Origin of the sequence: Allobacillus saliphilus, assembly GCF_018138385.1 — a bacterium.
GTDB classification, from domain to species: Bacteria; Bacillota; Bacilli; order Bacillales; family Alkalibacillaceae; genus Allobacillus; species Allobacillus saliphilus.
In genome coordinates, this window is record NZ_JAGSIE010000003.1 from 57,672 (window position 1) to 155,186 (window position 97,515).

Below are 97,515 nucleotides of genomic sequence, written 5' to 3' on the forward strand. Positions count from 1 at the left end.
CCAGTCAAAAAGATAAACGAGAATAACGGTTAGACCGATAACACCACCTTCGGAAAGCATGTTCGGAATGATAAAGTAATTCACACTGAAAGCAAGAACAAAGGCACCGATCAATACAAAGCTTATGTCTCTTAAATGATTCCAATGGTGTTGTTGCATGTTCAGTCCTCCCTCTATGTAATACAATTTATACAAAGCGCACGTTTTTTTCATTATAGTACATTGGTAATAGAAAACAAACGGATGACCTGGTAAGAATTTCATGAAAGCAAAATAATGATGCAGTTCACGTGTGCGTTTGACACCCTCTCAAATAAACGAACCAGCTATGCGGTTTTCACTACTTTTTTGGTGATATAAGTGGTACAATTTTAGAGGAAGTGGTTTCATACATACGATTTAATGATTGGAATTTTTCATATAGAAGAGGCGATTGTTGTGAACCAGTTGTTGATTAAAGGTGGCCAAGTTGTTGGGCATGAAGAAGTGTACCAGCCAGGTTACATACTTGTGGAAGATGAGAAAATTAAACGCGTCGGTCCGATGGAAGAAGTACCGAACGATGAAAGTTTTCATATCATTGAACTGACTCCGGACCAAATGGTTTTTCCAGGATTCATAGACATTCACATCCACGGAGCGAATGGCTATGATGTGATGGACGGAACGATGGAGGCACTGGAAGAAATGACTTCAGTCTTGCCTCAAGAAGGAACGACAAGCTTTTTAGCGACAACGATTACAGAAAGTAAGGAAGCGACAGATCAAGCTCTTCAAAATGTCGCACGTTTCGTTGAGACTGATTATACAGGAGCGGAGATTCTTGGCATTCATTTGGAAGGTCCATTTATTAATGAAAAACGAGCGGGAGCGCAGCCCGTCAAACATATTTTACGACCAGATTTAGACCAGTTCGATGCGTGGCAAGAACTGTCCAATCGATTAATTAAAGTCGTCACGATGGCACCTGAAATGGAAGGTGGTCAGGAGTTCGTCAAGCATTTGAGCGACCAAGGAGTCATTGCGTCAATCGGCCATTCGGATGCTATTTATGAAGATGTAAAAAAAGCAGAACAAAATGGCTTGAAGCATGCGACTCATCTTTTCAATGGCATGCGTGGAATTCACCATCGTGAGCCAGGAGTTGCAGGATCCGTATTTTTGAGTGATCAACTTAAAGCAGAAGTTATTTTTGATGAAATTCATGTCAATCCAACGATGGTTCAATTGGCTTATCAAAATTTGGGTGCTGAACGGATGATGTTGATTACCGATTCGATGCGTGGTAAATGTTTGAGAAACGGCGTTTACGACTTAGGTGGACAGGAAGTGACACTCCAAGACGGTGAGGCACGTTTAGCGGATGGAACGCTAGCCGGAAGTGTATTGAAAATGAATGAAGCGGTGAAAAACGCTGCTCAATTAAAGCCGATGGACCTCATGAAGCTTGCACAATTGTCTTCAGGAAATGTTGCTAAATCATTAGGTGTCGATCATTATAAAGGGGCCATTCGAGAAGGGCTCGATGCCGACCTTGTCGTTTTGACAGAAGACTTCGAAGTGAAGAAAACATTTTGTAGAGGTTATTTGACCATTGATAAATAAAATAAGGGTGAGGGATGCAACATGAACGTGATTGTCGTAAAAAACTACGAAGAGGTTTGCCAAAAAGGTGTAGAATTTTTTATTGAGCAAATCCAAAAGAAAAACAACATTAATTTAGGACTTGCGACAGGCAGTACACCACTTGGGTTATATGACAAATTAATCGAATGGGCACAAGAGAAAAACGCTGATTTGTCCCATGTTACGACGTTCAATTTGGATGAATATATTGGTCTACCGAAAGACGATCCAAATAGCTATTATTACTATATGAAAGAAAAACTATTCGATCCGCTCAACTTATCTCCAGAGCAGACTTTTTTACCTGATGGTCGAGCGACGGACATTGAAAAAGAGTGTCAAGCATATGACCAACTCATCAAAGATAAAGGCGGCATTGATTTACAATTGCTAGGTGTTGGCGTTAACGGGCATATTGCCTTTAACGAGCCTGGAACGTCATTTTCATCTAATACACATGAAGTAAGATTAGCTGAATCCACACGTGAGGCAAATTCTCGCTTTTTCAGTTCGATGGATGAAGTACCAACACATGCGATTACGATGGGCACCGGTTCTATTTTGGAAGCGAAAGAAATCGTACTAATCGCCAACGGAAAAAATAAAAGTGAAGCGATCCAGCAATTAGTAGAAGGGCCACAAAGTGAAGATTGGCCAATCACTGCACTTCAATCACATGACCATGTAACAGTCATTGTAGATGAAGAAGCGGCATCATTACTTAAAAAATAACGAAAACTCCCTTTCGTAGAGTGACTTACGGAAAGGGAGTTTTTTGATGACATAAACGTAAGACTACTTTTTTCTTGATTAACTTAATAATAATTAGAATTATTTAGAAAAATATTCTAAATATAATGCTTTTTCGATTTTCATCGTCTAAAATGGCTGTAAGTAGTTTTTTAATAGGGGGGCTTCGCCAATGGAAAGACCTGATCAAGATTGGCGATTTAACATTGCGAATCGGGACGCATTGATCGGATGTGGACTGGCCGTTTTTAACTTTATTTGGTGGTATGGCTTTGCGTATGGATTGGGTTCCAAGCCACCGGAAGAATATACGTATATTTTCGGTTTTCCAGCTTGGTTTTTTTGGAGCTGCATCGTCGGTGTCTTTATAATAATCTTTTTGGTAATGATTGTAACTAAATTTTTCTTGAAGGAAGTTCCCTTCGATGAAGATGAGGAGGGGAATCCGTCATGAATTGGGCAGTTCTCGGACCGTTAGTGGGCTTATTAGTGATTATCTTTTTTATTGGCATTTGGTCGAGTCGCCGGATGAATGATTCGAGTTCATTTCTAAGCGATTATTATCTAGGGAACAGACAGCTGGGCGGCCTTGTTTTGGCGATGACGATGACGGCTACATATGGAAGTTCATCGAGTTTTCTCGGTGGCCCTGGAGCGGCGTATGATATCGGTTTAGGCTGGGTTTTATTAGCGATGACTCAAGTCGTCACCGGGTATTTTGTTTTACTCGTACTAGGGAAGAAGTTCGCAATTGTCACGCGAAAAATGAAATCAGTGACATTGATCGACTTTCTGAAAGACCGTTATCAGAGCACGACTGTCGTCTTACTATCGGCAATCAGTGTTGTTATTTTCTTGTTTTCTGCTATGGCGGCTCAATGGATCGGTGGCGCACACTTGATCGAATCGTTGACGGATTTAAGTTATACAGGGGCGTTATTCATTTTTGCCGTTGCGGTTTTGATTTATGTAGTTATTGGTGGATTCCGCGCCGTCGCAGTGACGGATGCGATGCAAGGAATCATTATGTTTGTCGGAACGCTGATTTTATTGGTTGCTGTTGTGATTGCTGGAGGAGGCGTGCAAAACATATTCAATGATTTGGTTTCAGAAAATCCGAATCTAGTAACGCCTTTCGGGAATGATGGTAATCTATCAGCGGCTTATGTATCGTCTTTCTGGATCTTAGTCGGTGTCGGTGTTATCGGGTTGCCGCAAGTTGCCGTTCGTGCGATGTCCTATAGTAATTCACGTTCGATGCACCGAGCATTAGTGATTGGAACCATTGTTGTCGGGTTAATTATGTTGAACATGCACTTAATTGGTGTGTTCGCGCGGCCTGTATTGCCGGGAATTGAAGTGGCAGACCAAGTCATTCCGTTAATTGCTTTAGAAACGTTACCACCATGGGTCGCCGGAATCGTTCTTGCAGCACCAATGGCAGCAATCATGTCGACAGTCGATTCATTACTGTTATTGGTCAGTTCAGCTGTCGTGAAAGATATTTATATTAACTATATAAAACCAGATGCAACATACAAACACGTCAAAAAGGTGAGTATCGGATTTACCGCGATCATCGGGATCATAGTGTTTGTCATGTCAGTCAATCCACCAGAGTTATTGATCTATTTAAACCTATTTGCATTCGGTGGTTTGGAAGCAGCGTTTATTTGGCCAGTTGTTTTTGGACTTTATTGGAAATATGCAAACAAACATGGAGCGATTGCGTCAATGGTTGTCGGTATTGGCTCTTATGTCGGTATACATTTTTATAACACAGCGAATGGTGCGTTATTCGGTGTTCATACGGTAACATTGCCGGTATTATTTTCACTGATTACGTTTGTCGGCGTTAGTTTATTATTTAAACGCGAACCATTTTATTTTTCGATGTATCAAGCGAAATAAAATAATTGTAAGCGACCTGGTGGGCGTAATTGTCCATCAGGTATTTTTTTAAATATAAATGGAAAGTAAGCTTTACATTTTGTGAATGATTAGTTATAGTTAAATGGAAAGTAAACTTTCCATTTGGGGATAGGTATATGAAAAACAGATTAAGTGAAATTAGAAAAATACATCGCATGAATCAACAAGACTTAGCCGACGTGCTTGAGGTGACTCGTCAAACGATTGGATCGATCGAAAATGGTAGGTATGATCCGTCGTTGCAACTCGCTTTCAAGATTGCGAGATATTTTGACATGGCCATCGAAGAAATTTTTAGTGATGAAAGAGGTGAAGGAAATGAATCTTAAACTGTTTTGGTCACTTGAAGTGATCGGGGGATTGCTGCTTGTGCTTGGCGTAGTTTTAGGAATCGTGGGTGTTGAGGAGTTAGGTGTATCCATTCCACAAATTGACTATGCTCCATTTGCCATCGTATTTATGGGCGTTTTCTTAATCATGATTGCAACAGTACCGATTTTATATGAAAAAAACAAAACGAAGCAACAACGAATTGAAGAAAAAGATGAAAGCTTGATGGCAATTTATCAGTCGGCGAAAGCGAAAACGTTTAACTTAATGGCAGTTTCAATTCCGTTTGTGTTAATAGGGTTAGCGTTATTCGGATTTATGAGTAAGGTATCTTTTTTTACATTAGGCGGATTATATTTAATTTTCGTTGAGTATTATGCTTTTCAAGTGATTAAAAATGAAGAAATGATGTAAGGGAGATGGGTGTATAATGAATCAATTAATTAAAATTGTAAGCATTGCATTGGCAGCTTTTATTGTCAGTTATTTGGTTGCAGGTGCTGTCGACCGATTCGGTTTCGACACTTCGAAGTGGTATGTCGGTGGTGTGGTTGTCTTGATTACGGTTATCCTTATTTTTGGTGTATTGAATATTACTAATAGATATGTTTTGAAAAGAGCGAAATAGTTTTACCGCAAGACAAATGTTTAGAAAACGATGAACTTGGCTATTTTTTAAAGAAAGGCCAAAGGAGATGATCGTATGCCTTGGGATAAAAATGACTATCCTAGTTCATTGAAAAACTTTGACGAAGCGACTAGAAACAAAGCGATTGAAATTGCCAATGCTATGATTGAAGAAGGCTATGATGAAAATCGTGCCATTCCAATCGCAACTGACCAAGCGAAAGAATGGGCTGATGGTGCGAGTAAAGATGAAAAGGATGAAATGAAAAACATCAGTAATTCGACGTTAAAAGATCATGAAGAAGATGAATATGATACAGACTTAGACCTTCTCGATAATGACGTGCTCGTTAAACCACATGAAGATGGTTGGGCTGCTCAAACCGTTGGTGCAGAAAGAGCTGACCAAGTGTTTGATAAAAAAGAAGATGCGATTGAGCGGGCGAAGGAGATTGCGGAGAACAAAGAATCGAAAGTCCTAGTTCAGGATAAAGATGGGAATAAACAAGATAAGATTTCATTCGAATAATAAGAATCACCTGCCGAGTAGGTAGGTGATTTTTTTGATAGAAAACTACTTTAGGCTATACGGTCTATTCGTCGATTCCTTTTTATAGTTCTAAATATTCACAGAAGTGATATAATTGAAATTGTAAACTTTAAAAGGGGGAATTTAGCAATGAAGAAAGTCTGTCAAAACTGTCAGACGGAAGTAAGTGAAGACAGTAAGTTTTGTACGTCGTGTGGCACGCAGTTGGAAAATGGTGCCGAAAGTCCGGTAGTCGCAGCTAAAGAAGAGAGTGCAGCAACTGCTGGTGGTACATCAACTAATGATTACGCAGAACAAGGAAAGGAATTGGCGAAGAACTATTGGCAGCATCTCGTCCATATCGTAAAAAGCCCAATGCGTCATGGAAAAGCAGAAGGTGAAGGCAACTTCGTCAATGGACTGATTACGCTCGTATTATTTTCCTTATTTATTCCACTGACCATTTATTTTGGGATAAGGGCAATCGCCAGTTCGACGTTCGGAATGGGATCGGCTGTTCCATTCGGAACCATGTTTTTTAAGCCATTTTTCTTTATTTTACTATTTGTAGCGGTCGCCGTAGGAATTATATTTGCAGTCGTTAAACCAAGTGTTGCAGATTTGCATATTAAATCCGTCGTCGGTCGGTTTGGTGCATTCATGGTAATCCCAACCGCGATTATGTTGTTATCATTATTAATCGTCAGCTTAAAAATGTTTTCGGTCTTTTTCTATGTCTTTTTCTTAGGTTTTATCGGTTTATTTATCGCTGCGACGTTCGCCATTTACAGCTTTGTTCATAACAAGGATAAAGGAATCGATGGTTTTTATGGTGTATTGCTCTTTTACTTCGGTTCATTTTTGTTCCTAAAGATTGTATCTGAAAATCTATTTATCAATCAATTCTTAAATGAAATGCTTTATTTCTAAGAACGGTTCTGCACACCGACAACATCCTACTACCGAAAATGGTAGTAGGATTTTTTGTGAAGAAGATGGATATGTGCCCTCTTTGCTGACATATACTCCTTTGATTGGTGGATATGTGCCTGAATTTTTCTTTTATGGTCCCAATCTAAAATTATATAAGACTTAATTGTTCAAATATGCGATCGGAATTAGAATTTATGTGCCCAAAAGGTGTTTTCTAGCACTCCAGAAAATAATTGAACAAAAACATAATTTATGCAACGGAAACTTTGCCAAAAAGAAAATAAAAGATGAAAAATAATAAAGTTATGGTATGATAGTAGTAATAATTCAAACATTTTGTAAAATACAGATTAAGGGAGAGATCGTATTGGTTCATTATGATGCGCGTTATCACCCGTATGCTTCTAAACGAAATACGGTTTATAGTCGAAATGGTATGGTGGCAACATCCCAACCGCTTGCTGCGCAGGCTGGATTGGATATGTTGAAAAAAGGTGGAAATGCGGTTGATGCAGCAATTGCGACAGCAGCAGCATTGACTGTTGTTGAGCCAACTTCAAATGGAATTGGTGGAGATGCCTTCGCGCTCGTTTGGATCAAGGATGAAATATATGGATTAAACGCAAGTGGTGGTGCTCCAGCTGCAATTTCAATCGATAAAGTGAAAGAAAAAGGTCATGAAGAGATGCCGACATTTGGAATGACTCCTGTTACGGTACCAGGTGCACCGTCAGCATGGGCGGCTTTATCCGAGCGTTTTGGAAAACTAGATTTTGCTGAACTGATGGAGCCAGCAATTCGCTATGCTACGGAAGGGTATCCGGTTACGCCAGTACTAGGCCATAATTGGGAAAAAGCAGTGAATAAATTTAAAGAAATATTTACAGAAAAGGAATTCAACCATTGGTTTGAAACATTTGCTCCAGACGGCCGTGCGCCGAAAATCGGGGAGATGTGGAAATCTGAAGGTCATGCAAAAACATTGAAAGAAATTGGGGAAACGAAAGCTGAATCATTTTACCGCGGAAATATCGCTGACCAAATCGATGCATTTTTCCAAAAGAATGGTGGGTTTTTGTCTAAAGAAGATCTTGCAGCTTATGAGCCAACATGGGTGGATCCGATAAAGGTAAATTACCGTGGTTATGACGTTTGGGAGATTCCACCAAATGGTCAAGGACTCATCGCACTTATGGCGCTTAACATGCTGAAAGGCTTTGAATTTACCGAAAAAGACTGCGTGGATACATACCACAAACAAATGGAAGCGATGAAGTTAGCTTTTACAGATGGACTGCAACATATTACGGAAGATAAAGAGATGAAAGTTCTTGTAGATGATTTGTTGTCTGAGCAATATGCGGAAGAGCGTCGTTCATTGATTGGCGAGGAAGCGATTCTGCCTGAAGCGGGCGAGCCGAAAAGCAGTGGTACCGTTTATTTATCAACTGCAGATGGAGAAGGAAATATGGTTTCCTTTATCCAAAGTAATTACATGGGCTTTGGGTCAGGGATTGTCGTACCTGGTACAGGGATTGCGATGCAAAACAGAGGACATACTTTCTCCTTAAACGAAAAGGATGTCAATGTGTTAAAGCCTGGAAAACAAACGTATCATACGATTATACCTGGCTTCCTCTCTAAAGGAGATCAACCGGTTGGTCCATTTGGTGTGATGGGTGGGTTTATGCAACCACAAGGACATGCGCAAGTGGTCATGAATATGATCGATTTCCAGTTGAACCCACAAGCAGCATTGGATGCACCGCGTTGGCAGTGGATTAAGGACAAGCAAATAAAAGTCGATCCATCGTTCCCTGAACATCTAGCACAAGCGTTGCAACGAAAAGGACATCATATTATTCGCGAAGTTGACCACGGGGATTTCGGTCGGGGACAAATTATTTGTCGCGATCCAGAAACAGGTGTATTGGCTGGCGGAACAGAAATGCGTACGGATGGTTCCATTGCAGCGTGGTAAATGGAATATGAATAAAAAATCTCCTGTCTCTTTAACATGAGACAGGAGATTATCTCTATAGCTTCAATCCGGTTCGGCTCTTGAAGCGACGAAGCAAAATATGACTTTCTACATGGCTGATTCCTTCAAGTGCATACAACTCTTCGTTGATAAATTTTTCCAAACTCGTAAAATCCTCTACGAGTACATGGGTATGTAATGTACTTGGTCCAGTCATTTGGTAACAGCTTGCGACATTCGGATTTTCTGCTAGTTTTTCAGCGACATAAACGAGTGAATTCGGTTCACAGTCAACATTGAAAAATGCAGAAACGCCTTTGCCGACTTTTTCAGAGTTGATGACAACGCTGAATTTTTCAATAATGCCGGCTTCCTGCATTTGATAGATTCGGTCTCGTACAGCGACACGTGAAAGATCCAATTCTTTTGCCAAGTCGACATATGACATGCGGCCGTTGTCACTGAGCATATTGAGAATTTTTAAATCCGTATCGGTCAGTTTCAAAATGTTCACCACGTTTCTTGTAAATTACTTCTATTATAAAGAAGATTGATTGTTCTGTCACTTTTTGTTTAATATTGAAGTGTTTTGTTATCACTTTGAACAGATGGTTGCACAGAAACGTATAAAATTGAAACAAATGACTGGCTGCACTTTTTATAGATGTCATATATAATCCAAAAGTTATGACATACGCCGCTTTCAAGACCAGTTATCGACTCTGAAATTTAAAGATATGTACCCGATTCAAAGACATATGGGCCCAGCCTAAAATTGTATGCACCAAGAAGCGAGATATATGTGCCCAATCTAAAATTATATGTACCTAAAAGTGAAATATATGCATCTAACTTGAAAATATATGAGCCTGATTGATGGCTTAAAGAAAGTGAAAGGGGGATGCCATAATGACGAAATCGAAATGGGCTGTCAATAAAGATTTATTCATTAGTTTCTTGAGAACGGGCTTATTAGGATATGGTGGGGGTCCATCTACGATCCCGTTAGTTCATAAGGAGGTTGTTCATCAGTATAAATGGATGGATGACCAGGAGTTCGGTAATGTGTTGGCGCTCGGAAATTCACTTCCAGGTCCAATTATGACAAAAATGGCCGGTTATATCGGGTACCGGATCGGTGGTTTCTCAGGGATGATCGGTGCCTTAATCGCTGCGGTGCTACCAACTGTGCTTTTGATGGTTGCGTTGATCAGCTTTTTAGTCAGTTTTCGCGACTCTTCCATTGTGCAAGGAATGACACAAGCAATCGCGCCAGTTGTCGGCGTGCTCCTTTTTATGTTGGCGTTTAATTTTTTCAGAAATTCGATTAAAGGGTTAGGATTACCGATTGCGATTAGTTTAAGTGTTGTTAGTATTATCGTTTATGTTGTGCTGAATTGGCATCCAGTTCTCTTAATTGGCGCACTGATTATTTATGCGTTGACGACAAAACCGAAGAAGAAGGAGGCGTAACGGATGCTGTTGGATTTATGGTATTTATTTCTAGCTTTTTTCATTCCAGGAATTGTTGGTTATGGTGGCGGTCCGGCAATTATTCCGTTAATCGAAATTGAAGTCGTTCAGCGGTATGAATTCATGACACGTCAAGAGTTTGGTGAAGTGTTGGCGATGGGAAATGCTCTTCCAGGCCCGATTGCTACGAAAATGGCTGGGTATATTGGATTTGAAGTAGCTGGGGTACTTGGTTCATTGGTTGCGTTAGCGGCAACGGTTATACCAACGTTAGTTGCTATGATTCTTCTTCTCAATTTATTAAATAAATTTAAAGATTCACCGAAAGTAAAAAGAATGACAGCTTTAATACGCCCGACGATTGCAGTGTTATTGGCCGTTTTAGCCTATCAGTTTTTTGAAACGTCTTATTTTGATGCAGGAATCGTTCATACAATTATCTTGGTTGTTTTAAGTTTTGTATTTTTAGAACGGTTAAATATTCACCCAGCATTGGTTATTGTTGGAGCACTGGCTTATGGCGCGATTTTCTTATCATAGAACAGGTGTGGTTCGACAAAATTATTTCCTCGGAAATAATTGTCGAGTCATGCTATCTTCTACTTCCTCTTTTGTGACAGCGACTTCGGTGAATTCATTTCGTTCATAGATTAAGCAGTTTAGTTGGTAGCCAAATGTATAACCACCATCAATACCGATTTTATTGTTATCAAAATAAACGTGGGCATGAGCCTGTAATCCTTTTGTTGGTGTATGACCGAATATGATTGTTTTGTCGGAATCGATTACGCTGTTATGAAATTCTTTCCGAATCCATAAAAAGTTTTCTTTCGAAGTGTTTTTCCAATTTGCTTGGAGTGGGTCAATGCCAGCATGAACACAGATCAACTCCTCGTGTTCATAATAAAGAGGCAATTCTTTTAAAAAATCGACGTGTGTTGGATAATTATCTCGAATATAGGAAGCCCATTCGGCTTGTGCTTCTACCGAATAATCATCACCTAATTCACCGATATACGATTGGATTGTTTCAATGCCACCATTTAATAAGAAGTTTGGCGATACTTGACTTGGGTCTTGCAGCCACTGGAGAAACCAGTCATCGTGATTTCCGCGTAAAGCGATTGTTCCATTCGCTTGTAAATCCATGACAAATTCAATTGTTTCCTTACTGGATGGACCCCGGTCAATATAGTCTCCTAGTAGGATTAGTTGATCACTTGCAGGTTGAAAATCAACTTTTTCAAGTAACTGCTCAAACGCATTTAAATGTCCATGAATATCACTGATCATAAGGTTTCTATTCATCCGCTTCCATCCTCACTTCATCCTCGTTATTGACCGTTCTGTGTTAAATAATACCAAAAATCTTTTTTGTTTTGATGCGAGTTGGTGGTTCTGCAAAGATTGTTTCATTTTCGATTAACGCTTGGGTGTTCTATAAAAAGTAATAATGCATTGGTTTACCGAAACTTTTCTCTATCTTTTTGTAAGCTTCTTTTAATTCAAATGGATACCTTCTCGTATGGTTTGCTTCAGAGGAAATGAAATGAACTAAATTTGCTTCGATCATTTCATGTGCAAATTTAGCGACCTTCTTACCGAATCTTCCAGTGACACTGCCAGCTGTCAGTTGGACGAGCATTCCCTTCTTAACCAAATTATATAAGAATTGTGGTCTTTTTAAAAACTCATTGTTTCTTTCTGGATGAGCGATGACCGGGATGTATCCTTTCATTTGTAAATCGAATAATATTTGCTCGGAAAATTTCGGAATATGGTTGGACGGAAACTCGATCAATAAATACTTGGATTGTTCATTAATCGGAAGTAATTCATTTTTCTCTAAACGCTCCAGGAGATCCCAAGATAATCGGATTTCCTGACCTGCTAATATCGTTAGCGCGATATTCGCTTGCTCCAATTCGTTTCTGAAGTGGACGATATCCTTCAGTATATCCAGTTTCGGGTTATCATTATTACCATCGAGGTGACGAGGCGTCGCAACGATGGTACGAATACCGTGTTTGGTTGCATCCTTTGCCATCTGCATACTTTCGTGGATGGACGTAGGTCCAGCACCCCTTCCCGGTAAAATATGACTATTCATTTCTATCAATATGTACCCCTCCTAGTCAAAAGTAACTAATCATTTAACAATTTTTTGTATTAATAGTCTATCATATTTCCTTAACTAGGTGAAGGAGGTTTTTTTGGATGGTTTTGTCATTAGGTGTCGGTAAATTTTTTTAAGCGCTTGTCGTTTCGCGCTATTTCGCCAAAGCTTATGATGCGTTATAGTAGTAAAAGAAGTATGTAGCTAGAGGAGATGCAGCCAGTTGTCTATTTTTATTGAAGTAATATTACCGATTGTATCTATATTCCTTATCGGATATATCTTGCAGCGTATCCGTAAGATGGACGTACGTTCTGTTTCTGCAGTAACCATTTACATATTTGTTCCGGCACTCGTTTTTGAAGCCTTCTATACGAGAGATTTATCTGGGGAATTCAGCACGATTGTTATAATGTCTTTCATTATTCTATTTGCGATGATTTTGATAAACAAAATTTTATCCATGTTATATAAATGGGAACGATCTGTTGAAAGTGGTATGATTTTATCAAATGCTTTTATGAATGCCGGGAATTACGGCTCACCCGTTATTTTGTTTGCATTCGGTGAAGAAGCTTTTGTTTATGCAATCTTATTTATGTCTATACAAACAATACAAATGAATTTTTTCGGCATATATTATGCGTCTCGCGGGGTAAGTGGTATGAGACAAGCGTTATTGACCATTTTAAAGATGCCCGCAACATACGCGATGCTATCTGCATTTTTGATGAAATGGTTAAATATTGAACTTGCGACACAGGCGATGGAAGTCGTTGATATGTTGGCTGCAGTTGCCATCCCGCTCATGATGGTCGGGCTTGGTATGCAACTCGCAAATATCGCATTCCGTGAGTTTGATGTCAGTAAAGTGGTTTTATCTTCTTCATTACGATTGATTATTTCACCACTCATTACGTGGTTGTTTGTCTTACTCATTCCGATGCCTGAATTGCTCGGGAAAGTGTTGATTGTGATTGCTGCCATGCCGACCGCTGCGACGACAACGATGTTTGCGCTTGAGTTTCGTGCACGGCCTGATTTAGTCTCAAGTATTACGTTAGTCACGACAATACTCAGTATATTTACGATATCTGGTTTGTTATGGATTTTGACATAAGGAAAAGGAGAGAGTACCTATGAAATTTATCGCTTTTGAAACCGATCATCAGCATTATTGGGGAGTTTTACAGGGGGATCGCATCGACTATTATCCAAAATTAGTCGAGTTATTTCCGACGCTTTTATCCGTCATTCAAGGATTCCAGTTCGTTGATTTTGAAAATGAAATTAAGCATTCGATTTCAATCGACGAAGTAAATGTTCGTCCCCCTTACATTCCAGAAAAAAATATTATTAGTGTCGGGAAAAACTATCGCGATCATGCCATAGAGATGGATGAAAATCGTGATGAAAAAGCCGTACCAAAAGACCCGGTCATTTTCTCCAAATCACCGACGTCCATTATTGCCAATGGGGAAACGGTTGACCCTCATGAAGCAATAACAAGCGAGTTGGATTACGAGGGAGAATTGGCCGTGATTATCGGAAAACAAGGTGTGAATTTCAGTGAGGAAGAAGCCTTGGATTACGTGTTTGGTTACACGATTTTGAACGATATTTCGGCTCGGGACTTGCAAAAGCGACATAAACAGTTTTTCCGTGCCAAGTCGTTGGATACATTCGGTCCGATGGGGCCGGTCCTTGTGACGAAAGATGAAGTGACACAACCAGATAACCTCTCCATTCGCACGTATGTAAACGGTGAAATGCGCCAAGACGGTAATACAAAGGATATGATTTTTAACGTACCTCATTTATTGTCATTATTATCAACGGGAATGACGTTATACCCAGGTGATATCGTTACTACAGGAACGCCGAGTGGTGTCGGAAAAGGGTATCAACCACCGAAGTTTTTGAAAAAAGGAGACAACGTTCGCGTAGAAATCGAGGGAATTGGAGCGCTTGAGAATCCGATTGGTGAGCAGTAGTTCAAATACGATAATACTATTTAAGAATGATCTCGACTAGATTCGGGATCATTTTTTGTGTTCAGCGAAAGAAGAGGCCATTTACTAGAGTGGAAAGTATTGGACTTTTCTCGCTAACTTATTTTAGTTTAATGGGTAAAATTGCGGGTATTTATGTTGGAAGAAGAGTTAGGAAGCAAGGAATTTAGGGGGCATCTTTTAATGAATTGGCTAAGAAAAATGGATCGTATTCAAGCGAAAGTAGAAGGCTGGATGATCAGTTATGCTTTAATCGCCATCACCCTTGTTTTGCTCGGAAATGTCATTGCGAGGAGTGTTTTTAACAATTCGTGGACATTTGCGGAGGAAGTGGGGCAGTTTCTGATCATTTTGATTACGTTTGTCGGTCTCAGTTTTTGTGCTCGCTGGGGAAGACATTTGAAAATGACAGCGATTGTTGAGTTTTTACCCTATAAAGTGAGAAAAGCACTCGTTATCTTCGTAACTATTTTTACATCCATTCTATTATTCTATTTAAGTTACTTATCTGTTCAATATGTTTTCATCTTAATGGAGACCGGAAGAACGACACCAGCCTTGCAAGTTCCCTATTACTTAGTATCCATCTTTATCCCATTAGGATTTTTTTTCGCAGGAATCCAATATGCGATGGAAGCCGTCTTAAATATCCGTAACAAGGAACTGATTGATGGGACACAGGATCCGATTTTGAAGGAAATCAGACGGAGAAGGGAACAGGGAGATGATTCGTTTGTTCATCGAAGTGAAGTGAGTGAAACAGCCCCTTCCGACGGAGACAATGAACAGCGCGAGAAGGATGTGGAGCTGCAAAAACAGAATCCAGGCTTGCATCAAGGGGGTCGTAAAAAATGATATGGATTATGTTAGGGGTTATGTTTCTATTACTGTTTTTAGGTTTTCCGATTATGATCCCATTGATCGTTGCACCATTACTTATTGCGATTATTTATTTTCCTGATTTGAATTTAATGGTGCTCATTCAGCAATTCTCTCTCGGGATTCAGACGTTTGTGTTACTCGCTGTTCCGATGTTTATATTTGCCGCTGATATTATGGCGAAAGGAAAAACGTCTAGTAGATTGCTCGATTTTGTCGGTGCATTCATCGGCCATATTCGAGGAGGATATGCAGTGACTACGGCAGCGGCTTGTACGTTGTTTGGGTCCATTTCCGGTTCGACGCAAGCGACAGTCGTTGCAGTTGGTAAGCCAACGCGTGAACGGATGCTGAAAGAAGGCTATAAAGATTCACAGGCGATCCCGTTAATTATCAATGCGAGTGACTTGGCACTGATTATTCCGCCGAGTATCGCAATGATTGTTTATGGTGTCGTCACAGGAACCTCCGTCGGTGAACTTTTTATCGCCGGCATTTTACCTGGTCTTATTATTTTCGCGATGTTCGCGTTATATAGTTTCTTATTAGCTAGTAAAAATGATATCGGACGAATTGAGAAACAAACATGGAAACAACGCTGGACAGCTTTTCGCAAGGCTTTATTGCCGCTCGGTTTTCCGATTGTTGTCGTTGGTGGTATTTATACAGGAATTTTTAGTCCGACAGAAGCGGCAGCCATTTCCGTGGCTTATGCATTTATTTTGGAAGTATTCGTATTCGGCGATGTGAAATGGAAGGATATTCCGAAAATTGCCGAATCATCTGCGGTTGTTACAGCAGCAGTCTTTATTCTTGTTGCTGCAGGAACAGCGCTTAGCTGGGTGTTAGCTTATGCGAAACTACCTGAAGTGTTGACTTCTGCTGTGCTTGGTGCTGACCCATCAGCTACGTATGTATTATTTATCGTTGCGGTATTTTTCTTTATTGGTTGTATGTTTGTCGATCCACTCGTCGTCATTATTATTATGACGCCAATATTTTATCCAGTGGCGATGGATGCAGGTGTCGATCCGATAGCTTTAGGAGTGATCGTCACGTTACAAGCTGCAATCGGCTCAGCAACACCACCGTTTGGCGTAGATATTTTTACAGCGATTGCTGTATTTGAAAAACCGTATCTAGAGGTCATTCGAGGCATATGGCCGTATATCTTAATTTTATTTGTCGCATCTGCGTTATTCATCTTATTTCCAGAAATCATTACAGCGTACCAGATGTTTTATTCCGATTAGAAAGAAGGTGAATGGGTATGAAAAAGCTAAGTCTGCTCTCGTTTTTAATGGCATTTGTTTTACTCGCCGCTTGTGGCAATCAAGGAAATACAGTGTCCGAGGCTGGAGAGAAAGGGCCTGAGCATGTAATCCGTTTTGTTCATGAGGAGCAGATCGACTCTGTGCAACAAAGTTATGTCGAAGAGTTTAAAAAAATTATTGAAGAGAAATCGAATGGTGATGTGCACGTAGAAATTTATCCAGTAGGACAGCTCGGGGATGCGACGACACAAGCTGAGCTGCTGCAGATTGGTGCTGTGGATATGGCAATCGTTTCACCGGGTAATATTGGAACGATGGTGCCCGAATCACAAGCATTGCTATTACATTTCTTGTTTTCTGATGATATGCAAATCAATAAGCAAGTTTTAAATGAAAGCGAGGCGCTCTACGGTCCGATGAATGAAGCATTTCTCGACAGACGAATCAAGGTTTTATCTTATTGGACAGAAGGCTTCAATCATTGGACAGCGAATAAAGCGTTAGAGCAACCGAGCGATTTTGAAGGGAATCGGTTCCGGACGATGCCTTCACCACTTATCGTTTCATCCTATGAAGCATATGGTGCAAATCCGACACCGATGCCCTATGAGCAGGTGTATAGTGGTCTTCAATTAAATATGATCGATGGACAGACGAATCCATTGTTTGCCATTGAGCAAATGAAATTTTATGAAGTGCAAAGCAATATGACGTTGTCTAGGCATTCATTATATGTAACGACGACAGCAATTAATCCAGATTATTACGAAGGATTACCAGAAGATGTGCAGCAAATGATTGATGAAACCGTGGAGGAAATGAAGGATAAATCATTTGAAATTCAAAACGAACAAAATAGTGAAGATCTAGAAACAATCAAACAAGAAAGTAATATTGAATTCAATGAATTGAGTGCAGAACAACGTGAAGCGTTTCGCGGAGCTAGCAAGCCAGTGCGTGAGGAATATGTTGAAATGGTCGGAAATGAACGCGCACGTGAAATTATCGATACGCTGGAAAAGGAAATACAGGAGCTGGAAGGGAATTAAATAAGGTCTTTATTTTTTGGGGCGGTTATCTGATTGATAGCCGTCCCGTATAATTTTTAACTTCTAGACGACATTTCAAAATAGGATTATCCTCTATATTAAATCTAAAATTTATCGACGGCTTCTCCCGGTTTATCGACGGCTTCTCCCGGTTTATCGGCGGCTTCGCTCGGTTTATCGGCGGCTTCGCTCGGTTTATCGACGGCTTCGCTCGGTTTTTCAGCGGCTTCGCTCGGTTTATCGGCGGCTTCGCTCAATTTTTCGATGGCTTCACATGGTTTATCGATGGAACGCTTTACCCATAAGACGTGTGCTGTTTTAGCGGAAGTTTTTTATTTATCGGCCGCTCGGTTCGCCACCAATGCAATCTGAAAATGGTGATAAGCCACTCCTTCTGGCAATCTACCACCCAAACTGGTCCAGCTGCTCATAGTAGTTCGTAATGTAGTCATAAAAGACGTGCTCTGTTGGCCCAATGCTCCGATGTCGCGGTGTAATCAATCCAACTGTTCTTAAGACATTAGGGTCGATAATTTTCAAAGCAGTTGTTTCTTTACGTAAGCGATTCGATAAAGAGATTTCCGGAAGCATGCTAATGCCAAGGCCTGCACTAACGAGTGATTGAATCATTTCGATATCATCATTTTCAAACCCGATGACAGGATTGAAGCCGACTTCCTGACAAGCACGGACGGCAATGTCACGTAGTTCATTTCCTTCAGGTAATAGAATAAAAGATTCGCTTCGTAACTGATTCAGTCGGAGATCGGCTTCATTCGCGAGTTTATGATTTTTTGGTAATAAAGCCACGACCTGCTCGGTGAAAAAAATGTTTCCGTTTAGTTGAGAATGTTCTGTTGGCACGGGTGAAATGAATGATAAATCGATTTGCCCTTCAATGACATGGCGTTCAAGTTCTTTCGTCTCTCCGGCATATAGCTGGAAACCGATATGTGGATATTCTTTTCTGAAGCCAGCAATTGCTTTTGATAGTGAACGTGCAGATAAACTGCTCGGCAACCCGACACGTATGACACCTGTCTCCGGGTTTAAGTAATCCTCTATTTCTCGCTTCCCTTTATCTAACTCCAACAAAGATTGATTCACTCGTTCTAAGAAAATCTTTCCGACAGGGGTTAGGTGAATCTTCCGCCCACTGCGAACAAAAAGTTGCACACCAAGCTCTTCTTCAAGATTGGAAATTTGTCGACTGACAGCAGATTGGGCGACATGTAATTCAACCGCCGCATCACTCATATGCTCTAATTCAGCGACTTTTTTAAAGTAATACAATTGACGTAGCTCCATTTTTTCCCTCCATCAAACGCTATCAAATCAGCATTTTCAATTCATCTATCTCGTTTTGATATGCTTTTTATCGAATATATATATTGAAAGCATAACAGAAAAAACATACGATGAAAATACCATTTTCTGAATATTGGTACGGATGAAGGAGGAGGAAAACAATGATTCAAACAGGACTTCCCAAGAAGCAAGGTTTGTACAACCCAGCCAATGAGCATGATGCGTGCGGCATCGGCTTTATCGCACAGTTGGATGGTCAATCGACACACGAAATGATTGGTGATGTGATTACCATTTTACGTCGGCTTGATCACCGTGGTGGCCGCGGTTCTGATCGCAAAACGGGTGACGGGGCGGGGTTGATGGTTGAAGTTTTCGATGAATTATTTCGAAAAGAATGGAATGCGATGCTTCCTCCGAAAAATGACTATGCGGTAGGTATGCTTTTTTTACCGAATGAGGAAAGACGAAGACAAGCGGCTATTCAACTCATTGAAGAAACATTAGATGAAGAGAACTTACCATTAATTGGTTGGCGTGAGGTTCCTGTAAATGAAACGATATTAACCGACAGCGCGAAGCAATCGATGCCGACAATCATGCAAGTATTTATTCGAAAACCAGCTCAGATTTATCAACTGAAAGCCTTCGAACAAGGGCTTTATTTGGCTCGGAGACGGATGGAACAAAAAGCTGAAGCCAATCACGAGCTAAAGGAAGGGCCTTTTTATTTTGCAAGTCTTTCGCCGAGCATCATCGTTTATAAAGGGATGCTTGCACCGGAAGAACTGGCGACTTTTTATTTGGATCTTGCTAATCCACTCGCGAAAACGAATATTGGAATGGTGCATTCGCGGTATAGCACGAATACGTTTCCGTCTTGGGAGCGGGCTCATCCGAATCGAATGGTCATGCACAATGGAGAGATCAATACAATCCAAGGAAACTTGAACTGGATGCGTGCCCGTGAAAATGCAGCCGTTTCGAGCGTTTATGAAGAGCGTCATAAGGAGCTTCTCCCTGTGATCGATGAGCATTCGAGTGATTCAGGAATGCTCGATCAAGCCTTTGAATATTTAACGATGAACGGTCGTTCGATGGCAGAGTCGGCGATGATGATGATTCCAGAAGCGTGGGATTTAAATGAAGCGATGAAAGATCCGGAACGTGCTGCGTATGAATATTTAAGTACAATCATGGAACCGTGGGATGGCCCAACGGCACTTGCGTATTCCAATGGAAGACAGATCGGGGCATCGATTGACCGAAACGGGTTGCGTCCTGCTCGTTTTTACGTCACAGATGATCGCCGGATTGTTTTTTCTTCTGAAGTCGGTGTGTTGGATATTGATTCAAATGCTATCGTGCAAAAAGGTCGGTTGGCGCCGGGTGATATGATTTTAATCGATTTAATGGAAGGGAAAATTGAATTGAATGACGAGTTAAAACGGCGACTGGCGACGAAATATCCGTACCGTGAGTGGTTGAATGACTCGTTAATTCAGTTGGAAGGATTATCTGAGGCGAAAACCGATAAAACGATTGATGATGATACCTTGCTGAAAATGCAACTCGCCAATGGCTATACGAAAGAAGAGTTGTATAAAAATATTTTGCCAATGGTGACGGAGAAAAAAGATCCGATTGGTTCCATGGGGAATGATACGCCACTTGCGGTGTTATCCGAACAGCCCCAGCTGTTGTTCAATTATTTTAAACAGTTGTTTGCCCAAGTGACGAACCCGCCAATCGATGCGATTCGTGAAAAAGGGGTGACGTCGACGACGACGTATCTTGGTCCGAAAGGCAACTTTTTAATTGATGGGAAAGAACATTGCGAGCGGATTCGTTTATATTCTCCGATTTTGAAGAAGTTTGAGTTCGATGCCGTCATTCATAATAGCCGGAGTGATTTTCGGTTTGAAAAATTTTCGCTTTGTTATTCGGTTCAGTCAGGAAATCAAGGACTGGAAACCGCCTTGAATCATCTATTTTCAGAAGTGAGTTCAGCGATTGAGCAAGGTGTCTCGATGATCGTGTTATCCGACCGTGATTTGGATGCGGATCATGTAGCGATTCCGTCACTGCTCGCGGTCGCAGGATTGCACCATCATTTAGTTCGCATTGGACTCCGGACGAAGGCTTCTATTTTGTTAGAGACTGCAGAAGCGCGAGATGTCCATCAGTTCAGTGTCCTGCTCGGTTATGGTGTAGATGTCATTTATCCGTTTCTCGCTTATCGTTCCATCGAAAATATGATAGACAGTGGACACATTAAAGAGTATTCCTATGAAAAAGCGGTCGATCGCTATGTAGCTGCAGCGACTTCCGGCATTGTGAAGGTCATGTCAAAAATGGGGATTTCATCGATTCAAAGTTACCGAGGCGCACAGATTTTTGAAGCGATTGGAATTAGCCAAGCGGTGATTGATCGATATTTTTACGGAACACAGTCGCAGCTCGGTGGAATTGATTTAACAACAATTGCCGAAGAGTCGTTTATGCGTCACCGCTTAGCTTATGAAAATGCTCAGAAATATCTACCGGCTGGCGGTGATTTGCAATGGCGCAGTGATGGTGAATATCACTCGTTTCATCCGAAAACAATTCATAAACTCCAGCATGCCGCTCGGATGAACAGTAGAACGTTGTATGATGAATTTTCCAGCTTAATGGATAATGAAAAGCCGACATATTTGCGTGATTTGATTGAGATTGATGGCGATTTGGATTACAAAATTCCGGTAGAAGAGGTAGAACCGATTGAGCAGATTTTTAAGCGGTTTAAAACAGGTGCCATGTCTTATGGTGCATTAAGCGAAGAGGCGCACGAAGTATTGGCGATTGCGATGAATCGAATCGGTGGTAAAAGCAATAGCGGTGAAGGTGGAGAAAATCCGGACCGGTTCACACGAGATAGCAACGGAGATTTTAGGCGGTCGGCTATCAAGCAAGTTGCCTCTGGTCGTTTCGGTGTGACGAGCCATTATTTGACGAACGCTAATGAAATTCAAATCAAAATGGCGCAAGGTGCGAAACCGGGTGAAGGTGGACATTTACCAGGGAAAAAGGTCCACCCGTGGATTGCGGAGGTCCGGAAATCAACTCCTGGCGTCGGCTTAATTTCACCACCCCCGCACCATGATATTTATTCAATTGAAGATCTCGCTCAATTAATTTATGACTTGAAACATGCGAATCCGAATGCACGTGTCAGTGTGAAATTAGTGGCAAAATCAGGCGTCGGCACGATTGCAGCTGGCGTTGCGAAAGGGTTAGCGGATGTTATTTTAATCAGTGGTTATGAAGGTGGAACAGGAGCCAGTGCAAAAACATCGATTCGACACGTAGGACTCCCGTGGGAGATTGGTTTGGCAGAAGCTCATCAAACCCTCGTGTTAAATGGTTTGCGCCATCAAGTTGTTTTGGAAACGGATGGAAAGCTTTCAACGGGGAAAGACGTCGTGAAAGCGGCATTGCTCGGTGCAGAGGAGTTTGGATTTTCGACAGCACCAATGGTCGTTATGGGTTGTATCCTCATGCGTGCCTGCCATTTGGATACGTGTCCGGTTGGGATTGCGACGCAAAATCCTGACTTGCGTAAACGATTTGAAGGCGAAGCGGACCATGTCGTGAATTATATGACGTTTATTGCAGAAGAAGTTCGCGAATGGATGGCACGTCTCGGTGTGCGTACGATGGATGAATTGATCGGCCGGACGGATTTATTGAAGGTATCTGATCGCAAAGAGTCGCATCCAAAGGCAATACAATTGAATTTAAGCCCATTGTTGCAACAGACCGATGAGACGTGGAAAAAGCATGATCGTGTCCTGATTAATCATTACGACGAACAACATTTGGATGTATTTGAGTTAATGCCACATACAACAAAAGCGATTGAGAAACGTGAACCTGTTGAGCTTGAACTACCGATTACGAACGAGAACCGGTCGGTCGGAACGCGCTTAGGTTATGAAGTGACTAAAAAACATGGAGAAACAGGTTTGCCGGAAGACACCATCCAATTGAATTTCCATGGATCTGCTGGCCAAAGTTTCGGCGCGTTTGTGCCACGTGGAATGACGTTAACGCTGGAAGGTGACGCGAATGATTACGTCGGAAAAGGCTTATCCGGTGGGAAACTGATCTTGAAGCCTCATCAGCCACCGACAATTCATCGAATGGGTGAAGTATTGATTGGAAACGTTGCCCTGTTCGGTGCGACTTCAGGGGAGGCGTATATTAACGGCGCGGCTGGTGAACGTTTTGCGGTTCGGAACAGCGGTGTTGAAGCGGTTGTTGAAGGTGTCGGTGACAATGGTTGTGAATATATGACAGGCGGACGGGTAGTTGTCCTAGGTGAAATCGGAAAGAATTTTGCTGCTGGAATGTCTGGAGGAATTGCTTATTTGTGGGCTCCTCAAGCCGACGAAGCGAAGAAACGCTGCAACCGTGAACTGGTTTTGTTTGAAAAATTGACGGAACAAGAAGAAATTGATGATGTTTATCATATGCTAATGAACCATGTACGTTATACAGCCAGTAAGAAAGCGAAGCAGTTATTAAATAATTGGGACGTTAGTGTTTCACAATTTTTGAAAGTCATCCCGAAAGAGTTTAAGGAAGTGCTGAAACAAGAATCGACGGATGGATCGAAGGTTGAAACGTCAGTTTAAAAGGAGGGAGACTAGATGGGCTATTTAACCGGTTTTATGGAATTTTCCAGAAAAAATCAAATGAAAAGAGACCCGATTGAACGGATAAAAGACTGGGAAGAGTATGTCGAGCGCTATGAGGAAGACGACTTGAAAAAGCAGGCTTCCCGCTGTATGGATTGCGGTACGCCGTTTTGCCATACAGGTACCGAATGGGGACGCGATATGGTCGGTTGTCCAGTCAATAATTTTATTCCAGAGTGGAATGAATTGGTTAGTAAAGGTGATTGGAAAACGGCTTTAGAGCGATTGCATGAAACGAATAATTTTCCGGAATTTACAGGACGAGTTTGTCCAGCCCCTTGTGAAGGTTCGTGTGTTCTCGGCATTAACGATCAACCGGTGACGATTAAGTCAATCGAAAACGAGATTATTGAGCGTGGATTTGATGAAGGTTGGGTAACAGCTAAGCGGCCAGCTGCTTATTCAGGCTTCAAGGTAGCTGTTGTCGGTTCAGGCCCCGCTGGATTAGCCGCGGCTGAGCAGCTGAACGAGCTCGGACATCGGGTGACGATTTATGAGCGTGACGACCGACCAGGTGGCTTGTTAATGTATGGCATTCCGAATATGAAACTCGAGAAGGAAACGATTGACCGGCGGATTTTATTAATGAAAGAAGCGGGCATCCATTTTCAATGCAATACGGAAATTGGCATCGATTTTTCCACCGACGAACTGCGAAATCAGTACGATGCGGTGATCGTTTGTACCGGTGCCCAAAATCCTCGCAATACTGAAATTGAAGGTCGGGAAGCAAAAGGCATTTATTTTGCGATGGATTATTTAACCGGTGCGACAAAAGCGCTTGAAAGCAATCCGGATCATGCTCCAATCCACGCTAAGGATAAGAATGTCGTTGTGATTGGTGGCGGTGATACCGGAGCAGACTGCGTTGCGACAGCGATTCGCCAAGGCTGTAACCGAGTCGTCCAATTCGGGAAGCACCCGGCCTTGCCAAATGACCGCACGGACAATAATCCATGGCCACTATTTCCAATGACGTTTGAACTCGAATATGGTTATAAGGAAGCAACGGAAGTCTTTCGAGAAGACCCACGGAAATATGAAGTGTTGACGCAATCCTTTGAGATGGATGATTCAGGCCATGTCACAGCTTTGCATACGTTAGACGTTGAGAAAGTGAGAGAGAACGGCAAGCTTGTTGTCAAAGAAATTCCTGGAACAGAAAAAGTATGGAAAGCGGATCTCGTTTTGATTGCCATCGGATTTACAGGACCAGAACAAGCCGTGTTGGAATCGTTCGGATTACAAACAGATGAACGTGGACGCGTCTGGACGGTCGGAAGTGATCAAGATTATCGCACGAATTTAGATGGAGTTTTCGCAGCAGGCGATGCACGTCGTGGCCAAAGCTTAGTCGTCTGGGCAATTCGTGAAGGCCGAGAAGTTGCTGAACAGTGTCATCAATTTTTGAAGTCAATTGATTTTGTGAGCTAGGAGTTTTTCCTGAATGAAAGAGTGCGACGCTCTTTTATTCGGGAATTTTTTTGATTCATTATGATATTACATACGGCTTAAAAATTAGCTATAATTAACATACATGCTACTTTGCTTTGAAATGATTGGTGGATTTTATGAAACGAATTTTACTTTATTGGATGCTCCCCCTGAGTTGGGCAGCTGTCATTTTTTATACATCATCCATGCCGTCGAGTGAACAAGATATCAAACCGGCTTTAAGTTTTTTGACAATCGCTGAGAGCTTGGAGCCAGTCTTGCGCTTGATCGAATTTCAATACTATGGAGAAATCCGAAGCGTCGAGGCGAACGGACTCTTGCCATTCACTGAATTCTTAATTCGAAAGCTCACTCACTTCGGCGTCTATTTTGTGTTGGCTATATTGATGTTTTTTGCCTTGCAAAAAACGACCTCAATGAAATTATCAATCAGCCTCGCATTTGCATGGATGCTTACCGTTCACTTTGCGATCGTTGATGAGTTGAATCAAAGCTTCACACCCGAGCGAACGCCCTATTATTTCGATGTAGCGATTGATAGCGTCGGGGCGTTGGTCGGTTTGCTGTTTTGTGGCTTGTTTGTTTGGTGGAAGAAGCGGAGGAAAGGGTAGCCGTTCGCTCGATGGGTGGTTCCAGCTGCCTGACGAAGCGCGCCAAGCCGCCCGACAAACGGTTGCAGCCACCCGACGCAGCGTTCCAGCCACCCGATTACGAGCTCCAGCCACCCGACAAACGGTTTTAGCCGCCCGATGCAGCGTTCCAGCCACCCGACAAACGACTCCACCCGCCCGATTACGAGCCCTAGCCGCCCAATGCAACGCGCCACCCGCCTGATTACAGACTAAATACCCCTTGCTTAACCGCTAGTTTTAACTATAATTTAAATTAGAATAATAAAAAGGAGAGATTACCAAATTGTCCACGAGTAAAATACCTCACAATGTTCCACCCCATGTACTTATGCTTCAAGCACTCTATCATCGAATCCCACAAAGCCATGACCAATTCGCATACATCGAGAAGAAAATGAATAATGAACTCGCCGGTTTATATGGTGAAAGTAGATTGCTATATCCGCTTAGTAAATTTCCAATCCGCAAAGTTAGCCTGCCGAACATCCGGCTCTCCATAGATTCAAATTACTTTCAAATTGATTATCTTATACTGACATCAAAATTCATGCTTATATTAGAATCAAAGTATTATAGTTCTGACCTGACTTTTGATCAATTGGCACATCAGGTCGTGCAGCGTATAGACGAAGAATATAAAGTTTATGATGATCCTGTTCTTCAAGTTGAGGAGCAAGTATATCAGCTATCTAATTGGTTTAATGCCAATGGATTTCCAGAACTTCCAATTGAATCGTTTGTCGTTATGACTAACCCACGAACAAGGCTGCGAATCGACGCTACGAATAATCACCACGCAGAAAAAGTCGTATCACTGCAACGTCTACCTTCCTTATTCCGCGAATTAGATGCTAAATACGAAAAGAATATCATCTCCCCGAGAAGTATAAATGAAATAACTCACAAACTAATCCAACAACATAAACCGTACTTGCCGAATATTTTAGAAAAGAACCGAGTATCCAAAAATGAATTGTTAAGAGGAGTCTACTGTTTACAATGTGGAAGATTAGGAATGAAAATGATGCAATATCGGTGGCGATGCCCATGTGGCTATCGAGATCGAACGGCTCATGAAAATTCTTTAAAAGATTATTTTTTGCTCATAAGCAGTGAGGTCAGTAATCGAGAGTTTCGTGAGTTTACTGGCTTAACATCTAGATATACAGCGAGAGATATTCTTAGAAGGAATTCCAGTAAATTAGTTGGGAAAACTAATGTTATTAAACATCGTTTGTCGTATGACTATCAAACTGACTTTGAATATCTAAACGTGATTACAAAATTCTTGCAAACTAGAAGAAAAAGTAGGTGAATAAAATATAACCAGGTGAGCGAGCCGCCCGACAAGCGGTTCCAGCCGCCCGACCCAGCGTTCAAGCCGCCCGACAAACGGTTCCAGCCACCCGACGCAGCGTTCGAGCCACCCGACAAACGGTTCCAGCCGCCCGACGCAGCGTTCGAGCCGCCCGACAAGCGGTTCCAGCCGCCCGACGCAGCGTTCGAGCCGCCCGACAAACGGTTCCAGCCACCCGACGCAGCGTTCGAGCCGCCCGACAAACGGCTCCAGCCACCCGACAAACGGTTCCAACCGCCCAACAAACAGGCTCTACCCGCCCGACTGAACACAAAAAAACAACCCCCGAATCAGACGGAGGTTGCTCAATTAGCGATTAGAACATTTCTTTGTTTCGTAGTTTGATAATCTGCCAAATGTGACTGACGATGACTTTACCGACAGCGTAGGCTGGTACAGCGACAATCATCGCTACGATGCCACCGATACTTCCGGCGAATAGAAGTAGGAAGATAATCGTAATTGGGTGAACATCTAATTTCTTACCCATGACTTGTGGTGAAATCAAGTTACTTTCGATCTGTTGAATAATGACAATCATGACGACGACGAGTAACGCTGTGACCGGTGATTCGAAAAAGCCGACGATGACACCGGGTGCCGTTCCGATCCACGGTCCAATGAATGGTATGAAATTCGTAAATAAGGCTATTAAACCGAGAATCAATGCGTATGGCAGACCTAATATTAAGTACCCGATATAAGCAAGAACACCGACAAAGCAAGCTACGATCACTTGTCCTTGGATGTAAGAACTTAATGCATCATCCATATTGTCGAGAATTTCTTCCGTGTCGTCACGATACTTTTTCGGCATAAATCCGATTAATCGTTTCGGTAGACGTTCGCCATCTTTTAATAGATAAAACAGAACGAAAGGTACAACAATTAAAATGATAATTGTACTTGCAATCATGCTAATATAGTCTGTAATGTGAGTTGCGACCGTTGATAAAATTTCAGTCAATCGACTTTCCAACCCTTTTAACCATTGCGTAATTGCATCTTCTTCTGGTGCAACCGTTTGAAACCAGTTACTATCTTGAATGTTCAAAAGTAATTGGTTTGCATCATCGATTAGATCTGGAACGTTATTCACAAAGTTATTGAACTGTCGTTGGATCTCCGGTGCACCAAGAACGATCAATCCGGTGATCAGTCCGATCCCAGTTAGATACATAATGACGACGGCGAGGGGTCTTGGAATTTTCTTAGAAAGGAATTCGACAATTGGCCGTGTGAGATAATACAAAATTCCCGCAATAATAATCGGGGTAAATAAAGTTCGCACTAAAACAAAGATCGGTTCAAAAACAAATTGCACTTTCTTTGCCAATAATAAAATTAATAAAACTATGATGATTCCATAGCCGATTCGGAACCACTTTCCATTTGGCACAACATCACCATCTCTCTATGACTTTTTGCTAATTTTATTGTAATACAGCTGTGAGTATCTGTCTAAATATAATAAACTAATAATGAAGAAATGAAACGTTACGTGATATAATGGGCAGCAGACAAGGAGGTTGTACGATGGAACGACGACCGAGAAAAGACTTTAGTGAATCAATAATGAAACCTCTATGGAAGGCACCGTGGTTTTGGTTAATTATCGTAGCTTTGTTTGCTTTGACCTTACCGGTTTTTGAAGAAGAAGAAAAGCAAATACCTGAGGATATTAATGATTCCTTTTATTACTCTGCTCGGGATGCCTATCATGATTTTATGGAAGGTTGGCTTGATCGCCAAGTGCCTGAACAGTCTGTCTCTGTCGAATGGACGACCTATCAGTATGAACAAATTCAATCGGGAACAGAGACGACGTCGGACCGTGAGCCACTATCTTCATCTGAAGAAAGGGTTGTTGAATTGCTCCATACGATGCTTTCAGAATTGAAGAATTACGAAGAAGCCTGGTCGAACGATCAAGCCTATGAGCGAGAGCCCTTTTTCTCTGCTGCCAGTGAAGTAGCCAATCAATTAAATATTGAGGCCGAAGATGTGAACCCAGCGGAATAATCGATGATGATTTATTCCGCTTCTCCTGCCGTGAACAATTCATTAGCTTTCTCCATAACCTGATCGACGAGTTTTTTCTTGGCTTGTTCATATTTACGTGTGTACTTTTTCTCCAAGCGATTCCACTCCTCATCACTCGTATCTTCTTTTACCTCTTCCAAAAATCCATCAAAACGAAGATCGATTTCCTCTTCGAAATCCCGTGCCTTTTTTTCATATTTTAAAAACAACATACTTTGTGAAAGAGCATTTTCTTGATTTGCCAAGTCATTTTTAAACTCATTTGCCAACTCCTTAATTTCCGTCAATGTTTGTTGATGTAGCCGTTCGAATTTTACATCGTATGGTGAAACTTCATACGGTTCGTTAATCGCGGCAACGGGTGAGTCTGTTTCATGAGAATCCTGTGTCCGTTCTTGGGCGACTTGTGGCAATGGTTCGTCAGTGATTTCCACAGAATCCAAATCGATTGACTGAAATGTTTCTACAGCATCTGGAAATTCATCCGCCCAATCAACGACAGGTGATGTCTCAATGTATGAGTAAAGCCGGAGACCATTGGAAATAACTATGTATAAAAAAGAGAGGATGAACAATAGAGATATTTTTTTGAGAAATTTCATGTAATCACCTAGCTTTCTACTCCATTATCGACTGAATAAAAGCTCCTTATACGGTGTTTAACGATAAAATTTCTTTGATATTAAGCTGTATGATACGAAAAGATATCGAATTTGCGTACGAGGAAAAAATATAATATCAATTTTTGGGCATTTCGATAGCATCCTTCTTCTAACTAACTCTCATGTCCGTTGAATAAAATCGTAAAAAATTTTAGTGATACAATACATAACGGAATATAAAAATGATATTTGGGTATAGTTATTACATTAACAAACAAGAAGGAGTCCAATGTTTTGAGTAGAAAAAAAGTAACGAAAATTGAAAAGAGAGAAACACTAGATCGTACATTAAAGCCACATTGGGTGTGGGCGATTGCACTCGGTTCCTCGATTGGTTGGGGATCATTCGTCATGCCGGCCACATGGATGGGGCAAGCAGGACCTGCTGGAGTCATTATTGGGTTGGGGATTGGTGCCTTATTAATGGCCATCATCGCCATTAGTTACGGTGTGTTAATTCGCAACTTCCCCGTTTCTGGCGGTGAATTTGCTTATGCTTTCTTAGGTTTAAACCGAACGCACGCTTTCATTAGTGGTTGGTTCTTGACTTTAGGTTATATATGCATTGTGGCATTGAATGCAACAGCGTTCGCCTTAATGTTAAAGTTCATTTTTCCTAATTTCATTCAGCAAGGGAAGCTTTATGAAGTTGCTGGTTGGGATGTTTATCTTACGGAGATTTTAATTGTCTCTACATTGATTTTCCTATTTGCAGTCATGAATATTCGCGGCTCCAGTTTATCTGGACGTATGCAGTTCATTTTCTGTTTACTGCTCATTCTTGCTGTAGTAACGGTATCTACCTTTATGGTTGGAAGCCCGGTAACGTCATTGAGTAATTTATCACCGGCCTTTTCACCAAATATTTCAACACTCGGAGCCATTTTGACGATTGTAGCAATAGCACCATTTGCTTATGTCGGTTTTGATAACGTACCGCAAGCGGCCGAGGAATTTAATTTCTCATCGAAAAAAGCATTAACACTGATTATGTTGGCAATTGTTTTCGCATGGGTCATTTACGCGTTAATGATCGTAGCAACCGCTGTCGCGACACCTTGGATTGAGACATCTGAAGCGGGCCAATTATGGGGAACAGGAACCGTTGTTCAAGAAATACTCGGAACATGGGGATTGATCATTCTCGCGATCGGGTTATCGATGGGAATATTTACTGGACTGAATGGATTCATGATCAGTTCTAGTCGAGTGCTGTTCGCGATGTCTAGAGGGAAAGTTCTTCCAAGCATCTTTTCTCGTTTGCATAATAAGCATCACACACCACATTGGGGCATTATTTTCACGGCAATTATTGTTTTAATCGCACCTTTCTTTGGACGTAACGTTCTCGGATGGGTTGTTGACATGTCTTCCGTCGGTGTTTCCATCGCTTATTTCTATACTTGTTTTACAGCCTTTAAAATTTTAAGGTGGAAAGATGACGGTGAGATTGATTCAGCACGTGAAATCGTCGCGCCAGCGAAAAAGTCCATTGCCATGCTTGGTATGATTTCATCGATTGGATTTTTATTATTGTTGTTAGTACCGGGTTCACCTGCTGTACTAGGAAAAGAATCCTTCATTGCGTTAGGTGTATGGATTGTCGTAGGCTTAATTTTTTACTTAGTAAAACGAAAAGATTTAATGAGTTACAAGCGCAAAGATTTGGCTTATTTCATCTTAGGGAAAGATCAGTTCGACTTGAAAGACTCGAAGGATGAGGAAAAACAGTTTACTGACGGAGCGGTTTGACTCGGATTATAAGGATGCGGAAGAGTTTTAATAACTCTTCCTTTTATTGTTTAAACAGTTGATGAGTATTATTCTTTTTGCAAATGGAGCGCAGAAAGCCGTGTTTCCAACACTTGTAATAGAGGGTAGAGCACCATTTTTGCTTGCTAGCGTTGAATAAAGCGCTTCTAATCGAAGGTAGGGCATCATTTTTTCCATGCTACCGTTGAATAGAGCGCCTCTAATCGAAGGTAGGGCATCATTTTTCCACACTACCGTTGAATAGAACGCCTCTAATCGAAGGTAGAGCATCATTTTTCCGCGCTACCGTTGAATAGGTCGGCTGTCAGGTTTCTTTATGCTTGAACGCTTCCTCTACTTCAACATCAAAAAAGGCACCGACCGAAGTCAGTGCCTTTTTTCTCAATAACAATCTTATCTTACTGCATCAAATGCATTTAAATGACCATTACCAAACTTTTTCTTTTCTTTACCTTTAACTTTTTCAACGCCTTTTTTGTAAAGAATATTTTTCACCTGATTCGGTTTTAATTCACCATTATGCTGATCGATAATTAAGGCTGCAACAGCAGATGCTTTTGGAGTTGCCATGGAAGTTCCGACACTGAAGTAGTAACCGGCACCTTCTGAGTCAGCACTTAACGTAAATTCATTGTAGTGCATATTGTTGGCTAAGTATTCATCAAGTCGACCTTCAGCTGCGTACTGATCGTACAAGCGTGTATCGCCACCGACTGTAGCTAGATCAACAAAGCCAGCACCGTAGTTTGAATATACAGCTAGCTGATCATTTGGGCCTGTTGCAGAAACGTTGATGATGCCAGCGTAATCAGCTGGTGCAATTTTCGCTGTTCCACGTAATTGAACATCTTCGCCAAGGCTTTCGTTAATGAATTCAACTACTTGTTTGTTGTTTCGTGCATCTAAACCGTCGTTTCCAGCTGAAGTGACAACGACTGCCCCTTTGCTTTCAACATATTGAAGCGCTCGTTTATAAGCGACCATATCAGCACTATTGTTTCCTGCATTTTCCCATTTGCCTGTCTCCGGATTTTTCTCGAAAACTTGTCCAAGCAAATCAAAGCCACCAAGGCTCATCGATAAAACATCAGAACCATCATCTGCTGCTTGTACCATCGCAGCTAAAATCCAAGGCGTTTCAGCAGAGCTTTGTCCAAATACACGATATGCGCGTAGTCCTAAGTCAGGACCGACACCTAACATGTTTCCGTTACCAGCAATATGACCGGAAACGTGACTTCCATGTCCGTGAAGATCTTGTACTTGGTTCACATCACCTGTTTCAGCAGGCTCTGTCCCGCGGAAACCACCGGCAGGAACAAAGTTTTTAGATCCTTCAACGATATTCGGAGCTAAATCAGGGTGTTGCAAGTTAATCCCTGTATCGAGTACGGCGACAACAGTGTCGTGAGAACCTGTGTGAACATCATAGCTTTTTCCGTTTTCTGTAATTCGCTGAATATCCCACTGAAGCGGCCACATAGCAGCTTGTCCAGTATCTACAGCCTCTAGTTGTGCATCAAGTTCTTGTTGAGACATCTTGATCTTTTCTGTTTTCTCTAAATCCCACTTTAATGAAGGGGAAGCAGCTGCGACATTATTCAGCTTGCTTAAGTTCGCTACTTGGCTAGGTGTGCCTTTCACTTGATAATAGCCTAATTCTGGAACTTCATACACAACTTCAGCACCAGTATCTTTTAAATCTTGCTTAAACTGGTTAACTTGCTTGCTGTTGTTCAAGACAACTGAATAATATTCTTCAGACTCTTGAGCGGATAGTGCAGAAACTGAAAAGATTAGTACAAATAAAAGAACAGATAATGAAACGAGTTTCTTCATTTAATTCCTCCTTGGAAAATTTAGTGATACTAAATAGTATAGCGAAAAAGTCACAATATTCATTGAGTATTTAGCATTAAATTTTTTAAGATAAAAAATACCTAGAATAGTTTGAATATTTACGCGACAGTTGTCGGCTAGAGTGTATATTGAACTAGGTAGTTTTTACTATAATAAGATAGGCATATCAATAAACGTGAGTAAATTAAAAATATTCCTTTTATAAATGGTAAATCGTTGATAAATAAATGTCAGTTCTTATTACCTATGTTCTATGTCCTTTTTATTGCAAAAAACCTTTTATAATTATTATTAAGAAACACTAATTCTAATAACATGAACAAAAATATAACTATCATTGTATTTTAGCAATCTTTTTTTATTTTATTTCTCAATAGAGGATGTATTGTAAAGCGTAATGACGTGTATTACAATAGAGTTAACCTCGATCATAAGGTTTTATTTAGACGCTATCTTTTTGCCACCAACATCTGTGTTGGTGGTCTTTTTTTGCATAAAAAAACCTTCCGGAACGGAAGGTTTAACAAATTTTACAGCTCTTTGTAAAATTTTTCGTATTTACTGCATTAACTACCTGATTTAATGGTATTTTTCTCGTTCGTTGAATCTGCCACTGAAGTCGGAAGGCCTAAATGCTCCCTTAAATCGTGTTGAATCGCTTCAACGCTTTCATTCTCCAGTTCGAAATAATACACACCATTTTTCATTAAGTTATTCCCACTTAATTGCATTTTGTCCATTTGAACACCATTTATGTCTGTTAAATAACTGTGCAGACTCACCATTTCATTAAACGGCATATTGGTCGTTAAATGATCGCTAATGTCGTTGATCAAATCACCGTACTTCGTCAAATTGGAAACCGACATTGTTTCTTTCAGTATCGTGTCCAACAATTCCATTTGGCGTTGGCCACGCTTTAAATCGTTATCGTATTTCCGTGTCCGAGCAACCGCAAGAGCTTCTTCACCAGTCAATTGTTGTTTACCAGGCTGCAAAACGATGGACCCTTTTTCATCCTGACTATTTGATTCTTCCATGTAATATGGAACATCGAATGGCACACCACCCAACGTATCAACCACTTTGACAAACGCTTCGAAATCCAACCGCACATAATAATCAACTGGAACATCGAGCAATTCTTCTACTGTATCAACGGTTTCGTCCAACCCTGCTTTCGCATGAACGTGGGTAATTTTGTCTTTTTTAGATTGATAAGGCACATCCACATAGGAATCTCTCGGAACACTGACTAGATTAATAGAGTTTTCTTTTTTATTGAACGTTGCTAACACAAGTGCGTCTGCTAGGCTTGAAGAGCCTTCACGTGCATCGCTATCGTCAACTCCAATAAACAAAATCGATACATTATCTTTACTTGGATCCACTTTTTCTTCACGCTTTTCCGACTTATCGCCGCGCTCCAATTCTTGTTGCGAAGCGTCCACAGCTTTTTCTGCCTCTTGATAGATTGAATGACCATAAACAAAGATACCTGCCAGGCTAGTAAACAGAACGACAAGTAATCCGATCATTATTTTTGTTCGTTTTCTCATTCGCCGAAATCCTTTCTTATTCGTTTAATGACACATCTACTTCCATATGACGTTCGTTACCGACAGAAAGTTTCACTTGAGCATTGGTAAAATCCGTCATCCACTGCTGAAATGATTCGGTATCGGCAATAGGTACGTAAACATGGAATTTCACAAGATCTGCATAATCAATCGAATCAATCAAGTGATTTTGATTGCGCAGCTCATTTTCCACTTTACCAAGTAAATGATAGTCTGCTTCAATAATGATTTCTTTCATTAAGGAACGTCTAACGACTCCAACATGCTTGATTGCTTCGGAAGTGGCGCTGGAATAAGCACGGATTAAGCCGCCTGCCCCCAACTTAATACCACCAAAATAACGCGTTACAACGACACATGTATCTTTTAAATCCATCTTTTTTAATACCTCAAGCATAGGTACACCAGCTGTTCCGCTAGGTTCACCGTCATCATTTGCTTTTTGAGTCAGGTTTTGTTCTCCAATCATGTATGCCGAGCAATTATGGGTCGCTTGATAATGCTTCTTTTTAATTTGCTGGATGAATTGCTGTGCCTCTTCTTCGGTTTCTGTACGTTTAACATATCCGATAAAACGAGACTTTTGGATGACAATCTCATGTTCACCCTCGCCCTTAATCGTTAAATAGCTTTCTAGCATTGTAAATCCTCCTAAGCTTATAGTATATAAAACTGGACAAAAAACGGCAATGTATTGGACGTGAAAAAGCAAATTAGTTAAGAAAAGAGAAAGTTACTATTAAAAAATATAAAAAATAAGGGTATAATAACAAATAGATAAATAATTTTACTAGTTTATAGGAAAAAATCATTTAATGATAAGAAAAACGTATCGAAAATGAAATAATTGTACTTCGTTAGATAGAAATATGCTCTATTGAATGATGAATATTAAAGGTATAGTAAAGGATTTGTTAGCGAACTGTAAAGGCGAATGGGTAATAACTGTGATATGATGAATTATAATTAAAGGTTGACCACATAAAGGTTAAAATTTATTTCAATAGCCCCCCAATAACTGACCTTTGCCCGACGAAAGTTATAGGTAAAATGGAGGTCGAATGAATGTCGACAGTGCAAGATTCCGAAAAAGCATTGGACCAAATTATCAATGAAATGGTTGAAGTGGTCAGCAATAGTAAAGATGAAATTTTCTCTTTAGGAGAAGAATCACGCAAACAACAACAAGCGCTAGAACGAGAATTGACGAATATTAAGCAAGAAGTAAAAAATTTAATCGATGAAAATGATCAACTCGAACGAAAATTAAAACTTTCCCGGTTGCGCTTATCAGAAGTCAGTAAAAACTTCGATCGATATAGCGAAGAAGAGGTTCACGAGGTTTACAACCACACGCATGACATACAGACACAAATTGTCTTGCAACGGCAAAAAGAAGAAGGGTTGATTAAACGCCGCGAAGAACTTGAACAGCGCATTCGGGCATTAAGTATTAGTATTGAACGTTCTGAAAATTTGATGAGTAAAACGAATGTTATTTTAAACTATTTAATGACAGATTTTAAAGAAATTAATGAAACAATCCAATCAGCGAAAGATAGCCAAGAATTTGGATTGAAAATTATCGAAGCTCAAGAAGAGGAGCGAAGAAGTCTTTCGCGAGAAATGCATGATGGACCTGCACAAATGCTTGCCAACGTCATGATTCGATCCGAAATCGTCGGAAAAACTTTCCGAGAGCGGGGCATCGAACAAGGCTTAGGAGAAGTCAAAACGATGAAAGAAATGGTACGAAAAGCCTTATATGAAGTACGGCGTATCATTTATGATCTTCGTCCAATGGCATTGGATGATCTCGGTTTGGTCCCGACTTTACGCAAATATATTGCAACAACAGAAGAGTATCACCAAGTGAGAATTGAATTTATTATGCGCGGAAGAGAGCGGCGGTTTACGCAGCAGTTTGAAACAGCTGCATTCCGTTTAATACAGGAAGCACTGCAAAATGCTCTGAAGCATGCAGAAGCTCGCATCATCCGGGTGGTTTATGAAGACACACCGGCAAAATTGAATTTGCATATTACCGATGACGGAAAAGGATTTAATCCAAATGAAAAAAATGAGGAATCGTTTGGATTAATAGGCATGCGGGAAAGGATTGATATTCTGAATGGCGAATTTTCAATCGAATCTAGTCCTGGTAGCGGTACTCGCGTAAAAATCTCCATTCCGCATCAATCGAAGTAACACAATGACACGTAGCAAAGATGGTTGTATCTATAAAAATGATCGAGAAAAAGAGACAAAACGCTACTGTCCTTTTAATTTTTTATAAAATACCGATAGTTTATATAAGAGAACTAATAAAGTGAACTTTATGGATTGCTAAACTTATTGTAGGTTGCAACAAACAAATACGAATCGAAGCTTATTCCCAGTAATAGAACTAGCACTTTTAGGAGGTAAGTTAATGACGAATATCGTCTTGATTGATGACCATAAATTATTTCGAGAAGGAATAAAGCGAATTTTAGAATTTGAAGATGACTTCCGAGTGATTGCAGAAGGTAATGATGGAACCGAGGCATTGGACCTCGTCTCGAAATATCGCCCGGACGTTGTCATCATGGACATTAATATGCCACATATAAACGGTGTTGAGGCTACCCAGCAATTAATCGACCGTTTCCCCGATGTACGAGTCATCATCCTGTCTATACATGATGATGAATCTTACGTCGTTCATGCCTTGAAAACGGGTGCACTTGGCTACATGTTAAAAGAAATGGACACGGACGAGCTTGTTAATGCCATTAAAATCGTTAGTGAAGGCGGTTCTTATGTGCATCCGAAAGTGACACATAATTTATTAAAAGACTACCACCGTCTTTCTTCACGAGAAGGCGACGGATTTACCCATGTTGAATACCGCAAGCCGCTTCACTTATTGACAAGAAGAGAATGTGAAGTATTGCAGCTAATGACCGACGGAAGAAGCAACCGGTCGATCTCAGAAGATCTTTACATTAGTGAAAAAACGGTGAAAAACCACGTCTCAAATATTTTACAAAAAATGAGTGTGAACGACAGAACCCAAGCCGTTGTCACAGCCATCAAAAATGGTTGGGTGGAAGTGAAGTAATGTGTATTTAAGAAGAAACCGCGCAGGTCGCGGTTTTTTTGGTTGTTGGGATGGAGACATTGAAAACGTTAAGTAAGCCGCCCGACAAACGCATGGAACCGCTCGACCAGCGCGCGGAACCGCCCGACCAGCGCGCGGAACCGCTCGACCAGCGCGCGGAACCGCTCGACGAACGCGTGGAACCGCTCGACGAACGCGTGGAACCGCTCGACAAACGAGTCGAACCGCTCGACCAGCGCGCGGAACCGCTCGACGAACGCGTGGAACCGCTCGACAAACGGGTGGAACCGCTCGACCAGCGCGCGGAACCGCTCGACGAACGGGCGGAACCGCTCGACGAACGGGCGGAACCGCTCGACAAGCGTGCGGAACCGCTCGACGAACGCGTGTAACCGCCCGACAACGGGGTTGTAACCACCCGACCATAAAGCTATCCGCTGCACCAATCCCCGCGTCACCACTCGCAAAGTAAGCAATCTCGAAAATACAAGTGCATTAATTAGTAGAGTATAGTAAAATATTTGCTATAAAGGAGGTTCATATTAATGAAAACAGCAGTATTAACTGACAGTACCGCATACATACCTGATCATCTAATAAAAGAAAAAAATATTTATGTTGCGCCACTTAGCGTAACATTTGGACAAGATACTTATCGTGAACTTTATGATATAACAACCGAGGAATTTTATGAAAAAGTAAAGATTGAAAAAGATTTGCCAAAAACATCCCAACCTTCCGTCAGCGAGTTTACGACGAAATACGAAGCAATTGCCCAAGAGCATGACGCGGTCATTTCCGTCCACCTTTCGAGTGGAATTAGTGGAACCTATCAAGCAGCTGTATCTGCCGGCAGCATGATTGAGGGTGTCGATGTGTACCCGTTTGACTCTGAGATTAGCGCTTTAGCACAAGGATTTTATGTGTTACGAGCAGCTGATCTAGCAGCGGAAGGAAAGACACCGCAAGAAATCATGCAAGAGCTTCAGTCAATGAAGAAAAACATGAATGCTTATTTTATGGTTGATGATCTAAGTCACTTGGCGCGCGGTGGCCGGTTGACAGGTGCGCAAGCGATGATTGGAAGCCTGCTTCAGGTGAAACCACTTCTCTATTTTGAAGACAAAAAAATCGTCCCGTTCGAAAAAATTCGTACGAGCAAAAAAGCATTTAAACGCATGGAAAATTTGTTGAAGGAAACAGCGGACAACGCAGAAGAAGTGAAGGCTGCGATAATTCATGCTCAACGAGAGGATACAGCAAAACGATGGCGAGACGAGCTATCTGAAAAGTATCCGAATGTCGAATTCGAGATCAGCTATTTCGGACCTGTAATTGGCACTCACCTCGGTGAAGGCGCCATTGGAATTGCATGGTATAAAGTGAAGTAAAAACTGATGCCCCTGCGAGATCAAGTTGAGCTCGCAGGAAATCCCTTTTAAAATCCCCTCACATTCAAGGAGGTCTCTTTATGAATGCCAACCCTTGGTCCCCGCGCTTTTCCGGAAAACGTTTACTGAAAAATGAACTCAACCTATCTGAGACTGTTTTCCAAGGCTTATTAAAAAAAGGAAATTTAATAGAAATCCCCGGTATCAAAGAAATGTTTTTTTATAATGAATGTCAACGATGTCATACCCGAAAACCTTCCCATTTTGGAAAAATCCCCACTGAAACGAATCAACCAATACCCCACAAAAAATTACGATCAACTAAATCAATTACCTATTGCCGAAACTGCATTCAAATGGGCAGAGTAAGCACATATGAACCCCTTTATGAGTGGAATGGTCCTGCTTCCAGGCCACCAAAAATGAAGCAACCTTCCGTATGGCGTGGCGAATTGACCCCACTACAAAGCAAGGCGGCCGATGCGATGGTGGAGGCCATACGAAATCAATCAACATTACTCATCCATGCGGTATGCGGTGCAGGAAAAACGGAGATGCTCTACAGAGGTTTGTGGATTGCTTTTCGAAATGGTTTTCGCGTCTGTATTGCGACTCCACGAGCAGATGTCGTAAGGGAACTTGCCCCACGATTGCGCAGAGACTTTCCATCGATTGAGGTTGCAGCTCTTTATGGTGGCACACAGGACGTCGATGTCAACGCACACTTGGTCGTCGCAACGACACACCAGCTTTTGCGTTATTCAAAGTCATTTGATGTGATGATTGTCGATGAAGTCGATGCTTTCCCTTATCACCACGACAAATCGTTACCAAAAGCTGTCGCCCGCTCTGTCAAACCTTGCCACGCACTCATTTACTTAACCGCGACCCCTCGCTTGGATTTAAAAATGGCATCCCGACTGAAACAGATTCAAACCATTTCGATTCCATTACGCTATCACGGCCACCCACTTCCACTTCCTAAGCTGTCGCAAGTTTTCAAATTACATCAACATCTCCAAAAAGGGACACTTCCGAAAAAAATAACCCATTGGATTGAACAGAGAAAAGCTGCTAAAAGACGATTTTTATTGTTCGTTCCAACGATTGAAAGCGCCCATGCCCTTTCCAAAAAACTCAACATCCCATATGTTCACTCGGAAAGCTCAAACCGTGAGGAACTCATCCATCATTTTCGAAATCAACGTTATGAAGCATTGATCACGACGACGATTCTCGAGCGTGGTGTGACGTTCCCTTCGATCGACGTAGCAGTAATCGGTGCAGACCATGACGTATTTGATGAAGCAGCCCTCATACAAATTGCCGGACGTGCAGGTAGAAGCGCCGATGATCCAGATGGTGATGTGACGTTTTTCTATAACGTCAAAACGAAAGCGATTGTAAAAGCTCGCCAATATACCGAGCTGAAAAATTTGGAAGGTAAGAAATTTAAAAAGGAGTTCGACTAATGCACTGTAAAATTTGTCTACAGTCAATCGAAAAAGACACGACTTGGTCCACGTTGTTTGATTTTCGTGAGCGAACGCTTTGTTTGTCATGTGACGAGCAGCTAGAAAAAATCCGAGAACCGACGTGCAAAAAATGCATGAAACGAACAGAAGAGAAGCTTTGTTCCGATTGCATGTTTTGGGAGCAACATTTAGGTGAGGATCCACTCGACCGAAATATTTCCATTTATACATACAACGAGTACATGAAGGAAATGATGTCACGGTTTAAATATCGAGGGGATTACGAGATTGTATACGCTTGGAAAGATTCCTTCCAGCAAGCTTTCCATGCACATTTTTCGAAAGGAATCCACCTTCTACCAATCCCGTTAGCAGAAAGCCGAATTTTTGATCGCGGCTTTAACCAAGCCGAAGCGCTCGCACGATTGTTAGACCAACCGTTATTTGCAGGTATGATTCGAACTGGACAAGAAAAACAGTCTAAAAGAACAAAGTGGGAAAGACTTTCGGCCAAAAATCCATTCGAATTAATTGAAACACCTCCAGAAAATGTCATCATAATTGATGATTTATTCACAACTGGTTCGACGGTTCGGTTTGCTGCACAGTTGCTGAAAAAGGCTGGTGCCAAGTGTGTTTCGTCGCTCACATTGGTTAGAAGCTGATCCAACAACAAAAATTCCTACCAAATCCTCTTTCAATTCAATGAAAGATACCGATATAATACGTAGTATGAATAAAAGGATGATGAAAAATGGGCGAATTGGCGAACTGTCCAATGTGTGGTGAGCTCTTTTTGAAAGGAATGTTAACGGTTTGTCGAAGCTGTTATGAAAAAGAAGAAGAACAGTTTGAAACCGTCTATAAATATATCCGGAAGAAGAAAAACCGCACCGCAACAGTCGATGAAGTAGCTGAAGCGACAGGTGTTAAAGAATCGTTAATCCGAAAATGGGTCAAGGAACGTCGCATTCACCGAGCAGATTTTCCGAATCTAACCTATTCGTGCGAGCGTTGCGATGAACAGATTCAAGAAGGAAAGCTTTGTGACTCTTGTAAAAATGAACTTTATCAAGACCTGCAAGCAAGCGAAGAACCAACGATTGCTGACAAGGTTAAAGAAGAAAAAAAGAGCGATATCTATTATAATGTAACGAAAGACCGATCGTGGCGGTCGTAATTAAAATTAAACTAATTCCGAAACATACCGATATAAAAGAGTAGAGAAACGTCGTAAATCGTGAAAGGGTGAGCCGGATGAAAATTAATCCATTGAACAATCCAAAAATCAATGCCTATAAACCACAAGTACAGCAACAGCAACAACAGATGCAGTCCAAAAACCAATCCACTGACCAAGTTCAAATTTCAGAAGAAGCAAAACAGCTTCAACAATCCAATCCGATTGTCGAAGCACGACAAGAAAAAGTCGAGAATTTGAAACAAGAAGTCCAAAAAGGAACCTATCAGCTAGATCCGAAACAAACCGCTGAAAAAATGGTTGAATTTTGGAACGGTCGTTAAACCGTCTGAAGGAGGACAATCCGTTGTCTATTGAAAATCAAGTACAATTGCTAGAAAAAACATATCAACTGCATCAGAGCTTGCTAGAGATTTCGAAGCGGAAAGAGCAGCTCATTAAAGACAATGACATCGATGGCATGCGTCAAGTGCTCATGGACGAACGGAAGCATGTCAAAGCCATCCAGCAATTGGAAGAGAAACGTGTGGTTGAGACAAGTGAATGGTTCCAAACGTATGCACCGGAAGCGGAAGAGCAAACCATTCAACAAGTGATCAATCATTTACAAAACAACGAAGAAAAAGAACAGCTTCAAGCCATCTATGAAAACTTCATCTATGTGCTTGCTGATTTAAAAAATCAAGAACAATTGAACCGGGAGCTGATGGAACAATCGCTTCAGTTCGTCGAGTTATCGCTCGATTTGTTAAAGCCAAACCATGAGAAAAATATGAATTATGATAAAAAGCAAGTACAACAAAACAAAGCGAGTCAATCGGTTTTTGATTCGAAAGCTTAACGAATGAAAGTGAGGTTCGCTCATTATGCGATCAACTTTTTTTGGACTAGAAACAGCTCGACGTGCACTTTTTACACAACAAAGTGCACTACATACAACTTCTCATAACGTCGCGAATGCGAATACGGAAGGATACTCACGGCAACGCGTCAATTTTGAGGCGGAAACCCCATGGCCTGCAGGCGGCATGAATCGTCCAGAGCTCCCTGGTCAAATGGGAACCGGTGTTAAAGCGGGTGATATTACACGAATCCGTGATAGCTTTTTAGATTTGCAATTTCGTAATGAAAATTCCAAGGCAGGTTATTGGGAATCAAAAGCTGAAGCACTACGCCGCATGGAAGACGTCATGAACGAACCGAGTGATGAAGGCTTATCGAAAGTGATGAACCAATTTTGGTCATCGTTACAAGATGTAGCGACAAACCCAGAAGATGAAGGCGCACGGAAAGTCGCGGCACAGCGAGCGGTTGCTGTTGCGGATACAATCAATTATTTACATAACACTTTAAGTGGCGTCCAAGGTGAGATTGACTATCAACTCGAAACCGAAGTCGACGAAGTGAATAGTTTGCTTCGTCAAATCAATGATTTAAACCAACAAATCGGCGAGGTCGAGCCACATGGTTATTTACCAAATGATTTGTATGATCAGCGTGATGTATTAATTGACCGCTTATCCGAAAAGCTCGATATCGAAGTCGGAACAGAGCCAAGTGGTGGTAATGCAAAAGATATTGCGATGGGGAAAACAACCATTTCGTTTACACTCGCTGATGGTACAAAGCAGACACTCATTGGTAAAGATGGTGAGTTGAACGGATTATCTGTCAATGATGGTAATTTCTCTGTCGGGACGATGGATGAGGACGGAAAAGTAGCTGCAGGAACAGCATTTGAATTAACAGCTGTCGGTTCTTTACGTGGATTGAAGGAATCAAGTGAATTTTACGGCGAACAACTGACCAATTTAGATAAAATGGCTAATGCATTTAAAGAAGCGTTTAACACGCAACACGCTCAAGGAACGGATTTGAACGGTGATGCAGGCGGTGAATTTTTCACTGGAAATGGCGCGGCTGACTTAGCTGTATCCGATGCAATTTTGAATGATGTAAATAAAATTGCGGCTTCACTTGATGGCTTTGCCGGTAATGGAGACAATGCGATTGAACTTGCAAAAGTGAAGGACCAACCGATTGCAGGTTTAGACGATCGCTCGGTTCAAGAATTTTATGAAGGAATGGTCGGTGAGCTCGGTGTTCAAGCACAAGAAGCGAACCGCTTGAAAAATAATAGTGAAGTACTGAAGAATTCAGTGAACGCAAATCGTCAATCTGTCAGTGGTGTTTCACTGGATGAAGAAATGTCGAATTTGATTCAATTCCAGCATGCATACAATGCAGCAGCAAGAAGTATGACGGTCGTCGATGAAATGCTCGACCGAATCATAAACCAAATGGGAATTGTCGGGAGGTAATGAATAATGCGGATTACACAATCTATGATCAGTCAAAACATGCTGAAAAACATTAGTAATAGCTATTCACAGATTGATAAGTATATGGATCAATTGTCGACTGGCAAAAAGATTAATCGCCCTTCCGACGATCCAGTCGTTGCGATGCGTGGAGTGAGCCATCGCGATAGCTTAGGAAAAATTGAACAATATGAACGAAATATCGCTGAAGTGAATAACTGGATGGATAATTCAGATGATGCATTGAATGAAGCGGGACAAGCCCTTCATCGTGTACGTGAATTGATCATTCAAGCGAGCAATGACACGTATGAGGAGAATCAGCGGAATAATATCAGTAAAGAAGTCGACCAGCTCAAACAGCATTTAGTCGATATCGCCAACACGAAAGTGAACAATAAATACATTTTCAATGGTACAGATACGACAAATGCTCGTTTTGACCAAGATGGACAACTGTTTAATGCGGCCGAACCAAACAACAATGATGTCGATATCGAACTGGCAGATGGCATCAAAGTGCGAGCGAACGTAAACCCAGCAAACGCATTTCCGGCTGATTTATTTGCGAAGCTGGATGATGTCGTTGCTGAATTGGAAAATCCAAATGCGAGCAACGCGACCATTGAAGGGTTCATTGAAGATATTGATGGCTTTACACAAAGCCTGACAAATGAACGCGCTGACTTAGGTGCACGCATGAACCGAGTGGAATTGATGGAGAACCGAATCGCACAGCAACGTGTCGCGACAACTGACTTAATGTCTTCGAATGAAGATGCCGATATGGAAAAAGTCATTATGAATTTGGTCCAAGCGGAAAGTGTCCACCGTGCGGCACTTGGCGCAGGTTCACGAGTGATCCAACCAACATTACTTGATTTCTTACGTTAATAGATTACTGGATAAGCTATCTGTGTTTGATGCAGATAGCTTTCTTTCACGAGAGGAGGAGAAGCGATGCAATTTCCACGATTAAGTATTCAGTCACAACCTGCACTACTCGGCATGAACGCCCAGCCTGCTTCGCAACAAATGCAGCAACCAAAAGCCGACATGCAAATCCAACAACCAAAAGCAGACCTGTCGATCACACAGCGACCAGGCAAACTATTGATCGACCAGTCACAAGCATGGGCTGACATGGGAAAATTCGGAGCTTTAGAGGCAACGAAAAAAGCAGCTAATCAAGGAAAACAGGCAGTCATGGAAGCGATTAGTCAAAAAGCGAATGAAGGCAACCAACTCATGAAAATTGAAAACGGCGGTAACATCATCGCTTCTCTTTCGAAACAACAAACGATGTCAGATGTGAAACCCGCAGCACTCGACTGGATTCCATCACATTTTTCCGTAAAAACGAGCTATACACCAGCTGAAGTGGAGATCTCAGTACAAGCAAGAGAACCAATGATCAATGCAACACCACAAAAAGTGGTTCACGAATACCAACCGGGGAACCTAGACATTTATGTTAGACAACCAGCAGACCTGCAAATCGAGTTCGAAGCATAGAAAGGATGATAGAGATGAAGATTCAAACGAATTACTTTGGCGAGATAACAATTGATGAAACGAAAGTGATCAACTTTGTAAACGGCCTACCAGGCTTTCCGGATGAAAAAGAATTTGTCATTGTCGATCTAGAAGGCAATCCCGCATTCCAAGTGTTGCAATCAATCAAAAACGAAAATCTAGCATTCGTAATTACTGACCCATTTTTAATCTATAAAAATTATCAATTCGACTTGAAAGATTCAGTCGTAGAACAACTAGAGATCGAGTCTGAAAAAGACGTGTTGATCCGCTCGACCTTAACCGTACATAAACCATTCGACCAATCGACGATTAACTTAAAAGCACCACTAATTATTAATCAAACAAAGAAACAAGCAAAGCAGATTGTATTGGACGATGATACCTACACAACAAAACACCCAATCCAAGCCGTCAAGCAAGGAGGGGAATAAGATGCTCGTACTCACACGGAAAACAGGCGAATCCATTCAAATTGGCGATGACATCACTATCAAAGTTGTAGCCGTCGAAGGTGATCAAATCAAACTCGGCATCGATGCTCCTAAAAACGTGGATATCTACCGGTCAGAAATCTATCAACAAATCATTGAAGCCAACCAGCAAGCATCCCTCAATGAGGAAACAAAAGATTTCATTAAAAATCTTAAAAAAGAGTAAACAAACTAAAAGATCCACCGATATATCTAGTAGAAGATGAAACAAACGTCGGCCGACGAACGTTTCGTTTTACTTAGCCGCCACAAGGACGTGGCGAAACACAATTCAAGGAGGAAATTATTTATGCGTATTAATCACAACATTGCTGCGTTGAACACACACAACCAGCTAACAAACAACAGCAACAACATCCAAAAATCTTTGGAAAAACTATCTTCAGGACTTCGTATCAACCGTGCAGGTGACGATGCTGCAGGTCTAGCAATCTCTGAAAAAATGCGTGGTCAGATCCGTGGTTTGGAAATGGCATCTAAAAACGCTCAGGATGGAATTTCATTGATTCAAACTGCTGAAGGTGCTTTGAATGAGTCCCACTCTATTTTACAACGTATGAGAGAATTAGCTGTTCAGTCTGCAAACGATACTAACACTAACGAAGATAGAGCTGAGCTACAAAAAGAAGTGGATCAGCTTGCAGAAGAATTGAGTAGAATTGCAAATAATACTGAATTCAACACACAAACACTGCTTAATGGAGAGCTAGATACTAGTGTAACAGGAACTATTACAAATGCAGATGAAGTTGGTTCATTAGAAGTAGTTAGCCTTGGTAACAACATTGAAGATGCAGACTCAGTATCTTTAACGCAAACTGTTAACTACGAAGCTGAAGAAAATACAGGGCAAGCAGATGGAGCTTTTAAAGATATATCTATAGAGGTTACTTCTGATGGTAATAGTCAAACTGTACAATTTTCTAAACAAGATTTAGAAGAGGGGACTTTCTCTAAAGAGGTAACAGTTGACGGAGCAACTTTCTCTGTTAATCTCGCAGATGGTGAGGCTTTAGCAGCTTCAACAGGTAATGGAACAGGTACTAAATCCAGTGCAGATTCTTTAACTGTTGATGATAATTCTGTCGCCTTTCACATTGGGGCTAATGCTGGACAAAGTATTAAATTAGCTATTGGTGACATGACTGCAAGCAACTTAGGTGTTGATACCTTAAGTATTACTACTCAGAGTGGTGCTAATACTGCTATTGATACTTTAGATAAAGCAATTGCAGACGTATCTACGGAGCGATCCGCATTGGGTGCATATCAAAACCGTCTCGAACACACAATCAACAACTTAGGTGCTTCTGCTGAAAACCTAACAGCTGCTGAATCTCGTATCCGTGACGTTGACATGGCTGCTGAGATGATGGAGTTCACAAAGAACAACATTCTTTCTCAAGCTTCTCAAGCGATGTTAGCTCAAGCGAACCAACAGCCACAAGGGGTACTTCAGTTACTTCAGTAACATCCAAAAAGTAAGTAAAGTATATAAGCCTAATCCAAATATTTTATTGGGTTAGGTTTTACTTTTGGACATTGAAATATTGACCAGACAGAAATATCTTGGGGGAGAAAGTAGAATGGGAATAGCATTATTATTTAAAAATAATTTAGCCGGACTAAGTCCCTATTATCGTGCACTAAATGACTTAGTTTCTTTTTCAGGAGAAAAACTTATTTTAAGCAGTGGATATACTAGTGTTCAAGATAATACGCTATTTAATAATATAAATAGAGGCTTTCGTAACGAGCATAACTCAGAACTGATAACAATAGCAGGAAACTTTAAGCCATATTGCAGTTGTACAAAATCAAGTAACCAGGGTTGTCATTTTGACAAATATGGAGACTTTATTTTGTCCCTTAATTTTCAATGTTTAAGCAATCAAAAGAGATTTTTGATTGATAGATATGGAAATTGGCATGCTAAAATAAGTATGAAAATACGTAACAATTTTCCAATTGCTATGGTTATTGGAAGTACTAACTTAAGTCGTACTGCTTTAGGCTTAATTCCAGGACGCGGAAGTCATGAAGCGGATGTTTTAATATGGAGAGATAGCTATTGTAGTTTTACTAATTCTTTTTCTGATTTAAAAGAGGGTGATTACTGGAGATTTTCACCTTATTACCAAGGTCAGGAAGAAGAGCTTTTAACGAATCAATATAAATATTTACAAGACTATATAAATAATAACCAAAAACACACTAACGCTTTAGAGTTATATTGATTATTAATGTCATATTGGAGATTTAATTTACAGTAGCACCCAATAGCTTATATAGCTTTTGGGTGCTCTTACACTATATTTTCATTCTTACATTCTTCATAACAACCTTGCTCTTCGGCCTACTCGGTGGATGAACCATACTATAACTTAAATCCTGAGGTGGAACTTCAAAATCAATCTTCTCCACAAAATAATGCAAGAAAATCTGCATCATTCTTATCGTAATCCATTCACCTGCACAACGGTGGCCACCGAGGTAATCTCCTCCACCTTGTGGGACAAAGTTAAACGGACTACCATCCCAATCCTTAAATCGATCAGGTGTAAACAAATCAGGATTATTCCATATTTTCAAATCGTTATTTGTTCCATGAAAGTCAAAGATTACTTGATCATTTTCTTTGAATGCATGACCTCGGTAAACAAAGTCTTCTTTCACACGAGCGACATTAAACGGAAAGAATGGATAAAAGCGGCGAACTTCTTGAATAAATCGTTTATAAGCATCTCGGTCATCATGCGCTCGTAATTTCTCGACTTCTTTTGGATGATGAATTACCGCATGAGCAGTAAACGCCACATAGATCGATATGGCAACCATCGGGCGAATGATGTTCAATAGATCATCAGTAACCGCATCTAAATCTTCCAATTTACCTTCCAAGTCTCTATGCCAAGCAATTACATGTAAAGCCGTTTTCTCAGGCGGATGAATTTCTTTTTCACGGGTTTTCATAATCAAATCTTTAGCCCAGTTTTCCAGTTGAATTCTCGAATTTCGTCCTTTGAACTGTTTCAATCCAACCGTTGCAGGCGATTCAAACAAATCAGCTGTCTTAGGTGCGAGATTTCTGATTTCATGCTGTTCAAGTGGAATTCCAGCCCAATCACAAGCAATCTGGAAAATCATCTCTACCGCTTCATCATATAATTGAATGCTTTTTTTCTTTTCCCATTTCTCAATGTATTGATCTAAGTATGTTTCAATCGTTTGGTCCAATACTTGCAGACGTTCTTCGGACATTAAGCTCATGAGCATTTCTTTTCTGTGACGATGTTGTGCTCCATCTAACCCTTGCACACCATGTTCGCCAAGCAGCGTCTTTTGAATTCTTTTCGGTGCTGCTCCCTCTCGCTTAAAATAATCCGTATTGTAAAATAGTTCCGCAGCTTCTTCGCCACTCATGAAAACCGTTTTTTCACCGAGTATTCGTGACTCAAAAAAGTCCGATTGAAAGGCTTTTTTCCTATTTGGAATATATTGATAGCCTTCTCGGAGAACATCTTTCGTATGGTCTAAACCAACTTCACGTGGAATGCTTGATCTTCTAGTCATGTTAACACCTCGTTTTTTTAATGCTTCTATTCCATTTATACCCTGAAAGCAGTAGTTCAAACGATACCTACCCTAAAAGCTAAACATTCAACGCAATAATCCGATATAATAAAAAAGAATAGTAGAGGAGCAAATAGGATGAAATTGGACACATTACTCAAAAGTTCTCCTATTTTGCGGCAACCGGCATCAACTCATGAATCGGTAAAGGTCAAGCAACCAGAACATCCGGACATGCAGCAAACAATAAAAGAAGAATCAGTTTCAAAAGAAGAAGCGGCAGAGCTTGTCAAAGGATTGAATGATTTTGTCGAACCGATGCACACATCGATTAAGTTTGAACTTCATGACAAGCTAGACCGTTATTATGTATCTGTTATTGATAAAAATACCGATGAAGTCATCAAAGAGATTCCGCCGAAAAAAATGCTTGATATGTATGCGGCGATGGCAGAATTTATGGGCTTTATCGTGGATGAGAAAGTGTAGGAAGGTGTTTATATGATTAACAATACCATGCGTGTCAGTGGGCTAGCGTCCGGAATGGATACGGATCAGATCATTGCGGATTTGATGAAAGCTGAACGTATTCCAATGACTAAGATGCAGCAGGATCAGGAATGGCTGACGTGGCAGCGTGATGCTTATCGTGAAACGAATTCTAAACTGTCTGAGTTTAAAAATATGTTCAGGGATTTAAAGTTTTCTGATGCTTACCAGTCGAAGCTAGTTACGACATCAGCAATCGGTGTAACTGCGTCAGCAACAAGTGCAGCTAAAGAAGGCACACACTCGATTTCTGTCAGTCAGTTGGCTTCGAAGGCGATGCGGGTTTCAGAGACAGGTATTTCAGGAGATGGAGAAAAAATTGATCCAAAAGAAGCTTTATCCGCACGCTTTTCAGATCTATCTGGGAAAACGTTTACCTTTCAGACATATAATGAGGACGGACCCGTCCCGCATGAGATCACGATAAATGAAGATGATTCCTTAAATGATGTCTTCAAAAAAATTAATGAAGCATCTGACGGAGCTGTACGAGCTTACTATGATGCAAACTCTGATAAAGTTTTCATGGAACGCACAGCTTCGGGTGATTTCAATCCAGATGGAGCAGAGATCACATTCGGAGATGGCGATGCGGGTTCATTTTTTACGAATACCCTAAAACTCACTGGAGAAGAATTCGGTGGAGAAGACGCTGTATTCACCTATAACAATGTTGAGTTAACGTCTAAAGAAAACTCATACACACTCGACGGAGTCACTTACCAATTTAATCAAACAGTCGACAACGCAGTCCTCAATGTACGGACAGATACACAAAAAACTTTTGACAAAATCACTGAGTTTGTCGAAAAATACAATGAATTAATTGAATTCACATCCGAAAAAACGAGCGAGAAGCGGCATCGTGATTTTCCTCCATTAACTGAAGAACAAAAGGACGATATGACTGAACGAGAAATTGAACTTTGGGAGGAAAAAGCGAAAAGTGGTTTGCTTCGAAGTGACAATATCATTCAAAGTGGCATGACGGGAATGCGTACTGCTTTCTATTCGGATGTACAGAATGAAAATGGTGCGTTTAATCGCTTAGCGGATATTGGAATCACAACGTCCACTAACTATCGGGATAACGGAAAGTTAGTGATTGACGAAGACAAACTTCGAGGAGCGATTGAAAACAATTCGGAAGACGTTAGAAGATTATTTTCAAATTCTGCAGATGATGATTCACGTGGGTTAGTCAACCGCGTCGAAGATAATCTCGACAATATGATCTCTCGAATCACGGACAAAGCCGGAAACGAAAATCGTACCGAGCAGACATACACGATGGGTCGTGAGTTGCTTGGCATTGAAGAGCGAATTACTGATTTTGAACGACGATTGGCTCAAGTCGAGAATCGTTATTACAAACAATTTACTGCGATGGAAACGGCCATCCAACGTATGAACCAGCAATCTGCCCAGTTGATGAACCAATTAAACGGTGGCCAATAATAACCAGTAGGAGTGTTATCATGAATTACCAACAACCACACCAAGCCTACCAACAAAATTCCATACAGACTGCCAGCCCAGGTGAGCTGACGATGATGCTTTATAATGGCTGCTTGAAGTTCATTCGGCTTGCCAAAAAGGGCATTGAAAACGAAAATATTGAGCAAAAAAACGTCAATATTCAAAAAGCCCAGAACATCATTAATGAATTGATGGTTACATTGAATCCTGAGGTGGAAATCTCCAATCAAATGCGTCCGTTGTATGATTATATGAACCGTCAATTGATTCAGGCGAACATTAAAAATGATGTGGAGATTTTATCAGAAGTAGAGGGCTTGGTCAGTGAGTTTCGCGATACGTGGAAAGAAGTATTGAAGCTAAATAAACAACAAAAGCAGGTTCCTGTGAATGGATAATAAACTCAGTCAGCTTAAGAGTATACTAGAGGGAACGATTGAAAAAGTTGAAAAGTTAGCAGCTGAGCATGACCACGAGGCATTTATTGAGGTGATTGAGGCGAGTGCTGATGAGCGAGAAGAGTTGTTAAACGGATTGAACCCTTCTAATGAAGAGAGGGAAGCCAATCAAGCGATGATTAGTGAAGTACTCGAGCTTGATCAACAACTCAACCGCATGGTGAATCAATACTTTGATAGCTTTAAAAGAGAAATCATTTTACTAAAGAAAAAGAAAGATACGAACATGAAATATACTAATCCATACAGTAAGATGAAGAGTCCTGATGGAGCTTTCTTGGACAAACGGAAATAATGAGACAACGACGTAGCATTCATGAGATGGATGCTACTTTTTTACTATACAAAGGGGATGAAGAAGTGAACATCGAAACAATTTTTCAGGATTTACCGACATTAGAAACCGAACGACTGATTTTACGTAAAATTACCTACCACGATGTAGAAGCAATCTTCGCATACGGCTCAAAAGAGGAAGTCTCACAAACTGTCACATGGGATGCACATCGAACCATAGAAGATTCGAAAGCATTCGTGGATTTTGTGTTGAATCAATATCGTAAGGGGCAAATTGCTCCATGGGGAATCGAACACAAAGAAAGCGGGGCATTTATTGGCACAATTGATTTTGTTTCCTGGCAACCGCAACATAGAACGGCCGAGATTGGATATGTCTTATCACCTGATTATTGGGGTAAAGGACTGGCCACAGAAGCAGCAACTAAACTCATCCGATTCGGCTTTGAACAAATGGACTTGATCCGCATCCAAGCCAAATGCTTTGCGAACAACAGGGGTTCTGAACGAGTGATGCAAAAAGTTGGAATGACTTATGAAGGAACGCTTCGGAAAAGAATGTATATTAAAGGAGCCCATCAGGATTTGAAAATGTATTCTATTTTGAAAGAAGAGTACTTCCAAGAGGCTTAGTAGTTGTATTTCTAAAGCAGGCGATTAGGCCTGCTTTAATTAAAAATGGATGCAATAATAATTTACTTATTTAATCATCCCTATATAACATCTATGCTTCAACTAATGGATATATTTTATGCAACCAATTGGGTAGTTCACTCACTTTTACTGAAGCGATTTCTTCAAATGTGTATCCTTCAACAAATAAAGCTTTCACAATCTCCCATCCAACATAATAGGCTTCTCGTTCGGTGTTTGTCGACCCCGTTCCCATAGTAAATTTATAAACCGTTTCAGACGAATCGTCATTCAAATAAGGTCGTATTCCATGGATCATTTCACTCTTTTTAACACGACAAGAGGCAAGCCAACCTTCCTCGTGCTCAATATAAACCCGATCTTCTTTTCCGGGTACCAGCTTTTTACTTACATGAGTGGCTAAACCTTCCTGAATGATTATGGAAGCAATGGTTCTCTGCCAATCAGCATTCATGTTGGCGCTCTTTATATGAACGACATGCGTAAGTTCATGGCATAGAGTTATATCAGAATTACCATTTTCAATCGGCAGGCATAAGGCTAGTCGCTCATCATCATAAGGAGCAACAAACGCATTATTTTCAAATGCGCCGACAAAGTAAATTATCACAATCTTGATTGGATCCTCACAGCCTAATAAGGATTTAATTTCGGATAAATAGTCTGCAACTTTCTGATGTTCTGGTTCCCAATTTTTTATGTAATCAAATCTTTCTTCATATTGATCCCACGCATGCTCCAGTAATTCTTTTGCAAGTGTCTGTCCGTCTGGACCAGGAGGGATTGCTGCAAAATTATAATGCTCTTTCCATAAATTCCACCGTTCCTCTTTGGTGCATTTCTGCTTAGTCGCTTTTTCATAAAAAGTTATGAATTTAGGAATAAAACTTTTTACTTCGATTTGATCCATATGAGTGTTTGCCTCCTTAATTACTAACATAATAGTTAGAATTTTTAGTATAATAAGTGTAATATCAATGGATGTAATTCGTCAATTTGATGAAAAGGAGATTAACGAATGAAACTCGGGAAAATGATTGGTGAAGGTGGTAATTCCAAAGTATTTGAGTAGGGCAAAGATCAAGTGATCAAGCTAGCTAAACCGAATACTGGGGAAGCCGAATTACAACGAGAATACAAAAATACATTAGCAGTTTGGGAACTAGGTTTGCCGGTTCCTCAGCCATTTGGTGTGCTTTATGTTGGTAAACGACCAGGACTTGTTGTTGAACGAATTCATGGTATGTCACCGAAAGAACGGTTATTCCATGAATTGCTTCAACAGGATGAAGGCCAACTCCGTTTACCGACAAATGACATCAAAGAGACGGCGCGCATGCTCAGTCAAATCCACCAACATACGCACACTGCATTACCTTCACAAAGAGACTATATAGCAAGAAATATTTTGTCTGTCGATTACCTAACAAACGAAGAAAAGCAAACGATTTTATCAATGATGGATGCCATTCCGATAAAACAACAAATTTGTCACGGTGACCCGAATCCAAATAATATTATTGTAAGCAACAGACGGCATTTTTTCATTGACTGGAACGATACGACAATCGGTAATCCTGAAGCGGATATCGCGGAATACATTGTGATGATGAGGCATGCTATTCTGCCACCTGAAACTCCTTCAAAAATCATTCACTTATTCAATCAGATGCGAGAAGGAATCATACAAGTTTTCGTAAAAGAATACATGCTTCATTCCAACATCATCTGGGACGAAATAGAACCTTGGCTAGTTATAATCGCAGCAAGAAAATTACATGCGGATGCTATCTTAGAGGAGGAGAAAAAACTTCTCGTAAAAGAAATCAGAAAGAAGTTAAAAGACCCTGAGCCTCAATAGCCCAGTATACCCTTTATTTCCCGGGAAATTTGTCGAAATCATGAATCTTAGCCATAAAGAATAAAATAAAAGTCGAGTTTATGGAGGATTATGTGCGGGTAAGGTAGAATAATATATACATACGACTAAAAGGAGGCATGCTTATGTTTAAGTATAATATCCGTGGTGAAAATATCGAGGTGACCGATGCGATTCGTGATTACGTCGAGAAGAAAATCGGAAAATTGGAACGTTATTTCGATCAGACGCCTACTTCCGAAGTACATGTCAATCTAAGTGTTCATAATGATGGTCAAAGAATTGAAGTGACGATCCCGATGACAGACTTGGTTCTCCGTGCTGAAGAGGCACATAATGATTTATACGCTGCAATTGATTTAGTCGTAGATAAATTGGAAAGACAAATTCGTAAGTACAAAACAAAAGTAAATCGTAAGTTCCGTCAAAAAGGCGCTGCGAAATACGTATTTGCTGAAATGGAAAGAGAAGCAAACGCCAATGGTGGTATACTGTTGGATGAAGAAGAATCTGAATTAGACAGTGAAGTTGATATCGTACGTGTGAAACGGTTTGATTTAAAACCGATGGATTCTGAAGAAGCGGCACTGCAAATGGATATGTTAGGACATAATTTTTACGTGTTCGAAAGTGCTGAAACCGGAGAAACGAACGTTGTTTACAAACGTAAAGATGGAAGCTATGGCTTGATTGAGCCAAATGCTTAATGGCATTACATCAAATAGCCTTGGTCTGATTGCTGGACTAAGGCTATTTTTATTTTCTCATATATTATAGTGATTGTTGATTGGCTCATATCTTTTCGAATTGGGAACATATTTTTTAACATAGGGGGCATATATCGAAAAATTGGTCACATAATTACCAATTTAGGGAGCATATCATTTCGATTTGGGCTCATATCCTTTTAATTAAGGAGCATATCTGCGAAGACAAGACTCGTTTTCCGCGGTGAATCTGCGGACATTATGCAATACATAAAAGCATAAATTATCTACTCAAAAAATATTTTTAAAAAACTTTCATTTTGTAGATAAATCATTTTTCCAATCGATTTCTGCTCACTTATCGTACAATCCAGACAAAAAGGGTCTCAAAACCCTGCCATACGTGCATTTTAGCGATTTTTCTTCCTTATAAACCTGTGATATAACTAAGACATGCAAGATCATTAAGGGGGGAATACGAGATGTGCAATATGAAACCTTGCCCCAGTTGTTCACGTCTCGAGATAGAACTTAAACAACAGAACGAGATCATTGTGCAATTAATGCGAATTGTCGCAGCGTCTAATGAAAAAATATCCGTTATCGAAGACCATCTGAGTGTTTATACCTCCACAACGAACGCTCCAGAAATCCTTCAACCGAAATCCTACTCCTTCCTCAATTCCAAATAACAACCCGCTTAATGATCTTGTAATGGTTGACTACTGCCCCAGTCAACCATTTTTTCTTAATTGAGGGGAAATTCATCTACAACATACTTGTCGATTTTTAGCCGACAATGTGGGAGAGTCACACGGATGAGGATTGTTGTCATGGTTGTTTCATTAGTGTTATCATGAATGGTGTGTAAGTGTAAATTTAATCTTGGGGTTGAGGATAAATGAAACAGTTATTGACGAAAGTATTTGGTGATGGAAATAGTCGCCAGTTGAAAAAACTAGAAAAAGTTGCGGATCAAATAGAAGAACTTGAGCCACAGATGCAGCAGCTTTCTGATTATGCATTACAAGAAAAAACAGATGAGTTTAAAAAACGTTATCAAGATGGCGAGTCATTAGATAATTTATTACCGGAAGCGTATGCGGTTGTGCGTGAAGCTTCGAAACGTGTGCTAGGCATGCGTCCGTTCTACGTCCAGTTGCTTGGTGCAATTGCCCTACATCATGGGGATATTGCGGAAATGAAAACGGGTGAAGGGAAAACATTGGCCTCAACGATGCCGGCATACTTAAATGCGATTACCGGAAAAGGCGTTCATATTATTACGGTGAACGATTATCTTGCCGATCGTGACTCAACTGAAATGGGTGAGCTCTATAATTGGCTTGGTCTAACAGTTGGTTTAAATACGAATGATTTATCGAAAGACGAAAAGCGCGAAGCTTACGCAAAAGATATTACGTATGGTACGAATAATGAATTCGGGTTTGATTACCTACGCGATAACATGGTGTTATATAAAGAAAAAATGGTTCAGCGTCCGCTTCATTTCGCGATCATTGACGAGGTAGACTCCATTTTAATTGATGAAGCACGTACACCATTAATTATTTCTGGGTCTCAAAGAAAGTCTCAGTCCAATTACTTACAAGCAGATCAGTTTGCTTCGACATTAAAAAATGAAGAAGACTATACGTATGATGAAAAAACGCGAAATGTGCAGCTGACAGAACAAGGAATCACAAAAGCTGAACAATATTTCAATATCGAAAATCTTTATAATTTAAATAATGTCGCGTTGACGCATCATATTAATCAAGCGTTAAAAGCGCATGTTGTTATGCGTAAAGATACTGATTATGTCGTTGAGGAAAACGAAGTCGTCATCGTCGATCAATTTACAGGTCGTTTGATGAAGGGCCGTCGCTATAGTGATGGACTACACCAGGCAATCGAAGCGAAAGAAGGCTTGCCGATTCAGAAGGAAAGTATGACACTTGCGACGATTACTTTCCAGAACTTTTTCCGGATGTATGAAAAGATATCGGGTATGACAGGTACAGCCAAAACGGAAGAAGAGGAATTTCGTAATATTTACAATATGCAGGTCGTTTCTATTCCAACGAATGAACCGATCCGCCGGGATGACCGCGCAGATTTGATTTATAAAACCGTTGATGGAAAATATCAAGCGCTCGTTCGGGAAGTGAAGGAGCGTCACGAAAAAGGACAACCAATTTTGATTGGTACAGTCGCTGTCGAGACGTCTGAGTTAATCTCAAATTTCTTGAAAAAAATGGGCGTTAAACATAATATTTTGAACGCGAAGAACCACTTTAAAGAAGCAGAGATTATTTTAGAAGCAGGCCAAAAAGGTGCCGTTACGATTGCGACGAACATGGCCGGCCGTGGTACAGACATTAAATTAGGCGACGGTGTAAAAGAACTAGGCGGATTAGCTGTTATCGGTACGGAGCGACACGAATCACGCCGGATTGATAACCAGCTTCGTGGACGTTCTGGTCGTCAAGGAGACCCGGGTGTCTCTCAGTTCTACCTTTCCATGGAAGATGAATTGATGCGTCGTTTCGGTTCGGACAACATGAAAGCGATGATGGACCGATTTGGCTTAGAAGAAGATCAGCCGATTGAAAGTAAAATGGTATCCCGTGCAGTGGAATCTGCTCAGAAACGTGTTGAAGGAAACAACTTTGACGCACGTAAACAGTTACTTGCGTATGATGATGTTATGCGCCAACAGCGTGATATTATTTATGAACAGCGTAAAGATGTTCTTGAATCCGACAGCTTGCGTGAAATTATCGAAGGTATGATTCGTTCAACAGTCGAACGGAATGTACTTGCATACACTCAAGATGAAGACGATGAAAACTGGGATTTAGAAGCATTGGCAGAATTTTTACAGGCGAATGTGTTGAACCAAGATGAAGTTTCCGTTGATGATTTGAAAGGGAAAGAACCGGAAGAAATCATTGAATGGGTCATTGGTAAAACACAAGAGAAATACGATGCTCGTGAAGAAGAATTGACCGAGGATCAAATGCGTGAATTTGAAAAAGTCATCCTACTGCGTACGGTTGACAGCAAATGGATGGACCATATTGACCAAATGGACCAACTGCGCCAAGGAATTCATTTGCGTGCATACGGTCAAAACGATCCATTGCAAGAGTATCAAATGGAAGGCTTCTCGATGTTTGAAGAGATGATTGCATCCATCGAACAAGAAGTCGCTAAGTACGCAATGAAGGCACAAATTCGAGAAAACTTACAGCGTCAAGCCGTCGCGACAGGTACTGAGGCGATTGCCGGCGGACGTCAACAACAGAAAAAGCGTCAGCCGATTGTGAAGAAAAAAGAAGTCGGGCGAAATGAACCATGTCCATGCGGAAGCGGAAGAAAATATAAGCATTGTCATGGCAAATAATAAAATGTTAAAAGGTCGAAAAGCTGATTTCCCAGCTTTTCAACCTTTTTTATTGGATTGGTCACTGATGTCATTAGTTAAGGATCATATTTTTTCATTTTGGTTACAAAAATCTTTGAAAAGGTCGCATATATCTGTAATTTGGTACCATAAGTCTTCCAGTTGGGCACATATCTGGATTTATTGGTCTCATATAAAACTGAATTGGGCACATACCATTTTGAATATTCAAGCCAAGGTTGATATTTTTAAAAAAGTCGCATATAAGCCAAAAACAGTTACATTTTACCGCCTAACCTGCATAAAAACTAAAAAACAGGTTGCGTATCGAACGCATTAGGTCACATGAATTCAGCGCTTGGTCGTAAAAAACTCCAGACGGGTGGCATTATTACAATAAAATTGACCGGAAAAAAATCCACTTGCAACGAATTGTTCAATTTTAGTTTTGTTTAATCGTGTTATAATACGGGTATATGGAAACAATAACTGAAGAGGTGAAGGTATGGATTTAACAGAAATCAAACAGAAAATTGACAAAATGAGTGAGACATTAGAAAACTTTAGGAGGTCACTTTGACTTACCTGAAAAGCGTAAACGAATTGATGAGCTAGAAGTTCAGATGACTGAACCGGGTTTTTGGGATGATCAAGACAATGCTCAGCAAGTAATCGATGAAATGAATGGACTCAAACAGACCGTTCAAGAAGTGGACAAGCTTTCAGAAGAACTTGAAAACCTTGACGTTTCTTATGAACTGGTCAAAGAAGAAGATGACAAAGAGCTTTTTGATGATTTACATGAAAGCATTCAACAATTATCGAAGGAACTCGACAGCTTCGAACTTGAAATTTTATTGAGTGAGCCTTACGATAAGAATAACGCGATATTGGAAATTCATTCGGGTGCTGGCGGAACTGAATCCCAAGATTGGGCGGCAATGCTCCTCCGGATGTATACGCGATATGCTGAGAAACAAGGCTTTAAAGTTGAAACAATGGATTACTTACCTGGAGATGAGGCAGGCGTTAAAAGTGTCACGATCCTCATCAAAGGTCACAATGCTTACGGTTACTTGAAAGCAGAGAAAGGCGTTCATCGACTTGTGCGAATCTCGCCATTTGACTCGTCAGGCAGACGACACACTTCATTCGCATCGTGTGAAGTCGTACCAGAATTTACAGGAGATGTTGAAGTAGAAGTGAAGTCAGAAGATTTACGTATTGATACGTACCGTTCAAGTGGTGCAGGTGGACAGCACGTCAACACATCCGATTCAGCTGTTCGCATTACGCATGAGCCGACAGGAACAGTTGTTACGTGCCAGTCGGAGCGTTCTCAAATTAAGAACCGTGAACAAGCGATGAAAATGTTGAAGTCAAAATTATATCAACTCGAAATTGAGAAAAAACAACAAGAAATGGATGAAATTCGAGGGGAACAAAAAGAAATCGGCTGGGGTAGCCAGATCCGTTCTTATGTGTTCCATCCATACAACATGGTGAAAGACCACCGTACAAACCTCGAAAACGGCAACACACAAGCCGTAATGGATGGAGAATTAGATTCATTTATCGATGCCTATTTACGTTCAAAAGTTGATTAACTTTTGGACGTTTAGGGAAACATAGAAACAAACATAATGAGGAGGTCAACAATCATGAAGAAAAAATTACTCACAGCAATCTTTGGTGGAATGCTTGTCTTAGCTGCATGTGGCGGCGGAGATGACGGCGGAAACGGCGGTGGAGAAGAGTCAGCATCTGGCGGTGGCGACACTGGCCAAGGTGAAGAGCTTTACCAGCAAAACTGTGCATCTTGCCACGGCGGTGACCTATCCGGTGGAGCAGGTCCAGCTCTTGAAGGTGTAGGTGATAGCTACGACGCAAGTGAAATCGTAGACATCATTCAAAATGGTAAAGGCTCAATGCCAGCACAGAACGTTGAAGAAGGCGACGCACAAGAAATCGCTGATTGGTTAGTACAACAGTAAATGGAATGAATGATGTATTGAACGAGCTATCTCATCTGAATGGATGAGATAGCTTTTTTTGTGAATAAACTTAGAAACGAGCAAGAAGTAAGACAACTCGAGGGATGTTCAGTGTTAATCCCACTAGCTTCCGTGTTAAATTAACCGCCTTCAGTGTTAAATCGAGAAACTTCAGTGTTAATTATGCAATCTTCAGTGTTGAACAGCTCACCTTCAGTGTTAATCCCCAAGGCTTCAGTGTTAACGAGTCATTCTTCAGTGTAAGTCAGTACCCCATCATCTCTTCTACACTTATTCTATTTAAATTATTCCATTTGTCCTATCGGAACTCTATGTTTAGGTAATATGAACGACTTAGTCAGAGGTAATCGAAGTAAAGAAACCTAGAATTCGGTCGATATACATCGAAAGGGGTTGATCGATCCGTCAAAACACGACGAAGTTCCTAGTAAACCAAGTTACACTCTAAACTTTGAAATGAAATTGTAATATAAAAATCGGTAAATTTTCTGCCGAATGATGTTATAATAGGTTTTAAATTAAATAGTTAGTTGATTGTTCACATACATATCAACCTATCAATCTACTAGATTTCCTATAAATACAGAAAAAACATATAGAATCGACAGCTAACGAAAAAACATCTTAGGGGGATCGTTTACTTATTATGATCGAGATGAAAAATGTTCATAAAGAATATAGCAACGGTGTAATCGCCGTTGATGATTTATCCGTAAATATCGATGCAGGGGAATTCGTTTATATTGTGGGTGCAAGTGGTGCAGGAAAAAGTTCATTTATTAAAATGATGTACCGCGAAGAGTTAGCCACAAAAGGCGATGTATTGATTGAAGGTAAGAACGTGACTGATATGAAACAAAAAGAAGTTCCTTTCTTACGACGAAATATCGGTGTCATTTTCCAAGACTTTAAATTACTTCCTCGTTTGACGGCGTTCGAAAACGTCGCATTTGCCTTGGAAGTTATTGAAGAAAGTCCGAAGAAAATCAACAAGCGTGTACTCGAAGTTTTGGAAATGGTTGGTTTGAAATCGAAAGCGAGATTCCTACCGAACCAGTTATCAGGTGGGGAACAACAGAGAGTTGCGATTGCACGAGCAATTGTCAATAATCCAAAGGTTGTCATCGCGGACGAGCCGACAGGAAACTTAGACCCGGAAACTTCATGGGAAATCATGCAAATCTTTGAGGAGATCAATACAAGAGGAACGACGATCGTTATGGCCACTCACAGTCAGGAAATTGTAAACAAACTTAGAAAAAGAGTCATCGCTATGGAAAACGGTCAAATAGTGAGAGACGAGCATCGAGGGGAATACGGTTATGAAGCTTAGTACGATGAGAAGACACGTGCGAGAAGGCACGAAAAATATAGTGAGAAACAGTTGGATGACGGTAGCGTCAGTTGGTGCGGTAACAACAACATTAGTGTTGGTCGGGATTTTCCTTGCATTAATGTTTAACCTTAATCAACTCGCTGAAAACATTGAAAATGAAGCTCAAATGAAAGTATATGTAGAAAGAACTGCTGAAGACCAAGACATTCAAGCGTTGGAAAAGCAGATCAATGAAATCTCAGAGATTAGTGAGATGGAATTTTCATCAAAAGAAGAAGAACTTGAAGGGCTCATTTCCGATATGGGTGAATCGGGGGATCAATGGGAGCTATTTGAACAATTTAACCCATTGAATGACGCCTTTAATATAAAAACATATGAACCAGAGCAATTGGCAGGCGTAGCCAGTCAAATTGAACAAATGGATAACGTAGAAGAAGTCAATTATATGAAAGATGTTGTTGACAGGTTGATAGCTTTCAATGACATTGCAAGATGGATCGGAATCATCTTCATCGGCGCATTATTATTGACGGCGATCTTCCTTATTTCCAATACGATTAAAATGACGATTATCGCACGTCAGACTGAAATTGGCATTATGAAACTCGTTGGAGCGAAAAACAGCTTTATCCGCTGGCCATTTTTCGTAGAAGGTGCATTGATGGGTGTACTTGGATCAATTATTCCGATTGCTGTTGTAGCTGGTGGATATTTCTATCTCTATAATCAGTTTGCGAATAAGATTCCAATTCCGTTCTTTGAATTATTACCAGCGAATCCATTTATTTGGCAAATCTCAGGAATATTACTTGGAATTGGCGTTGTAATTGGTATTTGGGGAAGCGTAATGAGCGTTCGTAAGTTTTTACGTGTATAAAGACGCAAACATCGCTAGAGAGAAACAGCAAGCAAATCTACTAATCTATTGAGGATTTGAAAGGGGAACAAAAGTTGAAGAAAAACACGGTGAAACTATTCTTAGCAGCAATTTTGTTCGTAGGAATTTTTCAGCTATCAACAGTAACAGATGTCAGTGCGAAGAGTATCAGTGATTTGCAGAAAGAAAAAAGCCAAGTGAATGAGCAACATAAAGATGTTAAAAGTGATTTGGATAAAGCAAAAGATCGCCTGAATGAAATTAAACAAAAACAAAAAAATACCCAAAACGAAATCAATAAATTAGATGAAAAAGCATCGAACACACAAAGTCAGATTGACAAGAAAATCAACGAACTGAAAGAGAAAGAAAATCAAATTAATACAAAACAGAGTGAAATTGATAAGTTAAATGGAGAAATCAATGAGCTCGAAACAAAAATTAGCGAGCTTCAAGCAGAAATTAAGCAATTAAAAGAAGAAATTGAACAACTGAAAGCAGAAATTAAAGAGCAAGAAGCGAGCATTGAAAAACGTGAAGACTTATTGAAAAACCGTCTACGAAGCATACAGAAAAACGGCGGAGACATCCAATACTTAGAAGTGATTTTAGGATCGAAGAACTTTGGTGACTTTATTAACCGAACTGTCGCTGTTAATAAAATCATGGAACAAGACAATCAGATTTTAGAAACACATATCCAAGAGAAAAAAGACTTGGAAAACAATAAAAAACAAGTCGAAAAGAATAAAACAAAAGTAGAAGAAAATAAAGTGCAAGTTGAAAAAGATAAAGAGACTGTCACAGCACAACGTGATAAAGTCGCTTCAGAAAAGAAACAGTTAGAATCTCAAAAAGCTTCTTTAGCTGCTGAGAAAACGAAGCTAGACAACTTGTTTGTTCAGTTAGAAGACCAATTAGGCATGAAAGACACACAAATGGCGAAATTGGACAAACAAGAAGAAGAAGCACATAATCACCAAATGAGTTTAGCTGAAAAAGAAGAAAATCTTCGCAGCCAAAAAGCTGCTTTTGACAAGCTGATCGCTCAACAGAAAGAAGAAGAACGAAGAAAGAAAGAGGAACAACAAAGCAACTCTAATAAACCAAATTCATCAGGATCGTCGAATAGCGGTTCTGGAAGTGGAGACACTCAGATTGAACAAACATCATCTTCCAGTGGTTTCATTCGACCATCAGCAGGTTATCTATCCTCAGGATTCGGTCACAGAAGCTGTAGTGGATGTTCGTCATTCCACCCAGGCGTTGACTTAGCACAAGGTGGCATAGTACCAATCAAGGCCGCTGCTTCAGGGATTGTAAGTCGTTCGTATTATTCCAACAGTTATGGACATGTTGTATTCATTTCTCACATCATTAACGGGCAAAAATATACAACTGTTTATGCGCATATGAGAAACAGAGCTGTGTCAACTGGGCAGACGGTAAGTCAAGGCCAATACCTAGGAAATATGGGGAACACCGGTCAATCATTCGGTCAGCATTTACACTTTGAAATTCACCGCGGTGGATGGAATGCTTCTAAGAGTAATGCAGTAAACCCAGCTAATTTCGGAATCAGATAAGTAATTTCTCATTTACGGATGAGTAGACGTATAGTACGATAAAAGCATTACACAGTTTGTGTGATGCTTTTATCTATTTTTATAGACGTTGCTATTATTGGTTTCGTCTTTGAATCATCCATCGATACAACTATCGATACATATTGAGATTGGACAAACTTTCTTGTTTTGAGGTGACCAAATGAATATTAGTAAAAAGTTTTTTATAAGCATGATCTTGATCGCTCTGCTCATCGGTGCTGTCGCAACAGGATTGACGATGCAAGCGATGGATACAACAGCTAATGACCCTACAACAGAGAAAGAGACAGATGGAAAAGAAGAGACGGATTCTAAGAATGATCAGGAAGAAGAATCTGAATCGAAAGAAACGAAAACACCAGACGAATTTCAATCACTCGACAGGGCGATCGATCTGATCCAAGCTAATTTTGTTAATGAAGTGGAACGACAAGAGCTCATTAATGGAGCGATTGAAGGTATGGTCAGTGAACTGGATGACCCATATAGTGAATACTTAAATGCAGAAATGACGAAGCAGTTTAATCAATCATTAGAATCCAGCTTCGAAGGTATTGGCGCAGAAGTAACAAAACGCGATGAGCATATAACGATCATTGCACCGTTAAAAGGCTCACCTGCTGAAGAGGCAGGGATCCGACCGAACGACCGGGTGATTGAGGTAGATGGTGAATCGGTTGAGGACTACACCGTGTATGAAGCGACATCACTTATTCGTGGTGAGAAAGGAACAGATGTCGTTCTGACGATTGACCGACCTGGTGTTGAAGAACCGATTGAAATTACAATTACAAGAGATACAATCCCGCTCACGACTGTTTATTCAGATGTGATGGAGCAGGATGGAAAAAAGGTCGGCGTTCTTGAAATCCGTTCGTTCGGTGAAGGAACTGCTAAAGAATTTAATGATCAATTATTGAAATTAGAAGATGAAGAAAATATTGAAGGGCTTGTCATCGATGTGCGTGGAAATCCTGGAGGCCTCTTCGATTCAGTCGAAAGTATTTTAGCAAACTTCCTCGGTCCGGATGATCCGTTCGTCATGACAGAAAGACGTGGCGAGAAAGGTGAGGCCTACTATACGAATGGCCAAGGCAGAAAAGATTATCCAATTGCTGTGTTAGTCAATGAAGGTAGTGCTTCTGCGTCTGAAATTTTAGCTGCAGCATTTAAAGAAGTCGTCGAATCTGAAATTATTGGCGAAACGACGTTCGGAAAAGGGACTGTACAACAAGCGATGGAGTTAGGAGATGGCATGTTGAAAGTTACGGTCATGAACTGGCTCAGTCCGCATGGGAATCAAATTAATGAAGTCGGTGTCGAACCGACAATCGAAGTGAAGCAACCGGATTATTTCTACACGACACTCATTCAGACAGATGAACCGTTGAAATACAATATGAATGGTGCTGAAGTGGAGAAAGCTCAAATTATGCTAAAAGGTTTAGGTTATGAAATGAACCGAACGGACGGGTACTTTGACAAACAAACGACAAAGGCTGTTGAAGGTTTCCAAAAGGAGCACGACTTGAATGTAACGGGAGAAATCAATGAAAAGACGGAAGAAAAACTAGAAACATTGATTTTGGAAGCTGTTGAAAATCCAGAAAACGACCGTCAATTAAAACGGGCTGTTGAAGAAATTACAGGTAGTTAAATAATAAACGAAAAAGATGGCTTTCTGGTCATCTTTTTTGTTTAGTAGATCGTTTTAGAAAACTATTTTCCAAACAGGAAAATATCCAACCTGAATAATTAAATTTCACGATAAGAGGTTCATCATCTTTGTTTTTGGGAACATATACAGTTGGGAGCTACATAACCAACGAAGCTAGAATTTTATTAACGAAATTTGCAGGATTAAGTACTAGTTTTGACGAAGTGTAAAGGTATTAACGAATTTTTCGAAGAACTGTTTAGAAGTTTCAAATATATATATTTGAATAGACGATGTTGCTTCTTAGAGAGAGTGAGGGATTGAACGTGTGGATGGATTGGCTGGTAGAGATCGGATTAGGAATTTTACGTGTGACATGGCAACCTCTTTTGTATGCAGCCATAATCTTTACGTTTTGGACAGGGTATAAACGAATTGAAAAGGAACGTAAGCAGTTTGGCCACCGGATTTTTGAAATGACCGCAGAATGGAAGGGAACTTGGTTAACAGGATTGTTATTTGGCTTACTTCTTTCTGTCGGCATTTTATTGACCGGCGGATTGATTCGTTATGAATGGATGCTGTTTGTATCCGCCATTACGCTTCTATTTCTGTTGTTTAACCAAACTCGTTTATTGTCACCGATTTATACCATCGGGATTTCTGCATTGACGATATGGCTATTGAATTTTTTTGATGTAACCATTATTAATCAAACAATTTCAGATGCGATTTACGCTGTCGATCTTGTCTTTGTTAGCTATATTATGCTCGTTTTATTTTTGGCAGAAATTATACTGGTAGCAACGACGAAACGCTCACGAACATTCCCTGGTTTAGAAAAAAGTGACCGAGGTAAGTTCGTCGGATTCCATTCTGCCAAACGATTGGTGTTTGTCCCATTTTTTGTTCCGATTCAAGGAACAGCTTTGCAACTCGAACAGTGGCTACCGTGGTGGCCGGTGTTTGAAATGGGGTCCACAACGTTTAGCTTAATGCTATTCCCCGCTATTATTGGTTTCCAACAACGATTTCATAGCACATTGAGTGACCATGGAGCCAAGCAACTAGCGAAAAAACTTACGTTATTGTTCGTCGTATTGGTGGCTTTAGCAGTTGGCTTATATATGTATCCGGAGTGGGTTTATGTATTTCTCGGAGTCGCGGTTGTTGGACGCATTGTCATTCAGTGGGCAACTTTTGTGAGCGAGTCCGGAAAACGCTCGATTTATAGTCCGCAACCAGATGGAATCAAGATTGTCGGGATCATTCCTCACTCACCTGCAGATGAAATGGGTTTAGTTGTCGGTGAAAAAATTGTTCGGGTTCATGATCAGCCGGTGAGTAATGAACATGAATTTTATGAGATTATGCGTGTCAACCAAACATATTGTAAGTTGTCAGTGAAAAATTTGGACGAAGAGATTCGATTCGTACAGCGACCGATCTATCAAAATGAACGTCATGAACTGGGCTTGGTGTTTGTTAAAGAAAAGCCAAAGTTTAGCTTGCAGCCGAGCCTGACAGAAGAAATTGATTTAGATGAAGTCGTAACAGCAACGGAGAAAAACCAACAAAAGTATCATCAGGACGGTTCACTTGAAAACTTCTCAACCAATAGCGAAGAGAAACAATTCTTAAGCGGTTGGAACGATCAGGACAAACTAGAATCATCTGACGCAGAGAAGCAACCAAAAATCGAACAGTCGAATGATTCGTCCCTATACTTTTTGGAAAGTGATTCAAGTGAACAAGACGAACTCGAATCACCAGCGCAAGTATCACAAGAAAAGCTGGACGCTCCGGATAAAAGAGCAGATCGATTAACGGGACCAAAACATACGGAACAAGAAAAAATTGAAGAACCGAAAAATCGTGAGAACAAAATTAATGAAAAAGCTCTCTATGAAGATGAACTGATGTCGTTGATTGAAGAGCTTCGTGGCAATGAAGACGACAAAAAGAATGAATAAATTGATACGGGGCTTTATTCCATTAGGGAGTAAAGCTTCGTTCTTTTTATGGAAAATTTTAGACATCACATTCTTTGCAAAAATGTACAGAAGAAAATATTCTTAAGTCATAGAAAGGCCAAGTCACTACAATAGAACTTTTGTTCGTGACATGTTAAAATAGATTATTGAAATTATTTTTGGAGATGATGTGTTTGAGTCAAAAATTTGAGTTATTTTCGGAGTTCCAGCCAGAGGGAGACCAGCCGCGAGCGATTGAACAGTTGGTCGATGGAATCGAAAAGAAACAAAAACATCAAACGTTATTAGGTGCGACAGGAACGGGGAAAACGTTTACTGTCTCGAATGTTGTGAAGGAAATCAATCGTCCAACCCTTGTCATTGCTCACAACAAGACTTTGGCTGGACAATTATATAGTGAGTTTAAAGAATTTTTTCCAAATAATGCTGTGGAGTATTTCGTGAGTTATTATGATTACTATCAACCGGAAGCATATGTTCCTAGCTCTGATACATTTATTGAAAAGGACGCGAGCATTAATGATGAAATTGATAAGCTGCGTCACTCGGCGACATCTGCGTTGTTTGAACGACAAGACGTATTGATTGTCGCGAGTGTTTCCTGTATTTACGGGTTAGGTAATCCAACAGAATACCGCGAATTAGTCTTATCACTTCGTGTCGGCATGGAAAAAGAACGTAATGAAGTCTTACGCGACCTTGTCGATATTCAATATGCAAGAAATGATATCGATTTTCAACGTGGTACATTCCGTGTACGCGGTGATTCTGTAGAGATCATTCCAGCTTCTCGTGAGGAACACTGTATTCGGATTGAATTTTTTGGTGATGAGATTGACCGGATTCGTGAAGTGGATGCATTGACTGGTGAAATCATCGGTGATCGTGATCACGTAGCGATCTTCCCAGCATCCCACTTCGTCACTAGAGATGAAAAGATGCAAATTGCGATTAAAAATATCGAGAAAGAGCTAGAAGAACAACTAGCAAAGTTTGAGGAGCAAGGAAAGCTACTGGAAGCTCAACGACTTGAGCAACGAACGAATTATGATTTAGAAATGATGCGAGAGATGGGCTTCTGTTCAGGAATCGAAAACTACTCGCGTCATTTAACGTTACGTGATGAAGGCGCAACACCATATACATTACTCGATTATTTCCCAGATGATTCATTGATGGTTATCGATGAGTCACACGTTACGTTGCCGCAAATTCGTGGAATGTATAATGGAGACCGGGCGAGAAAAATGACGTTAGTTGAGCATGGTTTCCGTCTTCCTTCAGCATTGGACAACCGTCCGCTGAAATTTGAGGAATGGGAGAAACATGTGGACCAAGCGATTTATGTTTCGGCCACTCCAGGTCCTTACGAGCTTGAGCATACACCAAAAGTGGTTGAGCAAATCATCCGTCCGACAGGTTTGTTGGACCCTGAAATTACCGTCAAACCGAGCAAAGGTCAAATTGATGATTTAATCGGTGAAATTAATAAACGAATTGAACGAAATGAGCGTGTGTTAGTCACTACGTTAACGATTAAAATGTCTGAAGATTTAACGGATTATTTGCAGGAAATGGGTATTAAAGTGGCCTATTTACACAGTGAAATTAAAACGTTGGAGCGGATTCAAATTATCCGTGATTTGCGTATCGGAAAATATGATGTTCTTGTCGGTATTAACTTGCTGCGTGAAGGACTTGATATTCCGGAAGTATCACTCGTTTCTATTTTGGATGCGGATAAAGAAGGGTTCCTTCGTTCCCAGCGGTCATTAATTCAGACGGCAGGTCGTGCTGCACGTAATGAGAATGGTCAAGTACACATGTATGCGGATAAAATGACAGACTCGATGCAAACAGCGATTGAAGAGACGAACCGACGCCGTGAGAAGCAAATGGCTTATAACGAGAAGCACGGCATTACACCGACAACGATCAAGAAGGAAATCCGCGATGTCATTCGCGCGACATATGATTCAGAAGACGATCAGCAAGCTGAATTAATCTCCGAGTATACGAACTTATCGAAAGAAGAGAAACAGAAGCTTATCGAACAAATGGAAGAAGAAATGCGACAAGCAGCAAAAGAGCTAGATTTCGAAAAAGCGATGGAACTACGCGATGCGTTGTTGGAACTGAAAGTGGAAGGATGAGCGTAAATGACAAAAGAGATTACCATCCAAGGAGCACGTGCGCATAATTTAAAAGATGTTAGTGTGAAAATCCCAAAAAATAAATTAGTCGTTATGACTGGTCTATCTGGGTCAGGAAAATCTTCTTTAGCGTTTGATACGATTTATGCAGAGGGACAGCGCCGCTATGTGGAATCCCTCTCCGCTTATGCGCGACAGTTTCTCGGTCAAATGGATAAGCCAGATGTCGATGTGATCGAAGGGCTTTCACCGGCAATTTCCATCGACCAAAAAACGACAAGTCGTAACCCGCGTTCGACAGTCGGAACCGTTACGGAAATCTATGATTATCTCCGCTTGCTGTATGCGCGAGTCGGGAAACCAATCTGTCCGCGACACGACATTGAAATTAGTGCCCAATCTGTCGAACAGATGGTCAATCAAGTGATGGAGCTAGAAGAACGGACGAAAATCCAGATTCTTGCACCAGTCATTTCTGATCGAAAAGGTGAGCATAAAAAAGTATTAGCTGATTTGAAAAAAGAAGGATATATCCGTCTACGCGTTGATGGTGAGATGCGAGAAATTTCTGAGGAAATCGAGCTAGAAAAAAATAAAAAGCACTCAATTGAAGTCGTCATCGACCGGATTGTCGTCAAAGAAGGTGTCGAAAGTCGACTTGCAGACTCGATGGAAACGGCGCTAAAGCTTGGTGAAGGTCAAGTGATCGTTGATTTAATCGACGGCGATGAAATGAAATTTAATGAAAATCTAGCATGTCCAATCTGTGGATTTACAGTTGGAAAACTAGAGCCTAGATTGTTTTCATTCAACAGTCCATTTGGTGCTTGTAAAACATGTGATGGTCTCGGTTCCAACTTAGAAGTGGATCTAGATTTAGTTGTTCCAGACTGGGATCTTTCATTACAGAAAGGTGCAATCGCAGCTTGGCAACCGGTGTCTTCACAGTATTATCCACAGCTTTTAAAAAGTGTATGTAAACATTTTGGCATTGATATGAAAAAGCCAGTCAAAGACTTACCGAAAGAGCATATGGATATTGTGTTGAATGGAAGCGGAGACGAAAAAATTAAATTCCGTTATAAAAATGAACAAGGCCAAGTGCGTGAGAATCAAATTTTCTTTGAAGGCGTACTCAACAATATTTCTCGTCGTTATCATGAATCGATTTCAAGCTTCACACGTGAATTGATGGGTAAATATATGGCAGAGCACACTTGCCCGACATGTGACGGCTATCGTTTATCTGAAGAAGTGTTATCCGTTAAAATTAATCAGAAGCATATTTCCGAAGTCACTGACTTTTCAGTTACCGATTCATTGAATTGGTTTCAACAATTATCATTATCCGATCAAGATCGCCAAATCGCTCAGATGATTTTGAAAGAAATTAATGATCGCCTGCACTTTTTACAAAACGTCGGGTTGAATTATTTAACACTTTCTCGTTCGGCGGGTACGCTATCCGGTGGTGAAGCTCAACGGATTCGTTTAGCAACACAAATCGGTTCAGCACTAACCGGTGTACTGTATGTGTTGGATGAGCCATCGATTGGATTACACCAACGAGATAATGACCGCTTAATCGAAACGCTCAAGCAAATGCGTAACTTGGATAATACACTCATCGTTGTTGAGCATGATGAAGATACGATGCTTGCAGCCGATTGGCTAGTCGACATCGGACCAGGCGCAGGAGCCCAAGGTGGCGAAATCGTTGCCAGTGGTCCACCGAAGGAAGTTATGGATATTGAAGAATCGTTAACGGGTCAATATTTGAGCGGTAAAAAGTTTATTCATCTCCCTGCAGAGCGTAGAAAAGTAAATAAAAATAAAATGGTTAGTATTAAAGGTGCCAAAGAAAATAATTTGAAAAATATTGACGTATCCATTCCGCTCAGTGTCATGAATGTTGTCACAGGTGTTTCCGGGTCGGGTAAAAGTACGTTAATCAATGGCATTTTACAAAAGGCATTAGCCCAGCAATTACAACGAGCGAAAGCAAAACCAGGTAAACATGATAAAATAACTGGGTTAAAGCAATTAGAAAAAGTCGTCGACATCGATCAGTCACCAATCGGCCGTACACCACGGTCAAACCCTGCGACCTATACAGGTGTCTTTGATCATATTCGTGATTTATTTGCAGATACGAGCGAAGCGAAAATTCGCGGCTATCAGAAAGGACGTTTCAGTTTTAACGTCAAAGGTGGACGTTGTGAAGCTTGTAAAGGTGACGGAATCATTAAAATTGAAATGCACTTCCTCCCGGATGTTTATGTTCCATGTGAAGTATGTCATGGAACGCGTTACAACCGTGAGACGTTGGAAGTGAAATACAAAGGAAAAAATATTGCAGAAGTGCTTGATCTCCGAATTGAAGAAGCACTTGAGTTTTTCGAAAATATTCCAAAAATCAAACGGAAGCTGCAAACGATTTATGATGTCGGTTTAGGTTACGTCCGATTAGGGCAGTCTGCAACAACGTTATCAGGAGGCGAAGCGCAGCGCGTCAAGCTTGCCAGTGAGTTGCATCGTCGATCAAACGGTAAAACATTTTATATTTTAGATGAGCCGACAACAGGACTTCATTCGGAAGATATCGCCAAACTGCTTAACGTATTGCAGCGATTGGTTGATAATGGAGATACCGTTTTGATTATTGAACACAACTTAGATGTCATTAAAGTCGCTGATTATTTGATCGACTTAGGACCTGAAGGCGGAGATGGTGGTGGTCAAATCGTTGCTACAGGAACACCAGAAGAAGTAGCCGAGGTCGAACAGTCACATACGGGTCAATATTTAAAGCCGATTTTGGAAAGAGACAGAATGCGTATGAAAGAGCTATTGGAACCATCGAAGTAAATTGAGAAATAGCAGTTGGAGGATTGGATATGAAATCAATTGAATTGAACAAAGTACAAGATTATCTTGATCAATGGACGAACAAACCGGTGTATGTACATGTCGAAACAACAAATGGTGCATACGCCAAGCACTTTGATGCCAACGCTTATAATGTAGGAGCCTATGTTCGAAATGCGCAAATCACTTATACACAAGGAAAAATCGTCGAGCAAGAAGGCGCTTATCGTGTCGGGCTCAAACATGAGATCGGTTGGATCTATGCAGAAGGCTTAACCGACTTTGAATTCAATGAAAACAATCAATTGCTCATGGCAGGTCATGATGCGGACGGTCGCCTCATGGTCGCCATGCAGCTAAGCGAAACGCCATTCAACTACTAAAATATAAAGAAGATGTGCAAAAAGGAGGGGTCTCATGGAAATTGATTACAGCAAGCATAAACATGTCGTCGTAATTTATCCTCATCCGGATGATGAATCATTTGGAACGGCAGGTACAGTCGTGAAATTTAGAGAAGCAGGTGTTCCAGTCACCTATCTATGTGGGACACTCGGTGAAATGGGACGGAACATGGGTAGTCCTTTTTTCGCAAACCGTGAAACACTACCTGAAATTCGTAAACAAGAACTGATTAAAGCATGTAAAGAGATTGATATGGATTTACAAATGCTCGGGTACCGAGATAAAACGATGGAATTTGAAGATGAACAAGTAGTAGCTGACGATCTTCGAAAGCGAATTGAAGAATTGGATGCCTCCTTAGTCATCACTTTTTATCCACCTTATGCTGTCCACCCTGATCACAATGCGATGGGACGCGCAGCTTTTCGTGCAATCCGAGATATGGATCCAGACAAACGTCCGGAAGTATGGGCAAACGCCATTTCAAATGATCACCAAGAAATGATCGGAAGCCCTGACATTGTTGTTGATACAAAAGATGTCTTCCAAAAGAAGCTGAATGCATTGAAAGCTCACAAAAGCCAAATTGACGGCATGCTCCAGAAGGTGCGTCAAGGAAATGAAGAACTCAGTGAATTTGATCTCGCTTTGCGTTATTTCCGGTATGAAACGTATCATACGGTTACCTTTGATTAGTTTGTTAACGATAAGAAGTCGCTGAAATTTCAGCGGCTTCTTTTTAATTTGAGAAGTTATTTGTAGTTTATCGACAGTTAGGACGCGCTTATCGACAGTCAGCAAGCATTTATCGACAGTTAAGACGCCTCTATCAACAGTTAGCAAGCGCTTATCGACAGTCAGCACGCCTTTATCAACAGTCAGCGGGCATTTATCGACAGGTAGGAAGCTTCTATCAACAGTCAGCAAGCATTTATCGACAGTTACGACGCATCTATCAACAGTTAGCAAGCGCTTATCGACAGTCAGCAAGCATTTATCGACAGTTAAGACGCGTCTATCAACAGTTAGCGAGCGCTTATCGACAGTCAGAACGCCTTTATCAACAGTCAGCGGGCATTTATCGACAGTTAGGAAGCTTCTATCAACAGTTAGCAAGCGTTTATCGACAGTCAGGACGCATCTATCAACAGTTAGCAAGCGTTTATCAACAGTCAGCCCAACCTGGTCAACAGTCAACACACCCTCATCACAAGCTAAGTCTAGAGGATGAGTTTTTTAATTGAATTTTCAGTCTGTTGCTTGATTCCTTTTCATGTCTAAATCCATTACAATATACATAAGATGGAGATGATTTAATAATGGAGGAAATGTCATGAGTGAAAAAAGAAAACGAATATTAAGGCTTTTGGAAGAAGGGCAAATTACGAGCGATGAAGCGGATCGTTTGTTAGCCGACTCGGAAGAAGAGGAAGCAGAAAAAAAGCGTCAGAACAATACTGGAGAAGGCTATACGCAGGAGCGATTCAAGCAAGATGTTCGTAGTTTTACTGAAGGTGTGAAAAACTTTTTGGATGATACGTTTCAACGGATTAAGGACGGACCGTTTGAGTTTAACTTTCAGCAAATGGATATCCATCGCAAATACACCTTTCCAGTGAGCGAAGTGAATCATCTAGATTTCGATTTATTCAACACGACGCTGGAATTCTTGCCGATTGGATCGAGTGAGATCGTCATTGATTGTAAAGCGAAAGTATATAAAGAAAATGATCAACAAAAAGCGGAAGAATATTTTGATCGCCATGCAAATATCGGACTTGTAGAGGATACATTACGTTTCGAAACGAATAATAAAAATATCCAAACGAAATTAGTCATTTATTTACCAAAGAAAAAATATGATAAAGTTTCGTTTAAGGCAATGAATGGTTCGATGAAGTTTCTATCAACTCATTTTGAGCAAGCGAGCATTTCGACAATCAATGGTAGTATTACGATGGATCAATATACAGGTAATACATTGTACGTAGAAACGAAGAACGGTTCGATTAAGCTTGATGATACTGAGTTCACGAAAGCTAAATTAGCTGCAACGACAGGTTCCGTTTATGTCGATGGTTCAATGGAAGATCTTGATATTTATGTCGTAACGGGAAGTGTTCGAAGTTATATTCGAAATAAACAAGCCAAGTCCTTGGCAGTTGAAACGATGACTGGTTCGATTCAAGTGTATATGCCAGGAGATATTCCGATGATCGGCTCAGCGAATACGTCGATTGGAAATGTAGATATACAATTGAAAGATGTCATGAAAACAAATATGGATGAACATCTGATGAAAAAACAAGTCCAATTCCATAATACGGATGGCGAAGGTGAATATTTCGATATTGACCTATCAACGAAAACAGGTAGTATAAAAGTAAATCCAATTATCGACAAAAAAGAAAACGATTAAAGTAAGGAGTTTTTTGATGCTACGAAAATGGATTCTATCGATTATCCTTAATGCCGTTGCGATTATTGCTGTTGCAGAGCTTTTTGATGCAGTTGAAATTGAGCATTTCGGCTATGCATTAATAGCGGCATTCATTTTATCAATTTTAAATGTTGTCGTAAAACCGATTATCCTAATTTTTACGTTACCAATTACAATCTTCACCTTAGGCTTGTTTTTGTTCGTCGTCAATGCCATTACATTAATGCTTGCTCAGTGGATGATGGGAGACACATTCATCATTGACGGATTTGGCTGGGCAATTCTTGCGGCTCTAATCATTTCCTTGTTAAATATGTTATTGGAAAGATTAGTGAAAGATATCGTGAATTAATTCTTGTTCATGAATAAACGCTCGTACAGTTTAATAGCTGTGCGAGCGTTTTAATTATCAAACAAGATTACTCTTTTGACTCTTTCGACTGTTCTTCTTCATTGTCCTCACGGTCATCTGGATCTAATGAAAGTGATTGTTCGTCTTCATTGCTACTGTCATCATCGTCACTAGCATCGTGATGGAAAAAGCCTCGATCGGAACCAGTATCATCTTCGTCAGATTCTTGATCATTCTGTTCTTGTCCCTCTTTAGGATCGGGTGTTCTGTCAGATGTCGCTTCTTGTTCCTCCCTACCTTTTTCATCTTCGTCAATATGAATCTGTCCCTCTGAATGACTAGATTCTTGTGTTGAAGGCTCACTCGTCTCTATATATTCTTCAGAGCTAGATAGCTCGTTTTTAGGGTCAGGTTTTATATTTCCACCAATCGTGTGGCTTTCAAAGTGAGCGCCTTTACGTACAACTTGCATACCACCGTCGTCTTTAAGCTCGCCACGATCGAGAAAAGCTTGTTGCACATCTTCTGAAAACTCACCATTCACGTGTATTGCCTGTTCTTTCACACGATTGTACTCCTCAGTAGTGGCGTATGTTTGTCGATAATCTGCCTTTTCTTGCTCATTTTGTTTTTTCTCATTGTACACCCAAGTACGACGAATAATTTTTAAAATCGGTCGGACAGTCAAGGAAAGACTCCCGATTAAATAAGCGCTATTACTAATGACGGAAGGTCCGCCGAATATATTGATTAAACTTCCGAACACAAAGAAAAAACCGACGGCAATATCGCCGAGTAACTGTATGGAGGCGTATTTTTCAGTAAAATATATTTTAAAATGCCCATTTTTGATTTCTAAATCATATTGATTTCGCTGTTGGTCTTCTTTCGTCTTGATTTCGGGAATGAACTTTTGCATCGTATAGCCCCCTTTGAAAATCGTTATCTCATTATAGATATTAATTACCCGTAATTTATAGGTTTACACACTTTTCGAATAGTTGTTTTCCGAAAATCATAAAAAAATCATCATGAATTATGCGATTATTCCTAAGAAATGGTATGATGATGAGGGATGAATGTTTGGAGGAATCATAGATGATCAAGGTGCAAACGCGTGATTTATTAGAACAATTTAACTTAGAGCTTGTCGGCGGTAAAGATGGTTTACATAGAGAAATTGTAACGAGTGATATCTCTCGACCAGGCATGGAGATGGCGGGATATTTTAAGTATTATCCGAAAGAACGTCTTCAGTTAATGGGCCGTACCGAGTTGTCGTTTTTAATTGATCTTCCGAATAATGAGATGCGTCAATTGATGGATAATCTTTGTACAGATGTGACACCAGGGATTGTCATTACTCGAGGGCAAGATGTTCCTCAAGGGTTGATCGATGTTGCTGATGAAGCAGGTGTGCCATTAATGCGATCGCTTCATAAAACGACCCGGGTCATCAGTCGTTTGACAAACTACTTGGAATCAAGATTTGCACCGACGACGGCTGTTCATGGTGTATTAGTCGATGTGTATGGTGTTGGTGTCTTGATTACTGGGAAGAGTGGAATCGGTAAAAGTGAGACCGCGTTGGAGCTTGTTAAAAGAGGGCACCGATTAGTAGCTGATGATAATGTGGAGATTCGACAGGAAGACTATGATACACTCATCGGGAATCCACCGAATTTAATTGAATATCTATTGGAAATCCGCGGATTAGGGATTATTAACGTGATGACGTTATTCGGAGCGGGTGCTGTCCGTAATTACAAACGAATTTCACTTGTCGTTCATTTGGAAACATGGGAAGAAAATAAGCAGTATGACCGACTTGGACTTGACGAAGATCGAATGAAAATCATGGATGTAGATTTACCGAAAGCGATTATTCCAGTTCGTCCAGGAAGAAACTTATCGGTCATTATTGAAGTGGCTGCGATGAATTTCCGTCTAAAACGAATGGGTGTTAACACTGCAGAGGAATTTTCTGACCGTTTAAACTCCGTTTTTAATGATGTAGATAGTACCGAAGTTGAGTAAGCGCAATTCGTCTAGTTAAGAAAGACAGGAGAGATTTGATGTATTGTACACAAGAGCCATATGATCGAGTGTTTATCGAAATCGGCTCGTTACCGATTTATTGGTACGGTTTTTTGATTATGATGGGGGCATTAATCGCATTAGTTGTCGCCACTCAAGAAGGTAAGCGACTCGGTCTACATAAAGACTTTTTCGTGGATCTATTAATTTTTGCCGTCCCTGCAGCAATCGTTGGTGCACGACTTTATTATGTTGCGTTTGAGTGGGACCGTTACAATTCACTGATGGATATTATCGATATTCGTGAGGGTGGACTCGCGATACACGGGGCATTATTATTTTCCGTATTAACCGCTTATTTTTATGCAAAAGTAAAAGAAGTATCTTTTTGGAAAATTGCAGATATTGCGGCACCAAGCTTATTGATTGGTCAAATTCTTGGGCGTTGGGGAAATTTCATGAACCAAGAAGCATATGGTGGACCAATTTCAGAACAGGCTTATCAAAATTTTCATCAATATTTACCGAATTGGATTATGAACCAAATGTGTGTCGATGGAACTTACATGCATCCGACGTTTTTATATGAATCGATGTGGAATGTGCTCGTTTTAGTATTGTTATTGATTCTACGATATAAAGTAAACCCAAGACGTGGCGTCATTTTCTTAAACTATTTAATTTGGTATTCTGTCGGCCGTTTCTTTATCGAAGCGATGCGTACGGATAGTTTATATATCGACTTATTCGTTGTTGAACTGCGCACAGCTCAATTGGTATCCATTTTATTGATTGCCGGATCGCTCATTGTTATGTTCTATCGTAAGCAACAAGGTCTCGCGAATGAGTTATATGATGGAACCCCTATTGGTGGATACAAGAAAGGCAGTCCGTCGAAAAACAAAAAAGCGAACCAAAACAAAAAAGTGAAAAAGAATAATCAAAAAGGTAAGAAGAAATAACAACTTCACCTCATATGAAAAAGGAGTATGTCAATTGAATGGAACGTTGAAAAGGGGCTTGTTTAGCGGGTTAAATCTAACATGGACATTAGGTAAGGTAATTTTTCCGATTACATTGATCGTGACGATTTTACAGTTCACCCCGGTAATGCCGATGGTTATTGGTTGGCTTGAGCCTTTCATGAAATTCATTGGCTTATCCGGCGAAGCTGCCGTTCCATTGGTGTTAGGAAATTTCTTAAACCTTTATGCAGGAATTGCAGCCATTGTTAGTTTTGATTTTACGGTAAAAGAAGTTTTCATTATGGCGATTATGCTTTCGTTTAGCCATAACTTATTTATAGAGTCAGCAGTCGCTTCAAAAGTCGGCATTAAATTTTGGATCATCTTACTCGTGCGTGTCGGCTTGGCATTGATTGCCGCTTTTCTCGTTAATCTTCTCTGGAATGGCGGAAGTGAAGCGGCTCAATATGGGATGATCAGTTCTCAAGCGGAACCAGAGGGTTGGTCGGCGATTGTTTTGAATGCTGTACACACAGCTACTTTGGCCATATTGCAATTGGCATTGATCGTTATTCCGCTCATGATGGTTATGCAATGGTTACGTGACAATCATTGGATGGATTGGATGTCTCAAAAACTTGCTCCATTTACAAAGGTGATTGGCGTTGAACGAAACGCTTCAATGACGTTGGTGGCAGGACTCACAATTGGGTTAGCTTACGGTGCAGGTGTCATGATCCAAGCGGTGAAAGAAGATCAAGTTTCAAAAAAGGATATGTATCTCGTGATGATTTTCCTCGTTACGTGTCACGCAGTCGTTGAGGATACATTGATCTTTATTCCATTAGGCATCCCGGTATGGCCATTGTTACTCATCCGATTAGTGACGGCACTGATTTTGACGATTACGGTGGCGTTCATTTGGAATCGAGTTGAAAGAGATAAAAAACTACGTAGAAAGGAACCGATTCAAACATGAAAATAGAAACGATTTTATTTGATTTAGATGGTACGTTAATTGATACGAACGATTTAATTGTGGGGTCTTTTCAGCATACGATTAAGCAATATGCTGACCGTGAATATACTGAAGATGAAATTCAAGCGTTCATTGGACCGCCTCTTCGTGATTCATTAATGAAGATACGTCCAGACCAAGTGGATGAGATGATGGACACGTACCGAGCACACAACCTTGAAAACCATGATCGTTTAGTTCAAGCGTTTGATGGTGTTTTTGAGACGATTAAAAACCTTCACGAGAAAGGCATCAAGATGGCGATCGTTACGAGTAAGCTCCGCGATACAGCCATTAAAGGATTGGTTTTGACAAAGATTGATCAATTTTTCGACGTCATTATCGGCTTGGATGATGTTGACAATGCAAAACCTCACCCGGAAGCATTAGTCGAAGCGATGGATCAATTGAAAGCTAATCCGATGACGACATTGATGGTCGGTGACAACTCACACGATGTTGAAGCGGCTCACAATGCAGGGGTGTTGGCTGCAGGTGTAGCATGGTCAGCAAAAGGCAAGGAATTTTTGCAATCATTCGACCCACATTATATGCTTGAGCATATTTCTGATTTAGAAAAACTCATAGAAGAAAAATAAACAAATTGAAATAGAGAGGTGGGTAGGTAGCTATGCGGAAAACGACAAGATATCCTGTAAAGGGCGCAAACTCTTTATGGCATATTTATCAAACGGTATCGTTCTTTAAAGTCGCGAAAAATTTTATTTTTATCCAAATAGGTCGCTATACCCCTTCTCTTCGCTTGAAGCGTTGGTTGTACCGAACTTTTCTAGGAATGACCATCGACCGTCAAACATCACTTGCTTTGATGGTTATGCCTGATTTAATGTTTCCTGAGAAAATAACGATCGGTAGAAATTCAATCATTGGCTATAATACAACGATTTTGGCCCATGAATATTTAATTGATGAGTACCGATTAGGAGATGTCATTATCGGAGATGAAGTGATGATTGGAGCAAACTGCACAATCTTACCCGGTGTAACGATTGGCGATGGAGCAATCGTTTCAGCGGCTACCCTTGTGCATGAAGATGTGCCCGCTGGTGCATTTGTCGGAGGCAATCCGATGAAATTGATTTACACGAGGGAAGAAATGGAAAATAGAAAATGATGGTAAGAAGTCCTCTGGGTTTAAGTAGGGGACTTTTTTTGATAGTGATCAACCCATGTTGTTTTTATCCAGAGTGAAAGATGTCTATACGCCCGAACGGCTAAAAATAATAGTTGAAAGGTCTAATAGGAATGCTCTATACGCCCGAATGCCAGAAAAACACAGCTGAAAGGTCTAATAGGAATGCTCTATACGCCCGAATGCTCGAAAAAAACGACTGAAAGGTCTAATAGAGCGGCTCTATACCCCGAAGCGGTCGAAAAAAATCGCTAAAAGGTCGAATAGGGTGCGTCTATACGCCCGAATGCTCGAAAAACACAGCTGAAAGGTCTAATAGAGGGACCTATACCCCCAAAGCGGTCGAAAAAAACGGCTGAAAGGTCTAATAGAGGGGCTCTATACCCCCGAACGATCGAAAATATTCCCAAATAGTCTTATAAAAAAATTCTACTCCACCTTACTAATCAGCCAAAAAAGAATTGTTCACTACACCTGTTTGCTGTTCTTTTGTGAACAATTTTTGGTAAGATAAATTTATAGACATTCTTTTGACGTAAGCTGAGGGAGTGAATAATGATGGAAAAGTTCATGATGGCATTGGATCAGGGAACGACGAGCTCACGGGCGATTTTGTTTAACCATCAAGGTGAGATTGTAGAGACAGCGCATGAAGAATTTAAACAATATTTTCCACAGCCAGGCTGGGTAGAGCATGATGCGAATGAAATATGGACATCTGTACAGTCATGCATTACAAACGTTTTGCGAAAGGCAGACTTGCACCCGAACCAAGTGGCTGGAATTGGAATAACGAATCAACGAGAGACGACTATTGTTTGGGAGCGAAAAACGGGCAGGCCGATTCATAAAGCAATTGTTTGGCAGTCACGTCAAACCGAAGATATTTGTCAGGAGTTAAAAGATCAAGGATATGAAGAATTGTTTCGAGAAAAGACCGGGTTATTGATTGATCCTTATTTTTCCGGAACGAAAGTGAAGTTTATTTTGGATAATGTTGAAGGAGCGAGGGAACAAGCTGAGGCGGGTGAGCTCATGTTTGGAACAATTGACACATGGCTCATCTACCAATTGACCGGTCACCAAGTTCATGTCACGGACTATTCGAATGCATCGCGTACATTGATGTATAACATTCATGAATTGTCCTGGGATGAAGAATTGCTCGACATTCTCGGTGTGCCGAAGTCTATGTTGCCTGAAGTGCGGCCTTCCTCAGAAATATACGGTGAAACGATCAGTTATCACTTTCTCGGTGAAAATATTCCGATTGCTGGAGCGTGCGGTGACCAACAAGCTGCATTATTCGGTCAAGCTTGTTTTGAAAAAGGAATGGCCAAAAACACTTACGGCACGGGATGTTTTATGTTAATGAATACGGGAAAAGAGGCAGTATCATCTAAAAACGGCTTATTGACAACACTTGCCTGGGGACTTGATGGGGAAGTGAATTATGCGTTGGAAGGTAGTATTTTCGTTGCTGGTTCTGCTATCCAGTGGCTTCGTGATGGGCTGCGGATGTTCCAGCGATCACCTGAAAGCGAACGTTATGCGGAGCGTGTTCAATCAGCGGAAGGCGTATATGTAGTTCCTGCTTTCGTTGGCCTCGGTACCCCTTATTGGGATAGTAAAGCCCGAGGTGCTGTATTTGGTTTAACCCGCGGAACAGACAAAGAGCATTTCATCCGTGCCACCTTGGAATCGATTGCATATCAAACGAAGGACGTTGTGAATGCGATGATGGAGGATTCATCGATTGAATTGAAAAAACTACGTGTCGATGGTGGTGCAGTAAAAAATGAATTTTTAATGCAATTTCAAAGTGATATGTTGAATGTCCCTGTGGAACGCTCTGTTGTGAATGAAACAACGGCACTTGGAGCAGCGTATTTGGCAGGTCTTGCCGTCGGTTTTTGGTCGAATAAAGAAGAGATTGAAAAACAATGGGCTGAGGACCGTTTATTTGAGCCAGTTATGGAGGACAATATTCGCAACGAGCTTTATCAAGGATGGAAACGTGCAGTTAAAGCGACACAAGCGTTTACGGAATAAATAAATCTTTTTCTTAAGGAGGTGCTTCTATTGACCAATACATTTTCCAATAAACATAGACAAGAAGCCAAACAGCAATTAAATAAGCAGTTTGACCTCATTATTGTCGGTGGCGGGATTACCGGAGCCGGCATTGCTTTGGATGCAGTGACAAGAGGCTTGAATGTAGCTTTATTCGAAATGCAAGATTTTGCAGCTGGAACCTCGAGTCGCTCCACCAAGCTCGTACATGGTGGATTGCGTTATTTGAAAAACTTTGAAATAAAAATGGTAGCTGAAGTCGGGAAAGAACGGGAAATCGTTTATGAAAACGGACCACATATTACAACCCCAGAGTGGATGTTGTTGCCTTTTTATGATGAAGGAACATTCGGTCCATTTACGACAAATATCGGCCTGAAATTGTACGATTTTTTGGCAGGCGTGAAAAAGAAAGAACGACGACAAATGCTCAATAAAGAAGAAACGTTGAACAATGAGCCATTGTTACGCCGGGAAGGCTTGGCAGGAAGCGGCTATTATGTCGAATATAAAACCGACGACGCCCGATTGACAATGGAAATATTGAAAAAGGCTGTTGAGAACGGCGCTGTCGCTTTTAACTATATGAAAGTCGATCAATTTTTATATCGCGACGGAAAAGTTGTCGGTGTGGATGCGGTTGATCAATTGAATGATGAATCTGTTTCCGTATATGCAGATAAAGTCGTCAATGCAGCAGGTCCATGGGTTGATGAGCTTCGTGCGAAAGACAATCCATCGCTGAAAAAGCCGCTCTTCCATACAAAAGGCGTACATCTTGTGTTTGATAGTATTGTTTTTCCACTGACACAAGCGATTTATTTTGATTCTCCTGATGGGCGGATGATTTTTGCAATTCCAAGAGACGGTAAAACATATGTTGGGACGACGGATACAGCCTATACAGGTGATTTTGAAAATCCAACAGCTTCTTTACAAGACCGAGCGTACTTGATGCGGGCCATCCATGAAATGTTCCCGACTGTTAACGTGAATGAGCAAGACATCGAATCTTCTTGGTCTGGGATTCGCCCACTGATCCAGCAAGAAGGAAAGGATCCATCAGAGATTTCTCGGAAAGATGAAATTTTTATATCCGATTCTCAGCTGATTTCTATCGCAGGCGGGAAACTAACAGGCTATCGTAAAATGGCTCAAAGCATTGTCGATCTCGTCGCTTCCCAATGGAAATCGGAAAACGGCCGGAAGCTTCCTGAATCGAAAACGAAAAAAATGCCATTAGCAGGTGGTGAAGTCGGCGGATCGAAAGGCTTCAAACAATTTAAGAAGAATATGCTCGAATCTGGCTACCCAGAAGAAATGCTCGAAAAATGGGTGAACCGTTACGGTGCGAATACTGAAAAATTGATTGAGTTTTACGAGACAGCAATACATGAACATGTATTTTTGGAAGCTGATATTTGGGCGGAGTTAATGTACACGCTCGAATATGAAGCTGTCTATAAGCCGGTTGACTTTTTCGTTCGACGGACAGGAGCGCTTTTCTTTGATATAGAGTTTGTGAAAAAATACAAAAAGCCGGTCATTCAGGAAATGAAAGACTACTTCCAATGGGATGAACAAGAGATGAAACAACATGCGGAAGAACTGGAAAAGTCGATTTATGAAGCGCAAAATCCTGTGAAAGAAGAAATGAAGTAGAGAGGGAAGGATTAGAGCGAGAGACCACGCTCTAATCCTTTTTACTTTGTTGATCGTGTTTTTTCGAATACATGCACTTTTTGAACGGTTAGCGAAGCGTTTTGAACGGTCAACGCAGAGTTTTGAACGGTAAGCGCGTCCCTTTGAACGGTCAACGCAGATCATTGAACGGTCAACGCGTCCCTTTGAACGGTCAATGGAAATCATTGAACGGTAAGCGCGTCCCTTTGAACGGTCAATGGAAATCATTGAACGTTTAGAGCGTCCCTTTGAACGGTCAACGCAAATCATTGAACGGTAAGCGCATCCCTTTGAACGATGAACGCGAATCTTTGAACAATTGGCGTACACCTTTGACCAATCAGCAAACATCTTTGAACAGTCAACCGCCTTCATTAGATTGTTATGTTCATTTTTCGCGAAAGTCCGACCGAATGTTCTCCTTCCTAAATATACCTACTGTGAATATTTGGTATATGTTATACTATAAAGAAGAATTATGATGAGTCTTGTAGGAGGCCCTTATGCAAACATCACGTATGAAACAGAAAAACAATTTAGATGGAAACGTGGTCCCGTTTCGTGCGGATAGCCAGTTCTATTTTTCCCATGGTGTGAAGGCTTTTCAACGAAAGCAATTTTCACGTGCGGAAAAATGGATCAAGAAGGCCATTGAGTGTTCGCCGGATAATCCGCTTTTTCTTAGCCAGTTGTCGGTGTTATATACAGAGTTGCACCAATATCATCGGGCAAATGAACTGTTGCAGCGCGTAGTCGAATTGGATGAAGATTATGTCGATGGGTATTATCTTTTGGCGAATAACTATGCGCATTTAGGTCTCTTTCAGGAAGCGAAACGGTATGCGACAGAATATCTATCTGAAGCGCCTGAGGGTGAATTTTCGGAGGATGTTCAGGAATTAATTTCTTTGATCAATCAAGTAATGCTTGAAGATCTCGAAGATGAGTTAGAAATGGATGAAGAAGATGAATTCTTTATTTGCCAAGAATCTTCCTATTATTATTTAGAACATCAAGAATGGGATAAAGCGATTGAAATATTGGAAGAAATGATGGTTCAGTTTCCAGAATATATTCCAGCGCGACATGATTACGCATATGCATTGTTTCGACTAGGAAAAGAAGATGTTGCGATTACACTAGAGGAGTCTTGGTTCGAACAAGATTCTAGTTCCATTCATAGTCGACTCAATTTAATTTATTTTTATTATCACTCCAATCAAAAAAAGATGGCTGATGAGCTGATTGAATCATTGAAGAACGTATATCCGACGTATGATTCACAAAAGCTAAAGATAGCTGTAATCCTTTCTCAAGTGAATGCGTGTGAAGAAGCAGTCCAACGATTTAGTAAAATCCCTGTTGGCAGTGTTTCTGGCTTTTTGAATTACTATCTTTGGTACGGCTATGCATTAAAACAAGTCGGCCAAGTGAAAAAAGCTGAGCAAGTTTGGGAACAAGGACGCAAAAAACATCCGGACTTAGCGGATTTCATCGACCAAATTTAAGGGCTCCAAGCATCCTCGGTAACGTTTGAGCTAAACGTTTGTCGAACGTAAAATAATAGAATATGATGAAGTAGGATGTTTGATAAAAGGAGTGAGGATTTATGACTGATGAACGTATGTATGATGTAATTATTGCAGGAGCAGGACCTGCTGGAATGACGGCAGCTGTTTATACTTCTCGCGCCAACCTGGACACATTAATGCTTGAAAGAGGAATGCCTGGTGGCCAAGTGGCAAACACACAAGATGTCGAAAACTACCCAGGTTTCGATCATATATTAGGACCGGATTTATCGACTAAAATGTTTGAACACGCACAGAAGTTTGGTGCTGAGTATGCATATGGCGATATTCAATCGGTTGAAGATTTTGGTGATTATAAAGTCGTTAGAGCAGGGGACCAAGAGTTCCACACACGCTCAATCATTATTTCTACCGGTGCAGAATACAAGAAGCTAGGAATTCCTGGTGAAGAGGAGTTTGCTGGACGCGGTGTTTCTTATTGTGCCGTTTGTGACGGAGCTTTCTTTAAAGAAAGAAGACTTTTCGTTGTTGGTGGAGGAGACTCTGCTGTTGAGGAAGGTATTTATCTAACTCGTTTTGCTGATAAAGTCACGATTATTCACCGACGTGATGAGCTTCGTGCCCAAAAAATCCTTCAAGATCGTGCCTTTGAAAATGAAAAAATTGATTTTTATTGGAACACTGAAATGAAGGAAATTAAAGGGGACGGCCAAGTAAAAACAGCGGTTCTTGTTAATAACCAAACAGGTGAAGAACGCGAGGAAGAGATCGACGGTGTATTTATTTACATCGGATTGCTTCCATTAAGTGACCCGTTTAAAGGTCTCGGAATCTTAAATGATGAAAACCAAGTTGTAACGAATGAAAATATGGAGACAAACATTCCAGGAATTTTTGCAGCGGGTGATGTTCGTGAAAAAGAACTACGCCAAATCGTTACGGCAACCGGTGACGGAAGTATCGCGGGCCAACGCGCTCAATCGTATATTGAAGATTTAATGGAAAAACTCAGTACAACAAAGAAATAAAAAAGTAAAAGGGTTTTAACGCTGTTGTAACACGGTTGCAACAATTATCGGGTACAATGTAAGTAAATATTGACCCCCTTTATTCAATATATTGTTTCACGCACAGGTAGTTTCGAAAACTGCCTGTGTTTTTTTGATGGCAATTGAATGAATAATTTAAGACAATGTTTGATTTTCTTTGGTGGTTCAATCAATCCATTGTATAATGAGTGATAAGGAATCATGAATTTAACACGATCAACTCTTTCATAAGCCGTAAGATTAAAATCGCGTAAACATACCGAACCAAATATACAAATATATATATAGAAAACCATCGTCTAAATAAAATAGGAAGAAAAGGTGATCGCATGAAAGACAAGTCGAAATCAAAAGTAGAATTAGTTATCATTACAGGAATGTCAGGTGCCGGAAAGACTGTAGCCATACATAGCTTCGAAGATCTCGGATATTTTTGTGTTGATAATTTGCCACCAACCTTGCTCCCTAAATTTTTAGAGTTGATGAAAGATAATCAGGAAGAAAATAAGAAACTCGCTGTTGTCATGGATTTACGTGGCAGAGAGTTTTTTGATACATTATACGAAACGCTTGATCAACTCGCTGAGGACGATTGGATTGCTGAACAAGTTTTATTTTTAGATGCCGAGGACCAAACGCTTGTCACGCGTTATAAAGAAACGAGACGTTCCCATCCACTGGCGCCGGAAGGGTTACCGTTGGAAGGAATTAAGCAAGAGCGTCAAATATTAGATGAATTAAAGGGACGCGCTCAAATTATTCTACATACGGATAATTTACCTGCTAAAGATCTACGTCAGAAAATTACCGAGCATTTCAAGGAGAAAAAACAACAAGTTTTCTCCGTTCAAGTTGTTTCATTCGGATTCAAACATGGGGTACCCATCGATGCGGATTTGATGTTCGATGTGCGTTTCTTGCCGAACCCTCATTATGTCGACTCCATGAGAGACTTAACAGGTAAAAATCATGAAGTTTCATCGTATGTGTTCAAGTGGAAAGAGACACGGACATTTATGAGGAAGTTACAGGATTTATTAGAGTACATGCTTCCGCATTATGTGCGAGAAGGAAAGAGTCAATTGGTCATTGGAATTGGTTGTACGGGTGGACAGCATCGCTCGGTTGCTTTGTCAGAGAAGTTAGGTGACATTTTAAGCAAAAGTTATACAACGCATGTGTATCATAGGGATATCGATAAAAAAAGGGGAAGAATTAAAAAATGACAGATATAAATGGCCCAAAAGTCGTGGTCATCGGGGGAGGAACCGGGATGCCGGTTTTACTGCGTGGTTTGAGAAAGTATCCGGTGAATTTGTCTGCTATCGTTACTGTAGCTGACGATGGAGGAAGCACAGGCAGATTGAGGGAGGACCTTGCCATACCTGCGCCTGGTGATATTCGCAAAGTAATTGCTTCGATGTCTGCGGTTGAGCCAACATTATTAAAGCTCTTTCAATATCGATTCGAAAATGGAAATGGTCTATCCGGTCATGCGCTTGGAAATTTAATTTTGGCTGGTATGACATCAATTTCGGGTGATTTTTATAAAGGCATAAAGGAAATTTCACGTGTGTTTAATGTGAAAGGTCGCATTTATCCAATTTCCAACTCAAATATGTATTTAAAAGCTGAATTTGAAGACGGGTCCGTTGTTCGTGGTGAGTCGCAAATTCCTAAAGTAGGAAAGCGAATCAAGCGTGTCTTTTATGATACGGATAATGTTGAACCTTTACCAGAAGCGATTCGGGCAATTGAGCAAGCTGAATTAATTGTCATTGCACCTGGTAGCTTATACACAAGTATTATGCCGAATTTAATTGCACCAAAAATCCAGGAAGCATTACGTAAAACGAAGGCAACTTCTGTTTATGTGTGCAATATTATGACACAGCACGGTGAAACGAGTCATTATAAAGCATCAGACCATATTAAAGCGATTCATAAACATGCCAACCAATCTTTTTTGGATCGGATTATTGTTCATAATGAAGAAATTTCGCACGGAATCATTGCAGAATATGAAAAAGAAAAAGCGGAACCGGTCTTAAGTGATGATGAAGTTATCCAACAATTGGGTGTTGAAGTCGTTCGGGGGAATATTGCAAACTTACATGAAGATGGGACATTGAAACATAATGAGCATGAAATCGCCAAGATCCTGAATAAATTGGTACAATAGTTGATGAGGATAATATAGAGGAGAATGCGCGATGTCTTTTGCATCGGAAACGAAAAAAGAACTAACAACGATTGAATCAGATGAGTGCTGTCAAAAGGCTGAGCTCTCTGCCTTGATTCGGATGAATGGAACGCTTTCATTTTCTAATCGAAAATATACGTTGGATATCCAAACGGAAAATGCAGCGATCGCTCGCCGAATCTATACATTAATTAAAAACTTATACGGTCTTCCGGTTGAATTGCTCGTTCGGAAAAAAATGCGTTTGCGTAAAAACAATGTCTACATCGTTCGAATGTCCGAAGGGGCTAAGCATCTATTGACCGATATGAATATTTTGCAAGAACCGTTGACTTTCGTTCGACATATTTCCCAGGAAATTATGGAGAAAGATTGCTGCAAACGAGCCTATCTCCGTGGAGCATTCATGGCAGGTGGCTCTGTGAACAACCCGGAAACATCATCCTATCATATGGAAATCTTTTCATTTTACGAAGACCATAATGATGCCCTTTGTGAATTGATGAATCAATTTGATTTATCTGCTAAAACACATGAACGAAAAAACGGTTATATTACGTATTTAAAAGAAGCGGAGAAAATTACAGACTTTTTGATCATTATCGGAGCGAATCGAGCTTTATTGAAGTTTGAAGATGTTCGAATCATGCGTGATATGCGTAACTCCGTCAATCGACTGGTCAATTGTGATACAGCGAATTTAAATAAAACAATCGGCGCAGCTTTTCGTCAAGTTGAAAACATTAAATACATTGATGATACGGTCGGCTTAGAATCTTTGCCTGACAAGCTTCAAGAGGTCGCTAGGTTGAGATTGGAACATCAAGACGTTTCCTTGAAGGAGCTTGGCGAATTATCGACAACCGGAAAGATCAGCAAGTCCGGTATCAACCATCGACTGAAACGAATTGATGAATTTGCAGAGAAGCTTCGAAAAGGCGAACTGTTACAAAATTGATAAATAAATTGTATTGTTCTTTTTAAATAAGTGATAGAACATGCTATAATATTGAATTAATAAGCTGATTTTTGAAGAGGGGAGTAATGAAAGTGGTTGAAAGAGAACTTACCGTAAAAATCGATCCAGGACTACAAGCGAGACCTGCAGCGAAATTCGTTCAAGAAGCCAACCGTTTTTCGTCGGAAATATTTTTGGAGAAAGGCGGAAAGCAGGTCAACGCTAAAAGCATAATGGGTGTAATGAGCTTGGCCATTGGTATGAATGAAGTTGTAGGTATCCAAGCAGACGGACCAGATGAAGATGAAGCAATCGAAAAGCTGAGTCAATTCATTACCGCTGAATCATAGACCCTCTTTTTATCAATAACTGTTCATGGGAGAAATCCTGATGAGCAGTTTTTTTGTTTTTCAGTTAAATAGTTCATATCTTGCGGCAGCCGTCGAATAATCGCAGCAAGCCGTCGAATTACATGTTTAAGCCGCTGAAAAACTACGTGCAGCCGTCGAATTCTTCTCTATAGCCATCGAATTCTTCTCTATAGCCATCGAATACTCGCAGTAACCCATTGAATCGACCCCAGTAACTCTCTAGATCTCGCTATTACATACGCAATTTATCCTGTTAATTTAGAACCCGTTTATCACTCGACAACAAACGACAAATTATCTAAAAATTAATTTTATTTTAAGTATTGAAATAAAAATCGGTCTTTTATATAATGAGTGGTAAAGTCATCTGATGAAACATCATTTCATTTAATGAAATAGATAGAAGGGAGTGGAACATGATTGGAGTATACTTCGGAACGTGTCAACACATTGCCTCCGTATGTATTCTCTGAGTTTCAACGCAAAAAAAGAAACCTCGAAGCTCAAGGAGTAGATGTCATTGATTTAGGGATCGGTGCACCTGATTTGCCAGCGCCGGGCTTCGTCATTGACCGGTTAGTAGAGGAAGTAAGAAAACCTGAAAATCATCGGTATTCTAACTACTTTGGAATTCCGGAATACAGAGAAGCCGTAGCTTACTTTTACAAAAAACAATATAATGTCGACCTCGATCCGGAAACAGAAATCCTTGCGTTAATCGGTTCAAAGGAAGGCATTGCTAATTTGATCACAGCTGTTGTAAATCCTGATGAAAGAGTACTTGTACCAAACCCAGGATATCCAGTTTATCAGGCAGCGATCCATTTAGCTGGTGCAAAAGCACATCACTATCAGCTAAATGCAGAAGATGGATTTCGTCCAGACTTTTCACAAATAACTAGCGAGGAATGGGACGCAGCAAAATTAATGTTGCTGAATTACCCGAGTAATCCAACGGCAGGGACGGTTACGATTGATACATTTTTGGAAGCGGTTACAAAAGCGAAGCAACATCAAACAATGCTGGCACAAGATGCAGCCTATAGCCTCGTGACTTTTGGAGATTACAAAGCGCCGAGCTTAATGCAAGTTACCGGGGCAAAAGAAGTAGGCGTTGAATTCGGTTCGCTTTCAAAAAGCTTTAACATGACAGGCTGGCGAATTGGTTATGTCGTTGGAAATCCGGAAATGATTCGAGCGTTGTCTACGGTAAAAAACAATACAGACACGTCACAATTCATACCGATTCAAAAAGCAGGAACCGCGGCTTTACTTAGCGATTTGCAGTCGGTAAACGCAAATAACGAAATTTATGAAAAACGAATGGACGACATGCTGGAAGGACTGCAAGCGCTCGGTATTCAGGTCGATCGGCCGAAAGCAACGTTCTTCATTTGGGCACCTGTGCCAGATGGTTATACATCAGCCGAATTTGCGGATGAGTTACTCATGAAAGCGGGGGTGATTGTTACTCCAGGTTCAGCTTTCGGATCGGGAGGAGAAGGTTATTTTCGCGTATCGTTATCGGTTCCAACTGGTCGATTACAGGAAGCGGTCAATCGCATGAAGCAGTTTAGCGAGGAAGGGGCTAAAGAATGATGAGTTCAGTACAATCCTTGAAAAAACAATCACAAATGAATGGAGCGCAAGGAATTGTTTCTGTGATGGAGCATGAAGCTGTCGAAAAAGTATTTTGCGTTCCTGGTGAGAGCTATTTACCAGTTATGGATGCCATTTATGATTCTTCAACGATTGAGCTTGTGTCCAACCGACATGAAGGTGGAGCCGCATTTATGGCAGAAGGATACGCAAAGGCGAGTGGAAAAGTTGGTATTGTCATGGCAACCCGGGGTGTCGGTGGTGCCAATTTGACAATCGGTGTCCATACAGCCTATCAAGATTCTACACCAATGATCGTACTGCTTGGTCAGGTTCATAGTAAATTCCGTGGGCGCGAAGGCTTTCAAGAAGTTGATTTGGATCAATTTTTTAAACCGATCTCCAAATGGACATATGAATTACAAGACGGCGACCGAGCTATTGAGATTATGCAGCGGGCATTTCGCGTCGCACAATCGGGACGTCCTGGTCCAGTCGTCATTTCGTTACCGGAAGATGTGTTGAAGGAAGTTTGTGATGTAGAACCTGGTCCACAATTCGTGAAACCGCGACCGACAACATCGCAATCTGAAGTGAACCAGCTAGAAAATCTCTTAGCTGAAAGCAAACAACCAGTTGTCATTGCAGGCGGTGGCGTAAAAAGTTCGCAAGCTGAGGAAGCACTCGTCGCCTTCGCAGAAAAATTTCACTTGCCGGTCATAACTGCTTTTAGAAGACATGATGTTTTCCCGCATAATCATCCGTTATTTTGCGGTCATTTAGGATTAGGAACAAATCCGAACATCGTAGATACCGTAAAAAATGCTGACACCGTTCTAGCTGTTGGTACACGCTTATCTGAAGTGACAACACAAGATTACTCGATTCTTTCTTCGAGTCATAAATTAGTTCATATCGACATATCAGATGAAGTGTTGGGTAAAGTGTATGCACCACAGTTAGGGATTCAAGCAGATGCGAAGGAAGCACTGGAAGCATGTTATCAGCTAACCATTCAACCGGCATGGAAACAGTGGGCGAGTGAACGACGTGAAGCGTATGAAAAAGCATCCATACTTCAATTGGATGAACATTCGCCGATCAACAGTTTCGTTATCGATCAATTGGCGAAACAATTGCCGAGCGACACGATTTACACGAATGATGCAGGAAACTTTGCGGGTTGGCTCCATACGTACTTTCCGTTTAATGAGCGTAATACTTATGTCGGACCAACTTCTGGAGCGATGGGCTATGGTGTTCCAGCAGCAATCGGCGCGAAGTTTGCGCATCCGGAGCGACATGTCATTTCTTTGTCAGGTGATGGTGGATTCATGATGACGTTGCAGGAAATTGAAACAGCGGCCAGAAATAACTTAGCGACAATTCACCTTGTATTCAACAATCACATGTACGGTACAATCCGCATGCATCAAGAAATGCACTATCCAGAAAAAGTGATTGGTACAGATTTAGGAAGCGTCAATTTCGTTCAAATTGCAGAAGGACTCGGTGCGAAAGGTATTTTAGTTGAACGAGCAGAAGAATTTCAGAATGCTTTGTCGGAAGCGATGAATGCGGCGACACCAACGGTCATCGAAATTCTGACTGATCCTGAACAAATTTCAATCAAGAAAACGATTAATGATTTGCGTAATCAATCATAAATTTTATTGGAGGGGATAAGTATGACAAGCAAAGTAGATCAAAAAAGTGATATCGGAGAAAAGTCGGTTGGCAAAGTAGATGTTAGCCAACTGAAAAATTTCATCGGAGGCGAATGGGTTGAGCCAAAGTCGGATCAGTATACCGATGTTGTCAATCCAGCTAACGGTAAAAAGTTAGTCGACGTTCCACTATCCGGTACCGACGATGTGAACGAAGCTGTGGCAGCAGCGAAAAAAGCACAAAAAGAATGGTCACTAGAACCAGCGCCGATGCGTGCAGAAATTTTATACGATATCGGTCAAATAATGAAAGAACGTAAAGAACATCTTTCACAAATTTTGACACAAGAAAACGGAAAGGTGTTAGAAGAAGCACGTGGAGAGGTTCAAGAAGGAATCGACATGGCCTTCTATATGGCTGGTGAAGGGCGCCGTCTATTCGGTCACACGGTTCCAGCGGAGTTGAAAAATAAATTCGCAATGAGTGTTCGTGCACCGGTAGGCGTTGTTGGAATTATTACGCCTTGGAACTTCCCAATTGCCATTGCAACATGGAAATCGTTCCCAGCAATCGTTTCAGGAAATACAGTCGTCTGGAAACCAGCAACAGAGACGCCATTAATGGCATATGAAATGGCGAAAATTTTTGAAGAAGCTGGATTGCCAAAAGGCGTCGTCAATGTTGTTTTCGGTTCAGGAGGCAAAGTGGGCGATGCGATGGTCCATCACGATGATCTACGGGTCATTTCATTTACGGGGTCCAATGAAGTCGGACGAAATATCGCTTCAGAATGTGGCCGTCAGTTGAAAAAAGTATCGCTTGAAATGGGCGGTAAAAACGCAGTCATCGTCATGGATGATGCGGACTTAGAATTAGCAGCACAAGGAATCGTATGGGGGGCATTTGGCACGAGTGGTCAACGTTGTACCGCCACAAGCCGAGTCATCGTCCATGAAAAGGTAAAAGAAGAACTCGAAGAACGTGTATTAGAAGAGATGAAAAACTTGAAAATCGGTGATGGTTTGAATGATGGCATTAAAGTTGGACCGATTATCAATCAAGGCGGCATCGACAAAATCAAAAAGTATATTGAAATCGGAAAAGAAGAAGGCAAGCTACTTACTGGCGGAAGTGAATTGACGGAAGGGAAATATGAATCCGGTTATTACTTTGAGCCGACATTATTTACGGACGTAAAACCGAATGCTCGCATTGCCCAAGAAGAAATTTTTGGACCTGTATTGTCAATCATCCCAGTGAAAAGTTATGAAGAAGCCGTTGAAGTGAACAACAGTGTGGAGTTCGGACTGTCCAGCTCTATTTTCACACAGGATGCGAATCAAGTGTTTAAAGCTCAACGCGATTTGGATACAGGAATAGTTTACGTAAACGCAGGTACGACTGGCGCTGAAATTCACTTACCGTTCGGTGGAACGAAAGGCACAGGAAATGGCCACCGTGATTCCGGTCAAGCAGCGTTGGATGTGTTTACGGAGTGGAAAGCGGTTTATGTCGATTACAGTGGAAAGCTACAACGTGCACAAATTGATAACTAAAAATTGATAACGAATTGCATCGTATTTAAACAATCGGCAAGTTGATTGGGTGGATCAGCTTGCCGGTTGAATCTGTTTACACGGGGAGGACACGGTATGAAAATAGGAGTGTTAGGATCTGGATTAATGGGGAAAGAAGCGGCGAGAGATTTAGTGAATAGTGATCAAGTGACAGAGGTCGGTTTGGCGGATTTAGCATTTGAACAAGCGAAGCATGTTTGTGAACAATTAAATTCACCAAAATTGACAGCCTACCAAGTCGATGCTTCAAATGATGTGGAGCTTGCAGACTTCATGCGAAATTTTGATGTTATTATTAATGCACTTTTTTATTCCTTTAATGAAAAAGTTGCTAAAACAGCGATTAAAGTCGGCGTATCTTCTGTCGATCTCGGTGGTCGCCGTATCATTAAAAAAGATAAAGTGTTAGCTATGAAAGAGGAAGCGCAAAAAGCGGGTGTGACAATCATTCCAGATTTGGGTGTTGCGCCAGG

At 40.8% G+C, this 97,515-nt stretch carries 91 protein-coding genes (1 of these 91 cut by a window edge); 76 read left to right on the forward strand and 15 right to left on the reverse strand.

Annotated elements, in window-relative coordinates; all coding sequences use genetic code 11:
• Positions 1 to 159, reverse strand: partial view of a YitT family protein gene (locus KC820_RS00590; protein ID WP_144089715.1) — the 5' end (the start) only. Its footprint begins 693 nt before the window's first position; only the first 159 of its 852 coding nucleotides appear in the window; the start codon lies at positions 157 to 159; the stop codon falls past the left edge of the window.
• A 243-nt stretch (positions 160 to 402) separates the two neighbouring features.
• Between KC820_RS00590 and nagA the strand changes: the two genes are divergently transcribed.
• The 10 genes from nagA (at position 403) to KC820_RS00640 (ending at position 8,708) form a co-directional block, all read left to right on the forward strand.
• A complete protein-coding gene (gene nagA, locus KC820_RS00595) occupies positions 403 to 1,605 on the forward strand; it encodes an N-acetylglucosamine-6-phosphate deacetylase (RefSeq protein ID WP_212367157.1) in 1,203 nt (400 codons plus the stop codon).
• Between the two features lie 21 nt (positions 1,606 to 1,626).
• Positions 1,627 to 2,358, forward strand: a complete 732-nt coding sequence (gene nagB, locus KC820_RS00600; protein WP_212367158.1) for a glucosamine-6-phosphate deaminase — start codon at positions 1,627 to 1,629, stop codon at positions 2,356 to 2,358.
• Between the two features lie 190 nt (positions 2,359 to 2,548).
• The gene (locus KC820_RS00605; protein WP_212367160.1) at positions 2,549 to 2,830 is read left to right on the forward strand and encodes a YhdT family protein; all 282 of its coding nucleotides are present in this window, start codon (positions 2,549 to 2,551) and stop codon (positions 2,828 to 2,830) included.
• Positions 2,827 to 4,287, forward strand: a complete 1,461-nt coding sequence (gene panF / locus KC820_RS00610; protein ID WP_212367162.1) for a sodium/pantothenate symporter — start codon at positions 2,827 to 2,829, stop codon at positions 4,285 to 4,287. The genes KC820_RS00605 and panF overlap by 4 nt, the downstream gene beginning before the upstream one ends.
• A 137-nt stretch (positions 4,288 to 4,424) precedes the next feature.
• Complete coding sequence (locus tag KC820_RS00615) at positions 4,425 to 4,637, forward strand: helix-turn-helix transcriptional regulator (protein ID WP_212367165.1); 213 nt, start codon at positions 4,425 to 4,427, stop codon at positions 4,635 to 4,637.
• Positions 4,627 to 5,052, forward strand: coding sequence for a hypothetical protein (locus tag KC820_RS00620; protein ID WP_212367167.1), 426 nt, complete (start codon positions 4,627 to 4,629; stop codon positions 5,050 to 5,052). The genes KC820_RS00615 and KC820_RS00620 overlap by 11 nt, the downstream gene beginning before the upstream one ends.
• Positions 5,053 to 5,068: 16 nt before the next feature.
• Positions 5,069 to 5,266: a hypothetical protein gene (locus KC820_RS00625; protein WP_212367169.1), complete on the forward strand. Its 198-nt coding sequence runs from the start codon at positions 5,069 to 5,071 to the stop codon at positions 5,264 to 5,266.
• Positions 5,267 to 5,341: 75 nt separating this feature from the next.
• On the forward strand, positions 5,342 to 5,794 hold the full coding sequence (locus KC820_RS00630) for a DUF2188 domain-containing protein (protein ID WP_212367172.1): 453 nt from the start codon (positions 5,342 to 5,344) through the stop codon (positions 5,792 to 5,794).
• Positions 5,795 to 5,944: 150 nt separating this feature from the next.
• The gene (locus KC820_RS00635) at positions 5,945 to 6,724 is read left to right on the forward strand and encodes a zinc ribbon domain-containing protein (RefSeq protein ID WP_212367174.1); all 780 of its coding nucleotides are present in this window, start codon (positions 5,945 to 5,947) and stop codon (positions 6,722 to 6,724) included.
• A 370-nt stretch (positions 6,725 to 7,094) separates the two neighbouring features.
• On the forward strand, positions 7,095 to 8,708 hold the full coding sequence (locus KC820_RS00640; RefSeq protein ID WP_212367175.1) for a gamma-glutamyltransferase family protein: 1,614 nt from the start codon (positions 7,095 to 7,097) through the stop codon (positions 8,706 to 8,708).
• A 55-nt stretch (positions 8,709 to 8,763) separates the two neighbouring features.
• Here KC820_RS00640 and KC820_RS00645 read toward each other — a convergent pair whose 3' ends face one another.
• Positions 8,764 to 9,213, reverse strand: coding sequence for an Lrp/AsnC family transcriptional regulator (locus KC820_RS00645; RefSeq protein ID WP_212367297.1), 450 nt, complete (start codon positions 9,211 to 9,213; stop codon positions 8,764 to 8,766).
• Between the two features lie 404 nt (positions 9,214 to 9,617).
• Between KC820_RS00645 and KC820_RS00650 the strand changes: the two genes are divergently transcribed.
• A complete protein-coding gene (locus KC820_RS00650) occupies positions 9,618 to 10,181 on the forward strand; it encodes a chromate transporter (protein ID WP_212367176.1) in 564 nt (187 codons plus the stop codon).
• 3 nt (positions 10,182 to 10,184) lie between these two features.
• The gene (locus KC820_RS00655) at positions 10,185 to 10,721 is read left to right on the forward strand and encodes a chromate transporter (protein ID WP_377862749.1); all 537 of its coding nucleotides are present in this window, start codon (positions 10,185 to 10,187) and stop codon (positions 10,719 to 10,721) included.
• Between the two features lie 21 nt (positions 10,722 to 10,742).
• Here KC820_RS00655 and KC820_RS00660 read toward each other — a convergent pair whose 3' ends face one another.
• Positions 10,743 to 11,489 (reverse strand): metallophosphoesterase family protein, encoded by a 747-nt coding sequence (locus KC820_RS00660; RefSeq protein WP_212367177.1) that lies wholly within the window; start codon positions 11,487 to 11,489, stop codon positions 10,743 to 10,745.
• A 130-nt stretch (positions 11,490 to 11,619) separates the two neighbouring features.
• Positions 11,620 to 12,291, reverse strand: a complete 672-nt coding sequence (locus KC820_RS00665) for a tyrosine-protein phosphatase (protein ID WP_236782455.1) — start codon at positions 12,289 to 12,291, stop codon at positions 11,620 to 11,622.
• 229 nt (positions 12,292 to 12,520) lie between these two features.
• Here KC820_RS00665 and KC820_RS00670 point away from each other — a divergent pair, with 229 nt between their 5' ends.
• The 5 genes from KC820_RS00670 to KC820_RS00690 all read left to right on the forward strand — a co-directional run bounded on the left by KC820_RS00670 (position 12,521) and on the right by KC820_RS00690 (position 17,511).
• The gene (locus tag KC820_RS00670; RefSeq protein ID WP_212367179.1) at positions 12,521 to 13,417 is read left to right on the forward strand and encodes an AEC family transporter; all 897 of its coding nucleotides are present in this window, start codon (positions 12,521 to 12,523) and stop codon (positions 13,415 to 13,417) included.
• A gap of 19 nt (positions 13,418 to 13,436) precedes the next feature.
• A complete protein-coding gene (locus KC820_RS00675) occupies positions 13,437 to 14,291 on the forward strand; it encodes a fumarylacetoacetate hydrolase family protein (protein WP_212367180.1) in 855 nt (284 codons plus the stop codon).
• Positions 14,292 to 14,492: 201 nt separating this feature from the next.
• Positions 14,493 to 15,164, forward strand: coding sequence for a TRAP transporter small permease (locus KC820_RS00680; RefSeq protein WP_212367181.1), 672 nt, complete (start codon positions 14,493 to 14,495; stop codon positions 15,162 to 15,164).
• Positions 15,161 to 16,441: a TRAP transporter large permease gene (locus KC820_RS00685; protein ID WP_212367183.1), complete on the forward strand. Its 1,281-nt coding sequence runs from the start codon at positions 15,161 to 15,163 to the stop codon at positions 16,439 to 16,441. The genes KC820_RS00680 and KC820_RS00685 overlap by 4 nt, the downstream gene beginning before the upstream one ends.
• A gap of 17 nt (positions 16,442 to 16,458) precedes the next feature.
• Positions 16,459 to 17,511, forward strand: coding sequence for a DctP family TRAP transporter solute-binding subunit (locus tag KC820_RS00690; protein ID WP_212367185.1), 1,053 nt, complete (start codon positions 16,459 to 16,461; stop codon positions 17,509 to 17,511).
• A 104-nt stretch (positions 17,512 to 17,615) separates the two neighbouring features.
• Here KC820_RS00690 and KC820_RS00695 read toward each other — a convergent pair whose 3' ends face one another.
• Together KC820_RS00695 and KC820_RS00700 are read right to left on the reverse strand one after the other, a co-directional pair.
• Positions 17,616 to 17,768, reverse strand: a complete 153-nt coding sequence (locus KC820_RS00695; RefSeq protein ID WP_212367187.1) for a hypothetical protein — start codon at positions 17,766 to 17,768, stop codon at positions 17,616 to 17,618.
• Positions 17,769 to 17,913: 145 nt separating this feature from the next.
• The gene (locus tag KC820_RS00700) at positions 17,914 to 18,819 is read right to left on the reverse strand and encodes a glutamate biosynthesis transcriptional regulator GltC (protein ID WP_212367189.1); all 906 of its coding nucleotides are present in this window, start codon (positions 18,817 to 18,819) and stop codon (positions 17,914 to 17,916) included.
• Positions 18,820 to 18,980: 161 nt separating this feature from the next.
• Between KC820_RS00700 and gltB the strand changes: the two genes are divergently transcribed.
• The 4 genes from gltB to KC820_RS00720 all read left to right on the forward strand — a co-directional run bounded on the left by gltB (position 18,981) and on the right by KC820_RS00720 (position 26,963).
• The gene (gene gltB / locus KC820_RS00705; protein WP_212367191.1) at positions 18,981 to 23,498 is read left to right on the forward strand and encodes a glutamate synthase large subunit; all 4,518 of its coding nucleotides are present in this window, start codon (positions 18,981 to 18,983) and stop codon (positions 23,496 to 23,498) included.
• Positions 23,499 to 23,513: 15 nt separating this feature from the next.
• Positions 23,514 to 24,995 carry a glutamate synthase subunit beta gene (locus KC820_RS00710; protein WP_212367192.1) on the forward strand — a complete coding sequence of 494 codons (1,482 nt, stop codon included), beginning with the start codon at positions 23,514 to 23,516 and terminating at the stop codon, positions 24,993 to 24,995.
• A 137-nt stretch (positions 24,996 to 25,132) separates the two neighbouring features.
• Entirely contained in the window at positions 25,133 to 25,627 is a 495-nt protein-coding gene (locus tag KC820_RS00715; RefSeq protein WP_144087983.1) for a VanZ family protein, read from the forward strand.
• A 304-nt stretch (positions 25,628 to 25,931) separates the two neighbouring features.
• The gene (locus KC820_RS00720; RefSeq protein WP_212367194.1) at positions 25,932 to 26,963 is read left to right on the forward strand and encodes a nuclease-related domain-containing protein; all 1,032 of its coding nucleotides are present in this window, start codon (positions 25,932 to 25,934) and stop codon (positions 26,961 to 26,963) included.
• 358 nt (positions 26,964 to 27,321) lie between these two features.
• On the opposite strand, the gene KC820_RS00725 is transcribed toward KC820_RS00720, so the two are convergent.
• The gene (locus tag KC820_RS00725; RefSeq protein ID WP_212367196.1) at positions 27,322 to 28,404 is read right to left on the reverse strand and encodes an AI-2E family transporter; all 1,083 of its coding nucleotides are present in this window, start codon (positions 28,402 to 28,404) and stop codon (positions 27,322 to 27,324) included.
• Positions 28,405 to 28,541: 137 nt separating this feature from the next.
• On the opposite strand from KC820_RS00725, the gene KC820_RS00730 reads away from it, so the two are divergent.
• A complete protein-coding gene (locus KC820_RS00730; protein ID WP_212367198.1) occupies positions 28,542 to 29,027 on the forward strand; it encodes a hypothetical protein in 486 nt (161 codons plus the stop codon).
• A gap of 11 nt (positions 29,028 to 29,038) precedes the next feature.
• On the opposite strand, the gene KC820_RS00735 is transcribed toward KC820_RS00730, so the two are convergent.
• On the reverse strand, positions 29,039 to 29,650 hold the full coding sequence (locus tag KC820_RS00735) for a hypothetical protein (RefSeq protein WP_212367199.1): 612 nt from the start codon (positions 29,648 to 29,650) through the stop codon (positions 29,039 to 29,041).
• Positions 29,651 to 29,968: 318 nt separating this feature from the next.
• On the opposite strand from KC820_RS00735, the gene KC820_RS00740 reads away from it, so the two are divergent.
• The gene (locus KC820_RS00740) at positions 29,969 to 31,462 is read left to right on the forward strand and encodes an APC family permease (RefSeq protein WP_212367299.1); all 1,494 of its coding nucleotides are present in this window, start codon (positions 29,969 to 29,971) and stop codon (positions 31,460 to 31,462) included.
• Between the two features lie 414 nt (positions 31,463 to 31,876).
• On the opposite strand, the gene KC820_RS00745 is transcribed toward KC820_RS00740, so the two are convergent.
• From KC820_RS00745 to KC820_RS00755, 3 genes are all read right to left on the reverse strand, one after another.
• Entirely contained in the window at positions 31,877 to 33,322 is a 1,446-nt protein-coding gene (locus tag KC820_RS00745) for a S8 family peptidase (protein ID WP_212367200.1), read from the reverse strand.
• A 587-nt stretch (positions 33,323 to 33,909) separates the two neighbouring features.
• A complete protein-coding gene (locus KC820_RS00750) occupies positions 33,910 to 34,902 on the reverse strand; it encodes an LCP family protein (RefSeq protein ID WP_212367201.1) in 993 nt (330 codons plus the stop codon).
• 16 nt (positions 34,903 to 34,918) lie between these two features.
• A complete protein-coding gene (locus KC820_RS00755; RefSeq protein ID WP_212367202.1) occupies positions 34,919 to 35,563 on the reverse strand; it encodes a YigZ family protein in 645 nt (214 codons plus the stop codon).
• A 425-nt stretch (positions 35,564 to 35,988) separates the two neighbouring features.
• Here KC820_RS00755 and KC820_RS00760 point away from each other — a divergent pair, with 425 nt between their 5' ends.
• The gene (locus tag KC820_RS00760) at positions 35,989 to 37,131 is read left to right on the forward strand and encodes a sensor histidine kinase (protein WP_212367203.1); all 1,143 of its coding nucleotides are present in this window, start codon (positions 35,989 to 35,991) and stop codon (positions 37,129 to 37,131) included.
• Between the two features lie 223 nt (positions 37,132 to 37,354).
• Positions 37,355 to 38,026 carry a response regulator gene (locus KC820_RS00765; RefSeq protein ID WP_212367204.1) on the forward strand — a complete coding sequence of 224 codons (672 nt, stop codon included), beginning with the start codon at positions 37,355 to 37,357 and terminating at the stop codon, positions 38,024 to 38,026.
• A gap of 68 nt (positions 38,027 to 38,094) precedes the next feature.
• Here KC820_RS00765 and KC820_RS00770 read toward each other — a convergent pair whose 3' ends face one another.
• On the reverse strand, positions 38,095 to 38,472 hold the full coding sequence (locus KC820_RS00770) for a hypothetical protein (RefSeq protein ID WP_212367206.1): 378 nt from the start codon (positions 38,470 to 38,472) through the stop codon (positions 38,095 to 38,097).
• A gap of 99 nt (positions 38,473 to 38,571) precedes the next feature.
• Here KC820_RS00770 and KC820_RS00775 point away from each other — a divergent pair, with 99 nt between their 5' ends.
• The 13 genes from KC820_RS00775 to KC820_RS00835 all read left to right on the forward strand — a co-directional run bounded on the left by KC820_RS00775 (position 38,572) and on the right by KC820_RS00835 (position 48,681).
• A complete protein-coding gene (locus KC820_RS00775) occupies positions 38,572 to 39,417 on the forward strand; it encodes a DegV family protein (protein ID WP_212367208.1) in 846 nt (281 codons plus the stop codon).
• Between the two features lie 356 nt (positions 39,418 to 39,773).
• Positions 39,774 to 40,889, forward strand: a complete 1,116-nt coding sequence (locus KC820_RS00780; protein ID WP_236782450.1) for an ATP-dependent helicase ComFA — start codon at positions 39,774 to 39,776, stop codon at positions 40,887 to 40,889.
• Positions 40,889 to 41,557 (forward strand): ComF family protein, encoded by a 669-nt coding sequence (locus KC820_RS00785; RefSeq protein ID WP_212367211.1) that lies wholly within the window; start codon positions 40,889 to 40,891, stop codon positions 41,555 to 41,557. The genes KC820_RS00780 and KC820_RS00785 overlap by 1 nt, the downstream gene beginning before the upstream one ends.
• An 89-nt stretch (positions 41,558 to 41,646) precedes the next feature.
• Positions 41,647 to 42,072 (forward strand): TIGR03826 family flagellar region protein, encoded by a 426-nt coding sequence (locus tag KC820_RS00790; RefSeq protein WP_212367213.1) that lies wholly within the window; start codon positions 41,647 to 41,649, stop codon positions 42,070 to 42,072.
• Positions 42,073 to 42,149: 77 nt separating this feature from the next.
• Positions 42,150 to 42,416: a flagellar biosynthesis anti-sigma factor FlgM gene (flgM, locus tag KC820_RS00795; protein ID WP_212367217.1), complete on the forward strand. Its 267-nt coding sequence runs from the start codon at positions 42,150 to 42,152 to the stop codon at positions 42,414 to 42,416.
• A gap of 23 nt (positions 42,417 to 42,439) precedes the next feature.
• The gene (locus KC820_RS00800) at positions 42,440 to 42,934 is read left to right on the forward strand and encodes a flagellar protein FlgN (RefSeq protein ID WP_212367224.1); all 495 of its coding nucleotides are present in this window, start codon (positions 42,440 to 42,442) and stop codon (positions 42,932 to 42,934) included.
• 25 nt (positions 42,935 to 42,959) lie between these two features.
• Complete coding sequence (gene flgK, locus KC820_RS00805) at positions 42,960 to 44,414, forward strand: flagellar hook-associated protein FlgK (protein ID WP_212367225.1); 1,455 nt, start codon at positions 42,960 to 42,962, stop codon at positions 44,412 to 44,414.
• A gap of 6 nt (positions 44,415 to 44,420) precedes the next feature.
• Positions 44,421 to 45,308, forward strand: a complete 888-nt coding sequence (flgL, locus tag KC820_RS00810) for a flagellar hook-associated protein FlgL (protein ID WP_212367226.1) — start codon at positions 44,421 to 44,423, stop codon at positions 45,306 to 45,308.
• Positions 45,309 to 45,374: 66 nt separating this feature from the next.
• A complete protein-coding gene (locus tag KC820_RS00815) occupies positions 45,375 to 45,929 on the forward strand; it encodes a DUF6470 family protein (protein ID WP_212367228.1) in 555 nt (184 codons plus the stop codon).
• Positions 45,930 to 45,943: 14 nt separating this feature from the next.
• Positions 45,944 to 46,384: a flagellar assembly protein FliW gene (gene fliW, locus KC820_RS00820; RefSeq protein WP_212367230.1), complete on the forward strand. Its 441-nt coding sequence runs from the start codon at positions 45,944 to 45,946 to the stop codon at positions 46,382 to 46,384.
• A gap of 1 nt (position 46,385) precedes the next feature.
• Positions 46,386 to 46,610 carry a carbon storage regulator CsrA gene (csrA, locus tag KC820_RS00825; RefSeq protein WP_212367232.1) on the forward strand — a complete coding sequence of 75 codons (225 nt, stop codon included), beginning with the start codon at positions 46,386 to 46,388 and terminating at the stop codon, positions 46,608 to 46,610.
• Between the two features lie 123 nt (positions 46,611 to 46,733).
• Complete coding sequence (locus tag KC820_RS00830) at positions 46,734 to 47,915, forward strand: flagellin N-terminal helical domain-containing protein (RefSeq protein WP_212367234.1); 1,182 nt, start codon at positions 46,734 to 46,736, stop codon at positions 47,913 to 47,915.
• Between the two features lie 115 nt (positions 47,916 to 48,030).
• Positions 48,031 to 48,681 (forward strand): phospholipase D-like domain-containing protein, encoded by a 651-nt coding sequence (locus KC820_RS00835; RefSeq protein ID WP_212367236.1) that lies wholly within the window; start codon positions 48,031 to 48,033, stop codon positions 48,679 to 48,681.
• Between the two features lie 73 nt (positions 48,682 to 48,754).
• Here KC820_RS00835 and KC820_RS00840 read toward each other — a convergent pair whose 3' ends face one another.
• Complete coding sequence (locus tag KC820_RS00840) at positions 48,755 to 50,017, reverse strand: cytochrome P450 (protein ID WP_212367238.1); 1,263 nt, start codon at positions 50,015 to 50,017, stop codon at positions 48,755 to 48,757.
• A 138-nt stretch (positions 50,018 to 50,155) separates the two neighbouring features.
• Between KC820_RS00840 and flaG the strand changes: the two genes are divergently transcribed.
• From flaG to KC820_RS00865, 5 genes are all read left to right on the forward strand, one after another.
• Positions 50,156 to 50,506, forward strand: coding sequence for a flagellar protein FlaG (flaG, locus tag KC820_RS00845; protein ID WP_212367239.1), 351 nt, complete (start codon positions 50,156 to 50,158; stop codon positions 50,504 to 50,506).
• Between the two features lie 12 nt (positions 50,507 to 50,518).
• Positions 50,519 to 52,024 carry a flagellar hook-associated protein 2 gene (locus KC820_RS00850; protein ID WP_212367241.1) on the forward strand — a complete coding sequence of 502 codons (1,506 nt, stop codon included), beginning with the start codon at positions 50,519 to 50,521 and terminating at the stop codon, positions 52,022 to 52,024.
• A 20-nt stretch (positions 52,025 to 52,044) separates the two neighbouring features.
• Positions 52,045 to 52,443 (forward strand): flagellar export chaperone FliS, encoded by a 399-nt coding sequence (gene fliS, locus KC820_RS00855; protein ID WP_212367243.1) that lies wholly within the window; start codon positions 52,045 to 52,047, stop codon positions 52,441 to 52,443.
• Positions 52,436 to 52,798 (forward strand): flagellar protein FliT, encoded by a 363-nt coding sequence (gene fliT, locus KC820_RS00860; protein WP_212367245.1) that lies wholly within the window; start codon positions 52,436 to 52,438, stop codon positions 52,796 to 52,798. The genes fliS and fliT overlap by 8 nt, the downstream gene beginning before the upstream one ends.
• Positions 52,799 to 52,863: 65 nt before the next feature.
• Entirely contained in the window at positions 52,864 to 53,433 is a 570-nt protein-coding gene (locus tag KC820_RS00865; protein WP_212367301.1) for a GNAT family N-acetyltransferase, read from the forward strand.
• Between the two features lie 91 nt (positions 53,434 to 53,524).
• Here KC820_RS00865 and KC820_RS00870 read toward each other — a convergent pair whose 3' ends face one another.
• Positions 53,525 to 54,364, reverse strand: coding sequence for a DUF2268 domain-containing putative Zn-dependent protease (locus KC820_RS00870; RefSeq protein ID WP_212367247.1), 840 nt, complete (start codon positions 54,362 to 54,364; stop codon positions 53,525 to 53,527).
• Positions 54,365 to 54,538: 174 nt separating this feature from the next.
• On the opposite strand from KC820_RS00870, the gene KC820_RS00875 reads away from it, so the two are divergent.
• The 16 genes from KC820_RS00875 to KC820_RS00950 all read left to right on the forward strand — a co-directional run bounded on the left by KC820_RS00875 (position 54,539) and on the right by KC820_RS00950 (position 77,156).
• The gene (locus KC820_RS00875) at positions 54,539 to 55,315 is read left to right on the forward strand and encodes a phosphotransferase (protein WP_212367249.1); all 777 of its coding nucleotides are present in this window, start codon (positions 54,539 to 54,541) and stop codon (positions 55,313 to 55,315) included.
• A gap of 143 nt (positions 55,316 to 55,458) precedes the next feature.
• The gene (gene hpf / locus KC820_RS00880; RefSeq protein WP_212367251.1) at positions 55,459 to 56,040 is read left to right on the forward strand and encodes a ribosome hibernation-promoting factor, HPF/YfiA family; all 582 of its coding nucleotides are present in this window, start codon (positions 55,459 to 55,461) and stop codon (positions 56,038 to 56,040) included.
• A 901-nt stretch (positions 56,041 to 56,941) separates the two neighbouring features.
• Positions 56,942 to 59,449: a preprotein translocase subunit SecA gene (gene secA, locus KC820_RS00885; protein ID WP_212367253.1), complete on the forward strand. Its 2,508-nt coding sequence runs from the start codon at positions 56,942 to 56,944 to the stop codon at positions 59,447 to 59,449.
• A gap of 505 nt (positions 59,450 to 59,954) precedes the next feature.
• A protein-coding gene (prfB, locus tag KC820_RS00890; RefSeq protein WP_212367255.1) for a peptide chain release factor 2 occupies positions 59,955 to 61,056 on the forward strand; the annotation gives its coding sequence in 2 pieces (ribosomal slippage) (positions 59,955 to 60,026 and positions 60,028 to 61,056; 1,101 coding nt in all).
• 54 nt (positions 61,057 to 61,110) lie between these two features.
• Positions 61,111 to 61,443, forward strand: a complete 333-nt coding sequence (gene cccB, locus KC820_RS00895; RefSeq protein WP_144087950.1) for a cytochrome c551 — start codon at positions 61,111 to 61,113, stop codon at positions 61,441 to 61,443.
• Positions 61,444 to 62,110: 667 nt separating this feature from the next.
• Positions 62,111 to 62,797: a cell division ATP-binding protein FtsE gene (gene ftsE, locus KC820_RS00900; RefSeq protein ID WP_212367258.1), complete on the forward strand. Its 687-nt coding sequence runs from the start codon at positions 62,111 to 62,113 to the stop codon at positions 62,795 to 62,797.
• Positions 62,787 to 63,680: a permease-like cell division protein FtsX gene (gene ftsX, locus KC820_RS00905; protein ID WP_212367260.1), complete on the forward strand. Its 894-nt coding sequence runs from the start codon at positions 62,787 to 62,789 to the stop codon at positions 63,678 to 63,680. Before ftsE ends, ftsX begins: the two co-directional genes overlap by 11 nt.
• Positions 63,681 to 63,754: 74 nt before the next feature.
• On the forward strand, positions 63,755 to 65,266 hold the full coding sequence (locus tag KC820_RS00910) for a murein hydrolase activator EnvC family protein (RefSeq protein ID WP_212367262.1): 1,512 nt from the start codon (positions 63,755 to 63,757) through the stop codon (positions 65,264 to 65,266).
• A gap of 181 nt (positions 65,267 to 65,447) precedes the next feature.
• Entirely contained in the window at positions 65,448 to 66,944 is a 1,497-nt protein-coding gene (locus KC820_RS00915; RefSeq protein ID WP_212367264.1) for a S41 family peptidase, read from the forward strand.
• 332 nt (positions 66,945 to 67,276) lie between these two features.
• Positions 67,277 to 68,917: a PDZ domain-containing protein gene (locus KC820_RS00920; protein ID WP_212367265.1), complete on the forward strand. Its 1,641-nt coding sequence runs from the start codon at positions 67,277 to 67,279 to the stop codon at positions 68,915 to 68,917.
• A gap of 194 nt (positions 68,918 to 69,111) precedes the next feature.
• Complete coding sequence (gene uvrB / locus KC820_RS00925) at positions 69,112 to 71,091, forward strand: excinuclease ABC subunit UvrB (protein ID WP_212367266.1); 1,980 nt, start codon at positions 69,112 to 69,114, stop codon at positions 71,089 to 71,091.
• Positions 71,092 to 71,097: 6 nt separating this feature from the next.
• Positions 71,098 to 73,959: an excinuclease ABC subunit UvrA gene (gene uvrA, locus KC820_RS00930; protein WP_212367267.1), complete on the forward strand. Its 2,862-nt coding sequence runs from the start codon at positions 71,098 to 71,100 to the stop codon at positions 73,957 to 73,959.
• A gap of 29 nt (positions 73,960 to 73,988) precedes the next feature.
• Entirely contained in the window at positions 73,989 to 74,342 is a 354-nt protein-coding gene (locus tag KC820_RS00935) for a YojF family protein (protein ID WP_144087942.1), read from the forward strand.
• Between the two features lie 34 nt (positions 74,343 to 74,376).
• Positions 74,377 to 75,060, forward strand: a complete 684-nt coding sequence (gene bshB2, locus KC820_RS00940; RefSeq protein WP_212367268.1) for a bacillithiol biosynthesis deacetylase BshB2 — start codon at positions 74,377 to 74,379, stop codon at positions 75,058 to 75,060.
• A 637-nt stretch (positions 75,061 to 75,697) separates the two neighbouring features.
• On the forward strand, positions 75,698 to 76,783 hold the full coding sequence (locus KC820_RS00945) for a DUF4097 family beta strand repeat-containing protein (RefSeq protein WP_212367269.1): 1,086 nt from the start codon (positions 75,698 to 75,700) through the stop codon (positions 76,781 to 76,783).
• A gap of 16 nt (positions 76,784 to 76,799) precedes the next feature.
• Positions 76,800 to 77,156: a phage holin family protein gene (locus tag KC820_RS00950; protein ID WP_212367270.1), complete on the forward strand. Its 357-nt coding sequence runs from the start codon at positions 76,800 to 76,802 to the stop codon at positions 77,154 to 77,156.
• 67 nt (positions 77,157 to 77,223) lie between these two features.
• On the opposite strand, the gene KC820_RS00955 is transcribed toward KC820_RS00950, so the two are convergent.
• A complete protein-coding gene (locus tag KC820_RS00955) occupies positions 77,224 to 78,075 on the reverse strand; it encodes a YrhK family protein (protein WP_212367272.1) in 852 nt (283 codons plus the stop codon).
• Positions 78,076 to 78,254: 179 nt separating this feature from the next.
• Here KC820_RS00955 and hprK point away from each other — a divergent pair, with 179 nt between their 5' ends.
• From hprK to KC820_RS01040, 17 genes are all read left to right on the forward strand, one after another.
• Entirely contained in the window at positions 78,255 to 79,193 is a 939-nt protein-coding gene (gene hprK / locus KC820_RS00960) for an HPr(Ser) kinase/phosphatase (protein WP_212367273.1), read from the forward strand.
• A gap of 38 nt (positions 79,194 to 79,231) precedes the next feature.
• A complete protein-coding gene (gene lgt / locus KC820_RS00965; RefSeq protein ID WP_212367274.1) occupies positions 79,232 to 80,155 on the forward strand; it encodes a prolipoprotein diacylglyceryl transferase in 924 nt (307 codons plus the stop codon).
• 34 nt (positions 80,156 to 80,189) lie between these two features.
• Positions 80,190 to 81,137 (forward strand): nucleoside recognition domain-containing protein, encoded by a 948-nt coding sequence (locus KC820_RS00970; RefSeq protein ID WP_212367275.1) that lies wholly within the window; start codon positions 80,190 to 80,192, stop codon positions 81,135 to 81,137.
• Positions 81,134 to 81,775 (forward strand): pyrophosphatase PpaX, encoded by a 642-nt coding sequence (ppaX, locus tag KC820_RS00975; protein ID WP_212367276.1) that lies wholly within the window; start codon positions 81,134 to 81,136, stop codon positions 81,773 to 81,775. Before KC820_RS00970 ends, ppaX begins: the two co-directional genes overlap by 4 nt.
• 32 nt (positions 81,776 to 81,807) lie before the next feature.
• Complete coding sequence (locus tag KC820_RS00980) at positions 81,808 to 82,311, forward strand: acyltransferase (RefSeq protein WP_212367277.1); 504 nt, start codon at positions 81,808 to 81,810, stop codon at positions 82,309 to 82,311.
• A gap of 576 nt (positions 82,312 to 82,887) precedes the next feature.
• Entirely contained in the window at positions 82,888 to 84,381 is a 1,494-nt protein-coding gene (glpK, locus tag KC820_RS00985; RefSeq protein WP_212367279.1) for a glycerol kinase GlpK, read from the forward strand.
• A gap of 30 nt (positions 84,382 to 84,411) precedes the next feature.
• A complete protein-coding gene (locus KC820_RS00990; protein WP_212367280.1) occupies positions 84,412 to 86,064 on the forward strand; it encodes a glycerol-3-phosphate dehydrogenase/oxidase in 1,653 nt (550 codons plus the stop codon).
• 524 nt (positions 86,065 to 86,588) lie between these two features.
• Positions 86,589 to 87,593: a tetratricopeptide repeat protein gene (locus tag KC820_RS00995; RefSeq protein WP_212367281.1), complete on the forward strand. Its 1,005-nt coding sequence runs from the start codon at positions 86,589 to 86,591 to the stop codon at positions 87,591 to 87,593.
• Positions 87,594 to 87,694: 101 nt separating this feature from the next.
• Positions 87,695 to 88,645, forward strand: coding sequence for a thioredoxin-disulfide reductase (trxB, locus tag KC820_RS01000; RefSeq protein ID WP_212367282.1), 951 nt, complete (start codon positions 87,695 to 87,697; stop codon positions 88,643 to 88,645).
• A gap of 350 nt (positions 88,646 to 88,995) precedes the next feature.
• Complete coding sequence (gene rapZ, locus KC820_RS01005; RefSeq protein ID WP_212367283.1) at positions 88,996 to 89,892, forward strand: RNase adapter RapZ; 897 nt, start codon at positions 88,996 to 88,998, stop codon at positions 89,890 to 89,892.
• Positions 89,889 to 90,848 carry a gluconeogenesis factor YvcK family protein gene (locus KC820_RS01010; protein WP_212367285.1) on the forward strand — a complete coding sequence of 320 codons (960 nt, stop codon included), beginning with the start codon at positions 89,889 to 89,891 and terminating at the stop codon, positions 90,846 to 90,848. The genes rapZ and KC820_RS01010 overlap by 4 nt, the downstream gene beginning before the upstream one ends.
• 31 nt (positions 90,849 to 90,879) lie before the next feature.
• A complete protein-coding gene (gene whiA / locus KC820_RS01015; protein ID WP_212367287.1) occupies positions 90,880 to 91,827 on the forward strand; it encodes a DNA-binding protein WhiA in 948 nt (315 codons plus the stop codon).
• A gap of 92 nt (positions 91,828 to 91,919) precedes the next feature.
• On the forward strand, positions 91,920 to 92,177 hold the full coding sequence (locus KC820_RS01020; protein ID WP_144088010.1) for an HPr family phosphocarrier protein: 258 nt from the start codon (positions 91,920 to 91,922) through the stop codon (positions 92,175 to 92,177).
• Between the two features lie 441 nt (positions 92,178 to 92,618).
• Positions 92,619 to 93,797, forward strand: coding sequence for an aminotransferase class I/II-fold pyridoxal phosphate-dependent enzyme (locus KC820_RS01025; protein ID WP_212367289.1), 1,179 nt, complete (start codon positions 92,619 to 92,621; stop codon positions 93,795 to 93,797).
• A complete protein-coding gene (locus KC820_RS01030) occupies positions 93,794 to 95,464 on the forward strand; it encodes a thiamine pyrophosphate-dependent enzyme (protein ID WP_377862768.1) in 1,671 nt (556 codons plus the stop codon). The genes KC820_RS01025 and KC820_RS01030 overlap by 4 nt, the downstream gene beginning before the upstream one ends.
• Before the next feature lie 21 nt (positions 95,465 to 95,485).
• A complete protein-coding gene (locus tag KC820_RS01035) occupies positions 95,486 to 97,021 on the forward strand; it encodes an aldehyde dehydrogenase family protein (RefSeq protein WP_212367293.1) in 1,536 nt (511 codons plus the stop codon).
• Between the two features lie 96 nt (positions 97,022 to 97,117).
• On the forward strand, positions 97,118 to 97,515 hold a 398-nt coding region (locus KC820_RS01040; RefSeq protein WP_212367294.1), incomplete at its 3' end, for a saccharopine dehydrogenase NADP-binding domain-containing protein.

Coding starts and splice junctions, on each gene's coding strand:
- nagA (WP_212367157.1), top strand. CDS start 403: ATGATTGGAATTTTTCATATAGAAGAGGCGATTGTTGTGAACCAGTTG.
- nagB (WP_212367158.1), top strand. CDS start 1,627: ATGAACGTGATTGTCGTAAAAAACTACGAAGAGGTTTGCCAAAAAGGT.
- KC820_RS00605 (WP_212367160.1), top strand. CDS start 2,549: ATGGAAAGACCTGATCAAGATTGGCGATTTAACATTGCGAATCGGGAC.
- panF (WP_212367162.1), top strand. CDS start 2,827: ATGAATTGGGCAGTTCTCGGACCGTTAGTGGGCTTATTAGTGATTATC.
- KC820_RS00615 (WP_212367165.1), top strand. CDS start 4,425: ATGAAAAACAGATTAAGTGAAATTAGAAAAATACATCGCATGAATCAA.
- KC820_RS00620 (WP_212367167.1), top strand. CDS start 4,627: ATGAATCTTAAACTGTTTTGGTCACTTGAAGTGATCGGGGGATTGCTG.
- KC820_RS00625 (WP_212367169.1), top strand. CDS start 5,069: ATGAATCAATTAATTAAAATTGTAAGCATTGCATTGGCAGCTTTTATT.
- KC820_RS00630 (WP_212367172.1), top strand. CDS start 5,342: ATGCCTTGGGATAAAAATGACTATCCTAGTTCATTGAAAAACTTTGAC.
- KC820_RS00635 (WP_212367174.1), top strand. CDS start 5,945: ATGAAGAAAGTCTGTCAAAACTGTCAGACGGAAGTAAGTGAAGACAGT.
- KC820_RS00650 (WP_212367176.1), top strand. CDS start 9,618: ATGACGAAATCGAAATGGGCTGTCAATAAAGATTTATTCATTAGTTTC.
- KC820_RS00655 (WP_377862749.1), top strand. CDS start 10,185: ATGCTGTTGGATTTATGGTATTTATTTCTAGCTTTTTTCATTCCAGGA.
- KC820_RS00660 (WP_212367177.1), bottom strand. CDS start 11,489: ATGAATAGAAACCTTATGATCAGTGATATTCATGGACATTTAAATGCG.
- KC820_RS00665 (WP_236782455.1), bottom strand. CDS start 12,291: ATGAATAGTCATATTTTACCGGGAAGGGGTGCTGGACCTACGTCCATC.
- KC820_RS00675 (WP_212367180.1), top strand. CDS start 13,437: ATGAAATTTATCGCTTTTGAAACCGATCATCAGCATTATTGGGGAGTT.
- KC820_RS00680 (WP_212367181.1), top strand. CDS start 14,493: ATGAATTGGCTAAGAAAAATGGATCGTATTCAAGCGAAAGTAGAAGGC.
- KC820_RS00685 (WP_212367183.1), top strand. CDS start 15,161: ATGATATGGATTATGTTAGGGGTTATGTTTCTATTACTGTTTTTAGGT.
- KC820_RS00690 (WP_212367185.1), top strand. CDS start 16,459: ATGAAAAAGCTAAGTCTGCTCTCGTTTTTAATGGCATTTGTTTTACTC.
- KC820_RS00700 (WP_212367189.1), bottom strand. CDS start 18,819: ATGGAGCTACGTCAATTGTATTACTTTAAAAAAGTCGCTGAATTAGAG.
- gltB (WP_212367191.1), top strand. CDS start 18,981: ATGATTCAAACAGGACTTCCCAAGAAGCAAGGTTTGTACAACCCAGCC.
- KC820_RS00710 (WP_212367192.1), top strand. CDS start 23,514: ATGGGCTATTTAACCGGTTTTATGGAATTTTCCAGAAAAAATCAAATG.
- KC820_RS00715 (WP_144087983.1), top strand. CDS start 25,133: ATGAAACGAATTTTACTTTATTGGATGCTCCCCCTGAGTTGGGCAGCT.
- KC820_RS00730 (WP_212367198.1), top strand. CDS start 28,542: ATGGAACGACGACCGAGAAAAGACTTTAGTGAATCAATAATGAAACCT.
- KC820_RS00735 (WP_212367199.1), bottom strand. CDS start 29,650: ATGAAATTTCTCAAAAAAATATCTCTATTGTTCATCCTCTCTTTTTTA.
- KC820_RS00745 (WP_212367200.1), bottom strand. CDS start 33,322: ATGAAGAAACTCGTTTCATTATCTGTTCTTTTATTTGTACTAATCTTT.
- KC820_RS00750 (WP_212367201.1), bottom strand. CDS start 34,902: ATGAGAAAACGAACAAAAATAATGATCGGATTACTTGTCGTTCTGTTT.
- KC820_RS00755 (WP_212367202.1), bottom strand. CDS start 35,563: ATGCTAGAAAGCTATTTAACGATTAAGGGCGAGGGTGAACATGAGATT.
- KC820_RS00760 (WP_212367203.1), top strand. CDS start 35,989: ATGTCGACAGTGCAAGATTCCGAAAAAGCATTGGACCAAATTATCAAT.
- KC820_RS00765 (WP_212367204.1), top strand. CDS start 37,355: ATGACGAATATCGTCTTGATTGATGACCATAAATTATTTCGAGAAGGA.
- KC820_RS00775 (WP_212367208.1), top strand. CDS start 38,572: ATGAAAACAGCAGTATTAACTGACAGTACCGCATACATACCTGATCAT.
- KC820_RS00780 (WP_236782450.1), top strand. CDS start 39,774: ATGGGCAGAGTAAGCACATATGAACCCCTTTATGAGTGGAATGGTCCT.
- KC820_RS00785 (WP_212367211.1), top strand. CDS start 40,889: ATGCACTGTAAAATTTGTCTACAGTCAATCGAAAAAGACACGACTTGG.
- KC820_RS00790 (WP_212367213.1), top strand. CDS start 41,647: ATGGGCGAATTGGCGAACTGTCCAATGTGTGGTGAGCTCTTTTTGAAA.
- flgM (WP_212367217.1), top strand. CDS start 42,150: ATGAAAATTAATCCATTGAACAATCCAAAAATCAATGCCTATAAACCA.
- flgK (WP_212367225.1), top strand. CDS start 42,960: ATGCGATCAACTTTTTTTGGACTAGAAACAGCTCGACGTGCACTTTTT.
- flgL (WP_212367226.1), top strand. CDS start 44,421: ATGCGGATTACACAATCTATGATCAGTCAAAACATGCTGAAAAACATT.
- KC820_RS00815 (WP_212367228.1), top strand. CDS start 45,375: ATGCAATTTCCACGATTAAGTATTCAGTCACAACCTGCACTACTCGGC.
- fliW (WP_212367230.1), top strand. CDS start 45,944: ATGAAGATTCAAACGAATTACTTTGGCGAGATAACAATTGATGAAACG.
- csrA (WP_212367232.1), top strand. CDS start 46,386: ATGCTCGTACTCACACGGAAAACAGGCGAATCCATTCAAATTGGCGAT.
- KC820_RS00830 (WP_212367234.1), top strand. CDS start 46,734: ATGCGTATTAATCACAACATTGCTGCGTTGAACACACACAACCAGCTA.
- KC820_RS00835 (WP_212367236.1), top strand. CDS start 48,031: ATGGGAATAGCATTATTATTTAAAAATAATTTAGCCGGACTAAGTCCC.
- KC820_RS00840 (WP_212367238.1), bottom strand. CDS start 50,017: ATGACTAGAAGATCAAGCATTCCACGTGAAGTTGGTTTAGACCATACG.
- flaG (WP_212367239.1), top strand. CDS start 50,156: ATGAAATTGGACACATTACTCAAAAGTTCTCCTATTTTGCGGCAACCG.
- KC820_RS00850 (WP_212367241.1), top strand. CDS start 50,519: ATGATTAACAATACCATGCGTGTCAGTGGGCTAGCGTCCGGAATGGAT.
- fliS (WP_212367243.1), top strand. CDS start 52,045: ATGAATTACCAACAACCACACCAAGCCTACCAACAAAATTCCATACAG.
- fliT (WP_212367245.1), top strand. CDS start 52,436: ATGGATAATAAACTCAGTCAGCTTAAGAGTATACTAGAGGGAACGATT.
- KC820_RS00870 (WP_212367247.1), bottom strand. CDS start 54,364: ATGGATCAAATCGAAGTAAAAAGTTTTATTCCTAAATTCATAACTTTT.
- hpf (WP_212367251.1), top strand. CDS start 55,459: ATGTTTAAGTATAATATCCGTGGTGAAAATATCGAGGTGACCGATGCG.
- secA (WP_212367253.1), top strand. CDS start 56,942: ATGAAACAGTTATTGACGAAAGTATTTGGTGATGGAAATAGTCGCCAG.
- cccB (WP_144087950.1), top strand. CDS start 61,111: ATGAAGAAAAAATTACTCACAGCAATCTTTGGTGGAATGCTTGTCTTA.
- ftsE (WP_212367258.1), top strand. CDS start 62,111: ATGATCGAGATGAAAAATGTTCATAAAGAATATAGCAACGGTGTAATC.
- ftsX (WP_212367260.1), top strand. CDS start 62,787: ATGAAGCTTAGTACGATGAGAAGACACGTGCGAGAAGGCACGAAAAAT.
- KC820_RS00915 (WP_212367264.1), top strand. CDS start 65,448: ATGAATATTAGTAAAAAGTTTTTTATAAGCATGATCTTGATCGCTCTG.
- KC820_RS00920 (WP_212367265.1), top strand. CDS start 67,277: ATGGATTGGCTGGTAGAGATCGGATTAGGAATTTTACGTGTGACATGG.
- uvrA (WP_212367267.1), top strand. CDS start 71,098: ATGACAAAAGAGATTACCATCCAAGGAGCACGTGCGCATAATTTAAAA.
- KC820_RS00935 (WP_144087942.1), top strand. CDS start 73,989: ATGAAATCAATTGAATTGAACAAAGTACAAGATTATCTTGATCAATGG.
- bshB2 (WP_212367268.1), top strand. CDS start 74,377: ATGGAAATTGATTACAGCAAGCATAAACATGTCGTCGTAATTTATCCT.
- KC820_RS00945 (WP_212367269.1), top strand. CDS start 75,698: ATGAGTGAAAAAAGAAAACGAATATTAAGGCTTTTGGAAGAAGGGCAA.
- KC820_RS00950 (WP_212367270.1), top strand. CDS start 76,800: ATGCTACGAAAATGGATTCTATCGATTATCCTTAATGCCGTTGCGATT.
- KC820_RS00955 (WP_212367272.1), bottom strand. CDS start 78,075: ATGCAAAAGTTCATTCCCGAAATCAAGACGAAAGAAGACCAACAGCGA.
- hprK (WP_212367273.1), top strand. CDS start 78,255: ATGATCAAGGTGCAAACGCGTGATTTATTAGAACAATTTAACTTAGAG.
- lgt (WP_212367274.1), top strand. CDS start 79,232: ATGTATTGTACACAAGAGCCATATGATCGAGTGTTTATCGAAATCGGC.
- ppaX (WP_212367276.1), top strand. CDS start 81,134: ATGAAAATAGAAACGATTTTATTTGATTTAGATGGTACGTTAATTGAT.
- KC820_RS00980 (WP_212367277.1), top strand. CDS start 81,808: ATGCGGAAAACGACAAGATATCCTGTAAAGGGCGCAAACTCTTTATGG.
- glpK (WP_212367279.1), top strand. CDS start 82,888: ATGGAAAAGTTCATGATGGCATTGGATCAGGGAACGACGAGCTCACGG.
- KC820_RS00995 (WP_212367281.1), top strand. CDS start 86,589: ATGCAAACATCACGTATGAAACAGAAAAACAATTTAGATGGAAACGTG.
- trxB (WP_212367282.1), top strand. CDS start 87,695: ATGACTGATGAACGTATGTATGATGTAATTATTGCAGGAGCAGGACCT.
- rapZ (WP_212367283.1), top strand. CDS start 88,996: ATGAAAGACAAGTCGAAATCAAAAGTAGAATTAGTTATCATTACAGGA.
- KC820_RS01010 (WP_212367285.1), top strand. CDS start 89,889: ATGACAGATATAAATGGCCCAAAAGTCGTGGTCATCGGGGGAGGAACC.
- whiA (WP_212367287.1), top strand. CDS start 90,880: ATGTCTTTTGCATCGGAAACGAAAAAAGAACTAACAACGATTGAATCA.
- KC820_RS01030 (WP_377862768.1), top strand. CDS start 93,794: ATGATGAGTTCAGTACAATCCTTGAAAAAACAATCACAAATGAATGGA.
- KC820_RS01035 (WP_212367293.1), top strand. CDS start 95,486: ATGACAAGCAAAGTAGATCAAAAAAGTGATATCGGAGAAAAGTCGGTT.